The 105,978-nt window shown below is 34.6% G+C and carries 80 protein-coding genes and 1 tRNA gene (1 of these 81 running past the window's edge); 39 read left to right on the top strand and 42 right to left on the bottom strand.

What is annotated here, in order from left to right; genetic code table 11:
* Positions 1–104: 104 nt before the first annotated feature.
* From IEV50_RS10005 to spt, 15 genes are all read right to left on the bottom strand, one after another.
* Positions 105–620: a hypothetical protein gene (locus tag IEV50_RS10005; protein WP_188413657.1), complete on the bottom strand. Its 516-nt coding sequence runs from the start codon at positions 618–620 to the stop codon at positions 105–107.
* Positions 621–898: 278 nt separating this feature from the next.
* The gene (locus IEV50_RS10000; protein ID WP_188413655.1) at positions 899–2,380 is read right to left on the bottom strand and encodes a RagB/SusD family nutrient uptake outer membrane protein; all 1,482 of its coding nucleotides are present in this window, start codon (positions 2,378–2,380) and stop codon (positions 899–901) included.
* Between the two features lie 29 nt (positions 2,381–2,409).
* Positions 2,410–5,760 carry a TonB-dependent receptor gene (locus IEV50_RS09995; protein WP_229746694.1) on the bottom strand — a complete coding sequence of 1,117 codons (3,351 nt, stop codon included), beginning with the start codon at positions 5,758–5,760 and terminating at the stop codon, positions 2,410–2,412.
* A gap of 135 nt (positions 5,761–5,895) precedes the next feature.
* Entirely contained in the window at positions 5,896–6,954 is a 1,059-nt protein-coding gene (locus IEV50_RS09990; RefSeq protein ID WP_188413653.1) for a FecR family protein, read from the bottom strand.
* Between the two features lie 69 nt (positions 6,955–7,023).
* Positions 7,024–7,617 carry an RNA polymerase sigma-70 factor gene (locus tag IEV50_RS09985; RefSeq protein ID WP_188413650.1) on the bottom strand — a complete coding sequence of 198 codons (594 nt, stop codon included), beginning with the start codon at positions 7,615–7,617 and terminating at the stop codon, positions 7,024–7,026.
* A 350-nt stretch (positions 7,618–7,967) separates the two neighbouring features.
* Entirely contained in the window at positions 7,968–8,906 is a 939-nt protein-coding gene (locus tag IEV50_RS09980; protein WP_229746693.1) for a phosphatase PAP2 family protein, read from the bottom strand.
* Between the two features lies 1 nt (position 8,907).
* Positions 8,908–9,528, bottom strand: coding sequence for a sterol desaturase family protein (locus IEV50_RS09975; RefSeq protein ID WP_188413648.1), 621 nt, complete (start codon positions 9,526–9,528; stop codon positions 8,908–8,910).
* A gap of 4 nt (positions 9,529–9,532) precedes the next feature.
* On the bottom strand, positions 9,533–10,807 hold the full coding sequence (locus IEV50_RS09970) for a DUF4833 domain-containing protein (protein ID WP_188413642.1): 1,275 nt from the start codon (positions 10,805–10,807) through the stop codon (positions 9,533–9,535).
* Positions 10,808–10,817: 10 nt separating this feature from the next.
* Positions 10,818–13,361 (bottom strand): DUF5686 and carboxypeptidase-like regulatory domain-containing protein, encoded by a 2,544-nt coding sequence (locus IEV50_RS09965; RefSeq protein WP_188413640.1) that lies wholly within the window; start codon positions 13,359–13,361, stop codon positions 10,818–10,820.
* Positions 13,358–13,735 carry a GtrA family protein gene (locus IEV50_RS09960; RefSeq protein WP_188413638.1) on the bottom strand — a complete coding sequence of 126 codons (378 nt, stop codon included), beginning with the start codon at positions 13,733–13,735 and terminating at the stop codon, positions 13,358–13,360. The genes IEV50_RS09965 and IEV50_RS09960 overlap by 4 nt, the downstream gene beginning before the upstream one ends.
* Positions 13,736–13,739: 4 nt before the next feature.
* The gene (locus IEV50_RS09955) at positions 13,740–14,195 is read right to left on the bottom strand and encodes a phosphatidylglycerophosphatase A family protein (RefSeq protein WP_229746692.1); all 456 of its coding nucleotides are present in this window, start codon (positions 14,193–14,195) and stop codon (positions 13,740–13,742) included.
* Entirely contained in the window at positions 14,195–15,520 is a 1,326-nt protein-coding gene (locus tag IEV50_RS09950; protein ID WP_188413636.1) for an inositol-3-phosphate synthase, read from the bottom strand. The genes IEV50_RS09955 and IEV50_RS09950 overlap by 1 nt, the downstream gene beginning before the upstream one ends.
* A 21-nt stretch (positions 15,521–15,541) precedes the next feature.
* A complete protein-coding gene (locus tag IEV50_RS09945) occupies positions 15,542–16,522 on the bottom strand; it encodes an NAD-dependent epimerase/dehydratase family protein (RefSeq protein ID WP_188413633.1) in 981 nt (326 codons plus the stop codon).
* Complete coding sequence (locus IEV50_RS09940) at positions 16,519–17,640, bottom strand: hypothetical protein (RefSeq protein ID WP_188413630.1); 1,122 nt, start codon at positions 17,638–17,640, stop codon at positions 16,519–16,521. The genes IEV50_RS09945 and IEV50_RS09940 overlap by 4 nt, the downstream gene beginning before the upstream one ends.
* Positions 17,637–18,842: a serine palmitoyltransferase gene (gene spt, locus IEV50_RS09935; RefSeq protein WP_188413628.1), complete on the bottom strand. Its 1,206-nt coding sequence runs from the start codon at positions 18,840–18,842 to the stop codon at positions 17,637–17,639. Before spt ends, IEV50_RS09940 begins: the two co-directional genes overlap by 4 nt.
* Positions 18,843–19,400: 558 nt before the next feature.
* On the opposite strand from spt, the gene IEV50_RS09930 reads away from it, so the two are divergent.
* Positions 19,401–20,309, top strand: coding sequence for a helix-turn-helix domain-containing protein (locus IEV50_RS09930; RefSeq protein WP_188413626.1), 909 nt, complete (start codon positions 19,401–19,403; stop codon positions 20,307–20,309).
* A gap of 57 nt (positions 20,310–20,366) precedes the next feature.
* On the opposite strand, the gene IEV50_RS09925 is transcribed toward IEV50_RS09930, so the two are convergent.
* Both IEV50_RS09925 and IEV50_RS09920 read right to left on the bottom strand, forming a co-directional pair.
* Positions 20,367–22,520 (bottom strand): GH92 family glycosyl hydrolase, encoded by a 2,154-nt coding sequence (locus IEV50_RS09925; protein WP_188413624.1) that lies wholly within the window; start codon positions 22,518–22,520, stop codon positions 20,367–20,369.
* Positions 22,521–22,718: 198 nt separating this feature from the next.
* A complete protein-coding gene (locus IEV50_RS09920) occupies positions 22,719–24,146 on the bottom strand; it encodes a glycoside hydrolase family 125 protein (RefSeq protein WP_188413622.1) in 1,428 nt (475 codons plus the stop codon).
* Between the two features lie 385 nt (positions 24,147–24,531).
* On the opposite strand from IEV50_RS09920, the gene IEV50_RS09915 reads away from it, so the two are divergent.
* Positions 24,532–25,518, top strand: coding sequence for an SH3 domain-containing protein (locus tag IEV50_RS09915; protein ID WP_188413620.1), 987 nt, complete (start codon positions 24,532–24,534; stop codon positions 25,516–25,518).
* Between the two features lie 135 nt (positions 25,519–25,653).
* Here the strand turns inward: IEV50_RS09915 and IEV50_RS09910 are convergent, their stop codons facing one another.
* Positions 25,654–27,093 carry a phage tail sheath family protein gene (locus IEV50_RS09910; protein WP_188413618.1) on the bottom strand — a complete coding sequence of 480 codons (1,440 nt, stop codon included), beginning with the start codon at positions 27,091–27,093 and terminating at the stop codon, positions 25,654–25,656.
* Positions 27,094–27,884: 791 nt separating this feature from the next.
* Here IEV50_RS09910 and IEV50_RS09905 point away from each other — a divergent pair.
* Positions 27,885–29,072 carry an acetyltransferase domain-containing protein gene (locus IEV50_RS09905; RefSeq protein WP_188413616.1) on the top strand — a complete coding sequence of 396 codons (1,188 nt, stop codon included), beginning with the start codon at positions 27,885–27,887 and terminating at the stop codon, positions 29,070–29,072.
* Positions 29,073–29,287: 215 nt separating this feature from the next.
* Here IEV50_RS09905 and IEV50_RS09900 read toward each other — a convergent pair whose 3' ends face one another.
* The 3 genes from IEV50_RS09900 to IEV50_RS09890 form a co-directional block, all read right to left on the bottom strand.
* On the bottom strand, positions 29,288–30,544 hold the full coding sequence (locus IEV50_RS09900; RefSeq protein WP_188413614.1) for a sensor histidine kinase: 1,257 nt from the start codon (positions 30,542–30,544) through the stop codon (positions 29,288–29,290).
* The gene (locus IEV50_RS09895) at positions 30,541–31,218 is read right to left on the bottom strand and encodes a response regulator transcription factor (RefSeq protein ID WP_188413611.1); all 678 of its coding nucleotides are present in this window, start codon (positions 31,216–31,218) and stop codon (positions 30,541–30,543) included. The genes IEV50_RS09900 and IEV50_RS09895 overlap by 4 nt, the downstream gene beginning before the upstream one ends.
* Positions 31,219–31,446: 228 nt before the next feature.
* Positions 31,447–33,735 carry a GH92 family glycosyl hydrolase gene (locus IEV50_RS09890; RefSeq protein WP_188413609.1) on the bottom strand — a complete coding sequence of 763 codons (2,289 nt, stop codon included), beginning with the start codon at positions 33,733–33,735 and terminating at the stop codon, positions 31,447–31,449.
* Between the two features lie 188 nt (positions 33,736–33,923).
* Here IEV50_RS09890 and mnmA point away from each other — a divergent pair, with 188 nt between their 5' ends.
* Both mnmA and aqpZ read left to right on the top strand, forming a co-directional pair.
* Entirely contained in the window at positions 33,924–35,015 is a 1,092-nt protein-coding gene (mnmA, locus tag IEV50_RS09885) for a tRNA 2-thiouridine(34) synthase MnmA (RefSeq protein WP_188413607.1), read from the top strand.
* A 191-nt stretch (positions 35,016–35,206) separates the two neighbouring features.
* Positions 35,207–35,914 carry an aquaporin Z gene (aqpZ, locus tag IEV50_RS09880; protein ID WP_188413594.1) on the top strand — a complete coding sequence of 236 codons (708 nt, stop codon included), beginning with the start codon at positions 35,207–35,209 and terminating at the stop codon, positions 35,912–35,914.
* A gap of 186 nt (positions 35,915–36,100) precedes the next feature.
* Here the strand turns inward: aqpZ and IEV50_RS09875 are convergent, their stop codons facing one another.
* A complete protein-coding gene (locus tag IEV50_RS09875) occupies positions 36,101–36,616 on the bottom strand; it encodes a glutathione peroxidase (RefSeq protein WP_188413592.1) in 516 nt (171 codons plus the stop codon).
* 266 nt (positions 36,617–36,882) lie between these two features.
* On the opposite strand from IEV50_RS09875, the gene IEV50_RS09870 reads away from it, so the two are divergent.
* From IEV50_RS09870 to IEV50_RS09860, 3 genes are all read left to right on the top strand, one after another.
* Positions 36,883–37,956: a serine hydrolase domain-containing protein gene (locus IEV50_RS09870; RefSeq protein ID WP_188413590.1), complete on the top strand. Its 1,074-nt coding sequence runs from the start codon at positions 36,883–36,885 to the stop codon at positions 37,954–37,956.
* A 133-nt stretch (positions 37,957–38,089) separates the two neighbouring features.
* Positions 38,090–40,639, top strand: coding sequence for a type I DNA topoisomerase (gene topA, locus IEV50_RS09865; protein WP_188413588.1), 2,550 nt, complete (start codon positions 38,090–38,092; stop codon positions 40,637–40,639).
* Positions 40,640–40,910: 271 nt separating this feature from the next.
* On the top strand, positions 40,911–41,315 hold the full coding sequence (locus tag IEV50_RS09860; protein ID WP_188413586.1) for a hypothetical protein: 405 nt from the start codon (positions 40,911–40,913) through the stop codon (positions 41,313–41,315).
* A gap of 148 nt (positions 41,316–41,463) precedes the next feature.
* Here the strand turns inward: IEV50_RS09860 and IEV50_RS09855 are convergent, their stop codons facing one another.
* The gene (locus tag IEV50_RS09855; RefSeq protein WP_188413584.1) at positions 41,464–41,886 is read right to left on the bottom strand and encodes a nuclear transport factor 2 family protein; all 423 of its coding nucleotides are present in this window, start codon (positions 41,884–41,886) and stop codon (positions 41,464–41,466) included.
* A 225-nt stretch (positions 41,887–42,111) separates the two neighbouring features.
* On the opposite strand from IEV50_RS09855, the gene IEV50_RS09850 reads away from it, so the two are divergent.
* Together IEV50_RS09850 and pbpC are read left to right on the top strand one after the other, a co-directional pair.
* Complete coding sequence (locus IEV50_RS09850; protein ID WP_188413582.1) at positions 42,112–47,706, top strand: alpha-2-macroglobulin family protein; 5,595 nt, start codon at positions 42,112–42,114, stop codon at positions 47,704–47,706.
* A 124-nt stretch (positions 47,707–47,830) separates the two neighbouring features.
* Entirely contained in the window at positions 47,831–50,212 is a 2,382-nt protein-coding gene (pbpC, locus tag IEV50_RS09845; protein WP_188413581.1) for a penicillin-binding protein 1C, read from the top strand.
* 173 nt (positions 50,213–50,385) lie between these two features.
* On the opposite strand, the gene IEV50_RS09840 is transcribed toward pbpC, so the two are convergent.
* Together IEV50_RS09840 and IEV50_RS09835 are read right to left on the bottom strand one after the other, a co-directional pair.
* A complete protein-coding gene (locus IEV50_RS09840) occupies positions 50,386–51,078 on the bottom strand; it encodes a lysoplasmalogenase (RefSeq protein WP_188413578.1) in 693 nt (230 codons plus the stop codon).
* Positions 51,068–52,285, bottom strand: a complete 1,218-nt coding sequence (locus IEV50_RS09835; RefSeq protein ID WP_188413576.1) for a sterol desaturase family protein — start codon at positions 52,283–52,285, stop codon at positions 51,068–51,070. Before IEV50_RS09835 ends, IEV50_RS09840 begins: the two co-directional genes overlap by 11 nt.
* A 121-nt stretch (positions 52,286–52,406) precedes the next feature.
* Here IEV50_RS09835 and IEV50_RS09830 point away from each other — a divergent pair, with 121 nt between their 5' ends.
* The 5 genes from IEV50_RS09830 (at position 52,407) to IEV50_RS09810 (ending at position 55,861) form a co-directional block, all read left to right on the top strand.
* On the top strand, positions 52,407–52,769 hold the full coding sequence (locus tag IEV50_RS09830; RefSeq protein ID WP_188413573.1) for a response regulator: 363 nt from the start codon (positions 52,407–52,409) through the stop codon (positions 52,767–52,769).
* Positions 52,770–52,780: 11 nt separating this feature from the next.
* Complete coding sequence (locus IEV50_RS09825; RefSeq protein ID WP_188413572.1) at positions 52,781–53,410, top strand: hypothetical protein; 630 nt, start codon at positions 52,781–52,783, stop codon at positions 53,408–53,410.
* Between the two features lie 261 nt (positions 53,411–53,671).
* On the top strand, positions 53,672–55,045 hold the full coding sequence (locus tag IEV50_RS09820; protein ID WP_188413570.1) for an exonuclease domain-containing protein: 1,374 nt from the start codon (positions 53,672–53,674) through the stop codon (positions 55,043–55,045).
* Between the two features lie 2 nt (positions 55,046–55,047).
* Positions 55,048–55,386, top strand: a complete 339-nt coding sequence (locus tag IEV50_RS09815) for an MmcQ/YjbR family DNA-binding protein (RefSeq protein ID WP_188413568.1) — start codon at positions 55,048–55,050, stop codon at positions 55,384–55,386.
* Positions 55,387–55,444: 58 nt separating this feature from the next.
* Positions 55,445–55,861 carry a VOC family protein gene (locus tag IEV50_RS09810; RefSeq protein ID WP_188413566.1) on the top strand — a complete coding sequence of 139 codons (417 nt, stop codon included), beginning with the start codon at positions 55,445–55,447 and terminating at the stop codon, positions 55,859–55,861.
* Positions 55,862–55,992: 131 nt separating this feature from the next.
* Here the strand turns inward: IEV50_RS09810 and bioA are convergent, their stop codons facing one another.
* The 4 genes from bioA to IEV50_RS09790 form a co-directional block, all read right to left on the bottom strand.
* A complete protein-coding gene (gene bioA / locus IEV50_RS09805; RefSeq protein WP_188413564.1) occupies positions 55,993–57,258 on the bottom strand; it encodes an adenosylmethionine--8-amino-7-oxononanoate transaminase in 1,266 nt (421 codons plus the stop codon).
* Positions 57,255–57,788, bottom strand: a complete 534-nt coding sequence (locus IEV50_RS09800; protein WP_188413562.1) for a CPBP family intramembrane glutamic endopeptidase — start codon at positions 57,786–57,788, stop codon at positions 57,255–57,257. The genes bioA and IEV50_RS09800 overlap by 4 nt, the downstream gene beginning before the upstream one ends.
* 301 nt (positions 57,789–58,089) lie before the next feature.
* A complete protein-coding gene (locus tag IEV50_RS09795) occupies positions 58,090–58,545 on the bottom strand; it encodes an NUDIX domain-containing protein (RefSeq protein WP_188413560.1) in 456 nt (151 codons plus the stop codon).
* Positions 58,532–59,518 (bottom strand): cation diffusion facilitator family transporter, encoded by a 987-nt coding sequence (locus tag IEV50_RS09790; protein ID WP_188413558.1) that lies wholly within the window; start codon positions 59,516–59,518, stop codon positions 58,532–58,534. Before IEV50_RS09790 ends, IEV50_RS09795 begins: the two co-directional genes overlap by 14 nt.
* A gap of 114 nt (positions 59,519–59,632) precedes the next feature.
* Here IEV50_RS09790 and IEV50_RS09785 point away from each other — a divergent pair, with 114 nt between their 5' ends.
* Entirely contained in the window at positions 59,633–60,829 is a 1,197-nt protein-coding gene (locus IEV50_RS09785) for a pyridoxal phosphate-dependent aminotransferase (RefSeq protein ID WP_188413556.1), read from the top strand.
* 82 nt (positions 60,830–60,911) lie between these two features.
* On the opposite strand, the gene IEV50_RS09780 is transcribed toward IEV50_RS09785, so the two are convergent.
* Entirely contained in the window at positions 60,912–62,156 is a 1,245-nt protein-coding gene (locus tag IEV50_RS09780; protein WP_188413554.1) for an ABC transporter permease, read from the bottom strand.
* A gap of 210 nt (positions 62,157–62,366) precedes the next feature.
* Between IEV50_RS09780 and queA the strand changes: the two genes are divergently transcribed.
* Positions 62,367–63,416: a tRNA preQ1(34) S-adenosylmethionine ribosyltransferase-isomerase QueA gene (gene queA, locus IEV50_RS09775; RefSeq protein ID WP_123206343.1), complete on the top strand. Its 1,050-nt coding sequence runs from the start codon at positions 62,367–62,369 to the stop codon at positions 63,414–63,416.
* Positions 63,417–63,487: 71 nt separating this feature from the next.
* Positions 63,488–64,153: a 2-C-methyl-D-erythritol 4-phosphate cytidylyltransferase gene (locus IEV50_RS09770; RefSeq protein ID WP_188413552.1), complete on the top strand. Its 666-nt coding sequence runs from the start codon at positions 63,488–63,490 to the stop codon at positions 64,151–64,153.
* A 94-nt stretch (positions 64,154–64,247) separates the two neighbouring features.
* On the opposite strand, the gene IEV50_RS09765 is transcribed toward IEV50_RS09770, so the two are convergent.
* From IEV50_RS09765 to IEV50_RS09740, 6 genes are all read right to left on the bottom strand, one after another.
* Positions 64,248–64,406, bottom strand: coding sequence for a lmo0937 family membrane protein (locus tag IEV50_RS09765; RefSeq protein WP_188413550.1), 159 nt, complete (start codon positions 64,404–64,406; stop codon positions 64,248–64,250).
* A gap of 177 nt (positions 64,407–64,583) precedes the next feature.
* The gene (locus tag IEV50_RS09760; RefSeq protein WP_010603503.1) at positions 64,584–64,805 is read right to left on the bottom strand and encodes a DUF2795 domain-containing protein; all 222 of its coding nucleotides are present in this window, start codon (positions 64,803–64,805) and stop codon (positions 64,584–64,586) included.
* Between the two features lie 85 nt (positions 64,806–64,890).
* Positions 64,891–65,439: a cob(I)yrinic acid a,c-diamide adenosyltransferase gene (locus IEV50_RS09755; RefSeq protein WP_188413548.1), complete on the bottom strand. Its 549-nt coding sequence runs from the start codon at positions 65,437–65,439 to the stop codon at positions 64,891–64,893.
* A 63-nt stretch (positions 65,440–65,502) separates the two neighbouring features.
* The gene (locus tag IEV50_RS09750) at positions 65,503–66,261 is read right to left on the bottom strand and encodes an ABC transporter ATP-binding protein (RefSeq protein ID WP_123206347.1); all 759 of its coding nucleotides are present in this window, start codon (positions 66,259–66,261) and stop codon (positions 65,503–65,505) included.
* 114 nt (positions 66,262–66,375) lie between these two features.
* On the bottom strand, positions 66,376–66,666 hold the full coding sequence (gatC, locus tag IEV50_RS09745) for an Asp-tRNA(Asn)/Glu-tRNA(Gln) amidotransferase subunit GatC (RefSeq protein WP_188413546.1): 291 nt from the start codon (positions 66,664–66,666) through the stop codon (positions 66,376–66,378).
* A 1-nt stretch (position 66,667) separates the two neighbouring features.
* Complete coding sequence (locus IEV50_RS09740) at positions 66,668–67,372, bottom strand: lysophospholipid acyltransferase family protein (RefSeq protein WP_308785477.1); 705 nt, start codon at positions 67,370–67,372, stop codon at positions 66,668–66,670.
* 317 nt (positions 67,373–67,689) lie between these two features.
* Between IEV50_RS09740 and trpS the strand changes: the two genes are divergently transcribed.
* The 11 genes from trpS (at position 67,690) to IEV50_RS09685 (ending at position 80,071) form a co-directional block, all read left to right on the top strand.
* Complete coding sequence (gene trpS, locus IEV50_RS09735) at positions 67,690–68,688, top strand: tryptophan--tRNA ligase (protein ID WP_188413543.1); 999 nt, start codon at positions 67,690–67,692, stop codon at positions 68,686–68,688.
* 73 nt (positions 68,689–68,761) lie between these two features.
* Complete coding sequence (locus IEV50_RS09730) at positions 68,762–69,376, top strand: deoxynucleoside kinase (RefSeq protein ID WP_188413541.1); 615 nt, start codon at positions 68,762–68,764, stop codon at positions 69,374–69,376.
* Between the two features lie 6 nt (positions 69,377–69,382).
* Entirely contained in the window at positions 69,383–69,577 is a 195-nt protein-coding gene (locus tag IEV50_RS09725) for a DUF5808 domain-containing protein (protein ID WP_188413535.1), read from the top strand.
* A complete protein-coding gene (gene kdsB / locus IEV50_RS09720) occupies positions 69,570–70,361 on the top strand; it encodes a 3-deoxy-manno-octulosonate cytidylyltransferase (protein WP_188413533.1) in 792 nt (263 codons plus the stop codon). The genes IEV50_RS09725 and kdsB overlap by 8 nt, the downstream gene beginning before the upstream one ends.
* Positions 70,362–70,510: 149 nt before the next feature.
* Positions 70,511–71,053 (top strand): hypothetical protein, encoded by a 543-nt coding sequence (locus IEV50_RS09715; RefSeq protein WP_188413530.1) that lies wholly within the window; start codon positions 70,511–70,513, stop codon positions 71,051–71,053.
* A gap of 87 nt (positions 71,054–71,140) precedes the next feature.
* Positions 71,141–71,551: a glycosyl-4,4'-diaponeurosporenoate acyltransferase CrtO family protein gene (locus IEV50_RS09710; protein ID WP_188413703.1), complete on the top strand. Its 411-nt coding sequence runs from the start codon at positions 71,141–71,143 to the stop codon at positions 71,549–71,551.
* A gap of 333 nt (positions 71,552–71,884) precedes the next feature.
* Positions 71,885–73,501, top strand: a complete 1,617-nt coding sequence (gene pyrG / locus IEV50_RS09705) for a CTP synthase (protein WP_188413528.1) — start codon at positions 71,885–71,887, stop codon at positions 73,499–73,501.
* 20 nt (positions 73,502–73,521) lie between these two features.
* Positions 73,522–75,330, top strand: coding sequence for a membrane protein insertase YidC (gene yidC, locus IEV50_RS09700; RefSeq protein WP_188413526.1), 1,809 nt, complete (start codon positions 73,522–73,524; stop codon positions 75,328–75,330).
* 189 nt (positions 75,331–75,519) lie between these two features.
* A complete protein-coding gene (locus tag IEV50_RS09695) occupies positions 75,520–78,378 on the top strand; it encodes an alpha/beta hydrolase family protein (protein WP_188413524.1) in 2,859 nt (952 codons plus the stop codon).
* Positions 78,379–78,496: 118 nt separating this feature from the next.
* Positions 78,497–79,768, top strand: a complete 1,272-nt coding sequence (locus IEV50_RS09690; RefSeq protein ID WP_188413522.1) for a spore maturation protein — start codon at positions 78,497–78,499, stop codon at positions 79,766–79,768.
* 72 nt (positions 79,769–79,840) lie between these two features.
* The gene (locus IEV50_RS09685; protein ID WP_188413520.1) at positions 79,841–80,071 is read left to right on the top strand and encodes a hypothetical protein; all 231 of its coding nucleotides are present in this window, start codon (positions 79,841–79,843) and stop codon (positions 80,069–80,071) included.
* A 115-nt stretch (positions 80,072–80,186) separates the two neighbouring features.
* Here IEV50_RS09685 and IEV50_RS09680 read toward each other — a convergent pair whose 3' ends face one another.
* Entirely contained in the window at positions 80,187–80,624 is a 438-nt protein-coding gene (locus tag IEV50_RS09680) for a PaaI family thioesterase (RefSeq protein WP_229746691.1), read from the bottom strand.
* A 167-nt stretch (positions 80,625–80,791) separates the two neighbouring features.
* Positions 80,792–83,257: a TonB-dependent receptor gene (locus tag IEV50_RS09675; protein WP_188413518.1), complete on the bottom strand. Its 2,466-nt coding sequence runs from the start codon at positions 83,255–83,257 to the stop codon at positions 80,792–80,794.
* Positions 83,258–83,954: 697 nt separating this feature from the next.
* On the opposite strand from IEV50_RS09675, the gene IEV50_RS09670 reads away from it, so the two are divergent.
* The 8 genes from IEV50_RS09670 (at position 83,955) to IEV50_RS09635 (ending at position 94,949) form a co-directional block, all read left to right on the top strand.
* Positions 83,955–84,545 (top strand): RNA polymerase sigma factor, encoded by a 591-nt coding sequence (locus IEV50_RS09670; RefSeq protein WP_188413516.1) that lies wholly within the window; start codon positions 83,955–83,957, stop codon positions 84,543–84,545.
* A 176-nt stretch (positions 84,546–84,721) separates the two neighbouring features.
* Positions 84,722–85,711, top strand: coding sequence for a FecR family protein (locus tag IEV50_RS09665; protein ID WP_188413514.1), 990 nt, complete (start codon positions 84,722–84,724; stop codon positions 85,709–85,711).
* Positions 85,712–85,970: 259 nt separating this feature from the next.
* Entirely contained in the window at positions 85,971–89,399 is a 3,429-nt protein-coding gene (locus IEV50_RS09660; protein ID WP_229746690.1) for a TonB-dependent receptor, read from the top strand.
* A 7-nt stretch (positions 89,400–89,406) separates the two neighbouring features.
* Positions 89,407–91,302, top strand: a complete 1,896-nt coding sequence (locus IEV50_RS09655; protein ID WP_229746689.1) for a RagB/SusD family nutrient uptake outer membrane protein — start codon at positions 89,407–89,409, stop codon at positions 91,300–91,302.
* A 16-nt stretch (positions 91,303–91,318) separates the two neighbouring features.
* Complete coding sequence (locus tag IEV50_RS09650) at positions 91,319–92,497, top strand: DUF5000 domain-containing lipoprotein (protein WP_188413512.1); 1,179 nt, start codon at positions 91,319–91,321, stop codon at positions 92,495–92,497.
* Positions 92,498–92,542: 45 nt separating this feature from the next.
* Complete coding sequence (locus IEV50_RS09645; protein WP_188413510.1) at positions 92,543–93,754, top strand: DUF4998 domain-containing protein; 1,212 nt, start codon at positions 92,543–92,545, stop codon at positions 93,752–93,754.
* A 450-nt stretch (positions 93,755–94,204) separates the two neighbouring features.
* Positions 94,205–94,278: transfer RNA gene (locus tag IEV50_RS09640), tRNA-Arg, on the top strand.
* 161 nt (positions 94,279–94,439) lie between these two features.
* Complete coding sequence (locus tag IEV50_RS09635; protein ID WP_188413508.1) at positions 94,440–94,949, top strand: aminoacyl-tRNA deacylase; 510 nt, start codon at positions 94,440–94,442, stop codon at positions 94,947–94,949.
* 48 nt (positions 94,950–94,997) lie between these two features.
* Here the strand turns inward: IEV50_RS09635 and IEV50_RS09630 are convergent, their stop codons facing one another.
* The 4 genes from IEV50_RS09630 to IEV50_RS09620 all read right to left on the bottom strand — a co-directional run bounded on the left by IEV50_RS09630 (position 94,998) and on the right by IEV50_RS09620 (position 98,357).
* Positions 94,998–95,231 (bottom strand): hypothetical protein, encoded by a 234-nt coding sequence (locus tag IEV50_RS09630; protein WP_188413506.1) that lies wholly within the window; start codon positions 95,229–95,231, stop codon positions 94,998–95,000.
* A 457-nt stretch (positions 95,232–95,688) separates the two neighbouring features.
* Positions 95,689–95,907 (bottom strand): hypothetical protein, encoded by a 219-nt coding sequence (locus IEV50_RS19645; RefSeq protein ID WP_229746688.1) that lies wholly within the window; start codon positions 95,905–95,907, stop codon positions 95,689–95,691.
* A 288-nt stretch (positions 95,908–96,195) separates the two neighbouring features.
* Positions 96,196–96,420 (bottom strand): hypothetical protein, encoded by a 225-nt coding sequence (locus tag IEV50_RS19640; protein ID WP_229746687.1) that lies wholly within the window; start codon positions 96,418–96,420, stop codon positions 96,196–96,198.
* Between the two features lie 185 nt (positions 96,421–96,605).
* On the bottom strand, positions 96,606–98,357 hold the full coding sequence (locus IEV50_RS09620) for a glycoside hydrolase family 2 protein (protein ID WP_229746686.1): 1,752 nt from the start codon (positions 98,355–98,357) through the stop codon (positions 96,606–96,608).
* 244 nt (positions 98,358–98,601) lie between these two features.
* Between IEV50_RS09620 and IEV50_RS09615 the strand changes: the two genes are divergently transcribed.
* Both IEV50_RS09615 and IEV50_RS09610 read left to right on the top strand, forming a co-directional pair.
* Positions 98,602–99,444 carry an MBL fold metallo-hydrolase gene (locus IEV50_RS09615; RefSeq protein WP_188413502.1) on the top strand — a complete coding sequence of 281 codons (843 nt, stop codon included), beginning with the start codon at positions 98,602–98,604 and terminating at the stop codon, positions 99,442–99,444.
* An 813-nt stretch (positions 99,445–100,257) separates the two neighbouring features.
* Positions 100,258–105,978, top strand: partial view of a polyketide synthase gene (locus IEV50_RS09610; protein ID WP_188413500.1) — the 5' portion only. Its footprint extends 903 nt past the window's final position; 5,721 of the gene's 6,624 nt are visible here — the first part of the coding sequence; it begins with the start codon at positions 100,258–100,260; the stop codon falls past the right edge of the window.

Here is a 105,978-nt window from a genome sequence, read left to right as displayed (position 1 = left end):
GACTTAAAAGATCGATTCTAAAAAGCCTTTTTGCACAACAACTTCTGCTTTTTTCAAGCAACAACTCTGGGGGTCAATTTAAAATTGGCGAAAGGGGGTCAAATTTATTGGTATATGCACATTACCTTTAAATCTATCAAAGCAGAAAAACCAGCCTGATGAGCCATAATCTGACCAGTATGCTCAAATCGATGTGATACGACTGCTATTACATTTTTTCCTTTTTTTAAATAAGATGATATATTAATGCTTGCATATTGAGGACCACTATTTTCGAAGCGTACCGGTCCACGCATTACATACTTCCCATTTATATAAACAGCGAAGCGATTATACGCAAATAGGCTTAATAATGCACCTGAACTGGGATTTATAACATTAAAACTCTTTCTAAAAGCAACATGCAAATCAACATTCTCACTACTATCCTGGGTATTCCATATATAGCTTTTATCAAGGATTTTTGATACTTTATCCTGACCGTAGGATGAGTTACCAAATGTTCCAAACACGAAAAACAGCATTAAAAAAAATTCGTTCTTAAAGATGTTTTTTGTCTTGAATTTTAATTCCAGCAACCTTGCTTTAGGTCGCGACTTATTAGTTAAGAAAGTTTTCATCTGTAAGATTTAAAATATACTAATTGCTAATTCACATGCGCTTCACGATTTTTATTGATTAAATGGTAACACAATTAAGCAGCCATTAATGAGCGACTAGCGAAGGTGCACAAAGACCCAGTATTGGCGTCCGGTTATGATGTCCGGACGCACTAGCTGAGTAAAACCAAACTAACCAGTTGGAAATATTTTGGAAACTGGATTAAAGTTGCCGATCACAGGTAGAATTGTATAAACCTGCAATGCGGCAATTCTAATTTATTTTTTAGATACATTAATTAATATCCTGGATTTTGAGTTAACAGGTTGTTTAAATTAAGTTCATCCTGTGGTATTGGAAATATTAATCTGTTTGCCGTTACATTAAATGCTAAAGGCGAAATATCAGGACGCGTAGGTTTAAGTTTAGCACCGTAAGCATTCATTACCGTAATTGCCTGCCCGGTACGTACCAAATCAAGCCAACGGTGATTTTCAAAAGCCAACTCCACACGACGTTCTTTAGCAATCGCTGCCCGTAAATCTGTTTGGCCAGATAGAGCATAAGTTGTAATACCTGCCCTTGTTCTAACCTGATCTAAGTAGGTAATGGCTTCTGCATTTTTACCTTGTTCATTCAAACTTTCAGCCAATAATAAAAGGGCATCCGCATAGCGGTAAACTGGCCAGTCATCATTAGTATTATTATATTGAAAATGAGGAAGATTTAGATATTTTTTTACATAAACTTGTTGCACCGTATTGCCAGAACCATCTATATAAGAAGTTGCAATAGATACCGCTTTACGTTTGTCATTTGCTTCGTATGCAGCAATTAAATCTGCAGAAGGAACATTCCATCCACCGGTTGTTTGATTGTTACCAACAATTCCGGTAAGGTTAACGGTTTGACTTGCAGCTGGCAATAACTGGTAAACAATACCATTTTGCAGCCCGAAATTACCTTGCAGATATTGAACTTCAAAGATAGATTCTGCATTGTTTTTATTTGCTGGTAGAAAAATAGAAGCATAATCCGGTAACAAACTATAGCCCAATGTGGTTACTTCTTTCAATACACGTTCTGCATCGGCATATTGTTTCAAGGTCATATAAACATAACCCAATAACATTTTCGCAGCACCTTTTGCAACCTGACCCTTAACTACAGGTGTGTTGGGCAACAAGTTAGCTGCATCCGTTGCATCAGCAAGAATTTGCTTATAAACATCCGCTTTTGGCGCACGAGGCAATTTTGTTTCCGCAACATTATTTACTTCCGATAAATCGGTTAAATATAAAGGCACGTCGCCGTAATATTGTACCAGTTCAAAATAGTAAAAAGCCCTGAGAAATTCTGCCTGCCCTTTTAAGTTACTTTTTAAAGTTGCGTTAATGCTTGAGGCATCAATTCGCTTTAAAACTGCATTGGCACGCGAAATGCCCTGATAACAAAACACAAACTTATTTTTAGTATTAAAATTATTTGGCACATCGATAAAGCTGGCGATTTCATATTTTGAAATAAATTGCCCGCCCGAGATGGTTGCATTGAAAACGTAATTGGCATTATCTGACCGCATTTCGCCCATTACATAAGCATCGTTATAAAGGCCAAGTAATGAGGCATAAATGCCGGTAACGGCCTGCCTGTAATCATCCTCCGTAATATAAGATAAGTTTGCAGTTACCCTGGTTTTAGGCTCTAGTTCCAAAAAGCTTTTCTTGCACGCACTGCATACCATCAGCACTAGTGCAATCATGAGTATTTTTGTTTTCATGTTATTTTTTTTATCAAACATGTTCATGATTATTTAAGATTAAAGTTAATGCCGAAGTTAAAAGTACGTGGTACAGGATACGTGGTATTATCAATACCTTGAACTAAGCCTGTTGAATTGCCACCATAGCTGTTAACCTCAGGGTTTGCGCCATCGTATTTTGTAAATACGTAGAGTTGTTGCACACTTGTATATACCCTTAAGTTTTTAAGATATTTATTGTCTTTTATTGGCAATGTATAACCTAATGTTACGTTTTTGATGGTTAAAAAACTACCATCACTTACCCAGCGTGAGTTGGTGTTCCTTTCGATAGTGTAAGCACCTGCTCTCGGATGAATGCCATCGCCGGGATCCTGAACAGATTTCCACCTTTGCGCAACATCTTTGGTTACGTTGAAAACACCATCCAGATTTTGAATATACTCCAGCGTTCTGTTTTGAATATCGTTGCCATAAGAACCTGAAGCTACAATTGAAAGGTCGAAATTTTTGTAAGACAAGTTATTGGTTATACCAAAAGTAAAATCCGGATTAGGATCACCAATAACCGTTAAATCTTTTATATCTACCACACCATCGCCATTTACATCGGCCATTTTTACCGTACCTACAGCAGAGGTAACGTATTTAGGTGAAGAATTAAAATCTTGCTGATCTTTGTAAACACCAAGAAATTTATAACCGTAAAATAAACCGATTGGGCTGCCTACCTGGTTAATGGTTGGGTTATTAGGATCTCCGCGTGGCAAAAGGCCAACATAAGGATCAACATTTACAACTTTATTTTTAATAAATGTGATGTTAAAATTTGTCGACCATTTAAATGCGCCAACAAGGTTTTGGCTAGAAATAGCAAACTCATGGCCGGTAAATTTAAACTTGCCTGCATTAGTAGTTACTGATGAAAATCCAGTTCCAGTAGGTACATCCACATTTAATAGCATGTCGGTCGTTATCTTATTAAAATAATCGTAGCTAAGAAATATTCGGTTTTTAAACAAGCCTAAATCAAAGCCGACATCCAGTTGCTTGGATTTTTCCCAGGTTAAACTGTTATTTCCAATATTACTCAAGGCATAACCCGGAGAAAGTGTACCATTGTATGGGTAATTGGTAGTAGCGGTATTAACTAAATAGCTGTAGTTACCAATATTAAAATTTCCGTTTAAGCCGTAACCTGCCCTTAACTTCAGATTGGAAACTGCGGTTATGTTTTTCATAAAATCCTCATCGCTTACGTTCCAGCCTGCTGATACAGCGGGGAAATTACCGTACTTTACATTAGGCCCAAAGCGTGATGAACCGTCGCGACGGAAGGATGCAGATAATATGTATTTTCCTTTGTAATTATAGTTTAATCTGGAAACAAGTGAGGCTAATGACCATTCTTGTGTGTCGTAAGTTGGGATAAATTGCGTGGCTGCTGCTAATGATTGAACCTTATCATTCGGGAAACCAGTTGCATCAACATTGCTATAATCACTATGGTATTTTTGTGCGGTATAACCCACCAATACATCCAGGTTATGGTCGCCAAAGGAACGGGTATAGTTTAAAGTATTTTCCGTTAACCAGGAATAGTTTACAAAATTACGCTCGGTGGCGCTGGTTAAGTTTGGTGGTGGCGCAAATAAGGAGCCGGCTGTTGAGGGGCTAAAACGATTATATTGCTGGTTGGTGTAATCGATGTTTACACTGGTTTTAAAATTTAAGCCCTTTATTATTTCAACATTTCCAAAAGCATTAGACAAAATACGCCCGGTGCGGGTGTTGTTTTTTACTTCCTGTGCCACCCTGTACCAGTTTGGATTAGGGAACAAACCTGTTGATGTAGCCGTTAAAGGCAATGAACCATCAGGGTTAATATATGGCGCTAATGGCGATGTGGCAATGGCATTTTGTATAATACCACCCCCAAATATGTTACCATCGGTATTTGGCGTATTATTAGTGGCATAACTTGGCGCTACATTTAAACCTATAGTAACTCTATCATTAAATTTATATTCTGAATTAAGACGTACAGAATACCGTTTATAATCCGAATTAATAAGCACTCCCTCTTGACTGATGTAACCAATAGTGGCCGCTGTGCTTAATTTATCTTTCCCACTGGTTAACGATAAGCTGTAATTCTGTATAGGTGCTGTTTGCAAAAGCACATCGTACCAATCGGTACCACCACCACGATATTGTGCCGGATTCTGGTATTCAGCCGGAACACTTGTGGCCAAACCTCTACTTATTTTATCAGTATATAACTCTTTTTGAAACTGAGCAAATTCTTCGGCATTCATCATATCCGGACGACCTTTTTCAGGTACAGATTGTAATCCGTAAAAAGCATTTAAACTAATGTTAGATTGCCCTTCTTTTGCTTTTTTGGTTTGCACAAGGAATACACCATTTGCAGCCCTCGAACCATATAGTGCAGTAGCCGATGCATCTTTTAACACCGTAAAACTCTCAATTTCATCGGGATTAATGTTGCTGATGTCGCCAACAATTGGAAAACCATCCACCACATATAGGGGTTGGCTACCTCCGCCTATTGATAGTGCGCCCCGAATCCGTACCGACATACCCTGTCCAGGTATACCACTGGTTTGGTTGATTTGCACACCAGCAATTTTACCTTGTAGTTTTTGTGAAAACTGCGTTACTGGCAGGTCTTTTATCTCGCTCGCATTAACCGTACTTATCGCACCGGTAACATCACCCCTCTTTTGCGTACCAAAGGCCACAACAACCACCTCATTCAAAGTGCTGCTTTCTGGTTGCAGCGAAATATTTAAAATAGTTTGTTCGCCTACAGTTACCTCCTGCGTTTTAAAACCAAGGTATCTAATGGTAAGTACAGATGCTTTACTATTTACATTGATTCTAAAATTACCATCTCCATCTGTACTGGTACCATTTGTAGAACCTTTTTCCATAATTGAAACACCAACCAGGGGAAGGCCTTTTTCGTCTTTTACAGTACCAGAAACGGGAATGATAAGTTGCGCTTTAGCACTAGAGATAATAATAAGTTCATTATTACGCACCTCATATTTAAGAGTGGTCTTGCTGAGTAGCGATTGTAATATTTCATCTACTGATACATTTTTCAGCTCGATTGTATTGTTTTGATAATCCGGTTTGAGTAGTTCATCATTATATAAAAAACGATAATGCGAAACGCTTTCAATTTGTTTAAGGGCTTTTTTTAAGGATACGTTTTTTAAAGAAATATCCATCTTTTGCTGTCCGAAGCCTTTTGAAAAGACTTGCGTAGAAAATGCCAGCACTAGAATGATAATAAATTTAAACATAATAAGAACCTTATATAGCACACTTAGCCGTACCTCCTTGGTGCGGTAATAAAGATTTTTCATACTTTTGTGTTTGGGTTGGTTTATAATTTGGTTTCGAAAGGACCGATATGTAGATACATACCTAATTTAAGACGGGGGATGCGCTAACATTTCCCGTTTTTTTTGTTTTGTGAAGCTATTTATTCATAGGCATTTTTAATAAAGGGTTATGTGGTTTTTGATTATTTTATAATGGAAATAGCTGGCCGACTGCAGTTCTGACAAAGCCTGCTCAATGGTTTCAGTTTTAAATTGCCCTGTGAATTTTTTCTCTCGTAGTGTAATAGATTCAATGCTGATACCAATGTTATACCTCCGCTCCATTCGCTTTATCAAATCCACCAGGTTTTCTTCGTCAAAAGCCAGTATATTTTCGGTCCACTGTACTTCTACCGGATACTTTTGATTAACAACCGGATGAATTTTACGCAAGCTTATCAAATCAATATCATCGGTCGCCGAATTAGCATTTGGTTCTTTGGTATTTTCATTTTTCACCAAAACTTTTTCCATAGGCCGAACGATAAATTCTTTTTCCGGGTTTTTAAGAACCGTTAAATCTATGCGTCCGGAAAGCAATGTAGTTTCCGTTATCTTATCATTAGGGTAAGCACGTACATTAAAGGTTGTGCCTAATACTTTAATGCGAACAAATGGTGTAGTCACTAAAAAAGGATGGCGGGCATCTTTCGTTACTTCAAAAAAAGCTTCGCCTGTTAAAAAAACTTCCCGCTTGTTTGCACCAAAACTTTTCTTGTAGGTAATTTTGCTCCCCGAATTTAAAAAAACACGGGTTCCATCCGAAAGCTGAATTTTACTCATTGCACCCATTGGTGCTACAATTACATTGATTCGATTACCGTCTTCATTTAATCCGGAAATATACATATAAGCTGAAGCAACTACTAACAGTGCTGCGGCGTATAAGGAACCATATAAAAAATGCCTGTATTTTTTTTTGATGGGCCGCTTTTCCTGTGGTTTTATTAGTGAAGCACTTTCTGCCAGAAGCAGTTTTTGCTCAAATTTTTTCCAACGGACTTCTACATCCTCTTTTTCTGCTCCGCCATTTTTAATCCATGTTTTCTCAAGGATATCAAATTGATATTTACTCGTTGGGTCTTCTTCCAAAAGCCTAGCTAATTGACGTTGTTCATCAGCAGTAGCTTCGCCTGAAAGTTTTTTACTGATGAGTGTCCAGATTTTGGTTAGCATAATAGCACAGTTGTCTATGTCTATCTATTTAGACCAGAAAAATAACAAACACCCTAGTGTAAAAAAAAATTAATTTGATGATATTTTGTCGACACTGATTTTATAAACGGAAAAGGATTCTTCAGCCAGGTTTTTTGCAATGCTTCTTAAAGCATTACCCATATGATATTCAACCGTTTTTATCGATATATTTAAATGCAAGGCAACGTCTTTGTATTTCATCCCTTCATTTTTAACCAATTTATACACATTATGGCATTGCAAAGGTAAGGCGTTTACAGCCTGTTCAATAATTTGCATCGTATCTGCTGCGTAAAGCTGTTCCTCACCATTAGGTGCATTATCCTGAATGTCTACATGGATATCTTCCATTTGAACAACATCTCTTAAGTAGGCATTTGATAAATGGTTTAGCGACCGATTTTTTACAGAGGCATACAGGTAACTTTTGAAATTGACAATTTCAGTTGCATGCGCCCGGTTTAGCCAGATTCTTAAAAACACATCATCAACAATTTCTTCTGCCACTTCATTAGACTTTACAAAAGAATACGCAAAATTTAGTAAGGTAGTGCTAAAAAAAATATACAATTTCTTTAGCGATGAATGATCATCATCCATAGACATTCTGGCCAATAAAAACCGTATTTCAGCTTCGCTCATAATTGAATGAATAAAATACTGTAAAGTATAGTGACTGTTTAGAAACAAGTTGCTATAAACAAACAGCAATATTTGGTTATCGAATGTATGTATTTTTTTATAACTAACAATATTTTAGCTGCTATTTTAAGTTAATAAATACAATTAAAAATGCCTATTTCACCTTCTGAGGTTAGTTTTTGTCAATATGAGCGTAGTCTTTGTCAATATGAGCGTAGTCGCAATTTTAATTGCAGAGGAGAAATCTTTTTACTTGATTTGTACGAGTTAGAATTTTTTGATCAAATCCATTATTTAACATTCGTTTGTCAAAGTAAATTAGCAGGTTTTTTTAAATGTGTACCAAATAATTATTTAATCTCAAATATGAGTTTATCAATGCAGTTTTTAAACAATTTGACTGATAAAAGTAGATCGAATGTTATAATGGCAATTATTGAGCAGATTATTCCAATTAATACATCAAGTACATAATGATGGCTATTATAAACAGCAGCAAACCAAATTCCGAACATAACGGTAGCGAAAAATAAATTGATAATGCCTAATCTATTTTTTATACTGTAATAGAAAACAATAATTGGGTAAGCAGAATGCAAAGAAGGCATTGCTGCAAAAACATTAGATCCTTTACTGTAAATCCCTTTAAAAAGACGAATATTAAAATAATGGTCAAACCTAACTAAACCGCCAGTATTTCCTGCTGTTTTAGCAATAAACTTAAAGCCATGTTCCTGAACGTACCATGGAGGTGCAGCAGGGAAAGCATAGTAAATTGCAAAACCCAAAAGATTAACCCATACAAAGGTGAGCGAAAAATAAACGAACTGTTTTTTGTTTTTGAAAAAAAGATAGGTAGCAAAAATTAAAGGAACCGGTATCCACATAAGGTAGAAAAAACCAGTAATTACATCCAAAAAATCATTTGTATTAAGTTTCCAGTATTCATTCGGGGTTATCAGCAATCCATCAAAATTTATTCCGAATAATTTTTTCTCCATTTGATATAAATCCTCAATATGAACACGGTTAAAAAGATAATTTGGAAAGGCTTTCATGTAATCGAATAAAATCCAATAAACGATAAAAATTGAAAAACCTAAAATAAACTTCCTTGTTGCAGAAGAAATATAAAAAAGTGAATTAAAAATTAATAAAAGTATTAATTGATCAGTTTTAAACCCAACCAAAATAAAAGAAAGGAAAAGGTAACTCAGGGAAATAATTGAAGTAATAATAATTGTTTTAAGCTGGTAAAATGAATTCCCCGGAATCATATTTTTTTGCATATTATTTTTTATCAAAATTGGAGTGGAAAATATTATCCCAAAAGGTCCAACTTACACCATAACCCTTGCTAGAATCGGAATAATGGTGTAACATGTGATGATGTTTTAAACGTTTCCAAAAGCCGCTTTTAAAATTGGCATGATGTAATGCATAATGAACCATATCATAAAAAAGATAACCGATCATAAATCCGGAAAAGAATGGATAAACTTTGGTGTCAGGTAATAACCAGTCGAATAGAAAGTAAAAGCCTAAAGCCATTGGAATGCTAGCTGATGGTGGCATTACTAACCTATTTGCATCATTCGGATAATCGTGGTGTACGCCATGAAATACAAAATGAATCTTTTTACCCCATTCTACATCAGGTTCGAAATGAAATACAAACCGGTGTAAAAAATATTCAGTTATTGTCCAGATAGCTAATCCCAGTATAAACCAGCTAACAAAATTTATAACCGATATATCTGTTTCTGCAAAAGATTTATAAAACAAATAAGCAATAACCGGAACATAAACAATTAAGGGTACATAATACTTAACCTTCGAAAGGCTTTCCATAAAACCGTTATTGAACATCCTGATAGATGCTGATGAATTTGAAACAAAATTCTTTTTCATAAATTCAAATTTTAATCCTTTCAACTAATAATTTTGATGGATCGTTTGCATCAGATCCTTTAATTTCTACATATTTTACGTTGGGTAACCAAAAAGTACCTCCCTCAATTCTCAAAAAAATACGGTCAACCCGCATCTTCTTTTTATTAATTGTTGCAAATACATGGTATCGTTTATCGGCTGCTGATTTATTAAGATACATTGGCAGTTTTTTATGTGATGTAAAACGAAGTTCGAACTGGCCATTACCCAAATGCTTACTCAAAATTCCATAAGCAAATTTCCGTTGAATGTAGCTCAGTTCTTTCTTTTCGCCTTTATCCCCGTAACGCATCCAGAAAATATTAACGGGATCAGAGATATTAACCTCACCATGATTATCTACATTTAACTGGCAAATTATGGTATTTGTATTCGGATCGCGTTGCAGATAAAACAATTGATTGGAGATGTCTTTTGGTACCGGAAATGTGATTGGTGATGGATCTTGTGCCATAACCGAATTATTTGCACCAAACAATCCAAAAGAAACCATAAAACCAATAATCAAGGCGGCTTTGTGTCCAATTTGTCTTTCTGCTCTTTCTTTAGCCTCCAGGCCTTTCTTCGCTTCCTGCAGCCTTTTTACCGCTGTAATATTGGTTAATAATGCCATTAAAGTTATCGGCAGGGTAAATATCGACATCGTTTCAAAAACATGGAAAGAGATTCCCGGAATATAAACTTTATAATCGCCGCCAATAAAATGCCCTGCAATACCACAAGCAATTGCAAAAACGCCGATAGTTACCACGCGTTCTGGGCGCTGCATTAAGCCACCTTTACATTCAACCCCAAGTCCTTCGGCTCTGGCCCTGGTATAACTTACCATCATAGAACCAATTAACGCAATAAAAGCAAAAAGAGAACTTAAAAAATAATGATGCGCCACCAGGTAATAGCATATACCTAAAAACATAATCATTTCACTATAACGATCAAGTACCGAATCATAAAGTGCACCAAACTTCGAGCTCATATTTCCTAATCTTGCTACCTGTCCATCAAGCATATCGAACAAACCAGCAAAAAGAACAAGTGCTCCGCCCCAACCAATGTAAGACATATCACCTCGGTTTGTTTTTTCTGCTCCGAGAACAAAAATTACCGCCACACCGATATTCAGTACCAAACCAATGGTTGTTACGGCATTTGGTGTTAATCCTATTTTAATTAATCCCTTTACAAATGGGTTAATTACCTTGTATATACCCTGCTGAAGGCTATCTCTTAATTTCATAATCTATTTTTTAAAAATCGAATTTTACCCTGGCTCTAATGCCCCATTCCGAAACTTCTGGATTGCCGAGGTAGTTGAAACGCCTTACCAAATCGACCCGCAGTAGCTTAAAGATGTTACTTATCCCGATGCTGCCTTCCATATAAGGTTGGCTACCCAGGGCATAAGTACGCTGTACGCCGTTTTCGTATTTTGGAAATTGGTATAAGCCGGCACTTTTCGCGGGATTGTTTTCATCACGAAGGCCTCCATATAAAGCCTTAAAAGAAACAACTTCCCTTAACTTCAATTTCCTGATTAATGGCAGCTTATTGAAGAAAAAACCATTAAAATTATGATCGATATTTATACTCACATAATGGTCACTTACGAATTCAAGAAAATTCATCAGGTTGTAAGAATTAAGCTGATAGGCATAAGTTTGGTTCGCCCTATGAATATCCAGAAGTGAGAACGGTAATTTTCCAAAAATATAACCACCTTCCAATATAATGTCGCTATAACCGAGCTGAGAGAGATACAATCTTTTTTCTATGCTTCCCAAAAGATTATGATAATTGTATTCGCCTCCTAAAACCCCCTTTAAACCGGCCGTATATCGGAAATTAAAAACAGGATAGCGATCTGTAATTGGTGTCCTGTATAACTTTCCCTGGATAAATTTTTCATTGGGTGCATATCTGAAACCAACAGATAGCTCACTGGTGGTAATCCTGTTTATGAAAGTACCTGTAGCATCCTGATAAAATAAACCTCCTGCTGGTGTTTGACTCCATTTTTTGAAACCAAATGTATACGACAAATGATTTTCAAATTCTTTAATATAATCCAGCCTGTAAAAATCGTTGTATAACAACATATCATTTACCCCGCGTTTAAAAGATAAAAGAAAATTATCCTCCTGTACAAACTGAAGCTCCTGCCCGGGAATTTTGGTATCCCGCTGGAAACTTGCCCGGATGTAATTTTGTGGAAACTCGTAAATAGATTTATTGTTCAGCGAATAGGTTCCGGACAAGAAGAATTTCCATTTTTCATCCTTAAAGCCATAAGCTACATAATTTTCAAAATAAATGCGTTTACTCAATTCAGGTGTTGTTCTTCCCCCTAGCCGCAAGCGAAAACCTTCTACATTATTGAAACTGTAAAAAGCATTAACCGGACCTATTTCGTAAGGGCCAAGCTTCTGGTATCCGGCAAAAAGCAGGGTTACCGTATTCATGGTTCTTTTAAATGATGGTATTTGCTGAAGGGTATCGATGTTATGGTAAATTTTTAACTGGGCTTTTGATAAGGTGTCGAGCCTGTTCTTTTCCCAAAAGCGATCATCCCTACTACCTGAGCCTGCTAATGCCTCAACGCTTTTGCCTTCAAACACAGTATCTGCCAGGTTTATATCAAACTGATAGTTTTTATAGGTGGAAGTACGTTCTCCGGTAAAACCCATTCCCTTTGTTTTCGATAAACCAAAATCGGCAAGTAACTTACTTTTAGCGAGGCTGTATTTACCTGTCCCGTTCCGGTCAAAATCCAGGTCGATCTTCATAGCCCTTACAAAATTCAGGTTGATGTTTTTATTTACACCCATAGCAACGCCGCTAACCGCGTAATGCTTATCGTTTGTTACGTATATTTTTCCTTCAAAAAGCATATCTGTTGTATTCCTTGGGGTGAAGGAAAGTTCTATGGTTTCACCATGCTGATTTTTCAGCGTATCGGTAATAAAAAATTTATAGAAGGTTGGTGCGGCATCTGCAATGGGGCTCAGAAATTCGTTACTCATAACGGAAACATTGTTCTTATAAATATCGATTTCCTGGTACATCCTTTCGAAATAAACTTTAATACCATTATTATCTATAAGCTGCTTGTCAAAGTTCACCTGCTTCTCGCCAAGTATAACCGCCTTGTTCCTTGTCGGATTTTTACTATAATATTTATCGGTTAGTTTTTCCTGAATGTAGATAGGGAGCAGGTTTTTACCGCCAATTAATGTTGAGTCCTGTTCCTGGAAAAGAAACTGATAATTTCTGAAAATCTTTTTGTTCTTAAACTTTTCTGATACATTGCTCATAGAGAAAAGCATTTTATCATACTGCCGATAGGATGCCGTATTATAGCTGGACACCCTGTTCTCTTCCTTGTGCGCAATTACCTGCCGGATAAGCTCAACGGCAGGATTATCCTTATTCTTATACCTGGTTTTTTTTGTCCCAAGCACCCGAACTTCCGCCAACGATTTAGTATCGGGTTTTAAAAACAGGTTAATTTCCTGATTTTCTGAAGGTTTAAGTTCATTCACTACGATCTGATAACCTACATAATTAAATGTAAGTGCTGTTTGTGCCATCGACGAACTTATTGTGTATTTACCATTTACATCCGTTTGTGTGCCGATTCTTGTTCCTTTAAAAAATACAGATACATAAGGGATGGTTTCCTTTGTAAGTGCATCGCGAACCGTACCCGAAACAGTAGTTTTTTGGCCGGATGCGGGTATAAAAGAAATAAAGAGCAGCGTTAAGACCAGGAAAAATAAATGAATAACTTTCATTTTATAGAAAAAATAAATTGCTTTTGCATGATGTAGTTGTAAGTGATACCTATCAAAACGGATAAGAGAATTTTAGAAAGCAGATAATTAAAATAAAAAAAGTGCGTAAGCAGGTATACACCCATTGTAACCAGGATCAGGTTGCCAAGCCAGACCAAAACATACCTAAAAACTTGCCATTTCAACATTTTTGTAGTTGCATTAAAAACCCAGTTTCTATTGATGTAGAAATTAATTCCGCCTCCTGTAAATGTTCCTGCAATGCTTGCTGTCAAATACCCGAGGTCAAAAAAATTAACCAGAGCAATCGTTACCAAAAAATCTGCAGCTGAAGCTGTTAAGGATGATGCTTGTGCTTTGAGATACCTTAACATAATTTTAAAACAACTCTAATGAGATGATTATCTGTAGTAGAATGCTAGAATATGCTGCAGCCAATATATCATCTGCCATTACACCTAATCCACCTGGCAATGCTTCCATTTTTCGGATGTAAAAAGGCTTTAGAATATCAAAAAACCTAAAAAGTATTAAGCCCAAAATAATATAGACTGGCTTTAAAGGAATACCGATTAACGTAATGCACATACCAGCAATCTCATCAATAACTACGCGTTGATGATCCTTACCCCACTCTTCTTCCACTTCATCGGCACTAATGGCACCAAGAAGTGTTAAAAACAAGGTAATTAGCAAAGGCCATAAATATTGGTTGGTATAAATTGTTTGCGAAAAGTACCAGCAAAGGCAGGTCGCTATTGCTGCGATTGTTCCTGCCCCTTTACCTATGTAGCCAATTCCTAGTCCGGTAGATATAATTTTGTGGAACAGCACTATAATGTTTCTACAAGTTCTTCTTCATAATCTTGTCCCAAATGCGTAATTAATTCCTCACCCATAATAAAGCGTAACGTATTCTGAAGTTTCATTAACTGTTTGAAAATATCGTTTTCTGCAGGTACACCCGGAATGGTTTGTGGAGATTTTAAATAGAATGATAACCACTCCTGAATGCCAGACATATTTGCTCTTTTTGCTAAATCCATAAACAAAGCCAAATCCAAAACGATTGGTGCTGCTAAAATGGAATCGCGGCATAAGAAGTTAATCTTAATTTGCATTTTATAGCCCAACCAGCCGAAAATATCAATGTTATCCCAACTCTCTTTATTGTCGCCATGTGGCGGATAATAATTAATTCTGATTTTGTGGTACATATCTCCGTATAAATCAGGATTAAGTTCTGGTTTGAAAATATCTTCTAATACACCAAGTTTAGATACTTCCTTGGTTTTAAAATTATCAGGATCATCTAATACCAAACCATCGCGGTTACCTAAAATATTATCCGAAAACCAACCATTAACGCCTAAAGAACGGGCAGCTAAACCTGGAGCTAAAATGGTTTTCATTAGGGTTTGACCTGTTTTAAAATCTTTACCAGCAATTGGTGTATTGGTTTCTTTAGCCAATTCAATTAACGCCGGAATATCTACCGTTAAGTTAGGTGCACCATTAGCGAATGGAATACCCAATTTCAAAGCTGCGTAAGCATAAATCATACTTGGTGCAATGAGCGGATCGTTATCTTTTAAACCTTGCTCAAATGCCGCAAGTGATTCGTGAACTGCTGATGCCTCAAAATAAATTTCGGTAGAACCGCACCAAACCAATACAATACGGTCGCAATTGTTTTCGGCTTTGAAATTTTTAATGTCTTCCATTACCTCTAATGCGAGTTCGTACCTGTTATCAGCCTGTTTAACGTGTGTTCCTGTTAAATTTTTTACATAATTTCTATCAAATGCAGCACGCATTGGTTTAATTGCCTGCAACTCTTCACGTACATCACGTAGAAGATTTGCATCTAAAACCCTAGCATTAAGTGCAGCCTCATAAACATTATCTTCATATACATCCCAACCACCAAAAACCAGGTTTTCGAGATTTGCTAAAGGCACAAAATCTTTAATTTTTGGTTCTTTTTTTTCTGTTCTTTTACCAACGCGAATTGTTCCCATTTGTGTTAATGAACCAATTGGTTTTGATAAACCTTTTTTTACTGCGGCTACCCCTGCAATCATAGTTGTGGCAACGGCACCCAGGCCAGGCATTAATATCCCAAGCTTTCCATCAGCTGATTTTACTTGCTCTTTCATTCTATTTTTATTTAATTTTATTTATAACCACTTATTTTCTCTATACCAAGCGATCGTTTCGCTTAATCCGCTTTCCAACTGGTATTTAGGCTCAAAACCTAAATCCTGCTGTAAACTATCTATACTGCAAGCCCAACTTGAAGCAGTTAATTCTTTTATCTTATCTATATTAAGGGCGGGCATTTGATTAAAAACCTTATAACTATGTTCTAAAGCCCAAGCAATTACTCTTATAATTGATAAGGGGACCTTAATTATCAAAGTTTTTTTCCCTAAGCCCATTCGAACGTACTCTGCCAGCGAAAAACTGTTATAAACATTTCCATCAGAAATTTGGTAAGTTTTATGCGAAAGATTTGAACTCAATGCTCTTACGATTATATCAGCCAAATCTGTAACATGTATAAAACTTAGCTTTTGTTCCTGTTCGCCGATGTAAAACTCAAATCCTGCATTTATTCCTTTTATTAAAATGAAAATGTCTTTCTCCCTCGGACCGTAAACTGCAGTAGGTCTAAATACTATCACAGGTAAATCTTTTATTTGGCTTAGATAAGTTTCAGCGAGTGCTTTACTCCTACCATAATTAGTTAGCGGATTTGATAAATTAGCAGAATCATGAAGGCCTGAGAATGGACCACGTGCTGCCAAACTACTAACGAACACAAACTTCTCCAGTTTACTTGTTGCGCTTGACGCAGCTATGGCAAGATTTCGCGTATAAATTGCGTTAATGTGAAAATACGCTTCACGATTTTTGGCTTTAGTTGTTGCAGCTGCATGGATAATGTAATTGTATTTATTTTCTTCAATGTTCGCTTTCATTTGTACAATTGAATCGAAATTCAATTCAACGTACCGAATATCAAATGCTGCGAGGTGCGCAACAATACTCTTCTTGCGGACACTGACATAAACCTCCAAATTATTGGCCAATGCAGCCTGAATGATATGATATCCAATAAATCCTGTAGCACCCGTAATCAACACGCGCTTTCTCATATCGCTTTTTCTAATATCCTATATTTGCGATATAGTTTCCCTCCAATATCTTCAATTGGCTTGTTAATCATATCATTATGTTCGAGCGTCCAGCTGGCCTCAGCATATTTCATTTTCTTGGCGGAAAAGCTTTTAATAATATTGCCATACAAGCAAGCTTCGATACCCATTTTACGGTAACCATCAATTACACCAAGCAGTAAGATTCTTATGCCATCAATTTTCTTCTTCCTGGTTAAAAGCTTAATAAGCCCTGTTGGAAATAATCGTCCACGTTTTATTTTAATCTGAATTTGGTTGATATCAGGAATAGCTAAAGCAAAGCCAACAATTTTACCATTCTGTTCTGCCATAATGCAGAAATCAGGATCCAGAATAAGCTTTAAATCTTTCGCAGTGTAATCAAATTCCTTATCCGTCATCGGCACGAAACCCAGGTTTTTATCCCATGCCTTGTTGTAAACTTCACGAATAGCCTCTCGCTCTGCGTTGAAATTTTTCATATTGATTTTTCGAATAACAATGTCATTACGTTTTAAACGCTCTTCAATCCTATCCAAAAGTTTAACCGAGCGTTCGCTATAGGTACCCGTAGTATAACGATAAGCTCGTAAATCAACATTTTTTACAAAACCCACCTGCTCTAATCGTTGAAGGTAGTACGGAGCATTGTAAGGCATCATAGCAACCGGAGGTCCATCAAAACCTTCTATCAATAAGCCACAGGTTTCGTTTGTAGATAAATTTACAGGACCTAAAATTTTGCTTAAACCTTTTTCCGCAAGCCAATTCTGCGCAGCCTCTAATAATAAATTAACCACCTCATGGTTATTTATGGTATCGAAGAAGCCAAAAAAGCCATCTTTAGTATTGTATAAATTATTATGATTGGTATTGTTAATTGCAGCTATACGCCCAACAATTTTTCCATCTTCATAAGCTAAAAAAAGTTGAATTTCTGAGTGTTCGTAAAATGGGTGCTTACCAGGCGAAAGTAAATCGCGTTGTGCAATAAATAGTTCCGGTACGTAATTTACATCTTTTGCATACAGTTCATGAGGAAAGTCGATGAATGCAGCCAACTCTTTTTTGGTCGATACTTTAATTATATTTTTCATAATTGTACACTTACCAAATCAACATTAACTTCCTTAAATGCGGTTGTGAGTTTATCTATTGCTATTTCAATTTGTTCAAAACTGTGGGTTGCCATCAACGAGAATCTAATCAATGAAGAATCCGACGGAACAGCCGGAGAAACAACAGGATTTACAAATACACCGTTTTGTTGCAGAATGTTGGTTATCATGAACGTTTTGATATTATCTCTTATATAAACAGGAATAATTGGACTGTTGCTATGGCCAATATCAAAACCAGAATCTATAAGTAATTTCTTAGCATAATTGGTATTTTGCCAAAGTTTATCAATGCGTTCAGGTTCAGATTCTACAATATCTAGCGCAGCGATTACACTTGCCACTGCCGATGGTGGCATACTTGCACTAAACATTAGGGCACGGGCACGGTGTTTAATAAATTCGATAGTTTCAGTATCACCAGCTATAAAGCCACCTAATGATGCAAGCGATTTACTAAAAGTTCCCATGATTAAATCTACTTTATCAGTAAGATTGAAATGGGATGCTGTACCAGAACCATTAAACCCAATTACTCCCAAACTATGGGCATCATCCATCATTACATTAGCACCGAATTCATCAGCAATTTGAACCAACTCAGGTAAGTTAACCAGATCACCTTCCATACTGAAAATACCATCAGAAACGATTAATTTTGCTGCATCTTCTGGTAATCTGCTTAACTTCCTTCGCAAATCATTCATATCATTGTGCGCATATTTTATCGTTCTGGAAAAAGATAAACGACTTCCGTCTATAATCGAGGCATGATCGTACTCATCTAAAATCAAATAATCATTTCGGTCAAGCAAGCAGGAAATTACACCCAAATTAACCTGAAAACCTGTACTAAAAAGTACAGCTGCCTCCTTAGATACATATTCTGCCAGTCGGTTTTCTAAGTTTAAATGGATATCAAGCGAACCGTTTAAAAACCTAGATCCAGCACAACCAGTTCCATATTTTTCAATAGCAGCCTTAGCAGCCTCTTTTATTTTAGGGTGATTAGTTAAACCCAAATAAGAATTTGATCCAAACATGAGCACCTTTTTTCCATCGATAATCACTTCAGTATCTTGAGCAGATTCTATTGATCTGAAATAAGGATAAATTCCTTTTTCTTTAATAATTGAGGCATCTTTAAATGCGTCGATTCTATCTTTTAATTTTTTTCGCATACTCAATGGTAATTCTGCGTTGTTTTAAATTATTTTAAAAAACATGGCTATTTTATTCTGCAACCATTGGCATTAAAATAAACGAGCTCTAATCAGATCATTATTTTCAAACAATTTGATAACACAATTTTAATGTGGAAATCGCTTTTAAAAAAGGCTTAAAGGTGGGAACTATTGGTCAAAAAGGTGGATTTAAATAATGTGACAATTAAATGAATTGACTTTTCGACTTACTAACTTTTATTACAAAAAGGTAAAATAACAGAAAACAGTCTATTAGAGGGTTAAAAAGTAATTTTTACACAATAAAAAACTATATATCAGCAAGTTATTTAAAACAAATAATTAATCAAAAGATTAATAACCAATCATAAGTTAGTCATATTTAAAAAATAAAATTTAAAATGTTGTTTGAAATATTAGATTTGTTTTGTCAGAAAAAGTGAGATTTTAAGGGATTAAATAGGATTAGATATGGCTATATTTAAATTAAAAACAGCATAGTTAAAAACCAAAAAAAAAATCTATCAAAAACTGGCGTTAACTACAAAAAAAACTATGCAGCAACAGCTTCTTAACAATAGCACTCAAGCGATTAATATTGATGAAAAGTTTCCATTAACGGAGGATTTGGAAGTTAGTATCCTAGAAAATCAAATTCCTGATTTTTGCCTGAACCGAACTTTTAGAGCTACTTCTTTTGCATTTATTTTAATCGTTAAGGGAAAGCTTAATATCAAAACTAATTTCGTATCCGAAGTGTTAAAACAAAAAGATATTTTATTCATTTTCCCTGACTCTATTTATGAAATAGATAACATTCAGGATATCTCTTTTATTAAAGTTGGCTTTAGCAAAAATTATCTAACCCAGCAAGGCATATCATTAAGTACTGCTCAAAATTACAGAACATTCAGAGCGCAATCCATCAATAAATTTTCGCTAACAAAAGAGGAATATACTGACCTATACCATGACATGCTGGCTTTAAGAAAAAAGCTAAAACTGCCTTCAGATATATCACAGAGAAATGATATTATTCGAAATAGTTTCATTGAGATACTTTTCGATTTGATCTTGCTCAGCAATAAAAGATTTAGCTTAGTACCAGCCAAAAGAGACAGTAAGCTAGAATTAACTACAAATTTTCTGAATTTGCTTTCTGAGCAATTTAAAAAAGAAAAGCGGGTAATTTATTATGCAAACAAATTATGCATTACCCCAAGGCACCTTTCGCAGGTGGTGAAACAAGTAACCGAAAAAACGGCAGGAGAACTTATAGATGAAATGGTTATCGGTGAAGCAAAAATACTGCTAAACAACCATTTACTTAACATTTCCGAGGTTGCTTTAGCCCTTAGTTTCAGTAATCCCTCTTTCTTTGGGAAATATTTTAAAAAAAATGCAGGTGTTTCACCCTCCAAGTACAAACAGCAAAATCATATACCTTTAACTAATATTTTTTAATTAAGTAAGAAGCTAATTTAGTATAATTTAACTTTTACTTTTGAATGCAAAATCAACTTACTTCGTCAGTATATTTATTTTCCCTCCATTTATAAACAAATCGTGAGAAACAAAATATCCCTTCAGGTCTTTTCCATTTACTTTAATATTTGTAATTGCCCTTCCCTTTCCAGGTTTTGAAATGGTAATGTATTTCCCGGTACTAGTTCGCCATTTGACCTCATCAAATAATGGTACTGTTAAAATATATTCTGCATCTGTTGCGGAGAAAGGATATAAACCTAATGCACTAAAAACGTACCATGAAGACATTTCTCCCGCATCATCCATACCACAAAGCGCTAAACCGTTATCACCTATTCCGTATAAATTGTTTAAAATATTGTCTAATATCTTTTGCGATTTTTCGGGTTTGCCAATGAAATGATAAGAAAAAGGAGCTTCATGATCGGGTTGATTTCCATGGCAATATTGTCCAATCATTGTTTCAACATTTCTGGCAATATAATTTGGATTCCAAGGTACAGTAAATAATGAATCTAGTTTTGATTCAAAACCCTTTGGTCCGCCATATAATTCAATTAAACCTTTCATATCATGCGGTGCAAAAAAAGAAACCTGCCAGGCGTTAGCTTCTCTATACATATATTCATAATACGGAAATTGAGGATTGAATGGTTTAATCCAGCTTCCATCAGCTAATTTTCCACGCATAAACCGCGTAGATGGGTCGAACATGTTTTTGTAATTTTTCGATCTCGCCATCAGGATTCTATAATTTAGGGTGTCACCAAGTTTTTTTGCGATTTGAGCAACCGAATAATCATCGTAGGAATATTCTAAAGTTTTAGAAACACCAGCACTTGCTTTGGTTTCAACTTTCGGATCAGGAATATCAGGTTCTGAAATAAAGCCTTTAGCAATATATTCCTCTACATAGGGCCGAGCACCTCCCGGTGTATTCGCGTTTTTTAATAAAATTTGATAAGTACCTTTTATATCGAAATTATCAATACCTCGCAAATAAGCGCCTGCTATAGATGATGAACCGTGGTCACCATGAAAAAACGTGGGAATAAACCCTTTCTTATCTCCAACATCCTTCATCGATTTTATTACATCAAGTGTAACATCCGGAGAAATTAAGCCTAAAAGGATATCCTTATTGCGATAAGTATCCCATAAAGATGGTTCAGTATAATACCTAAAATTAGATTTAACCACTTTACGATTGGCATCGGTAAATTCACCATTTACATCGCTACGCAAAGCAGGCCACAAAAACGAGCGGTAAAGACAAGAATACAGCATTACTTTTTGTTTCTCCGTTCCTCCTTTAACTTGTATTGATGACAATATGGATTCCCATTTTTGAGTGGCATTTTTACGAATTGTCTCGAAAGATTTATTTCCTATTTCTTTTAACAAATTCTCTTTAGCATTTTCAGTACTTACAAAGGATAAGCCTATTTTAAGTTCTACAGGTTCAACACTTCCATTTGCCAGGTGAGCAATAGCAAAACCAGTAGGTTTACCTTCATCGATTTTATCGATTTTAGCTATTTGGGTATTTACGATAGCATAAAAATAAACGTTTTCACCACCTTGAAAGCCTTTAATTGCATAACTTCCCTCTTGCTCGATATTCCAAGTTGACACCTTGCTATTGGCTTTACCCATATCAAAAAGTATTTCTCTGCCGGTCTTATTTTTGAATTCATATTTATGAAATCCCGTCCTCAATGTTGATGTTAAGCTCACATTAATTTTGTAATCTTCGAGGTAAACCTGATAAAACCCTGGCGCAGAACTTTCATTTTTATGAGAGAATTTCGACCCAAACTTACTGCCAGGATTCGACATTGGCAAAATCGGAATGTTACAAAGATTCCAGTGGCCTTTGTTGGTATGTGTGAAACCATAAATCACAGAATCTTCGTATTCGTAACCTGCTCCGGAACCGTATTCAGTGATTGGGCTAAGTTGTACCATTGCATTTGGCAACGAGCTACCTGGAAATGTTAAACCTGCCCAAGAGCGCCAGCCTTTTGGCAATTCATAGCCTAAAATTTTTGGATCTGTTAATGGAGCCGTCCCAATAAAAGTGTTTACATATTTTGAAAAATTGCTAACCGATTGACTTTTTGTTGCTGCTGATGCGAGCAGAAAAATTAACATTAAACTAAATAGATTTTTATGTAGGGCTTTCATGCTTATTGATATATTGGTTCGTAAATCAAATATATACCAATAATACAATCGACAATAAAAAATAGCATTAACGTTACACTAAATCGTTTAATCAAATTAAAATATAAAAAATTTAAACATAGAATTATTTAATGAAATAAGTTTATATGGTTATAAAAAATTATTTTTTAGCTAAGGAATTATCCAATTAAATATGCCTTAAATTAATTTTAAAAGCACAGGTTTTTCATTATGAGTTCGCCAAAGCAGCTCACCAAATAAAGTATTAGACCATGCAAACCACGCTCTGGTAAATTTTGAAGGGTCGTTTGTATTAAAAGATTCATGCATAAATCCTTTTCCAGCATGTGTTTTTTGCAAAGTTTCTATGCACATTTTAATTTCCTTATCGTCTGTTGAGGTTAAAGCCCTCATCGTGATGCTCATTGGCCAAATCATATCCTGACCAGCATGCGGACCGCCTATTCCTTCAGCAGCAGTGCCTTTAAAGAAATATGGGTTATCTAAAGAAAGGGCAAACTTCCGTGTATTTTGATAAATTGGGTCGCTTAGCTTAACAGAGCCTAAGTATGGCAATGCCAATAAACTAGGCACATTAGAATCATCCATCAAATAAGAACTCCCAAATCCATCAACTTCGAAAGCATAAATTTTACCGTATTTTGGGTGATTAACAATTGCATATTTCTGAATAGCCATATTAACTTCATCAGCAAGATTTAATAAACTACTTTCTAATGATGCATCGGCTTGTAAAGTCTTGACCATTTCTGCAGCTTGTTTTAAACTGCTTACCGCAAAAAAATTAGAAGGAATTAAAAATGGAAATATGGTGGCATCATCACTCGGGCGAAAAGCTGAGCAAATTAAGCCAACAGGATTTACCGGGAAACCGTAACCAGCCATTGGCAAACTATCTGTTGGTTGTGTAGTTTCTCTTTGAAAATGGTAAGAACCTTTTGTGTTTTTACGCTGTTGATCTTTAAATGTTTTTAAAGTGGCTTCTATTCCTTTCTTCCAATCAGTATCGAAAGGAGATTTATCACCGGTCTTTTTCCAGTAATGATAGGCTAAACGAATTGGATAACATAATGAATCTATTTCCCACTTCCGCTCATGTACGCCCGGTTGCATAGCCGTTCTATCGGTTTTCCATTCACCAACTTTATTAGCATCACCATAAAATGCATTTGCATATGGATCTTTTAAAATGCATTGTGTTTGATGAATAATAACGCCTGCAATAAGCTTTTTTAAGGGTGCATCCTCATTCACAAACTGTAAATATGGCCAAACCTGGGCAGAACTATCACGCAACCACATTGCATCAATATCACCAGTAATAACGTAAGTATCGGGTCTACCATTTTTGTCTGTATGGTAAACTGTAGTATCTAAAGTATTTGGAAAACAGTTTTCAAAAAGCCAGTTCAATTCAGGATTTTTTACATTTTCCTGAAAGGTTTTAATTGCATTATCTACTGCTTTACTTTTAAAATGTCTTTTAGCTTCAGCAACCCTTACAATAGGAAATTCTTGAGGTAAACCTGCAGCAAAAGAAAATTTTGAAGCGACTATGCCAGCACCTAAAAGGCTTGTGTTTTGTATAAAAGTTCTCCTTTTCATAATTATTTTTTGTGTATATTTTACTTGGCCATTATTCAAGCATTAGCCTGCTAAATAAATTACATAAAACCATCTATTTGATAGAATTTTATTTGGCAAGATTTGAAACAAATATATATTAAAATATGCACAAGTTCAAAACGAAAAATGGCTTTAATCAATAACTAAATCGTTTTTTCATTTTAATTTTTCTATGGTTAACATCTAATATCAGCACAAAAGTTTAAGAACATTTTTTTATATCCAAAAAACTCAAACTACTGATTTTAAAAAAGTTATAAAATTAAATTTATTTTTCTTTATATTTAATACTTAATAAAATTCGCCCGTTTTTTATTATAAATTATCCCTAACGTCTAATGTTTTTATCTTAAATTAACCTCTTATGACAACCAAATTCGGTTTTACAAAAATGGACATTAATGAATTTGAAACCTGGATTTCAAATTTAAGAGTTGCCCGCACTATCCTCTACATTCAAGAACACCATACCTGGAGTCCAAGTTATATACAATGTAAACCTAACAATCAATTCGAAATTCAGCAGGGAATGAAAACTTATCATGTAAGTACGCATGGGTGGATGGATATCGGTCAGCATTTCAGCACATTCCCAGATGGAAGCATCGTAACAGGTAGAAGTCTCGAAAACACTCCGGCCTGCATTGTTGGTTTTAATTCAAATGCGATATGCATAGAAAATGTTGGAAATTTCGATAAGGGCAAAGATGTAATGACTAATGCCCATAAAGATACCATTGTAAGAATGGCGGCTGCGTTATGCAAAAAATTTAATATTGCCGTAAACAGTAATAAAATCGTTTATCACCACTGGTTTAACTTAAGTACAGGCGCAAGAAATAACGGAAGTGGAAATAACAAAACCTGTCCTGGTACTGATTTCTTTGGCGGAAATAAAGTGGCAGATTGCGATAATAATTTCTTGCCATTGGTTAATATAGCATTAAATGGTGCTGCTATTACTCAAAACTCAAGTGTAGAAAAATACATTTTTGTTAATACCGATAGTTTAAATATTCGTTCTGATTCAAATGCACAAAGCAAGAAAATAACTGATAGAGAACCTGCAAAATTAGGATCTATTTTACGTGTCTTCGAAGAAAAAAATGGCTGGTTTAAAATATCTGGCTCTCAACAACATTGGGTAAATGGTACTTTCACAAAAGAGGTTAAAAAGGCTACAGTTAATGCAGCAACATTAAATGTAAGAAGTGGTCCTGGAAATACTTTTCCAAAAGTGGCAGCATTTACCAAAGGACAGGAAGTTTTTATCATAGAAGAAAGTAATGGCTGGTATAGAGTAAGTGCTGATAATAAATGGGTTAAAAAGGAATTTCTAGATTTAGGCTAAAAAGATAATTTTCTACAAAAGAATATAAAAAAGCTCATTTAATTATACTTGAAAATTTTTAATCTGATGAAAAATCACTATCGTGGCTTTTATAAAGCGTATACAAATATTAATCAACCATATAAATACTAGAAATTAAGATGATTGTGTTCTACATGAAAATCTTAAAATTATAAATTCTGCAGGACGAACAGCAGCTAAACCTATTTCGATAATTATTTTACCTTCTAGAATATCTATGTTCGTCATAGTTACGCCCAGACCAATATTTACGAAAAATGCCTCATTCGGTTTTGCCCCTTGTAAAGCACCATTCCGCCAAAGTTGGTTTAAAAAATTATCACACATTGATTTAACTTTAATCCAGGTACTGGCTTCATTAGGTTCAAAAACTACAAATCCTGTTGATTTTTTAATACTTTCTTCAACATAATTAAAAAAACGTCTGACTGAAATATATTTCCATTCGTTATCATTTCCTTTTAATGTTCTTGCACCCCAAATTATTGTACCTCTTTCAGGAAAAAATCTTATTACATTAATCGATTTTCCTGTTGTTGTATCAATAGTTAATGATTCCTGCTGGTCTGAGGTTACTTTTACCGTAGGTAAAGTTGTCATAATTATCGTTTCATTTGCAGGCGCTTTCCATACACCTCTATTATTATCAACATGAACCATAATTCCTGCAACAGCGCTAGATGGTGGTAAATCTATTTTATTATTGTTTACTTCGGCTTTTATAAGTTCATAAGTATTACTGTCAATGGCCTTAATTGCTGTTAAATTCATTCCATCAAAAGCACCGTTTATTGAACCGTTTTTATGGCTTATAATTAATTCATCTCCGTTATAACCATAAAACATTGTTGTTTGAAGCCATGGATAATAGGTACATCCATATTCTAAATTATTATTTTCAAAATCTGCCCGGATAATATCTGCATCAATATATGTGTTGCCTGATACAATCCATGGATCGAAAATGGCTATGCGATCGCCTAATTTTTTGCATTCGTTTAATGCTTTACCATAAAGTAATTTATATCCTGTTCTTATACCATCATTTTCGGCATGCTTATCCGTAAAAATTAACATTGTTACTTCATCTACCTTACTAGAAGCTTCAAGTGCAACATCACCATTTTCATTATTAAACGTGGAAGAATAATCTCCTGTTGAGATAATATAACATGGGCCACCACCATTGCCATAAAACATTTGAATGGCGTAATACATATAATTACCGCTAAGCAAAGTTTTATTCACTGTAGATTTAATTTTTCTTGAAATTATGACTCCAGCAATATCTGTTGTATCTGTAACTATTGTCGTAAAAATCTGATGTTCAGAACAAAATCCGCCAAAATGTTTTTGATAATCTAAAAATGAATTAATTCTGATCGGTTTAGGTTTTACATTTTCAGAACGAACGATCTCCAATCCATTCTCATCTCTATAAAATTGAGTTCTACCAATAAAAGCAGGAATTGCTGTACCTACATCTGCTACTGAAATTGGAAATTTGTTAACTTCTTCAATATAAACTCCAGGTACTTTATAGGTTTTAGACATAGTTTTAGATTTTAAGAGGTAATTAATCTAAAGAAGATCATCTGTAAAATCGCGATAAATATTAATAAATGTTTTATCTCAAAAATAAATTTAATAGGGCTAATCGATAAATTGAATATACCTATTATAATTTAAAAAAAGATTAACAGGAGCAAGCAAAAAACTCAAAATCAAATTATTAACTAATAAACCCTCATTTATTCGATTATAATTTTATAATTGTTAACCTTTAATTAATGAATTCAATTTTCGTAATCTAAAATTCTTTCAATAATGCTAAATTTTGTAACTTTAAATATACATCCTCCAAAAAGATTTTCAATTGATTTCAATAGTTTTAAAGAAACTGCAATTAATTAGACGATTTGTTAACCAAGCAAGCCAATAAAAAAATACATAGCATAATTTCATGATTGATTTTAACAATGATACCTTATATGCATTGGAGTTTATAAGGAAAACCGTTATGATTTTACCGGAGAATCACAGAAAAGCTGTGTTTCAATACACCTGCAATTTATGTAAATAAAAAGATTTTCACCAGAATAAAAGAAGATGGCGAAAATTTGGTTGTATACAATGAAGAAAGAACATTTCGGATAAATAAAGATCCATATATCTATTTTATTATAGCACATTACGAGAACTACAAGTATATGGTAGTGAATTTGAAACGTGTTGAATCAAATATGCTTAAACAACTTTTAAAAGAAGCCTGATTAAAAAGAGCCTCAAAAAGCCAAATTAACAAGCTTTAGAATAATAAAATTACTATAATCCCTAAATTAATAATGAATTCCGAACAAACGCTCTTATCAAAACGCATAAGCTCAATCGATATTTTGAGAGGCCTAGTGATGGTAATTATGGCTTTAGACCATACCCGTGACTATTTCCATATCGACGCTATGACAGGTGACCCACTTAATCCGGATACAACAACAGGAATTTTGTTTTTTACCCGATGGATTACACATTTCTGCGCACCAACATTTGTTTTTTTGTCTGGCTTATCCGCGTATCTTTCTGCTCAAAAGAAAACAAGTGCCCAAGCCAGTAAATTTTTATTAAAAAGAGGATTATGGCTTGTAGTAGTTGAAATCGTGATTATTACATTCGGTTTAACCTTTAATCCACTATACAACTTTATTATTCTTCAGGTAATTTGGGCAATTGGTTGTAGTATGATTTTACTGGCTTTTTTTAGTCGCATTTCTTATAAACTGGTTTTGATAATCGGAATACTACTGGTATTTGGACATAATATTTTTAATCTATTCCCCGCTCCAAAGGATGAAACTGCAGGCTCAATAATTAAAATTTTATTTACCGCTTTCGGAACCGTTATACCTATAGGAAATAATCATTTTATTGGTGTTTTCTATGCAATTTTACCTTGGACAGGTATTATGTTTTTAGGTTATGCTGCTGGTAAATGGTTTACAAATGATTATGATCCTATAACTCGCCACAAGAATTTAAAAAACTATGGGGCTTTAGCTTTAATTATTTTTGTTGCATTGCGCTTACTTAGTGTTTATGGTGACCCTGTACCTAGAAAAGAATATCATGATCTTTTCAAAAATATTTTGTCTTTCTTCAATGTAAGCAAGTACCCGCCATCTTTAGAATATACTTCTTTAACACTTGGTTTTGCCCTAACCTTTTTAGTCATTGCAGAAAGTATAAAGAATAAGGTTTTTAAGGTATTTTCAGTTTACGGAAGCGTACCATTTTTCTATTATACAATCCACTTTTACCTGTTACACTCTATTTTAATTTTGCTTTTCTTTTTAGAAGGAAACACCACCAAACAAATAATACAAATTCCTTTTCTGTTTAGGCCAGTTAAATTCGGCTATGATTTATGGATTGTATACTGCATTTGGCTGGTTGTGGTTATATCCCTATATTATCCGTGTAAATGGTTTAAAAAATATAAGGCAACACATAAGAATTGGTGGCTGAATTATATTTAAGGGGAAATTAGATTATTCTATTGTAGTAGAAATTAAACAAAGAAAACCTCCTACGATTTGAATGATGAAAACCTATTTGATAAATGCCAATGTGAATATTAAAAAATATATACGGGAGGTATAAAAAAAACAAAATATATAAACTACTTTGAAGCATCCGTTAACTTAAAATTCAACGATGAAACTAACAAGCTATTTTAAAACTACAAATAACTTTAATTTTCAAACAAAATTGTAAAGCAGTGAGTTCCTTGAGAGAAAGAATATTCGATTGAAAAATTATAAAGGTTGCAGATTTGCTTTATAATGGCAAGTCCTAATCCCATTCCTTCTGAAGAAGCTGATTTAAAAAACCTATCGAAATGTTGCTCAGTTAGTGGAAAATTTTTTCCAGAATTAATTACTTCTATAGAATCGGCTTTGAGATTTATAGTAATACAACCATTTGTATGGTTGTATTTAACTGCATTACCAACCAAATTATTTAATAAAATATCAGCCAGATAACGGCTCATCTCAATTTCACAAGGTGATAAATTTATATTTAAGATGAGTTGTTCTTTCTTTATTATTTCCTGGAACTGTCTGGATTTTTCTGCTATCAAATCCTTAAAATCAACAATCTGGACATCGGCAATTAAATTATTTTCAATTTTTGTTAGCAACAGAAGTGAATGATTAAGCTTTGATAAGCGATTAATTGCATTATAAATATCTTCTAAAATAACGCCTTGTTGTTCACTTATCGGCCCTGATTGTAGCAGAGTATCTAATTTAGAGTTTATGACCGCAAGCGGTGTCATCATTTCATGAGAGGCATTATCTGTAAAACTTTTAAGCTCTTTATAATCTTGCCTTACCCTCGAAGCCATTTGAGCAGCAGAAGTATTAAGTTCTTTAAATTCATCAACGCCTGTCGGATTCAATTCTATTTCATTCATCTTTACGAGATTAAAAGCTTTCATTTGTTCTAAAATAAAATAGAAAGGCTTCCAAAGTCGTTTTAAAATAAAACGGTTTATCAAAATTAAACTAATCAAAAGCAAACAGGTAACTCCAAGTGTTATTAGTACAATAATTCTAACTAAATCATCTACTTCCAATCTTGATTTGGTTATGGTAACTATATATAATTTATTGCCTTGAACTAATGTTGTGATTAAACTCCTGCCAGGCTCCAATTCTTTTTCCTTAGAATTATAATAATTAGTATTTTTAAAAGATCTGCTTTCCTTAGTACCACCTTTTAGTAATTGATAATTAACCTGCTGATCGAGAAAACTAGCGGGCAAAGGTAGCTTGTTATACGTACTTACATATTGTTTAATTTCATCTTCTTCTACTGTTAAATCTCTATCGAGCTTTTCTCTGAATATAAAATGGATAACTAAGTAATAGATTATGCCCGTAATTAAAAAAACGATTAACGCAGTGATTAAGTTAACTCGATTATATCTATCTGCTAATCTCATACCATACCAAACTTATAGCCAATGCCGTAAACAGATTGTAGATAATCGCTTGCGCCTGCCTCTATTATTTTTTTACGAAGATTTTTTATATGAGTGTAAATAAAATCAAAATCATCAGAAATATCCATTTCATCACCCCAAAGATGTTCTGCAATGGCATTTTTAGTTACAACTTTTCCCTTATTTGATAGGAAGTAAATTAGCAGATCATATTCTTTTTTGGTTAAGGTAATGATTTGCCCTTTAACCGAAGTTTCCATTTTGGTAATATCCACACTTATTTCATTAAAAGTGATAATGTTATTTCCGTCGAATTTTTTTCTTCGCACAATGGCACTAACCCGGGCTTTTAATTCTGATAAATGAAAAGGCTTAACCAGATAATCATCAGCACCCAAGTTGAGTCCGGATAGTTTATCATCTAAAGAATGCCTGGCGGATATGATTAAAACACCATCATTCTTTTTTAATTTTTTAAGCTCCTTTAATAAATTTAAACCTTCACCATCAGGTAAACCCAAATCAAGCAGGATACAATCATAATTGTAAAGATTTATTTTTTCAGATGCTGACAAATAATCAGATGCTGACTCGCAAACATTACCAACTTCAGTAAAGTAACTCAGCATACTTTCCAATATGGTTAATTCATCTTCTACTATCAGGATTTTCATTTTATCTAAAATAGAAATTAACTACTATATTATACTTGAAATCTGTAGAAATATTGAAGTAATATGGTTTCAAAGTTATTATGGAATGTACGGTTTTGTTTGAGTTTAATAAGAATCGTACAAAAAACACTAAAAATTAGTTGTCAATTCTTTAAAAAACAAAAAGTCGCACGATAACCGAGCGACTTATGAAGTTTGCGCATTAATGTTGTTTAAAAAACAACCTGCTCATTTATTTTTAGGCTTCGGAGACATATAAAAAGTGAGCTTTCCGCCATTAGTAATGTCAGAATGCTTAATTTGATGGTTTGTAATTTCTTTTCCATTAAGTAAAACCTTTTCTACATACACATTTTTATCGCTTTGTTTAATTGCCTCAACGATAAAAGTTTTTCCATTTTCTAAATTTAAAACTGCGTTGTTAACCAAAGGACTTCCAAGTGAATAAATATCAGAACCTGGTGAAACCGGGTAAAAACCCAAAGAAGAGAACATGTACCAAGCGCTCATTTGTCCGCAATCGTCATTTCCACCCAAACCATCGGCTGTAGGTTTATATTGCATATTTAAAATATGGCGAACCTGAGCCTGTGTTTTCCAGGGTTTATCAGTCCAGTTGTAAAGATAAGCAATATGATGTGCAGGTTCATTTCCATGAACGTAACCGCCTATAATACCTTCACGAGTAATATCTTCTGTATGTGCAAAGAATTCATCAGGCAAGTGCATGGTGAATAATGTATCCAATCGGGCCGTAAATTTTGCTTTTCCGCCCATCACTTCAATTAATGCAACAGGATCATGAGGAACAAAGAAGCTGTAATTCCAGCTATTGCCTTCTATAAAACCTTGTCCTTCTGTATCTTTTGGATCAAAAACTTTTTTAAACGTACCATCAGCCAATTTCGGACGCATAAAACCTGATCCTTTATCCCAATTATTTTTCCAATTATTAGACCGTTTAATGAATTCATCATATACATCCATCCGGTTTAACTTTTTGGCTAATTGTGCAATTGCCCAATCATCGTAAGAATATTCCAAGTTATTTGAAACCGAAACGCCACTTTTTTCAGCAGGTATATAACCCATATCCATGTAATAGCCAATCCCTTCATAATCGCGATGCTTTGATGTTGTAATGCAAGCATCCAAAGCCTTATTTGCATCACCATTGTATGTGCCTTTAATAATCGCATCGGCAATAACCGAAACGCTATGATAACCGCTCATGCACCAGTTATCATTGGCATAATGCGACCAAATTGGTAGCATATGCAAGCTGCTTTGGTCGTAATGTGCCATCATTGATTTAACCATATCATTACTCCTCCCTGGTTGTATGATATTAAAGAAAGGATGTAAAGCCCGGTAGGTATCCCAAAGAGAAAAAGTAGTGTAATTGGTAAAACCCTCTGCTTTATGAATACCCTGATCTAAACCTTTATATTCGCCGTTTAAATCTGTATAAGTAGTTGGGTTTATAAAAGCGTGATAAAGCGCTGTATAGAAGTTTATTTTATTATCGTTTGAAGTATTAACTTGAATTTTATTTAGCTCTTTATTCCAGGTTGATTGTGCTTGCATTTTGACCTTATCAAAATCCCATCCTGAAATCTCTGCACGCATATTTTGCAAAGCATTTTCTTGGCTTACCGGAGATAAAGCAAACTTGATTTTAATTTTCTCACTTTCTTGCGTATCAAAATCAAAGTACATTTTCAACTTTTTACCTGCAATTTCAGGGAAGTTTTTATCCTGATTAAATTTGCCCCAAAAACCACGATAAGCTTGTTTAGCATCGTAACTCTTACGCCCGTAACTTTTAAATGGTTTAGAGAAACTCATGGCAAAATAAACTGTTCTAGTTCTTGCCCAGCCATTTGTTTGGCGATAACCCGTAATTAAAGTGTCGTTAACTACACGAACATAAGTCCAAACAGTTTTTTCCTCATAATTATAAATTCCGGCCATCAAATCTAAAATAATATGAGATTGATCAGATTTCGGAAAAGTATATTGATGCATTCCTACCCTTGTTGTAGCTGTAAGTTCTGCAGTAATATTATCATCATCAAGTTTAACTTTATAGTATCCTGCTTCGGCCACTTCGTTATTATGAGAAAAAGCAGAGCGATAACCAGTTTTAGGGTCGGAGGCTGTTCCCGGGTTTAATTGTAATTTCCCTTTAGTTGGCATAATCAGGAAATCGCCCAAGTCTGAATGACCTGTACCACTAAAATGTGTATGACTGAAACCAGTTATCGTTTTATCTTCATATTTATAACCCGCACAATATTTATAAACATCACCATTATATTTTCCATTTACTTCGTAAGATAAAGTATCAGTTTCAGGACTTAACTGCACTGCACCAAAAGGAACGGTTGCACCAGGATAAGTATGCCCCATTTTTGATGTACCAATAATTGGTTTAACATATTGTACTAATTTCTGTTGCGCAGATACCGCAAGGACAGAGAGCAACAGGCATGGCAGGATAAATTTTTTAATCATATCAATTTAAAATTTAATTGAATTTTTAGATGTTCGAAGATATTAATTTTAATGCAAATCTTTTAATCCTATAAAACTAAATCGTTTAACTAGCATAAAAAATACAAATCCCTTTTTACAAGTAACTGACGGGGCTTTTTAAAAAAATCAGGTAAATAAACCTTACTTTTGCAGGCAATAGTTTTAAAATGAGTAAACACGGTAGAATTCTGGTAGCCATGAGTGGCGGGGTTGATAGTTCGGTTGCAGCAGTAATGTTGCACGAGCAGGGTTATGAAGTTATCGGTTTAACCATGAAGACCTGGGATTATGCAACTTCAGGTGGTAGTAGCAAAGAAACCGGCTGTTGCTCGCTCGATAGCATTAACGATGCCCGTACGCTTGCTGTAAACTATGGTTTCCCTCATTACATTTTAGATATTCGAGATGAATTTGGCGATTATGTAATTGATAACTTTGTTGACGAATATTTAGCAGGCAGAACACCCAATCCGTGTGTTTTATGTAATACACACATTAAGTGGGAAGCCTTATTAAAACGTGCAAACAAACTGGATTGCGAATTTATAGCAACAGGACATTACGCTAATATCCGCCAGCAAGATAGCGGACGTTATGTAATTTCGAAAGGTAAAGACGAAAATAAAGATCAATCTTATGTGCTTTGGGGCGTTTCCCAAGAAAATTTGTCACGTACAAAATTTCCTTTAGGAAGTTTTGCTAAATCCGAAATCCGGCAAATGGCTTTGGATATGGGGCAGGAAGAGTTGGCAAAAAAATCGGAGAGTTACGAGATTTGTTTCGTTCCAGATAATGATTACAGAGCATTTTTAAAACATAAAGTCGAAGATTTGGAAGATAGAGTTGCAGGTGGAAATTTCATTTTAAGTAACGGAATGATTGTTGGGCAACATAAAGGCTATCCGTTTTATACCATAGGCCAACGTAAAGGATTAGGTATTGCTTTTGGCGAACCGATGTTTGTTACGCAGATTTTACCTGAAAGCAATACAGTTGTATTAGGCAAAGCTGATGAGTTGGAGCGCAGAGAAGCAATGGTTAGAAATATTAATCTTGTAAAATATTCAAGTATAGAAGAACCAATGAATGATGTGATTACAAAAATCCGTTATAAAGATGCTGGCATGTTAAGCACAATTGTTCAGGAAAAAGATAGAATGCGTGTTGTATTCGATCACAGTGTTTCGGCAATTGCACCAGGACAATCGGCCGTTTTCTATGAAGGAAACGATTTATTAGGTGGTGGTTTCTTAGTCTAACAATCAGAAAAACAATAAATTCCCAATCCCAATTGCACATTCAGTTGGGATTTTTTATTATCCAGAATTTAAAAAAAAGTTATAATCATAAATATTATTCTAAAAAGCTATATCAATTAATAATTTTTTCTTTACTTTGGATTACAGTCATCCCTGTTTATTTTTTATTTAAAACTTTAAAATTTAATCAAATGGAGACTAGTAAATTCTCAAAATTCACCGCTGAGTTTCTTGGCACACTCGTATTAGTTTTAATGGGTTGCGGTAGCGCAGTCATAGCAGGTGGTAATGGCACAACTGGCGTAGGCTTATTAGGCATTTCTTTTGCATTTGGCTTATCTGTTATTGCTATGGCCTACGCCATCGGGCATATTTCCGGTTGTCATATTAACCCTGCAATTTCTATTGGAATGGTTGTGGCAGGCAGGATGAAAGTTAACGAGGCTGCTTATTACATTGTTGCACAAATTTTAGGTGGTATTGCAGGCGCTGGCTTATTATATCTTATTGCTAGCAATCAAGTAAGTTTCGAAATGAAAGAATGGGCATTGGGTTCAAACGGATGGGGAAAAGGCTATTTAAGTGAATATAATTCTACAGCCTCATTTACGGCCGAAGCTGTTTTTACTTTTATTTTTTTACTTGTTATTTTTGGCTCAACTTCTACAAAAAACATTAACGGAGGATTTGCTGGTTTGGCTATCGGACTTTCCTTAGTTTTAATACATATTGTTGGCATTAAAATAACAGGTGTTTCTGTAAATCCTGCTCGTAGCATTGGTCCTGCAATAATTGCTGGAGGAGAAGCACTTAAACAAGTTTGGATGTTTATACTGGCACCCGTTACAGGTGCTATACTAAGTGCTGTAGTTTGGAAAACTGTTTTAGAGAAAAACTAATTGGAGATTAAAAAGGGATGACGTAAGATTTATGATGGACTTTAACAAAGTTTTTCAAGCGTTAATATATTAAACTAAAAAAGGGTAAAATGGCAAAATGGATTAGTTCCATTTTCCCATTTTACCCTTTCAATTTTATTTTGGGTGCGAGAAAATCATTCGCTTTCACATCTCGAATTCTACACTTTAAAGATTCTTCACAATTGCCTCATCTGTAGGCTTTGTTTTTGAACGGAAACGGTGTACTAATTCTCCTTTTTCATTAATTAAGAATTTCTCGAAATTCCATTTAATTTCTCCTTGTTCTTCTGTATTCGTCTGAGAAGTTAAGTATTTAAATAATGGGCTAATATCATCACCCTTAACACTACTTTTTTCTGCTAAAGTAAAAGAAACATTATATTTTCCTGTGCAAAATTCCTTAATTTCAGCATTTGTTGAAAATTCTTGCCCACCAAAATTACCTGCCGGAAAACCTATTAGTACTACTTTCTTTCCATATTGTTTTTGAAGTTTTTCTAAATCTTCATACTGAGGTGTAAAACCACATTTAGATGCAGTATTAACAATTAAGATTTTTTTACCTTTAAATTTTGATAATTTAACTTCTTTGCCATCAATTGTTTTGAAGCTGAAGTCGTAAACATTTTTTGGTGGTGCTGTTACCAAAAAGTTTAATAAGATTAGGATGGTATTTATCATTGCTGTTTTATTTTATATACGAATATAAGTACAAATAGTTTTTACTCGTGTTATTTACATGTAAATAATATGGCAAGTTTAATTAATATTCCCATTTTAAAAACAACATCATTATAATGGATATAGATAATCCTATTTCAAATAATATATTATTCTCTTATAAATAATCAAATTGATCCAAGTTAGATAATCTATACTATTGAAACAGTGTAAATTAAACCTTATATAAAATTTATTGTCGTAATAATTAACCAACAACTTTTATTATGAAAAATTTCAAAATTATCCTAATAATCATATATGTGTCATTTTTAAGTTGTAAAAAAGGAAGTGATAATCCTTCTCCAGCTAACCCTGAACAGATGTATTTTCCACCTAATAATTCTACTAACTGGGAAACGAAACCGATTGCAAGTCTTGGATGGAAACAGAACGCTGTAGAAGACTTAAAAAAATTCCTTGCAGAGAAAAATTCCAAATCATTTATAATACTAGTAAATGGCAGAATTGTTTTAGAAGAATACTTCAATGGCCACACTTCAAGCGATACCTGGCAATGGAATAGTGCAGGCAAAACTTTAGTCGCTACCACAACCGGAATAGCACAACAGGAAGGTTTTTTAAATATAGGTACTGCTGCTAATCAATATTTGGGTACCGGATGGACAAGTGAACCGTTAGCGAAAGAAAATTTAATTACAGTAAAACACTTACTTACAATGACATCGGGATTAGATGAAAGCAGTGAACTGGTGACAAAATCGAAATTAACATATATAGCTGATGCAGGAACAAGATGGGCTTATGCTAACGTTTTCCAAAAATTAATGGATGTAGTATCTGCGGCAAGTAAGCAGAGTTTTGAAACCTATTTTAATAATAAACTAAAAAGTAAAATAGGTATGGATGGTTTTTGGGATGAAGGCATCATATTTAAAATTTACAACAGTAACACTCGAAGCATGGCAAAATTTGGTTTACTGGCTTTAAACAATGGAAAATGGAATAAAGAGCAAATCATTAATGAATCTTTTTTTTCTGAAAGCATAAATTCATCCCAAAATATAAATCCTTCTTATGGCTATTTATGGTGGCTAAATGGTAAAAGCAGTTACATGATACCTGGCAGCCAAAGTGTTTTCCAGGGTGCCTTGGTGCCAAATGCTCCAAGCGATATGTACGCTGCAATGGGCGCATCAGATCAACGTATATACGTAATACCGAGTAAAAATATGGTTATTGTAAGGATGGGCAATGCATCAGATCCGGCGAACCCATCTTTTGCAATTTCTGGTTTCGATAATAGCCTTTGGCAAAAAATAAATGCGGTCATTAATTAAGTATATTTCTAAAGCCTTTTTGAGGTTTCTAAAGCCAAAATTTTAAAATATTTAATAAAAAAATTGCATTAAATATCGGTCAGGTTTGCATTTATACTTTAATTATAGCTTTATTTGCACAAAAACGTATTTCATGGCCAAAAATTTATTAATCGTCGAGTCACCTGCAAAAGCTAAAACTATAGAAGGCTATCTTGGTAAAGATTTCCTTGTGAAATCGAGCTATGGCCACATTCGGGATTTAGTTAAAGGCGATATGGCGATTGATATTAAAAATAATTTCGCTCAAACCTATGAAGTACCTGCCGATAAGAAAAGCATGGTAGCCGAACTTAAAAAACTTGCTAAGGAAGCCGAAATGGTATGGTTAGCATCCGATGAAGACCGTGAGGGAGAAGCTATTTCATGGCATTTATTCGAAACTTTAGGCCTAAAAGTGGAGAAAACTAAACGAATTGTTTTTCATGAAATTACAAAACCAGCAATATTAAAAGCGATAGAAAGTCCGAGGGATATAAATTATAATTTAGTAAATGCACAACAAGCGCGCCGTGTTTTAGATAGATTGGTGGGTTTTGAGCTTTCACCTGTTTTATGGAAGAAAGTTAAACCATCGCTTTCTGCAGGTCGTGTTCAATCTGTTGCGGTTCGTTTAATTGTTGATAGAGAAAGAGAAGTACAGCAATTTAATGCCACTGCTGCTTATAAAATTACGGCACAATTTTCTACCGGAAAAGGAAAAGAAGTTGTAAAAGCAGAATTACCACAACGTTTCGAAAGCGAAAATGAGGCTGAAAAATTTCTTCAGGATTGTGCTGTAGCGAAATTCGACATCACTAGTTTAGAGACTAAACCAGCAAAACGTAATCCTGCTGCTCCATTTACAACCTCAACTTTGCAGCAAGAGGCCTCACGAAAATTGGGTTTTCCCGTGGCGAGAACCATGCAAGTTGCACAGAGATTGTACGAGGCTGGAAAGATTACCTACATGAGAACGGATTCTGTAAATTTATCGGAAACTGCCTTAAATGCTGCTGCTGCAGAAATAAAATCAGCTTATGGCGATAAATACCATCATCAAAGGGTTTATAGAACGAAGTCTGCTGGTGCGCAAGAGGCTCACGAGGCCATTCGGCCAACTTATTTCGACAGGCATACTGTTGACGGTGATATTTCGGAAAAACGCTTGTACGATTTAATCTGGAAGCGTTCTATTGCATCGCAAATGAGCGAGGCTTTATTTGAAAAAACAACTGCTCAAATCACTGCATCAACCCGTAAAGAGCATTTAGTTGCCGAGGGCGAGGTTTTGAAATTTGATGGTTTTTTAAAAGTTTATTTAGAATCGACAGATGATGAAGAGGGCGAAGAAAAAGAAGGCGGCTCTATCCTACCTCCGCTAGCAAAAGGACAAGAATTATTTTTAAATGAAATGCAGGCAACGGAACGTTATTCTCGTCCGCCGGCTAGATATACCGAGGCCAGTTTAGTAAAAAAATTAGAAGAACTTGGCATCGGTCGCCCTTCTACTTATGCGCCAACAATTTCTACCGTACAAAACCGCGGTTATGTGGTTAAGGAAGATAGAGATGGTAAACCTCGTAAATTTACCGCCATCGTTTTAGCTAACGGAACGGTTACAAAAGATATTAAAACAGAAATTTCTGGTGCCGAAAAACAAAAACTCTTCCCTACTGATATTGGTGAAGTGGTTAATGATTTTTTAGTTGAGCATTTTAAAGGAATTGTTGATTTTAACTTTACCGCTAAAGTGGAGAAAGAATTTGATGAGATTGCACAAGGTTTGCAAGAGTGGACCAAAATGCTGCATTCTTTTTACAATCCTTTTCATGCAGAAGTTGAAACAACTTTAGAAACTGCCGAACGTGCAACAGGCGAACGTTTGCTTGGTTTAGACCCTGCAACGGGAAAAAATGTGTACACTAAAGTTGGTAAATTTGGTCCGCTGGTGCAAATTGGTGAGCTTGATGAAGAAGAAAAACCTCGTTATGCCAGTTTAATGCGCAACCAATCTGTAGCAACCATTCAACTGGAAGATGCACTTGAATTGTTTAAACTTCCTTTTTCTCTACCAGATTATGAAGGTAAGGAAGTGATGGTTGGTGTCGGTCGTTTTGGTCCTTACGTAAAATGGGGTGAAAGTTTTATTTCTCTGCCTAAAAATGAAGAGCCTTTAGCGGTTACTTACGAAAGAGCAGTAGAAATTATTAAGCAAAAAATGGATGATGATGCTCCGATTGCACATTATCAAGGCTTAGGTGTTACAAAAGGTAAAGGTAGATTCGGGCCATTTATTAAATGGAATGATTTATTTATCAATATTCCGGCTAAAGGTTACGATTTCGATAATTTATCGCAGGAAGATATTGATACGCTGATTGGTAAAAAGGTTGAAAAAGAGGCGAATAGATTTATTAAAACTTGGGATGAAGAGAAAATCTCAATCGAAAATGGCCGCTGGGGACCGTTCATTCGTTTCGGTAAATTGATGCTGAAATTGAGGTATAACGAAAAGACTAAACAAAAATATACGCCTGAAGAATTGGCTGATGTAGATTTGGAAGTGATAAAGAAAATGATTGTAGAGCAGGTTCCAAAGGCTTTCGAAACGAAGAAAAAAGCACCAGCTAAGAAGAAGGCAGTGGCGAAGAAGAAAAAATAGACCAGGATTAAAGGATTTTTACCAGGATTAAAGGATTTTATGATTATCGAGATGAAATTGCTTATCTAATAATATTAAATATCCAAATGTAATCCAGAGCTAATTCACTAATTCGCTCAATCTATCATTCAATCATTCACTAACTCAATCATTCTCTCAATCTATCACTCAATAATTCAATCATTCTCTCAATCTATCACTCAATAATTCAATCATTCTCTCAATCTATCATTCACTAATTCAATCATTTACCCATTCAATCATTTTAAATTTGAAAGCGGATTTAACAGAAAATACAGTAGAAGATATCGCAATGGCGGTTGTGCTCATGAGTGAAACACCAGAAGTAAAAAACTGGACGGTTTACCTTGTTAACCTAAAAAATGAGCCTATTACCAATGTTTTAATTAGCTCGAAAGGTTATGGTGAAAAAGATGGCAAACAAGTTAAAACATCTGTGTTAAGGCATTTCATTGGTGATATGAGTGCTCAGGATTTTAAAGGCGTCGAAGCCATCGACCCTGAAGTCTTTGGATTAACAAACGAATATTGGTTAAGTTATTACATCGGCACTACCATTTACGATAAGAAATTCATCTTCTTGCCAGAAAGTATAATTGATACCAATTTAATTAAAATTCCGCTGGTGAACAGACCTGGAGTGATGATTAAATAAAATGTTCATTAGTCATTTGTTCATTTGGATAATCTGTTCAAGCTCAAAAAGTTAATAATTAAACTCATCGTCTTTACTTAATAGATTAGAGAGAAGATTAGGCATCACATACAAATGACGAATGAACCAATGACACAATTGAACCACCTTAATTTACCTTAACCGCTTGTCTACCAAGCAATTTCCAGCCTCCCTTTTCTTTGCTCCAAATCAGTAAAATATGCAGCTTTACATTTCCAGGCACATTTTTATCGTTGGTTTTTGCATTTAAAATATGTCGAACCAAAGCTGTTTTATTTTGAACAATTACGGTTTGGTCAGTTAAATTTATATCCACAAAATCAGATTCAGAAGACAACAAAGAATGCATAAATTCTTGCTTGGTTTGAACCTTTCCACTCGAATGACCATAACTTAAGTCGTTTAAAATTAATTTATCTAAAGCCAAGCTATCAGGCGAAACCATCAATTTGGCAAGTTGGTTTACTGCATTTTCTACCTCAGCTTTTTGTGCGAAAGAGCAATTGGCAATCATTAAAAAGCTGGCGAGAATTAAAAATTTCTTAATCATATTTGGTAGAATTGGGTTGATGGTGTAAACTTATCCAAATCGAATTAAAGGAACAAACCAAAACTATTATTTTTCAACATAAATTATTTTAATAGGAATTTTAGTTAATTTTCATCAATTTAATATTGATTTAAATAATGCGGTAAAAATTGAGTAAGCTAAATATTCGCCTGTAAAAATCTTTGCCAACAATTTATCCAACATATCTAATTATAATCTCAATAAATGGAACAACCATCTACCTACCAATCTTCATCCAAAAAGAAATTTATTTTTATTGGCTTGCTTGTCGTATCTATTGCGGCAATTCTTTTTATTTATTTCAGGCATAAAAAGAAATCGAATGAAGATAGCCAGGCTTATGCTAAATACATTGAGGCATACACTTCTGGAACCATCTCTAAAAAAAGTTTTATTCGCGTTCATTTGGCTAATGCCGCAACGGGAATGCAAGATTTAGGCAAGGCAGATTCGCGGGATTTATTTGATTTCTCTCCATCTATTTCGGGTAAAACCTATTGGATTGACCCGCAAACCGTAGAATTTCGTCCAGATGAAAATTTGAAACCAGGCAAAGAATATGAAGCTACTTTTAAGTTATCAGAGGTTTCGGCAACTGAAAAAGGTTTAGAAGATTTCGATTTCGAGTTTAAAGTAATCACACCGGGTGTAATATTATCGCAAAATGGTTTAGTTTCTCAGAACAATACTTCGCTTGATTATATGAAATTAACCGGAGAACTGGCAACCTCTGATGGGGAAGAAACTGCGAAAATTGAAAAGATTATTGAGTTGAATTTCGACCAGAAATTAAAAGTGAAATGGCAACACAACCCTGCTAAAAACACTTCGAAATTTACAATAGATAGCATAAAGAAAAAATCAACCGACCAAACTTTAAAAATAAATTGGGATGGAGATGCCATTGATGCGGAACAAAAAGGTGAAGAAGAAATTAGAATTCCGGCTTTAAATAAGTTTGAAATTTTAGATATTAAAGCCATTCAAGGCGAAGAAGACTACGCTTTAGTGCAGTTTTCTGAACCTATTGGTGTTGGTCAGGATTTAACTGGTATGATTACCTTGGGCAACCTGAGTGATTTAAGATTTACGATAGATGCAAGTCAGGTAAAAGTTTATGCCGCCGAAGAATTAAAAGGCAACTACACGCTAAATGTAAATAACGGTGTAGAAAATATCAATGGAAAAACTTTAACAGGTGGCAAAACGGCTAACTTGGTTTTTGAAGATAAATTACCATCCGTAACCATAGCCGGTGCCGGGACAATTTTGCCAAATTCGGGTAAATTGGTATTACCTTTCGAGGCCATCAACCTAAAAGCTGTTGATGTTACGGTTATCAAAATTTACGAAAATAACATCCCGCAATTTTTCCAAACCAATAGCTATAAAGATGGAAATGAATTGCGCCGTGTAGCAAAACCAATATTGCAAAAAACCGTCAGATTAGATGAAGACAAATCTCTAAACCTGCATAAAAAAAATCGTTTTACACTTGATTTAGATAAAATGATTCGCACTGAACCTGGTGCTATGTATCGGGTTACCATCGCTTTCAGACAAGAATACAATGCTTATAACTGTAAAGCAAATGATGAAAAACCTGGCGAAGATAATGAGGAAAGCAGCTATTACGGTGAAGATGAAAGTTATGGCGAAAAAATTGATGAAGATGATAATTTTTGGCAACGTTACAACAATTACTATCCCAATAATTACCGTTGGGATGATAAGGACAATCCTTGCACACCATCATTTTACACCAACCAACGCTGGGCAAGTAGAAACCTAATTGCATCGAATATTGGCTTAGTCGCCAAACGCGGCAATGATAACAGTATGCTCATTGTAGCAACTGATTTATTAACGGCAAAACCTTTGAGCGGTGTGAATCTGGAATTGATGGATTACCAGAAACAAATCATTTTTACTACCAAAACCGATGGAGATGGTTTCGCCAGATTCGATCTAAAACGCCAGCCATTTTTATTGATTGCCAAGAATGGTTCAGAACGTGGTTATTTAAAATTAGATGATGGAAGTTCGCTGCCTTTAAGTCGTTTCGATGTTGGTGGCGATGTAGTTCAAAGCGGATTAAAAGGATTTATTTATGGCGAACGTGGCGTATGGCGACCAGGTGATAGTTTGTTTGTTTCTTTCGTTTTAGAAGATAAACTAAAGAAACTTCCTGCAAATTATCCGGTTACAATGGAGTTTTATAATCCGAAAGGACAATTATATAAACGCTTAATTAATGGCAAACCATTAAATGGTTTCTATACTTTTAAAACCGCAACGGAAAGCACCGCCCCTACAGGCAACTGGATGACCAAAGTAAAAGCTGGTGGTGCCACTTTCACCAAAACTTTGAAGATTGAAACGGTGATGCCCAATCGATTAAAAATTGATTTTAATGTTGGCAATAAACCTTACTTAACTGCCGGAACTTCGGCCGCTACCCTATCTGCAAAATGGCTATTTGGCTCGCCTGCGCAAAATTTAAAGGCTAAAGTTGATGTTAACCTCAATACCACTGAAACCAAATTTAAAGGTTTTGAAGGTTACAGTTTCGATAATCCAACGGTTAATTTTGAATCGCAGGTTAAAACTATTTTTGAGGGTATACTAAATGGCGATGGTAGTGCACAAGTGAATACAAACCTTAATGAAAACAATACAGCACCCGGAATTTTAAGAGCGAATTTTACGACCAAAGTTTTCGAACCGGGCGGTAATTTTAGTATTGATAATTTTAGCATTCCGTATCATGTTTACAATAACTATTTAGGTGTTCGCCCGGAGAAAGGCGATAAATTAAGTGGCATGCTGGTTACCGGAAAAGACCATAAAATTGAGATTGTAAATGTAAATACTGATGGAAAATTGCTCTCGGGCAGTAAAACTGTTCAGGTAGAATTATATAAAACGCAATGGCGTTGGTGGTGGGAACAGGATAACCAATACACTTATGCAAATTTCACACAAAACCAATACAATAAGTTGGTAGAAACGCATCAGGTAAGTTTATCAAATGGTAAAGGGAGTTGGAATTTACGCATAAACGAGCCAGAATGGGGAAGATATTTGATTTTGGTTCGCGATTTAAATGGTGGCCACGTAACCGGAAAATCTGTTTATGTAGATTGGCCAGGATGGGCACAACGTGAGCAAGGTACAAATCCAACGGAGGCATCGATGTTATCTTTTACTGCCAACAAAGAGAAATTTACCGTTGGTGAAGACATTACGCTAACCATTCCTACCGCTAAAAATGGTAGAGCATTGGTTTCTATTGAAAATGGCAGTCGCGTTTTAAAAACCTTCTGGATTGATACTGAGGCAGGACAAACGCAATATAAATTTAAAGCCGAGAAAGAAATGGCACCGAATGTTTTCGCAAACATTACGCTGTTACAACCTCATGCACAAACCGTTAATGATTTGCCAATCAGAATGTATGGTGCAATTCCAATTTCTGTTGAAGACCCACAAACGATTTTAAAACCAACCATAAAAATGTTGGATAAAATTAAACCTGAAACCGAAAATACCATTACCGTAGGTGAGCAAAACGGCAAGGCAATGACTTATACCATTGCTTTGGTTGATGAAGGATTGTTGGATTTGACCCGTTTTAAAACGCCAGATCCACATGGTGCTTTTTATGCCCGTGAAGGATTGGGTGTTAAAACCTGGGATTTATTTGATTACGTTTTAGGCGCTTGGGGAGGTAATTTAGAACGCATTTTAAGTATTGGTGGTGATGGTAGCATCAACAAAAATCTTAATCCGGCTAAGGCAAACCGATTTAAAGCGGTTGTAAAATTTATGGGACCATTTACAATTGGTAAAGGCGAAAGTAAAACGCATAAATTTAAATTGCCACAATATATTGGCGCTGTACGGGCAATGGTTGTTGCTGGTCAGGATGCTGCTTATGGATTTGCAGAAAAATCCGTTCAGGTGAAAAAACCTTTGATGGTTTTGGCAACATTACCTCGAGTAATTGGTCCGGGTGAAACCTTTACTTTGCCAGTTACGGTTTTTGCTACAGAGAAAAATTTAAAGAATGTTTCTGTACAACTTCAGGCGAATAATTTGATTGTTCAGGGCACAAATAAACAACAACTTTACTACAAGCAAACTGGCGAGCAGATGGCGTATTTCGAGGTGAAAGCGCCAAACACGGTTGGTATTACCAAAGTGAAGGTGATTGCGCAAAGTGGAGGAGAACGAACAGATTATGATGTAGAAATGGACATTCGAAATCCAAATCCTTACATCACAAATGTGGTTTCCGCAACGGTTCAACCCGGACAAAAATGGGCTGTAAATTATTCACCTATCGGAATGAATGGTACAAATTCAGGAACGTTAGAGGTGTCATCTATCCCATCGATTAACCTTAAAAAACGTTTGAGTTACCTGATTCAATATCCACATGGATGTATTGAGCAAACTACCTCAGGCATTTTTCCTCAATTGTATTTGGATAGATTAAGCCCGCTAAGTGAGCAACAAAAAGCCATGACTGAGAAAAACATCAAAGCCGGAATTACCCGAATTAAGGGTTTCCAAACTACTGATGGGGGCTTATCTTATTGGCCCGGCGATGCAAATGCAGATGAATGGGGAAGTAATTATGGCGGTCATTTTTTAGTTGAAGCACAGAATGCAGGTTATACTTTACCTGTTGGATTATTGGACGAATTGTTGCGTTTCCAAAAAGCTAAAGCTGCAAATTGGGCACCAAACAGTAATAATTTTTATGGTGGCGATTTATCTCAAGCTTATCGTTTATATATGCTTGCCCTGGCTAAAAAACCAGAAATGGCCGCGATGAACAGATTGAAAGCTTTTGAGTATTTGTCGGTTTCTGCAAAATGGCGCTTGGCCGCTGCATATAAGTTAGCAGGTCAAAACGATGTGGCGCAAAACATGATTCGCGGATTAGACACTTCAATACAACCTTACAAACAACTCGGCGGAACCTATGGTTCCGATGTCCGTGATGAGGCGATGATTTTAGAAACGTTAACCTTGCTTGGACAAAAAGCAAAGGCAGCAAGTTTATTGCAACCCTTGGCTGCTAAATTAGGTGAAAACACATGGTACAGCACCCAAACTACGGCTTACAGTTTATTGGCTATCGCGAAGTTCTGTGGCACCAATCAATCATCAAATAAGTTGCAATACCAATATGTGTTAGATGGAAAATCTGCACCTGTAAATTCTGGTCAGTACATCAACAGTACGGCTGTCAGCTTTAAAGGAAACACAGCATCAATAACCAATAATGGCAATAATGTGTTGTTTGTTCGTTTGGTTTTGGAAGGTCAACCTGTTGCGGGCCAGAATAATTTCTTACCCAACCGATCTGATGTTTTGGATATGAACGTGGTTTATAAACGTTTAAACGGCACGGCCTTAGACCCAACGACTTTAAAACAGGGAACTGATTTTTATGCAGAAGTGACTATAAAAAATCCTGGTAGAATGGGTTATTACGAACAGATGGCGCTTACCCAAATTTTCCCTTCGGGATGGGAAATTATCAACACACGAGTGAACGATAATCAGAGTATTTTGGCATCATCGCCTTTTACCTATCAGGATATTCGTGATGACAGGGTTTTCACCTATTTCAATATCCGTGAAAATGAAAGCCTGGTTTATAAGGTTCTGCTAAATGCCTCTTATTTAGGGAAGTATTATTTATCGGCAGTTCAATGCGAGGCGATGTACAACAATGATATTTCTGCTACGCAAGATGGAAAATGGGTTCAGGTGGTAAAGTAGTTGAGGCTGAGGTTAAGAATGAGGTTGAGGTTAAGACTAGAAAAAATAATAGTTTCTTCAAATTATAAATAAAACAACATATATATTGTAGCTGGAGGCTACGATTAAAATTTTTATAATGTAAATGAGTAAAATACCAAAGGCAATTATTTTTACCGATATCATCTGTATCTTATTGCTTTTGGTGTTTTTATTTCTACTTCCAGCTAAACTTTTCAAATCTCCTACTTCATTTGTAATTGAGGCGAGTAATGGAAATTTGTTAAGTGCAGCTATCGCAAGTGATGGACAATGGCGCTTTCCCGTCGCCGATTCTGTTCCCGTAAAATTTAAGGATTGCATTATTGCTTTTGAAGATAAGCGATTTTATAGCCATTTCGGAATAGATTTTTTAGCCATGAGCAGGGCGATGCGTCAAAACTTCAAAGCTAAAAGTGTAGTAAGTGGCGGCAGCACCTTAACCATGCAAATCATTCGTTTATCAAGAAAGAAAGATAGAACAGTTTGGCAAAAATTCTACGAAATCATTCTAGCTTTCAGGTTAGAGTTAAAATATTCGAAAAAAGAAATTATTGGTCTGTACGCAGCAAACGCACCTTTTGGAAGTAATGTTGTGGGTTTAGATGCAGCAAGTTGGCGTTATTATGGCAGAGATGCCAAAACGCTTTCTTGGGGAGAAATGGCAACTTTAGCCGTTTTACCAAATAGCCCATCGCTGGTTCATCCCGGAAAAAACTCAGCAAGATTAATTAAAAAGCGAAACGATTTATTGGATAAATTAGCAAAGCTAAAATACATCGACCAAAATACAGCCAACTTGGCTAAGCTAGAACCTGTTCCGGGCAAGCCGCTACCCTTGCCTCAAAATGCACCACATTTATTAAACCGCTTTAAGCAAGAAAGAGCTAGTTTAGAAATCAATTCTACAAGAATAACTTCCACTTTGAATGAAGATGTTCAACTCAAGATAAACGCCATTTTAAAGCGATACAATAACCGTTACAGAGCCAACGATATTAATAACATATCGGCTTTGGTTTTAAATGCCAGAACCGGAGAAGTAGTAAGTTATGTCGGAAATATATATCAACCAGAAAATGCAGATTTACAAAGCCATGTTGATATGATAAAGGCGCCTCGAAGTCCGGGAAGTACATTAAAACCCTTGCTTTACGCCAGTATGCTGAACGATGGATTTATTTTGCCGCATACCTTGATTCCTGATGTGCCGACACAAATCGCAGGATATTCCCCGCAAAATTATGATTTGGGTTACGATGGTGCAATTGCTGCTGATAAAGCTTTAAGTCGCTCGTTAAATATTCCTGCCGTTAAAATGTTGCAGCAATATAAATACGAACGGTTTTACGATAAGCTGAAAAAACTGGGTATTGGTACGCTAAACCAACCTGCAGACCATTATGGTTTATCTCTAATTTTAGGAGGAAGCGAAGTTACCATGTGGGATTTAGCCAATACGTATATGAGCATGGTGCGTACCTTAAACCATTTCAATACGTACAAAGGTTTATACAACCCGGCAGATTACAATCAAGCCACATATTATAAGACGTTTAAGAAAGATGAAAAGGATTATCAACGCAATTCCTTTTTAGACCATGGTGCCATCTGGGCTACTTTTAATGCCATGGAAGAAGTAATGCGTCCTGGTGATGAAGGTTTGTGGGAACAGTTTTCATCATCGCAAAGAGTGGCTTGGAAAACCGGAACGAGTTTTGGTTTCCGGGATGCATGGGCGGTTGGTTTAACGCCCAATTATGTAGTTTGTGTTTGGGTTGGCAATGCCGATGGCGAAGGCCGACCAGGTTTGGTTGGTATTGAGGCAGCCGCTCCTGTCCTATTTGATATTTTTAGACTGCTACCCAACGGCAAGTGGTTTGAAACGCCAAAAACTAAGCTAAAGAAAATTAAGGTTTGTAAACAAAGTGGCTACAAAGCAGGCGAATCTTGTCCTGATGTAATAGATGAGTTGGCACCCACAGCTGGCGAAAAAACTGTGGTTTGTCCGTTTCATAAAACCATTCATTTGGATAGAGCGGGGATTTACCGAGTAACCGACCAATGCGAAAGTGTAACCAATATGCAACATAAAAGTTGGTTCATTTTACCACCAGCGATGGAATACTATTATAAAATTAAAAATAGTGATTATAAAACCTCGCCTCCCTTTAAGACTGGTTGCGATGTTTCTGGTGGCAATAGTGTAATGGAATTGATTTATCCAAAGAATGGAGCAACGGTTTACATTCCTTTAGAATTAGATGGCGCACGAGGCAAAATTGTTTTAAATGCAGCACACAGGAATCAAAGCTCAAAAATATATTGGCATATTGATAATGATTATGTTGCCACAACCACAAACTACCATCAATTGGCAATTAGTCCGCCACCTGGGAAACATACATTAACGCTCGTTGATGAAAACGGAGAAAGACTAGTGCAAACTTTTACGGTATTAGATAAAGCCTCTCCCTTTGAAAGATAGAAGTGAGGCAAATTTTGTAGTCGCCCTCTCCAGAGGAAAGGGTTTCAACGAGCAATACTTTAAACCCTGTGGTAATAATGCTATGGGTCAAAGCTACGGACCTTTGTTTTTCTCTCCTCTGGGGAGGGACTCGCACAAAAGAATATAACATATAATCATTGACAGGGTGAGGCTTAAATTTCCGTTTGTTTCACCACCAATTCTCTAGCAATTGTTCCGTAAACGATGAGGTATTGCGCAATCATGTAGCTAGCCATAATTACTACGCCTGCTTGAGGAATGGGCTGTGTGAACTTATTAACCGCCAACACACTATCAGAAAAAAGGAAGAATATAGACCCAAAAAGTATCAATTTAAAACTGAAAATATTTACTTTACCGTAACGGTTAACGGCCATTATTGCCATAAATGTAATGATGACGGCGTACATTAAAACCAGAAATTGCATGGCACCCAAATTTGGCTGCAGGTAAAAAAACAAACCCGAGCAGAAGATTGCAAAGGCCCCAGTTGCCCATAAAAAGAAAGGATTCTTGTAATTGGGATTAGATTTATGGTCGAGGATAAATGCCCTGATGTAAAAAATATGGCAAAACAAAAATGCAATTAAACCGAACATGAAAAAGCTTGGTCTGCCAGATTGCAGCATCAAAAAAATATCGCCAATTAAACCAAAAACTAAACCTGTAAATATGCGTTTGTGAAACCTTCCTTTAAGATTTGTACTGCTGTAAAGCCAAATCAATAAGGTAATAACAATAAGTGGTTTTGAAAAATTACGAAGTGGAATATTACTTATCGTTTCTGCATATAGTTGAACGATAAATATAAGCGCAAAAATTGAGGCAAATAGTTTAGTTTTCATTGGTAACGGGATTTGCTTTTTGCAAACTGAAGAACCAAATTACGGATATTAACTGTATGCCTGCAAATATTACTTGATAACCAATTGGAAATTTTAAAATAAAAACCAATAAAAAACTTAATAATAATCTACCGTATTCGAATTTTACCAGCCATTTTTTTTGCTCTAATAGTGCGCCACAACTTATTAAAGTAAGCATGGTGAATGATGTTCCCGAAAGTAAGGCGGTAATTTCCATTTTGGTATAAGAAAATAAAATGAGCGAACCAGCACCCAAAGCAATAGCAAACTGTACCAAAACGTAACCTGTTAATTTATTTTGATAGCCAGGATTATACTTTTTATAAACAGCTGCATTTATTTCTGGCGCCAGTTGAAAACCACCTAAATGAGCCGGAAACCATCCTCGCGGTTTTAAAAATACCTTTAATTTATCACTAAATTTAGGAGATTGATTGGCAGTTTTCACCAAATCATCCCAATAATGGAGGTTTGCCCAAACCGGATTCCAGCTGGCTAAAGGTTTCGTGATGCCGTAATAAACTTCCTCTTCTTCCTTTTGAAAAGTCCCGAAAAATTTATCCCAAATAATTAGCGTGCCAGCATGATTTTTATCGATGTATTTTGGATTTGAACCATGGTGAACCCGGTGATGTGAAGGCGTATTCAAAATATATTCTAATAAACCCATCGATTTAATGGCTCGGGTATGAATCCAAAATTGATATAAAGTATTAAAAGAACTCAAGGTTAAGAACATAATTGGGTCGAAACCGGCAAAAGCCAAGGGTAAATAAAAAACCCAGCTAAACCATCCCTGAAACCAGCTCTGGCGCAGTGCAACAGTTAAATTGTATTCTTCTGATTGATGGTGAACAATATGTGCCGCCCAAAGGGCATTCACCTGGTGGCTCATACGGTGAAACCAGTAATAGAAAAAATCTACACCGATAAATAAGATAATCCAAACCCAAATGGATTTTGGCATTTCGAAAAGTCGCCAATGTTCAAAAATATACTTATAACCAAAAAACAGTGCCGTTTTCATAAAAATGCCGGTAAGCTGCTGCCCTATCCCCTGACTTAAATTTGAAATACTATCATTTAACCTGTAATAATCCAGTTTTTTATAAAAGTTATAGGCAAGTTCAATCCCGATAAGGATAAAAAATACGGGTACAGATAACGCAATGTAATCTACCTTCATGGAAAAAAATATTTGGTTAGAAATATCAGTTTACAATTTAGAAAAAAAACTGCTAAGCTGAAACATTATGTGTCTGATTTTGTATTAGCAGTATTAAATAATAAAATAACAGAAAATAAATTTGAAAAGAATACTTATTGTTGATGATGACCCAGATATTTTAGAGGTTTTTCAGCTTGCATTAGAAGGTGAACATTACACTGTTTACCCATTATTATCTCCAAGATTTATTTTCAAAACCATTAGAGAATTTAATCCCGATTTAATAATTTTAGATGTAATGTTAAACGGAATGGATGGAAGAGCGGTATTCAAACAATTGCGCTCTAATCCTGATACCGAACAAATACTTGTGATTATGGCATCTGCAAGATATGATGAAACGTATATTAATGCTCAAAAATATCATCCCGATGATTATTTAGAAAAGCCATTTAACATTGCATTGATGTTGCAAAAAGTGAATAGATTAACCTTAAATTAGATATAAAAAATATGAAACTAAAATTACTTACTCCGATAGTCGTACTGATGTTAGGATTAGCGACACAAGCAAATGCTCAAACCGGGCGACCAGATAAACTTTATTCGATGAGTGGAATAGGTTTTGCTTTTCCGATCGGCGAAACTGCAGATTATTTAAAGCCAAAATTTTCTACATCACTAGGCATAAATTTAGGCTTGGGTAATGGTGGATTATTTCTATATCCAAAAGTTAGTTTGCATGCTTTTGAATTTAACCAGATTACACCAGATGCAGGTTATACTTACACTTTACAGAAAGGAAGGGCAACAACTTATTTATTAAATGTTGCTTTGGGTTATCGTAAAATAGTTAATAAATGGGCCTTTTATGGATTCGCAGGTGGTGGGGGTGGCTTTGTGTTAACTCCTCAAGCAGGAGTAAATGCACAAACACTTCAGGTTACAATGGATAATAAGAATAACGGTATGGGAATTGTTGAAGGTGGTGGCGGAATTGAGTATAATATTGGTGGCGCAAATTTATTTGTTGAAGCGAGTTATATGTATGGTTTCACGAAAATTCAAAACAGGGTTTTCAATACGGTTCCAATTTCCATCGGTATTAAGCCAAATTTAAGTAAATTATTAAGTAAGCTTTAATTATCCAAATCATATAAAAAAAGGCGACTACGTTAATACGTTAGTCGCTTTTTTTATTTCAGTGGTTTACCAATAGTTTTAGAAAAAACAAAAAAGTCTTCCTGATTTGTATTAAAAGTTTATCATTATTAGCAACAATAGAAATGATAAGATTCAGCAAAACATATTTCCATATCTACATAAATTAAGGTAATAAATATTTTGTGAAGAACATTTTCATTACTAATTATTTTAGTATAGATTTGTATTCAAATTAATTGAATGTTATACGCAATTGTAGATATAGAAACCACCGGTGGCCATGCTTCGGCGAATGGCATTACCGAAGTTGCCATAAATATTCATGATGGCAACGAAGTTGTGGAGCGATATTCCACTTTAATTAATCCTCAAATTAATATTCCTATTTACATTACAGCTTTAACCGGCATTGATAATGAAATGGTAAAATCTGCACCTACTTTTGCGGAAGTTGCTTTGCAAATCTATCAGTTACTAAATGGTAAAGTATTTGTAGCCCATAATGTTAACTTCGATTATTCCTTTTTAAAATATCATTTAGCAGCTGCAGGATACGATTTACAATGTAAAAAACTTTGTACTGTTAGAATGAGCAGAAAGGTTTTCCCTGGAAAAGTTTCTTACAGCTTAGGGAAATTATGTAGCACTTTGCAAATTCCTCTTCAAAATAGACACCGTGCTGCAGGCGACGCAGATGCAACAAGCTTACTTTTCAATCTGCTACAACAACATGATGTAGATGGGGTGATTTTTGAAATGCTAAAGAAAACATCAAAAGAACAAGTTTTGCCGCCACATTTGGATAAAGCTGCTGTCACCAGACTACCGAATCAACCCGGGGTTTATTATTTTAAAGATAATAAAGGCAAAATTATTTATGTTGGAAAAGCAAAGGATCTAAAGAAACGGGTTACAAGTCATTTTACAGGCAATAAACCAAACAGACAGCGTCAAGATTTTTTGAAAAACATATACAACATAGATTATGTAGTTTGCGGTACAGAATTGATGGCTTTAATTTTAGAAGCCAATGAAATAAAACGACTTTGGCCAGAAAATAACCGGGCTATGAAGCGCTACGAACATAAATACGATTTGTATGTATTTGAAGGTCAGAATGGTTATTTACGCCTGGCCATTGATAAGCATAAAACGAACAACAAGCCGTTACAAAGTTTTAATAACCTTCTTGAAGGATATAATTTTTTAAACCATTTAATAAACACTTATCAACTTTGTGCTAAGCTATGCTATTTACAAAAGGCTGCTACCAAATGCACAGCACATGAAAACGGACAATGTTTTGGCGCTTGCAGTGGGATTGAAACCGTAGCAATTTATAATAAACGTTTAAACGCAGCACTTGAGGATATACAAAACATGCAACCTAGCTTTGCTTTAGTTGATGAGGGTAGAAAAGATGAAGAGTTAAGTTGTCTTGTTGTAGAAAAAGGAAAATTTTATGGTATGGGCTATTTTACTGATAAAAACTATTTAGACGATGGTTTCGAACCGTTTAAAGAGAATCTATCTACTTATCAATCAAATAGCTACATATTAAATTTGATTTTGAATCATGCCGAGCAACATCCCCAGAAACTATATAAATTATAGCCATGTTAACCATTAAAGAATTTAGAGAATTGGCACTTTCATTTGATGATTCTACGGAGCAACCTCACTTTGAAAAAATATCATTCAGGGTGAATAAAAAGATTTTTGCTACGTTAAACAGCTCAAAATGTGCCGCATCATTAAAGCTTACACCTGTAGATCAATCCGTATTTTGCAGTTTTGATTCTGAAAACATATACCCGGCAAATGGTGCATGGGGTAAGCAAGGATGGACAATTTTTGAATTTAATAAGTTAAAAAAAGAATTAATTGAAGATGCATTAACATTATCATATTGTAATGTGGCACCGAAAAGCTTATCTTTAAAATACTTGAAGTGATTAAAAACCGTATTTAATTTAATGATATGGCTATATTTACTTTTATAAAATTAATATCATGACAAAAACAATTTGGATAAATCTACCAGTTGAAGATGTAAATAAATCTAAAGAATTTTTTACCAAAATAGGCTTCACTCCCAACACCCAATATGGTGCGAATGAAGATTCTGCATCTTTTATAGTTGGCGAAAATGGCTTAATCATTATGCTTTTCAAAAAGTCTGTATATGAATCATTCGCAGGCACATCAGTTTCTGAAAAATCATCAGGTGCTGAAGTATTACTTTCTATAGATGCTGAAAGTGCAGAAGATGTTGACGAAATAGCTAAAAAAGTTATAGAAGCTGGTGGCTCGATATACGGACAACCAGGTTACAAAGATGGTTGGATGTACGGCTGTGGTTTTATTGATTTAGACGGACAACGATGGAATATTCTTTATATGGATTTAAATAAAATGCCATTAGGTTAATTCAGATAGCGTTTTGCTAAATTTCCATATTTTCTTGACAATTGGTAGCATTTAAGATACAGGTGTAATGTTACTACTTGTATCAAGTTATGAAATCGTTATTATCAAAAATATCTTATTGAAGAATAATCTTAGACTTCGTCCAAAGCACTCTTAATTGAACTATAGACATAATCTAAATCTTCATTACTAATTATATATGGTGGAAGTATATAGATGATATTTCCAAGTGGTCTCAATATAATTCCTTTATCTAAAAAGTAGTTATATAGTAAATTCCGAAGATTGCTTAGATAGGATGTTTCATTTCCGGTCTCCCATTCAATAGCTATAATTGTTCCGGTTTGGCGAATTGCCTTAACTTTATTGTGCGATTTAATCTCTTTTAAAAACACAGCATGCTTCGCCTCTATTCTTTTTATGTTCTGTAATGTTTCATCTTTTAATAAGATATCTAAACTTGCTAAAGATGCCACACATGCAATAGGATTTGCTGTAAACGAATGTCCGTGATAAAGCGTTTTTAGTTTATCATCACTTAAAAAAGCTTCGAAAATTTCATTCGTACAAGTGGTTACACCCAAAGGCATCGTTCCGCCGGTTAAGCCTTTACTCAAGCAAAATATATCAGGTCTATTTTTTAATTTTTCGCAGGCAAAATAAGTTCCGGTTCTACCAAAACCTGTCATCACTTCATCGGCAATGGTTAAAATATTTGACGCTTTACAGGTAAAAATCAGTTCATCAAGATATTTGGCTTCGTACATCAGCATACCTGCAGAGCCTAAAATTAATGGTTCAAAAATGAAACAGGCAGCTTCCGATTTTAGTTCTGATATTTGTTTTTTGATGCTTTCAATATTATCTGCATTGGGTAAATCAATAAATTCTACATCAAATAATAAACTATTAAAAGCATCGGTAAAAATGCTACGACCACTAACCGACATGGCACCAAATGTATCGCCATGGTACGCATTTTTAAAAGCCAGAATTTTGTTTTTGGGTGTTTGTTTATTATCCCAATATTGCAGGCACATTTTTAGTGCAACTTCAACTGCTGTGGAGCCATTATCGGTATAGAATACCTTTTCTTGTTTTCCGGGCAAAAGCGGCAATAGTCTTTCAGCAAGCAAAACAGCTGGTTCATGCGTAAAGCCCGCAAAAATTACGTGCTCTAAAACACTTAATTGCTCTGAAACCTTTTGCGCAATATGTGGATGAGCGTGACCATGAATATTTACCCACCATGAAGAAACAGCATCGATATATTTATTCCCATTATCATCAAAAACATAAACGCCTTCGCCTCTAACAATTGGTATGTGCGGCAAAGCATTTTTCATTTGCGTATATGGATGCCAGATTACTTTTTTATCTCTTTCTACTAAACTCATACTGCCTCTATTTCTTTTACTGGCATTATTTTTTCCTTAAATAATAACCAGATGATATAAATTACTAAAATAATGGTACAAATTGCTGAGCCTTCTATACCGAATGTTCCACCAGAAAACATAAGGTTACCAATTGGTTTAGCAGCCAACAAACCAGATTGGGCTAAACCACTAACCTTAAATCCTAATAAATTTCCTTGGGTAAAGTTCCAAGCAAAATGAATACCTACCGCCCACCAGATATTTCCTTTTTGCAAAGTTATAATTGAAAATAAAATGCCACATAAAGTGATATTTGTCATTGCCAATGCAGAAAAACCAGGGTTTGTAAAATGAATTAAACTAAATAAAATACCATTACTTAATACCGTAACCGGAACAAGATAGCGTTCTGCGAAAACAACTAAAGGGAAACTTCTGAAGGTGAATTCTTCAAATACACCAACTAAAATAAAAAACAGCAAATAACCGGCAATATGTAAAGGAAGTATTCTTGTCGCAGTAAATTGTACAGAATTTAACAGATACATAATTGTTGCGCAAAGCCCAATTAACAAAAAACCAATCATACTTCCTTTTAAAAATGGGATTAATGCTTTCCTTTTTATAAATATCGTGGAAAAATTTCTGGTTGGATAAATATGAAAAATCATAAACAAAGCACCAATAACAATCAATATTGCTACAAATTCAAAAAAAAGCTGACTTAATAAATTATTCGAAAATTTAAAAATATCGAACTGAAAAATTATACTAAACGGAACTGACCAAAGAAAAATGAAGATAATAAATATAATAACCCGCAAAATAGGTTTAAGATAATAGAGAAATTTATTGTCCATCAACGGCAAATTTTTCTTTTAAAAGCCTGGCAACAGTTTTATCTGTTTTAAAGGTGATGCTGTCGATTGATAAATCATTTATGTTTACCCATCTAAAAGCTTGCAAAATCTCACCATCACCATCGAAATCATAAACATCAGTTTTGAAAGCAAGCTGAAGAGGTGCTTTTTCTTTGACTAAGTAATACACACTTATTACCTGGCTATCGTTAAATGATGATTTTTCAAAAAAATCCGTAGTATAAAAGTGAGAAACTACATCAATATCAGCATTACATTCTTCAACAAATTCACGCTTTAAACCATCAATTAAACCTTCTCCAAACTCTAATCCACCTCCAGGAAATTTACTAAAGCGAAAGCCATACTCCTGTTCATCGCTTACCAATACCTCATTATGCTGATTGATGAGCAAACCGTAAACTCTAACGTTAAAGTAACTCATTTTCGAAATGTTTTTTGTTTTTGATTACAATATCTGGTGTCCAAACTATCTCCTTTTTAAATGCTTCTGACCTTACTGGGCAATCGCTCATGTGGCAATAGTTACAACATTCTGGTAAACAAGGATCTGCATGAATAAATAGCTCAGCCTTTCTAAAACCACTTTTATTAATCAATTCATCAATTTGAGAAATTTCTTTATGAACTTTAGTTAAATCAAAATAATAAGGCAAAGTTACGTGGCAATCAATATGAAATTCAGGGCCATATTGTTGTGTACGTAAGTTATGAACATCAATCCATGGCTTATGGCGGTTCTTTTGTAAAACAGCAACAACCTCCTCAACTAGGGTAAAATCGCTTTCATCCATTAAACCACCAACAGAACCTCTGGTTAATTTATAACCGGAATAAATAATGTAAAACCCAACTAGAACAGATAACAAACTATCAAACCAAATAATATTTGTAAGCTGAATTAATATTAAGCCAATAACTATCGCAGCACTGGTATAAGTATCAGTTAAAAGATGTTTCCCATCCGCCTGAAGTGTTACAGAATGCTCCTCCCTACCCACATTAATAAGGTATAAACCAACAATCATATTGATAAGTCCGGTTATCCCAATAATTAAAGTACCTTCTAACAATTGACCAACCGCGTGGGGGTAAATTAAATTATAAGAAGATTTAAAAATGATGATAACACCGGCAATCAAAATAAGAATACCTTCTACAAATGCCGAAAAGAATTCTACTTTCCCGTGGCCGTAAGGATGATTTTCATCTCTTGGCTGCGTACTAAGATATATGCTGTAAAAGGCAAAACTTCCTGCAATTACATTAACAATACTTTCTGCGGCATCAGTTAAAATAGCATTAGAACCAGTTATAAAGTATGCTACAAATTTTGCAAGCATTAAAACAACACTTACCACTAATGAAATTACTATTGCTCGCTTTTTAACTGTCACAAAGATATTTTTTTCAAAAATACGCTTATTAGCATAAATTAAATGATAAAAACTATGCATTTTTTAGTGCAGAATAATATTTGGTTTATATATTTGCGTTCAAAGTAATTAACCATGAACACCTTATCTAAAAGAATCAACAATCTATCAGAATCTGCAACCCTTAAAATGACCAAACTTGGTCGTGAATTGGCATCTAAAGGGATAAATATTATAAGTTTAAGCGTAGGTGAACCGGATTTTAATACTCCACAACATGTAAAAGATGCAGCAAAAAAAGCATTAGATGATAATTTTACACGTTACTCTCCTGTTCCAGGATATCCTGACTTACGTCAAGCCATCGTTAATAAACTCAAAACAGAAAATAATCTAGACTATGATATTTCTCAGATCGTAGTTTCTACGGGAGCAAAACAATCTTTATCGAACGTAATTTTAACCCTTATAGATCCTGATGATGAAGTTATAATTCCAACACCATATTGGGTTTCATACTCGGAAATGGTGGTTTTAGCAGAAGGTAAATCTGTTTTTATTGATACAGATATCGAAAGCAATTTTAAAATTACTCCAGAACAATTAGAAGCTGCAATAACGCCGAAATCAAAATTGTTTATGTTTTCATCGCCGTGTAATCCAACAGGATCTGTTTATAGCAAAGATGAATTGGCTGCCTTGGTAGAGGTTTTTGAGAAACATCCAAATATTTATATCCTTTCTGATGAAATTTATGAGCATATTAATTTTGTTGATAAACATGAATCTATTGCTCAATTTGAAAGCATTAAAGACCGGGTAATTGTGGTAAATGGTTTTTCTAAAGCGTTTGCAATGACAGGTTGGAGATTAGGCTACATTGCTGCAAACAAAGAAATTGCGGCAGCAAATGATAAATTACAAGGCCAAACAACATCAGGAACTTGTTCTATTGCGCAAAGAGCAGGAATTGTTGCTTATGAGCAAGGTTTGGAAAGCGTTTTAGAAATGAAAGAAGCATTTTTGCGCCGTAGAGAATTGGTTTACAATCTTTTAAATGAAATTCCAGGTATGAAAACAAATCTTCCTGATGGTGCTTTTTATTTCTTCCCTGAAATCAGTTCATTTTTTGGAAAAAAAGATGCAGATGGAAATGTGATTAAAGATTCGTCTGATTTAGCGCTTTATCTTTTAAATGTTGGACATGTTGCTACAGTTGGCGGCGATTCTTTTGGTAACAACAACTATATCCGTTTATCTTACGCTGCATCAGATGAGAGTTTAGTTGAAGCTTTGAGACGAATAAAAGAGGCATTAGGCAAATTAAGCTAATAAATTACTGAAATACATAATAAAACCTTTTATTAATTAATTTTAATGAAAGGTTTTTTATTATGAATTAAGAGATACGCTTTTAACTTCTAATCGCTTCAACTGGGTCTAATCTAGAAGCTGAATATGCTGGCCAGAAACCTGATATTGTTCCAATAACAACTGAAATACCGATACCCAAAACAATATTATTTACACCCAATATAATGTGAAAATCAGTTACGGCACCGATAACTAGAGCAAGCAGATATACAAGCATCAAACCAAGTATCCCTCCCAAAATACAAAGTGAAATGGCTTCAAATATAAATTGAAGCAATATAAAATACCTTTTAGCACCTAAAGATTTTTGTATGCCGATTATATTTGTACGCTCTTTTACGGATACGAACATAATATTGGCAATACTGAAGCCTCCAACTAGAATTGAAAATCCACCAATAACCCAACCAGCTATGTTAACAACGTCGAACATTTTATTTAATTGGTTAGATAAAATAGTCGTTTTATTCAAAGCAAAATCATCTTCCTGGTTTGGTCTTAAGCGATGTATCGACCTCATTATTCCTTTAAGTTCGCTTTCTACCTCTTCTAATGATACGTTATCAGAGCCGCGAACCGTAATTTGTGGATTGTAGCGCTCATTTTGAACATCTAAAATCCCTTTGGCAAAATTTATCGGAATATTTACGCTTTTATCTAAAGAAGTACCTAACATATCTTCTCCCTCTTTCACAAAAACGCCAATAACCGTTACCCTTCTTCCTAAAACCTGCACTTGTTTACCAACAGGTTCATCATTACCAAACAATCCTTCCGCTATTTCAGCACCTATCAAACATACGGGTGTACCATTGTTGCTTTCATTTTCGGTAAAATAACGACCAGATTGCAATTCAAAATTCCAGGTTTTATTAAAATCCTGAGAAGCTGCTGATACAGAAATCCCTTCAACTGACCCACTTCTATACTTAATTGTTCTGTTTCCTGTAGATATTTCAAACGTGATGCCATCAGCATTTCCCATACGCTCTTTTAATGATTCAAAATCTCTTACGGATGGCTGAGGACGATTTGCGTATTTCCACCAAGGGTAATTATCGCCAAAACTCCATGGCCATTTTTGAATATAAATTGTGTTTGAACCTAATTTATCAACACTTGCCTGCAATTTACCTCGAAAAGTATCAACTCCGGAAAATACGAAGATGATTACAAAAATACCGATGGTTATCGCTAAAAGAGATAACATGGTACGTAATTTGTTTTGGCGTAATGCATCAAATGCAAAACGAAAACTTTCGCCGATTAGCCTGAAAATTATCATAATTATGGATTAGACACAAAGAGTTCAAAAAGGTTACAGGTCATTATCAAAACTAAATAAATTTATCTATTGAAATATCAAATTGGTTATTATTACTGTTTTTTTTATTAAATAAGTAATTAAAATACCTTTTAATACAAAATGCGTTGGTTAAAATAATAAAAATAAAAATTAAATTCGTATTTTTGCACCTCAAAAAATTCATCAAGAATGAAATTATCACAATTCAAATTCAATTTACCCGAATCATTAATTGCCAACAATCCTGCTGAACAACGCGATGAAGCACGTTTAATGGTTTTGCATAAAGACAGTGGTAAAATTGAACATAAAATTTTCAAAGACGTTTTAGGTTATTTCGATGACAAGGACGTAATGATATTAAATAACACAAAAGTTTTTCCTGCACGTTTATACGGCAATAAAGAAAAAACTGGTGCAACAATCGAAGTTTTCCTGCTTCGCGAATTAAATAAAGAATTACGTTTATGGGATGTTTTAGTAGACCCCGCACGTAAAATCCGTGTAGGAAACAAATTATATTTTGGCGATGATGATTTACTTGTTGCTGAAGTAGTAGACAATACAACTTCTCGTGGCCGTACAATTCGCTTTTTATTCGAAGGAACGGATGAAGAATTCAGAAGAAATGTTGAGATTTTAGGGGAAACACCACTTCCTAAATACATTAAACGCAAAGCTACAGCTGAAGATAAAGAGCGTTATCAAACGATTTTTGCTAAACACGAAGGCGCTGTTGCTGCACCAACAGCGGGCTTACACTTTAGTCGTGAGTTAATGAAACGCCTTGAACTAAAAGGTGTAGAATTTGCTGAAGTAACTTTACACGTGGGTTTAGGAACTTTTAGAACTGTTGAGGTTGAAGATTTGACCAAACACAAAATGGATTCTGAACAATTTATCATCGAACAAAAAGATGCTAATATTGTAAATAAAGCTTTAGAAGAGAAAAGAAAAATTTGTGCTGTCGGAACAACTTCTATGCGTGCAATCGAATCTGCAGTATCCGCAAATAGAACGTTAAAATCTGCGAACGATTGGACAAGTAAATTTATCTTCCCTCCTTACGAGTTTAACATTGCCAATTCAATGATTACCAATTTTCACACACCAGAATCTACCCTTTTGATGATGGTTAGCGCATTTGGCGGTTACGAAAACGTAATGAATGCTTATGAAGTTGCGGTTAAAGAAAAATATAAATTTTATAGTTATGGTGATGCCATGCTAATTATATAAATTTGAGTAATTAGCATCAAGTATCAAGACGCTTAGCTTGATACTTGATGCTTTAATCTTGATACTCAAAAATGAAATACTACGCTGTAATTGTAGCAGGAGGTTCGGGAAATCGAATGCAGACTGAAACCCCAAAACAATTTCTATTGCTAAAAAATCTTCCGGTTTTGATGCACACCATAAAAGCTTTTGCACAAAGCGATTCACAACCTAAAATTTTATTAGTTTTAAATAAGGAACAGCAAGCATACTGGCTTAGACTTTGTGAAGAATTTAACTTTCGTATTCCACATCAGATTATTAATGGCGGAACAGAACGCTTCTATTCTGTAAAAAATGCTATTGAAACAATCAATGAAGAAAGCATAGTTGCTATTCACGATGCTGTTCGTCCTTTAATTTCAAAGGAACTGATTGATAAAGGTTTTAAGCAAGCAGAAACAATAGGAAATGTGATTGCCGCTGTACAATCTAGCGACAGTGTTAGAATGTTAAGAGATAATAAAACAAATGCGCTAAGTAGAAACGAGATTTATTTAGTACAAACACCACAAACTTTTAGTTTGAAAATACTTAAAGAATCTTATAAACAAGAGTTTTCTACTCATTTTACTGATGATGCAAGTGTAGTAGAATTAGCTGGTTACGAAATTAACATTGTAGAAGGCGAAAGAAATAATATTAAAATTACTTATCCAATCGACCTGGAACTTGCTGAACTTCTTCTCAAAAATTAAACGCAAAAAAAGGAGTTTTAATTAAAAAACTCCTCTTTTCTTCCTTTGTTTTTAATATTAATCTTGAAACAAAAGAAAGTTTAATCGATATATTCTATGTTGCCCTGCCTATAACTTTTAGTAAAATTGCAATAATCGCAATAACCAATAAAACATGGATGATATTACCCACATCGCCAAAGCCGTGGAATACAAAACCAATCAACCAGAGTATAACCAATACTACTGCGACCAAATACAATAAATTTCCCATTGTGTTAATTTTTTAGTAAGTTAAAATGTTGAAGTATTAACACACATAATTCTTGTTTTGTTTAAAAAATGTAAAATATTTTTAAAAAACTAGCTTAATATTCATTCTAAAGCAACTACGAAGAAATTTAGAGTCAAAAAAACTCCCGATTTTTTGTCGGGAGTTTTAAGTTTTTAATTAATATTCATCTTCATTAAAGAAGAAATCTTCTTTAGTTGGATAATCAGGCCAAATTTCCTCTATGGTTTCATAAGGCTCGCCATCATCTTCCAATGCCTGCAAATTTTCAATAACTTCTACAGGAGCACCTGAACGGATGCCATAATCGATTAACTCATCTTTTGTTGCAGGCCATGGTGCGTCTTCCAGGTGGGAAGCTAATTCTAGTGTCCAATACATATCTTCAATTCAATTAAATTCTTATTCTTAATAATGCGCAAAGTATATTAAAATTTTTGAGCAAAACAAACTTATTTTTCCACTATTAAATTCGTGGAATCCAAATGTTTTCTTCAGTTCCAAAATCGAGGTTAAGTTTCCTGGCTAAAACAAATAAATAGTCACTTAAACGGTTTAAATAAACGGTTACTTTATCTTCAACAAAACTACTTGCGGCCAATTCAACACTTAATCTTTCAGCTCTTCTGCACACACAACGAGCAATATGGCAATACGAAACTGTTGTATTACCGCCTGGTAGCACAAAATGCTTTAAAGCAGGCAATTCTTCATTCATGGCATCCATCTCCTTTTCTAATAAAGTGATATCTTCATCGTGCAAGTCAGGAATTTTCATGTTAGATTTTTCTGGGTCGGCTGCTAAAGAAGAACCAATTGTAAATAACCTGTCCTGAATCTCTTTTAATAATTTTTGATAGTGAGGATTAATTTCCTGACACATAATCAAACCGATATACGAATTTAATTCATCAACGGTTCCATAAGTTTCAATCCTTAAATGGCTTTTAGCAACTCTTGTTCCTCCTATTAACGATGTTTGTCCTTTGTCACCGGTTTTGGTATAGATTTTCATAGTTTGATAATCCCCTTAACGGAGGATTTATTTTGTTATAACTGTGGGAATTATTTTAAAAAATTAATCCATTTTTTCCCAGTCGCTTCCACTTTCATTTAAAGCGGCTAAACGAGGTGAAACAGATTTAATATTAGTATTTGCATGATCGCTTTCAATTAATCCATCACGCATGCGTACTATACGATGTGCATGTAAAGCGATATCTTCTTCATGCGTAACTAAAATAATAGTGTTTCCTTTACTATGAATTTCTTCCAGCAAGCCCATAATTTCAACTGAAGTTTTGGTGTCAAGATTACCCGTTGGCTCATCAGCTAAAATAATTGAAGGATCATTTATCAATGCTCTTGCAACTGCTACACGTTGGCGTTGTCCTCCTGATAATTCATTTGGTTTATGATCCATACGATTGCCTAAACCAACGTTTTCCAAAGCTTTTTTAGCCCTGGCATCTCTATCTTTCTTACTGTTACCAGCATAAATTAACGGTAAAGCAACATTATCTAAAGAAGTTGAGCGTGGTAAAAGATTAAATGTTTGAAAAACAAAACCAATTTCCTGATTACGAACTTCAGCAAGCGCATCATCTGTCATGTGACTAACATCAGTACCGTTCAAAACATAAGTTCCACTTGAAGGTGTATCCAGGCAACCTAAAATATTCATCAAGGTAGATTTACCTGAACCAGAAGGCCCCATTAATGCCACAAACTCACCTTTGTTTATATCTAAACTAACTGATTTTAAAGCATGTATTACTTCGGTACCGATAACGTATTTACGACCAATTTCCTTAATTGTGATAAGCGGTTGCGACATAGTTTTTATTTTTTAGACAAGGAAAACATTATAGATGTTACAAGGAGTTGAAAATTTATAAAATCAACCTTAAACAGCTTGATTAACTAAATAACTGTAATTAAGCTATTAATATTATTTTTCAATAATTTTAGGAACCATAAAAAACTGTTCGCTATGCTTTGCTGCATTCTTTAAGGCATCTACCGTAGAAATTTCTTGCTTAACAACATCTTCACGCCAAATATTTGTTGATTCGTTCATATAAACCAAGGGCTTAACTTCTGAAGTGTCTAATTCATTTAACTTTTCCATAAAAGATAGAATTTTATTCATTTCAGGGATAAGTGTTTCTACTTCTTTTTCATCTATATGAATTCTTGCTAAATCCGCTATTTTATGAATGGTTTTTGAGTCTAAATTCATACTATATTAATTTACTATCAATTAATTTAAAAACCTTATTCTTCAAATCATCAGTATCATCATCGGTCAATCCTGAAGTATCAATAGGTTTGTGAATGTAAATATCGCAAATTCCAGGCTTACTTCCATACTTACTACCATCATCCCAATTTATTTTCCAAACATTTGTAATACTTACCGGAACTAATGGTATATTTTTATCAATCGCTAAACGAAAAGGTCCGTTTTTAAACTCACCTAGTTTTGGCGGATAGTGGTCATCAATTTTACCTTCAGGAAAAATAATTAAGCTCATACCTTTTTCCAAATTTTCTCCTGCTTTTTTAAAAGCTCTAAAAGCTGAAATTTTACTTTCCCGATTTACCGAAATATCTATCGTTTTAAAAAAAATACCTAACACAGGATTGTTCAACAATTCATCCTTTCCCATAAAATGATATTTGCCTTTGGCTAAGATGCATAATATCATTATATCGAGGTTTGAGGTATGATTTGCGCAGTAAATATATGTTTGCTTAGCCTCAAGCTTTTCCTCAAACTTATAACTGAAAAATACGCCTGAAAATAAGCTGCAAATAAAGCTGTTGGCTTTTCTAAAGAAATTCAATAAGCCATAATATTTCGGATTACGGGAGGTAAGCAGGTATAATGGATAAAAGAGAAAAAAGAAAAAAAATATCCAAAAGAGATACCATATCCTATGCATTTGTCTTAAAAGTTTTATCATAACTTTCAAAAATATAAAATAGCGTGATAATATTTAATTTCTGTATTTCGATTTGCCTGATTATTATCGGAGTTTGATATTTAACCTTAAATATTTTCGCAAAAAGAATTAGTTTAAACCGATAATATTGAGTCGAGAGCCTTGTTTTAGGACTAGTAGAGCATCTGCCAAACAGGAAGAGTTTGCGTGACTACTTTAACCAAAACCCTGTTGCAATCGCTCGCCAAAAAATCTATAATATAAATTTGAATGTATAGTACCCTTTACAAGCAATTTATTTTTAATTTCGTGCAATTATGAAAGAAACAGTGGTGAGCGGCATTCGCTCTACAGGAAAATTACATTTAGGTAATTATTATGGCGCAGTAAAAAACTTTGTACAAATGCAAAATGATTATAACTGCTACTTTTTTATTGCCGATTTACACTCATTAACAACCCACCCTACCCCTGCAGACTTACACGGAAATATTAAACATGTTTTGGTAGAATATTTAGCAAGTGGAATTGACCCAGAAAATAGCACCATTTATATACAAAGTGATGTCCCTGAAATAGCGGAATTATATTTATACCTTAATATGAATGCTTACATGGGCGAACTTGAACGCAGTACATCGTTTAAAGATAAGGTTCGTTCTAATCCTGATAATGTTAATGCAGGTTTATTAACTTATCCCGTTTTAATGACCGCTGATATTTTGATTCATAAAGCAACGAAAGTGCCGGTTGGAAAAGACCAAGAGCAACATTTAGAAATGGCTCGTACGTTTGGTAATCGTTTCAATAGATTATATAATACCGAATATTTCCCTGAACCCTATGCTTTTAGTTTTACTGAAAAACTTGTAAAAGTACCAGGATTAGATGGTAAAGGAAAAATGGGAAAATCGGAAGGTGAAGCAAATGCGGTTTATTTATCGGATGATCCAGAAACCATTCGTAAGAAAGTAATGAGAGCAGTTAGTGATGGTGGCCCAACAGAAGAGAACCAACCAAAACCCGAGCCTATTCAAAATCTTTTTGATTTAATGAAAGTTGTTTCTAGTGCCGATACGCATCAACATTTTGATGATTTGTATAATAAAATGCAAATTCGGTATGGTGATTTTAAAAAGCAATTAGCAGAAGATATGATTATTGCAACTGAACCAATGCGTGAACGTATTCATGATATAGCAAAAGATGATTCTTATTTGAGACAAGTTGCTAAACATGGTGCTTTAAAGGCTCGTGAAAGTGCACAGAAAACGATAAGAGAAGTACGAAGTTTAATCGGGTTTAAAAGTTTTTAATAATTTTAATAGATTTGAGTAGCAAGGCGGATTACATCCTCCTTTTTCCATCTCACATCGTACATAAAAGAATATGCACATAGCAATCGTAGGAAATATAGGCGCTGGTAAAACCACATTAACAGGTTTATTGGCAAAGAATTATGGATGGGAAGCTTTGTATGAAGCTGTGGACAACAATCCTTATTTGGAAGATTTTTATAGTGATATGAAACGTTGGAGTTTTAATCTTCAAATTTATTTCTTAAACAGCCGTTTTCAGCAAATTACAGAGATTGAAACAAATAAAAGAAATGTAATTCAAGATAGAACGATTTATGAAGATGCGCATATTTTTGCTGATAATTTGCATGATATGGCATTAATGACTACTCGTGACCATGATAATTATCGTGCTATTTTTGATAATATTACATCGTTTATTAAACCTCCTGATTTATTGGTTTACTTGCGTGCTTCAGTTCCAACTTTAGTAAATAATATTCAGAGACGCGGCCGAGAATATGAGGCTGGTATTAGAATAGATTATCTTTCTAAATTAAATGAAAAATATGAAGCCTGGATTAAAGGCTATGATTTAGGTAAGCTATTAATTCTAGATAAGGATAAATTAGATTTTACAAATAATCCTGAAGATTTAGGTACCGTAATTCAATCCATTGAAGCTGAAATTAATGGCTTATTTTAAGGCAAAATGAAAAAAGATTTTCAATACGATAATCCTGAAAATTGGAAATGGGGGATCTTTTACTGCAACAGAAAAGATTCAAGATTTATTGTCCCGAAGCAAATTGAAGCTTTAGGATGGACGCTAAATTTTGCTCATCCAATTTCTTATATCCTCATTTCATTAATTTTTGCGTTTGTAGCATATAAAATTTATGGATAAAATAAGCGGTTCTAATTTAACTTTTGGAGATTCAAAAATTATTGGAATCATTCCAGCACGCTTCGCCTCCACCCGATTCCCTGGCAAACCATTGGTTGACATTGCTGGCAAAACCATGATTCAACGGGTTTATGAACAAGCATCAAAGGCTAAAAGTTTATCGAAGGTAGTTGTTGCTACCGATGATAAGCGAATTGCAGATGAAGTAAAAAGATTCGGTGGTGAGTTTGTTATGACAGCATCTCATCATCAAAGTGGAACCGATCGATGCGCAGAAGTTATTGAGCAACTGCCTGATTTTGATATTGTTATTAATATTCAGGGTGATGAACCATTTATAGAACCGGCCCAAATTGATTTATTGGTAAGCTGTTTTACAGAAGCAAAGGTTCAGTTGGCAACGCTGATTAAGCCTATCGAAAGTCAGGAAAGCATTTACAATCCAAATAGTCCGAAAGTTGTAATCGATGTAAATGGTAGAGCAATGTATTTTAGTCGCAGTCCTATTCCTTTTATTAGAAATGGTGAACCTGGTGTTTGGGCAGAAAAGCACAAATTTTATAAACACATAGGCATTTACGGATATAGAACAGAATCGCTTAAAGCCATTACCAAACTTCCGCCTTCATCATTAGAAATAGCAGAAAGCCTAGAGCAATTGCGATGGATTGAAAATGGTTTTTACATTCAAACCAAAGTTACTGATCTGGAAACAGTCGCCATAGATACGCCTGAAGACCTTGAAAAGCTTAACAAGCTGCTAAAAGCTTTGAAATTAGAGTAAGAAAATATTTTTGTTTCTTTTTTAATTGGAACTGTTGATAAAATATTAGGAATATGATCAAGATATACAACTGTGTGACTAAATAAATATCCTTCTGTACAGACTTGATCTGCAAAATTTATTATTTTAGGAGATATTTCAATTTTACTATGAAAAAATTATGCTTTCTCTTTCTAGTTTCTGTTTCGATAGTTACTGCCTGTACAAATAATAGCAAAACCGAATCCGATTCCATCGAATTTAAAAATGTTAATTCTAGCATAAACAAATCTTTTTCGAGCCTTAAAACTTTAGATACCTTTAAAATTGAACTTATTGGCAGAAAGCCTGAAGAAATGATGCTACACTTTACCATCAAAAATGCTGATGGTAAAGAGATATATAACACAAAATTAAAGGGAACAGACTTGGTTGGAAATACCGATCCTAATATTGATTTATCAAAACAAAAAGACCAGATCATCTTTCTTAAAACTATAACGAGCAATTTTTTTAGCGACGATAATTTTTTAGAACCAGCTGTAATGCCTGATGATAAGGCTGATAATAATACACCGGATAAGGCGCTTTATGAAGAATTAAAGAAATCGGGCTTAAACGGTTTTAAATATCGTTTGGGTAAAGAAGATAACCTTTATATAGCCTGGAGCGAAAAAGAACAGAAAGTTAAAATTTATTATAAATGCTGTTAAGTTATTGTTCATAATAAGTCTTCATTTGCTGTGACACGTTATATAATATTAAGCATCTCGCTAACTTTTATTTCTTGGATTATTGGTATGGTTGTAAATGCTTTTTTAAAGGAAACAGCTTTTTACCAAAAGCATTTAACCAATATTAATTTCATTAAAAACTCCAAACTGAACAAATTAATTGGAATTGGTATAATAAAATGGATTGTAAAAAATACATTCTTCAAATTTTTCAACCCCAATTTAAAAATGAAAAGGAAAATTGAACTTACAGAATTGGAGCATTTAAGAAAGGAAATGACTTTTGCTGAAATTAATCATCTAATTGCTTTTATAGCTGCAGCCATTTTTGCAATCGTTAAAGTTTTTAATGGCTATTTTTTGTTAGCATTAATATTAATGGTTGTAAACATATTAATGAACTTGTATCCATCATTGCTGCAACAAGAGAATAAAAGGCGAATAGATAAATTAAAGAAACTATTTAAAACCTATTGATTTGGCAAACTGCAACGGAAGTAAATAGCACCGAATTGAGTTAATTAAACCCGGTTGAAGTGATATCCTTTTTGGTGCATCAACTTCCATTTCAGCAAAAACATTCAACAAAAAGATTTAGCGAAAAACGGGATTAGCATTAATAAAATTTACTGCAGTTACTTTACAAAAGAAACAACATAGGATAGATTTTGAACTAATTTCCTCAATCACACAACATTATCATTTTTAAAATTACCTAGTTTTATTTCTGTGCAAACGGGTAATTTTACTACCTTTGTACCCCGTACAAAAAGCAACATTTATTTGCCTTTGTTGCATAAATTCAGAAACATGACTAAGTATATTTTTGTTACGGGCGGTGTTACTTCCTCTTTGGGTAAGGGCATCATCTCCGCTTCTTTAGCTAAACTTTTACAGGCACGAGGTTATCGTGTAACCATCCAAAAATTTGATCCGTACATTAATATCGACCCAGGAACTTTAAATCCTTATGAACATGGCGAATGCTTTGTTACCGAAGATGGAGCTGAAACAGATTTAGATTTGGGGCATTACGAACGTTTTCTTAACGTACCAACGTCTCAGGCAAACAACATAACTACCGGTCGAATTTATCAAAACGTTATTAATAAAGAGCGTAAAGGTGAATATTTAGGCAAAACGGTTCAGGTTGTACCTCACATTACCGATGAAATTAAACGTAATATGCGTATTTTGGGTGAAAGTGGCGATTACGACATCGTAATTACTGAACTTGGTGGTACTGTTGGCGATATTGAGTCTTTACCTTTTATCGAAGCTGTTCGTCAGTTTAAATGGGAACAAGGCAGTAGTAATGCTATCGTAATTCACTTAACGCTTGTTCCGTATTTAGCAGCAGCTGGCGAATTAAAAACTAAGCCAACTCAGCACTCGGTTAAAGCATTACTAGAATACGGAATTCAACCCGATATTTTGGTTTGCCGCACCGAACATCATATTTCTTTAGATATCAGAAAAAAAATTGCACTTTTTTGTAACGTTAACGTCAATGCAGTAATCGAATCAATGGATGCATCTACAATTTACGATGTTCCCTTGCTGATGTTAAAAGAACAATTAGATAAAACTGTTTTAGCGAAATTAAAACTTCCTAATAAAAACGAACCTGATATGGAAAGCTGGAAAGATTTTCTTGGTCGTTTAAAAAATCCAACTGCCGATGTGAAAATTGGTTTGATTGGTAAATATGTGGAGTTACCTGATGCTTATAAATCTATTATCGAATCTTTTGTACACGCAGGCTCGAAAAATGAATGTAAAGTTAGAGTAGAATACATCCATTCGGAAGGTATTTTCCCTGATAATGTTAAAGAAAAACTTAGCCATTTACAAGGTGTTTTAGTAGCACCAGGTTTTGGTAGTAGAGGTATTGAAGGTAAAATTGATGCCATTAAATACGTTCGAGAAAATAATATACCTTTCTTCGGAATTTGCTTAGGAATGCAGTGCGCTGTTATCGAATATGGTAGAAATGTTTTAGGCTTAAAAAATGCGCACACGGTAGAAATCGAAGAAAATGCTGAAAATCCGGTTATTAACATGATGGAAGAGCAGAAAAAAATAACCAATAAAGGCGGTACAATGCGCTTGGGTTCTTACCCTTGCGACATTAAAAAAGGCACAAAAGCCTTCTCTATTTATGGTAAACAACACATTAACGAGCGTCACCGTCATCGTTATGAATTCAATAACGATTATTTGAAGCAATATGAAAATGCAGGTATGATTGCTTCAGGCATTAACCCCGAATCTGGTCTTGTAGAGATTATTGAGTTAAAAAATCATCCTTTTTTTGTGGGCGGACAATTCCACCCTGAATTAAAATCAACAGTAGCAAATCCTCACCCACTTTTTGTTAAATTTGTGGCCGCTGCAATGGAGTATGCTAAAAAGAAAACAAATTAACGGCAGCATAAAAATTAATAATGGATAGAAATACCTTTACAGGATTATTCCTGATTATGATCATCTTGGGCGGATCATTCTACTTCTTCAGACCAAGTGAAGCGGAACTAAAAAAAGCCAAAGAAACTGAAAAAATAGATTCTCTAAAAAAAGCAGGTGCAGTTATTGCACCAAAAGATACGGTAATAAAAGCTACACCAGCAGCACCAGTTGTTGATTCGCTTGCTTTAAAAGGCCCTTTCGGGACAGCTATTGTCGGAACTGAAGCTAAAACAGTTTTAGAAAACGAAAATTTATTAATCACCTTAACAAACAAAGGCGGTAAAATTTTATCGGTACAAATTAAAGGACAGAAAACTTTTGATGGCAAACCTTTAATTCTTTTCAATGGAGAAGCAAACAAGTTTGGTTTAAACTTAAATGCTGCAGGAAAAGTTATCAATACAAACGATTTATATTTTATACCAACCAAAGTAGGAAACCAAGTAAACATGCGTGCCAATTATGGTGCAAATGCTTATGTAGAATTTACCTATGACTTAAAAGCATTGAGTAATAAAGTTGCTTTTAATGTTAATTTGGTTGGTTTACAACAAATAATTTCTGGTAATACAGTTGGTTTAAACTGGGAAGCGACTTTGCTTCAGCAAGAAAAATCTATTGAAAGCGAACACCGTTATTCTGCACCTTATTACAAATATGCAGATGGTGATGTAAACCATCTAAGTGTTTCTAAAGATGAGAAAGAAGAATTGTCTAAAGGTAAAATCCTGTGGATTTCATTTAAACAGCATTTTTTCTCGGCCTCGTTAATATCTAAACAAGCTTTTGAAAAAGGTAGTTTGGAAGTTAAAATCCCAACTTCTCCTGGTCAGATTAAATTCTACGGTGCAAACATGCAATTGCCTTACACGCACCTTGCAAACCAAGCTTATCAAATGGAATTCTATTTCGGCACAAACAAATTCTCCGCTTTAAAGGCGCAAGGATATGATTTAGAACAACAAGTAGATATGGGTTACTGGCCTTTGAAGTATGTTAACCGTTTCATCGTATTGCCAGTATTTAATTTCCTTAATGGATTTGGTTGGAATTATGGTCTAATCATTTTTGCACTTACCATTTTATTAAAACTGGCGTTGTCTCCTTTAACTTATAAGTCATATTTATCGATGGCTAAAATGAGGGTGTTAAAACCTGAAATGGACGAGATTAAAGCTAAAGTTGGCGAAGATAACCCAACGCTTGTTCAACAGGAATATTTAAAACTATATAAAAAAGCAGGTGTAAATCCGCTTGGGGGTTGTTTACCAATGGTACTGCAGTTACCATTAGTAATGGCTTTTTTCTTCTTCTTCCCTAACCTATTCGAATTAAGACAAGAGAGTTTCCTTTGGATGACAGATTTATCAACCTACGATGAATTTATCCGTTTTGGTGTTAAAATACCTTTTATTGGCGACCACTTGAGTTTAATGTGTGTATTGATGACTATCTCTACATTAATTATGACTTATTTTAATAACCAGGTTTCGGGAGCTACAGGCCAAATGAAATACATTGGCTACATCATGCCTGTAATTTTCTTAGGTGTATTAAATAGTTATCCATCAGGGTTAAATTATTATTATTTCTTAGCTAACTTAATGACATTTGGACAGCAATTCTTAATTCGTAAAATGGTTGATGATGATAAAATTCATGCTCTAATTCAACAAAACAAAGCAAGACCTGCAGACGAGAAAAAGAAGAAATCTAAATTCCAACAACGTTTGGATGATTATATGCGTCAGCAACAACAGCAATTACCTACAAAAGGTAAAAAATAGTTTTAATTCAAATTAAGAATAAAATCAAGGAAAAAACCTGAATGTTTTTAAAATATTCAGGTTTTTTCTTTTAAAAACTAAATAAAACATTAAAATCTTGTAATATTTGGCATACATTCTTTCTAATAAGATAAAAATTTGCAATTTTTATAAATTGAATCTTAACCAAAAAATTAATCTATTCCTAAAATGCAAAAAAGACTAACAATTATTCTGTTTTTCGTTGTAAATCTTGCCTATGCTCAGAAAAAATCATTAGATCATAAAGTTTATGATTCTTGGGAAGCTATTGGCACAAAGCAATTATCAAATAATGGTCAAATGTCTCTCTACAGCGTATTGCAGCAAGAGGGTGATGCAACATTATACATTACCAACTTAAAAACAAATTCGAAACTTACTGTTGCTCGTGCTTCAGCGGGACAGTTTAGCAATGATTCTAAATTTGCAGCATTTTTAATAAAACCTTTTTATAAGGATTTAAGGCAACTAAAAATTAAGAAAACTAAGCCAGATGCTTTACCGAAAGATACTTTAGGCATCGCCAATTTAGCAAGTAATTCAGTAACTAAAGTTGCCAGAGTAAAGTCGTTCAAAATGCCTGAAACAGGTTTCGGATACCTAGCCTATCAGTTAGATAAATTAGATACCGCTAAAAAAACACCTGCAACGGCACCAAAAAAAGATAATGAAACTGATTTTGCTGATGATGAACCTGCTGTAGGTCCAAAAAAGGAAGAAGGCACAGATCTGATTGTTAAAAATCTTTTAACAGGCATTGATAAAACATATAAATATGTTACGGACTACACCTTCAGCAAAGACGGAAAGCAATTGGTTTTTGCATGCAGTGGTTCTAAAAAAGACAAAACTGCTCCACAGGGTGTTTATCTTTTGAACACTGAAAAAGGTATATTAAAAACTTTGGTTAAAGGAAAAGGAACTTTTAAAGGTTTCACCTTTGATGATGAAAGCGAACATGTGGCATTTGTTGGCGAACAAGATCCGGAAAAGAAAGAAATTAAAAATTACAATGTTTATTACAATTCTTTAACTCTAGATACAGCCCAAACCATTGTTGATTATGACATGCCCGGCTTGCCAGCAAACTGGTCGGTTAGCGGCGAAGGCAGGGTTTCATTTAGTAAAGACAGCAAAAAATTGTTCTTTGGCATTGCACCAATTAAGAAACCAAAAGATACCACCATTGTAGATTTTGAAGTGGCTAAAGTTGATGTTTGGAATTATAAAGATGATTATTTGCAACCAATGCAACTTAAAAATGCAGATAGAGATAGCAAAAGAAGTTACTTAGCAGTTATTGATGTTTTTAGCAGCGACCCTAAAGTTATCCCTTTAACTGATTTAAGTTTGCCTGATGCGAATATGGTTAGTGATGGTGATGCAAATTTTGTTTTAGCATCCACAGATTTTGGCCGCAGAATTGAATCTCAATGGAGCGGTTCAACTTTAAAAGATTATTATCTGGTTGATACAAAAACCGGTCAGCGTAAAAAGATTATCGAAAAATTAAACGGCAATGCCATGCCTTCGCCAGCTGGAAATTATGTAATTTATTTTGATGAAAATACTTCCAATTGGTTCACCTACAATGTTGCTTCGGCTAAAATTACACAGTTAAACGAAGGCATGAATATTAAATTTGCCGATGAAGAAAACGATGTTCCTGATACACCAAAATCATACGGAATTGCCACTTGGACTGAAGATGATAAAGCGGTTTTAATTTATGATAGATACGATATCTGGTCGTTCTCTCCAGATGGTAAATCGGCAGCCAAAAACATTACCAACAACTTTGGTCGCGATAATAAAATCACTTTAAGATATGAGAGAACCCAACAAGACAATCGTTTTGAGCGTGGTGCAGATACAAAATTTGTAAAAGCAAATGAATTGGTTTGGTTAGATGGTTTTAACACGGTAACCAAAGAAAATGGCTTTTATCGTAAAAATGTTGGAACGGTTAAAAATCCTGACTTGGTTGTAATGGGAAAAGTGAAATATTCAAATCTGTTGAAAGCCAAAGATGCTGATGTTTATATTTTTGATAAGGGAAATTATGTAGCCTCAAATGATGTTTACGTAACTACCGATTTTAAAACAGAAACAAAATTAACCAGTACAAATCCTCAGCAAGCAAATTACAATTGGGGAACTGCAGAATTGGTAAAATGGACAACGCCAAAAGGTTATTCATCAGAAGGAATTTTATATAAACCTGAAAATTTTGATCCATCGAAAAAATACCCGATGATTGTTTACTTCTATGAAAAATTATCTGATGGATTATACACTTACCAGGCACCTGCACCTACCCCATCTAGATTAAATATTTCATTTTTTGTAAGCAATGGTTATTTGGTTTTTGCCCCAGATATTACTTATACAAAAGGTTATCCCGGCCAATCTGCTGTAGAATTTATCAATTCTGGTGTAGAAAATTTGAAGAAAAACAGTTGGGTTGATGGAAGCAAAATTGGTATTCAAGGTCAAAGTTGGGGCGGTTACCAAGTTGCTTATTTAATTACTCAAAATAACATGTATGCAGCAGCTTGGGCTGGTGCACCGGTTGTAAATATGACATCGGCTTACGGTGGTATTCGTTGGGAAAGCGGTATGAACCGCCAGTTCCAATACGAAAAAACGCAAAGCCGCATTGGTGCAACGCTTTGGGAAAAACCTGAATTATACATAGAGAATTCGCCTCTTTTCATGTTTCCAAAAGTAAATACACCAGTTGTGGTTATGGCTAATGATGCAGATGGTGCTGTGCCTTGGTATCAGGGAATTGAAATGTTTACTGGCCTACGTCGTTTAGGTAAACCTGTTTGGATGTTAAATTACAATGGTGAAGCGCACAATTTAGTTCAACGCCAAAATCGTAAAGACATTCAAATTCGCGAACAGCAGTTTTTTGATTATTATTTGAAAGGTGATAAAGCACCTGCATGGATGACAAGCGGTATTCCTGCAACTGAAAAAGGAAAAACCTGGGGCTTTGAATTAACAGACGATAAACCTTAACACTCCGGTATTCAGAGGTCAGAAAGTCTAAGGTTTATAGTGATAGACTTTTTAATTTCTGACCTCTGACTTTTCGAACTAAAAAAGCTATTTTACAATTCTAAACAAAACAACCTGAATGGCATTAAGTAGAATCTGGTCAGCATTTATAATTGTTGCAATTGTAGTAGCAAGTATCAAATGCTTTTTTTTCGGGCAAACCGACATTTTTAGCTGGATGGTAATCGGGAAAGCTGATGATGCAGCGAACCCTTTAAAATTGGATGGCATTATTCAAACTTGTTGGGTTTCGGTAGAACTTTGTTTAAAGTTGATTGGAATTTTAGCCTTATTTATGGGCTTAATGAGCATTGCCGAAAAAGCTGGAGGAATTCGCTTATTATCTAAAATTGTAGGGCCGTTTTTTTCAAAATTGTTTCCCGATATCCCCAAAGGTCACCCGTCAATGGGCCACATGATAATGAATTTTTCGGCCAACTTATTAGGACTGGATAATGCTGCAACACCTTTTGGCTTAAAAGCAATGGAAAGTTTGCAAGAGCTTAATCCAACTAAAGACACAGCCTCGAATGCTCAAATTATGTTTTTATGTTTGCATGCTGCAGGTTTAAGTTTAATTCCGGTGAGTGTAATTGCTATACGTGCTTCACAAAATGCTTCAAACCCGACTGATGTTTTCATTCCTTGCCTAATTGTAACCTTTGTAGGTACTATGGCGGCGATGTTAATTGTTTCATTTAAACAGAGAATTAATTTATTTCAACCCGTTGTAATTGGCTGGATATTAGGTTTATCAATAATCATAGCCAGTCTGGTGCTTTACATCAGGTCGTTAAATGCCGCAGGTATTCAATCCTTTTCGGGTTTATTAAGCAATGGACTAATTTTATTCATCTTTTTCATTATAATACTTGGGGCTTTATACAAAAAAATTGATGTTTTTGATGCCTTTATTGATGGAGCCAAAGATGGTTTTAAAACTGCAATAAATATTATTCCCTATCTGGTAGGGATGCTGGTGGCCATAAGTTTGCTACGAACCAGCGGAACATTTGATGTTGTTATAAATGAAATAAAAAGTGTTTTCGTGTATTTAGGAACCGATACAAGATTTGTTGAAGGCTTGCCAACAGCTTTGATAAGACCACTAAGCGGTGGTGCAGCGAGAGGCATGATGGTTAGTACAATGGAAACTTACGGAGCCGATTCATTCGCGAGTAGGTTATCGGGAGTTTTCCAGGGCGCATCTGATACAACATTTTATGTGGTTGCTGTTTATTTTGGTTCCGTTCAAATTAAAAATACAAGATACGCTATCGGTTCTATGCTATTAGCAGATTTAGTTGGCGTTTGCACAGCAATCGGTGTATGTTATTTGTTTTTCGGATAAAAATCTGATGAAATAAAAAATCCTTTACGGATATAATCAATAAAGGATCTTTTGTTATGAGCATTAAATTTAATGGGAGCGCATTTAAGCGGGCAAGGAGATCCTATTGATAATTTCATCAATAGCATCTGGCTCAATTGCGACATTCTTAGAAGCACACCACTTTTCAGATTTATTATCCATCCAAATACAAAAGGAATGATAACCATCCAAAACTACGGCATAAGTTTCATGAAAATCGTCGTTGATACGCATACAAAATCCTTTAAAGATTTTGCCTCGAACAATAAATTGCAGGGGTGAATAATCTGTTAACATGGCTCATATTATTTTTGGTAAAGTTATAACAACTTATAAAACAGAATGTTTTGTTAAGTTAAAGGAATTATCAAATTTTTATACCATTAAAGCTCTTGGCTTAACCTAAGCTTAACATGTTTGAATAACCCTTTGCAATTAAACGGTTTTTTGCAGGTAAAAATACTTCACACTGCAAATTTATTATTGTTCTCCCTCGTTTGATAATTGTTGTTTCAGCAATGACTTCATCACCTTCGTTTGCAGGTGCAAAATAATCTATATAATTGCTTACGGTAGTAAAACGGCTTTCTAAACCCATGGTGTAAATTGTAGCCCCAATAAGATCGTCAATTATCCCAGCAGTTACTCCACCGTGCAGTACTTGATAAGGATTAGTCATCTCCTTTCTGATGGTATATCGGCAAACCAATTTGCCATTCTCGGCTTGCACCAATATTGGAGCCAGCCAATTCATAAAATTTGAAGGTGAAGAATCAATAACTTTACCAATAGATTGTCTTAAAATATTTAAACGTTGCTCGCTAATTGAATCCATAAAAAATTTAAAATGTAAGATGGATGATGTAAATGTAAAACAGAAAAACGTAAATGATATTAAAAACAGAAATTAAATCAAATATATCCCCTAAACTTTGTTTTACATTACACCCTCCAAACCTACATTATTTCTCATATTTAAGTGCCTTCATTTATCTAAAATCACTAAATCGGTACAATAACTTTAAAACTTATATTTCTACCCATATTATAAATTCCTGAACGTCCATCTGGAGTTGCGGCATAATACTCAAAATACTTTAATCGATTTAGGTTAGATTGGTAGGCCTTGTTAAAAATATTATCACATTGTATAAAAATATCCATTATCGCCTTACCCGATTTTGATTTAATTCCAGACCCTAAACCCGTATTAAACAAGCCATAACCTGCGGTAAAACTTTCTGTATTATCTAAGGCATAAAAACGATTCTGATTTGCTACGAACAAAGCATCAAACTTAATATAAGGTTTATCAAAGCTTCCTATTTTCTTTTGTGCTGTAAATTTTATTTCCGAACGTACCTGCATCGGCGGAATGAAAGGTAAATATTTTGCTTCTATGCCACGCTCTTTCAATAATTCTTCGTTTTTATTTAAACCTACTACGTAAGCCAGGCTATTGTTAAAACTTAACCATTTTAATTTAGTAGGATGCAAATTCACACTCAATTCTGCACCGTATAACCTAGCTTTAGATTGCTGATACTGATAAGTTAAATTCCCCGGAACAATTACTACAGGATTACCATTTTCATCTGTTAATCTGGATTGATAAATATAATTCTGTATGCTATTATTAAAAACTTCCAGACTAATCTCTGCATCTTTCAGATAAGCAATTATTCCGATATCTTCCTGTAAATTAAACTCAGGTTTAAAAGTTCTATTACCAAGGTAAACAATGTGTGCACCTGGATCTAATCCATTTGAACCAATTTCGGTTATGTTTGGTGCTCGGTATCCCCTTGCAATATTAGCCTTTATTAAAAGCTTTTCTGATATGTTATATGTTAAGCCTAAACTACCTGACAGGCCATAATAGTTTTTATTAAAGCTTGGAAACTGAAGTTCGGCATTTGTAAAACTCGAATTTACCTGCTTTCCAAAACCTGTCTGAGCATTGGTACCGACATAGAAATTATTCCAGTTAATGTTTCGTCTATCTACGCGGATACCTCCTGAAACATCAATTTTTCCGAATGATTTCTTTGCAAAATAAAAAGCACCAATATCGAAAAGATCGTAATCAGGAATTGGAAAATCTGTCGCGTCCTTACTTCTGTTTCCCTGAAACATTCCATTTAAACCTAACGTACTTTCAATTCCTTCAAAATCAGGCAAATTGTATTTCAAATCGTAATTAAAAGTATTTAAAACCACGTAAAGCCCGGCTTGTGAAGGAATAGTTGGATGATTAAATTCTCTTCTAACACTTTGCTGCCCTCCAATTAGGATGTTTAAATCGCTGTTTCCAAATTTTAGCTGGCTAGTATTATAGAAGCGATAATGCTGTATGTGCTGGTGTAGCGGATTTATAGAATAACTTGTTAAATCACTTTTCATAACGATAGGTCGGTTTTTTATATCATCTCCAACATCCAATACTTGCCTGGTAAATCGGCGGCTTAACGAATCTCTACTTCCATCAGGTATTTCCATTAAGTTGTCGTAATAGGTTATTGCCGTTTTAGAATAGCCCCATTTTTTATCAACCCTCGCACTTGCAGAGAAGTTATATTCCCTAAAAGCCGTACCGAAAACATAACCATCTACAGGATTATAGTAATTATGGGCAGTTTTTCCTGTTGACCGGAATGTAAATTTCCAATCTTTTTGGATATAGGCTAATCCTAAAGATGAACCCACCATACCATTATTGCTCTGGTAGTTTGAAGTAAAATCTCCTTTAAGTTTACCTTCCTCAAAATTCGGAGTGTAAGGAATCATATTTATGACACCTGCAAGTGCATCCGAACCGTAAGTTAAACTTGCTGGGCCTTTAACAACTTCTGCTCTACTTATACCATACTCATCAACCTCGATTCCATGCTCATCACCCCATTGTTGCCCTTCTTGCCTTAATCCATCATACAATGTGAGTACTCTATTATAACCAAGACCACGAATAAATGGTTTGGAAACATTCGGACCCGTTGTTACTGCCGAAACACCAGGAACACCCTTAACAATTTCTTCTATTAAATTGGTATTTACATTCTGATCCATTACTTTTTTAGTGAGTACCGCAATCGGGACGGGACTTTTTCTTAACGCTGTTGCCCGGTTTACACCAGTTATAACTACATCATTTAAATTAGAGGCAAGCTGCTCCAATTCAACATCCAAAGTTTGCAAAGTATCATTAATCAAAATCTTTTGCCTTTTAGTAAAAAAACCAATGGCCGAAAAAACAATTTCATAATCGCCTGGAGATAAATATTCGAATGCATAATATCCAAACTGATTGGTTTTAACCAACTTGTTTAAACCTACAACTTTAATGTTAATGTTTTCTTTAGGTACACCACCAACAGTTACCACTCCTTTAACCGAGATCTGCTGTGCCAAAACCGAATTTGAAATTGCTAAAAATATATATGCTAAAATTATACACTTGAAATGATTCATATTTATCTAAACTTATTTTTAGACAAATCTAAATTTATTTTTAAGTATATCAAATAATAAATTATTATTTATCTAAATTTTGCATAAAATATCTACTAATGACTATTCGAAGGTATTTTGAGCTATTTATCGCGATTAAATTATCATCATGAAGAAATTAAGGTCAGGATTAAAATAAACATGCAGATAATGCTCTCTGGAGTTGAGTAGTAGAACAACCTGTTATTCGGTAAAATCAAAGCAATTGCATCTAAAATTATAAATCTTTAGAAAGCTATTTTTACATTGAAAACCAAAGAAAACATTTAAGTTTTTTATTTTTTTAGATCCAAAAGAATGCTACTCTAAAATTTACAATACTTATTACAATTGTTGGTGATACATGATAATATCTCTTAATAAATTGATAATCCCTTTGAAATTTAGTGCCTCAAAATCTATTTCTTTGTTATGTAAACTAACCAGATGCTTAATATCCAGTACTTTCTATTTTAATTTATGATTGTACCGATTGCCTTTTTTTTGCAGATCCGTATGTATGTAAGATTAGATTAGTTTAATTAATCATTTTTTAGATTATTTTATAGTTAAGCAAATAATGTTTTATTATAAATATCAAGTGCCGAAACCATTAATTTTATGTTGATAGCAATTTCAAATCAGGTAAATAAAAATAAAGCTAAAACGGGAATTGGATATGAAATTTGGAAATGAAGTAGCCAATGAGATATTAATTAGGGTGAAGGAAGGAGATAGTAAAGCATTTCAAATCGTTTATGATAATTATAGTTTGCGGCTGTATAATTTTGCATATAGGTTTCTTAAAAACCGAGAGCAAAGCGAAGAAATTGTTCAAGAAACTTTCATCACATTGTGGACAACAAGAGAGCATCTTGATGAAAGATACAAAATGGGTTCTTATTTAATTACCGTTGCTAAGCGACTAGCTTTGAATACGCTCAGGCATCAATGCATTTCAGATACCGTTTTTGAGAAAATAAGTAAAGTTGCCATCAATTTCAGCAACGAAACTGAAAATCATGTTTTTTATAATGACCTTTCATACTATACAGAACTTATCGTAAAAAAACTGCCAAATAAACAACAAGAAGCATTTCGGCTGAGCCGCTTTCAAGGACTTTCGCATGAGCAAATTGCAAAAAAGATGCAGGTATCAGAGAACACAATTAAAAACCATATATCTTCTGCCTTAAAAACCTTAAGGCTCCGTTTAAAAGATGTAAATATATTTATCCTTTTATCTTTATTTTTAATTGGTAAGTCCTGATTATACATCAATTTAAACCAATTTTTCGTTGTAAAAAAAGCTTTTTAAAATAAATTTCAGTATTGACTAGTACCTAAGTCTTTCTGAAGTGTATTCTTTATATAAACTAACCAATTTAAACCATTCCAAGCCATTCGGATATCCGAAACCAACTTACTTGGATACATTTATTTTTTGTGAACAAAGCCTACATACATCAACTTTTAAGAAAGTTTATTGAAAAAGATTTGAGTAGTGAAGAATTTCTTAAGCTTAAGGAAATTTTAGCTGACCCCAACTATGAGCCATTAATACATGAGCTTATGGCAGAAGAATGGGAAATGATTAAGCCTGTTCTTAATTTCTCAAAAGGCCAATCCGAATATCTATTTAAGCGTATTACGAAAGACAAGCGTTTTACAGATTCAATTCAGAATAAGAAAAAGCATTTTCGTATGTTAATTAACACAATAAAAATAGCCGCTTGTTTTTTTGTTGTACTGATTTCTGCACTTGTAATATATAACTACCATAACCCACAAAGTCCTGATTATGTGTATTATACTTCTCCTTTAGGCAAGCGCAGTTATTATTTATTTCCTGATGGATCAAAGGTTTGGCTAAATGCCGGCACTAAAGTGAGAATTGCCAAAGATTTCCAAGGTAAATTTCGTGAAGTATTTTTAGAAGGTGAGGCGTTTTTCGATGTTGTACATAATACAAAAAAACCATTTATTATTCATACTGGTAATATTTTAACTCAGGTTTTAGGTACGGCTTTTAATGTATCTGCTTATCCTAAAAAAAATATTAGCGTAGTGGTGTTGCGGGGTAAAGTTGGCGTAAAGGATGCGAAACGGTTAGTTGTCTTTGTTAATCCCAATCAGCAGCTGGCTTACGATTTTAAAACCAGCGTTTTAAAAACAGAACAAGTAAATGCAGAACTATATACTTCCTGGACAAAAGGAGAACTGGAATTGAACGACGTGAGTGTGGAAGAAGCTGCAGAAATCATTTCAAGATGGTATAATGTAAAAATTGTTTTTAAAAATGAAAGCATTAAAAAGAGCCACTTTGTTGCCTCATTTGAAACAAATACGCCTTTAAAACAAGTAATTGAGATTATTAGCAAACTCAATAAGTTTAATTACGAAATTAATCAGAACACTATCTACCTATCCGAATAAAAAACAGTTCAATAAATCTAACCAAACTAAATTATTTAAACTATGAGATATATCCATACAAAACCGAAATAAGCAAAAAAGCCACCATGATTGCATTCATGATGGCTTCGAATTTAGAATCTGAAGCTTCGTAACCGTTAGATTCCTTAATCTTAAAAAACCAATTTAGCTTATTTAAAATCAAAGTAAATATATGATAATTTTTACTAGAAGTACTTTTATACCCTTTAGGGTATTAACCAAATATGTTCTATATTTTATGAAATGTACCGCTTTAACTACTGCTGCTTTATTAGTTAGCATTAGTTTAATTATGGCCAATCCTATTAGTGCACAAGGAATTAATGATGTACAGGTAAAGATTGCTAATTTCAATGGTAATTTAGTATCCGTAATAAAAATAATTGAAAATCAAACTAAGTTTCGTTTTGCCTATAAAACAGAAGAAGCTGATGGTTACCAATCCATTAGCATACAGGCAGGTGCACGTTCGTTGGCCAAGACGCTTGATCTTTTACTATATAAAACAAAACTTAAATACACAGTTGAAGGAAATTACATCCTGCTTTCGCTCAAAGATGATCCACAAAAAACAGTAAAAAAAATATCTGAAGATATTACTGTTACCGGTATTGTTAAAGATCAGATCGACATTTTGATTGGTGTATCCGTTTACTTAAAAGGAGATACTAAACGTGCTGTTCAAACAAATGAAACCGGCCGCTACACCATAAAAGTTCCTGCAAACGGAACCTTGGTTTTTAGTATGGTTGGATTTGAAAGCAGGGAAATCAAGGTTAATGGCGAAGGTATTGTTAATGTAGAACTTACTCCAATAGATAATAAGCTGAATGAGGTAACAGTAGTTGCATACGGCACGCAGAAAAAATCGAGTATGGTAAGTTCTATTACTACGATAAGTCCAAAAGAACTGAAAGTTCCATCAAGTAACTTAACAACAGCTTTAGCCGGGAGATTGGCAGGCGTTATTGCTTATCAACGGTCGGGAGAACCAGGACAAGATAATGCTGCTTTCTTTATCCGTGGTGTTACTACTTTCGGGTATAAAAAGGACCCATTGATAATGATTGACGGAATTGAAGTAAGTTCAACAGATCTGGCCAGACTACAACCCGATGATATATCGAGTTTCTCAATAATGAAAGATGCAACGGCGACTTCGCTTTACGGTGCAAGGGGTGCCAATGGTGTAATACTTGTAACCACTAAATCAGGAAAAGTTGGACCCGCCAGGATAGCTGTACGTTTCGAAAATTCTGTTTCTGCAAATACTAAAAAGGTAGAGCTGGCCAATCCAATAACCTACATGCAGCTGGAGAACGAAGCCGTGCTAACCAGAAACCCACTTGGAATATTGCCTTACTCTCAGAATAAAATCGATAATACTATTGCTGGCTTAAATCCCTATGCATATCCAGCCAATAACTGGACCGATCAGTTAATTAAAAACACAACGAATAACCAACGCCTTAACTTTAATGCGAATGGTGGTGGCGAAATAGCAAGGTATTACATAGCGGGTACAGTGAATCAGGATAATGGTATACTAAAAGTTGATCAGAGAAACAATTTCAACAGCAACATTGATTTAAAATCATATCAGTTACGATCTAATGTGAACATTAACATGACTAAAACTAGTGAGGTTATTGTAAGGCTATCGGGTAGTTTTGATGATTACAAAGGTCCGATAGATGGTGGAAGTGGTGTTTACTCGAAAATTTTAAGGGCTAACCCGGTTTTATTTCCAGCTTACTATCCTTCAGAACTGATGCCTAAAACTAATCATATACTATTTGGTAATGAGCGGGTTAATGGGACCAACTACATTAATCCTTACGCTGATATGATTAAAGGATATAAAGATTATTCTCGATCTACGTTGAATGCACAGTTTGAATTTAAACAAGATTTTAAGTTTATCACTCCAGGGCTTAGTGCCAGGGGAATGTTTAATACGTCAAGATATTCTTTCTTTGATATTTTGCGTAACTACAATCCATATTTTTACAGCGCTTCAGGTTATAACAGGCTAACAAACAATTATGGCTTAACCAGTTTAAACGAAACATCAGCAACTGAATACCTTAATTATAGTGAAGGTTTAAAAGACATCAACAGTACAACATATATAGAGGCTGCCGTAAACTATAATAAAACTATTGGCAAGAAAAATGAAATTGCAGGTTTGCTCGTTTACCAAAGAAGAAACCAAATTTTTGCCAATCAGGGTTCACTTCAAAAATCTCTCCCTTATCGTAACCAGGGGGTTTCAGGACGATTTACCTATGGCTACGATAATAGATACCTCACCGAACTGAGCTTTGGATATAACGGTTCGGAAAGATTTTATAAAACAGAACGTTATGGACTTTTTCCAGCTGCAGGTATTGGATGGTATGTTTCTAACGAAAAATTTTGGAAACCTTATGAAAAAATTATAAACAAACTTAAATTAAAAGGAACTTATGGTATTGTTGGAAATGACGCTATAGGTAGTGCCGAAGATCGCTTTTTTTATCTTTCTGAGGTAAATATTAATGACGGAAACAAGGGATTTAATTTTGGAGAAAATTTTAACACTTACCGTCCTGGCGTAACCGTTACCCGATATGATAACCGTGATATTACCTGGGAAACTGCACGTAAATTAAACATAGGCTTTGAACTTGGCTTGTTTAATAGTTTAGAAATTCAGGCAGATTATTTTACAGAAAACCGAAATAATATTTTAATGAGTAGAGCATCAATACCTACAACCATGGGTCTATCTGCAACGCCACGAGCAAATGTAGGTAAGGCTAAAGCGGGTGGTGTAGATATTTCTGCAGATTATAATAAGACATTTAGTAATGGCTATTGGTTACAGCTACGTGGTAATTTTACCTATGCGCATAGCGAATTTACCGCTTATGAAGAACCACAATATAATGAAGCGTATAAAAGCCGTGTAGGCCAATCTCTAAATCAGCGGTTTGGACTTATCGCAGAGCGTTTGTTTGTAGATCAGGCTGAAGTAAATAACTCACCAGTACAAACTTATGGAGATTACGGTGCAGGCGATATCAAATTTCGGGATGTAAATGGCGATGGACGTATCACGGATCTCGATCAGGTGGCATTGGGTAACCCTGAAGTTCCAGAAATTATATACGGGATGGGTTTTTCTACAGGTTACAAAGGCTTAGATTTTTCTGCTTTTTTGCAAGGATCTGCACGCTCTTCATTCTGGATAGATGCGCAGGCAACTGCACCATTTGTTAACTATTATACTGAAGATGAACGTAACGGAAGATCTCCAATAACAGGTGTGCCACAAAATGCACTTTTACAAGCTTATGCAGATAGTCATTGGTCTGACGATAATAAAGATCTATATGCCTTATGGCCACGGTTAAGTACTACCGTAAATCTCAATAATGCCCAAAGCAGCAGCTGGTTTATGAGAAACGGTGCATTTCTAAGATTAAAATCAGTAGAAATTGGTTACTCCTTATCAAAGAAGCTGAGTGCTAAACTGCATATTGCCAGTGCTAGAATTTATTTAAGTGGAACCAACTTGGCTACACTAAGTGGCTTTAAACTTTGGGATATTGAAATGGGTGGAAATGGATTAGGTTACCCGATTCAACGGGTGTATAATATGGGTATACAAGTTGGCTTATAATTATAAAATGATGAGAAATTTAAAAATATATTATATCATAATATTTTGCGCCCTGCTAACAGGCTGCAAAAAAGATTTTCTGGATGTTGTTCCTGATAATGTTGCCACGATAGAAAATTCATTTACGAGTAGAAATGAGGCAGAAAAATATTTATACACCTGTTATTCTTACCTTCCTCAGGAAAGTGACATCAATAGTAATCCTGCATTTTTGGCCGGAGACGAATTTTGGACTTATTGGCCTATTCCTGCAGGAAATCCACTTCCAAGTAATCCGCAACAAATTGCAAGAGGCAATCAAAATGTTAGCAATCCTTATTTAAACTATTGGGATGGGGCTGTAGGAGGAAAACCACTATGGGCAGCCATAAGAGATTGTAATATTTTTCTGGATAATATTTCAAAGGTTCCGGATTTAGACCCTTCTTTAAGAGATAGATGGGCTGCCGAAGTAAAATTTCTTAAGGCTTATTATCATTTCTATTTATTAAGAGCTTATGGTCCTATACCTATTGTAGAAAAGAATCTTCCAATTTCTGCTTCGATAGATGAGGTAAAGGTAATGAGACAACCAGTTGATAAAGTGGTAAACTTTATAGTTGGCTTACTGGATTCAGCAGCCATTAACTTACCTTCAAGCATCCTAAACCGAGCATCCGAACTCGGAAGAATAACTAAACCCGCTGCATTAGCCATTAAGGCTAGAGTTTTGGTAACAGCTGCAAGTCCGCTGTTTAATGGCAATTCTGATTTTGCACAGTTAAGAAATGCTGATGGTACCCAATTATTTAATGCTAATAAAGATGTAGAAAAATGGAAACGAGCCGCGGCGGCCTGTAAAGAAGCTATTGATGCATCAGAAAGTGCCGGTGTTGCACTCTATGAGTTTAACGAACTCGTAACAGTTTCTTCACGCACTAAACTGGAAATGAACATTAGAAACAGTATGGCAGATCAATGGAGCAGTGAATTAATTTGGGGTTTCTCTAATGGAGCAGGTTCATTTATACAAGGTTGGGCCATGCCTAAACTCGATCCAAATAAATTGGCTAACGATTCATTTAAAGGCGAACTGGCACCAACCATCCGTACAGCCGAACTATTTTACACAGATAAAGGTGTTCCAATTAATGAAGATAAAACCTGGGATTACGTAAACCGAAATAATCTTCGCACGGCAACGACTGCGGATCAAGATTATCTTCAGAATGGATACACAACGGTAGGACTTCATTTTAACCGAGAACCACGTTTTTATGCAGATATGGGATTTGATGGTTCTATTTGGTATATGCAAAACGGAACCTGGAAAGTTCAAGCCAAGTCAGGACAAACGCAATCTAGAAAAGGAGCAAATGGTTACTCTTTAACAGGCTACTTTGCCAAAAAATTAGTAAACTGGAAATTTGTAATTCTTCAAGATTATGGATTTACACAACAAGTTTATGCATGGCCAATGATTCGTTTAGCAGATGTTTACTTAATGTATGCTGAGGCTTTAAATGAAGTAAATGGTCCTTCTACAGAAGCCTACACTTACATTAATAAAGTTAGAAAAAGAGCCGGACTTCGCACAGTTGAAGATTCATGGTTGAATTTTTCAAACAACCCTGGTAAATATTTAACCCAAGATGGACTTAGAGAAATAATTCAGCAAGAAACATCAATCGAATTTGCTTTTGAAGGTCACAATTTTTGGGATCTCCGGAGATGGAAAAAAGCATCAGAAGTACTTAACAACCAGGTTTACGGTTGGGATATCGATCAAGCTGATGCCGTAAATTACTATCGCAGGAAACCGCTTTTTAGCCAAAAATTTGTAGCCCCAAGAGATTATTTCTGGCCAATTAGCGAGGGAAGTCTTATTGTAAACAGAAACCTTGTTCAAAACATCGGTTGGTAATTTAAAAAATCAAAACATGAAAACGTTTAAAATATTTTTCAATATATGCTTACTAAGCATCATTTTATTAAGTTGCAAAGAAGATTTGCTAAAACCAGTTGAAAACGACCAAAATAGTCCTTCAGCTGTTACAAATGTAAAAGTACAGAGCAGGCCAGGTGCCATAAAGCTAACCTACACATTACCTAAAGATCCTGATTTGTTATATGTTCAGGCAGAATACACAAACAAGTATGGGGAAGTGATTAAAAATAAAGCTTCTTATTATTCAGACTCATTGGTCATCGATGGATTTGCAGATTCAGCCATGCATAAAATGAATATATATGCGGTAGATAGAAGTGAGAATAGATCTACGCCGCTTACGGTTGATGTAAAGGCAATGTCTCCTCCAATTTTTGGCATAAAAACCAGCCTCATACTTCAGGAAGATTTCGGGGGAATTAACGTAACCTATTCTAACCCAAACGAAGCCAATATTGCTATTGTAGTAACTTATAAAGATTCTTTAGGATTTTTCGTGCCTAATGAAACAATTTATACCAAGTTAAAACAAGGAACTTTTACTTCAAGAGGTTTACCGCCTAAGTCGACTATTTTTGGGGTTTACATTCGTGATAGATGGAATAACCGTTCAGATACTTCATTTAAAACACTAACGCCAATTTTTGAACGTGAGCTCGACAAAACGAAATTTAAGACGGTAACCTTTCCAACAGATATCGGAGGCTATGGCAACGGTCTTGTAGTATCTAACATGTGGGATAAAGTAATATCTCCTGATTACGGGATGTGGCACTCTAGAGGAGATGCCGGAATGCCCATGCATGTAAGTTTTGATTTAGGAGTTTTAGCCAAACTCAGTCGGTTTGTTTTATGGGAAAGAAGCGGGAATTACATATTTAATCATGGTAACCCTAAGCGATACGAAATATGGGGTTCCGATAATCCCCCTGCAGATGGAAGTTATACCAATTGGGTTTTACTAAAGTCTTGTATTTCCGTAAAGCCATCAGGCCAAGCTGCAGGTATAAATAGTAATGATGATGTGCTTGCGGCTGCCCGTGGAGAAGAATGGAATGTTCCGCTAAATGCACCAAAAGTTAGGTATATCCGCATTAAAATACTCGAAAATTGGATTGGTGGCTTACAAGCACACATCGCCGAAATGAGTTTCTTCGGAAACGACAAATAGATTTATTTAAAAAACCCCGGCTTAAAATCGGTTAATTTAATTCAAATGAAATTAGAAATAAAAAATATCCAATGGCTTATTTTAATTGCTTGCTTTCTTTTTTTGGCAGCCTGTAAAAAAATTGATGCCTATAAAGATTTCGGTGGAGGAAAAGAAATTTTATATGCTGGTAAACCCGATTCGGCTATTGCTTATTCCGGTAAAAGTCGGATCATGCTGTCGTGGTTACGTGCCTCAGATCCAAAAGTGGTAAAAACCCGTGTTTTTTGGAATAACCACAAAGATTCTGTAGAGGTTTCTTTAGCAACAGCTTCTTCTAAAAGAATAAGTACAATAATCAATCTGGCAGAAGGTAATTATAACTTCGAACTATATAATTACGATGCAGTAGGCAATCACTCTGTGGTAAGCAGATGCTCAGGATCTGCCTATGGCGAGGTTTTTCAAAAATCTTTATTTAACCGAAATCTGGATAACTTTTACGCAAAACAGTTCAATCTACCCTACAATGCTGCATTAAGCTGGAGTAATTCTGATGTGAAATCAGTTGGTGTAGAAGTAATTTATAAAAATAGCCAAGGCGTGGATAAGAGAGTAACCAGTAATGCTAAAGCAGCATCTACTTTTTTGCCTGATTATGATTTAACAAGTCCGGTAAGTTATAGAACCATGTTTTTGCCAGATTCATCAGCAATCGATACTTTTTTTACTGAAGCAATTATTAAATCTCCTGCCGCACTTCTCCCAGGCCAGATTCATCTAAAAAACTCTGGATATCCTTTTAAAGCGGCTAAAACCGTTGGACGGTGGGGAACACTTGCAGATTGGAATACAAATGATGCCGCAAAAAATCACGATGGCCCAGTAGGTGGGCTTGATAATTTAAATACCAGTATAGATAATTATATCTCTTTTGAATTTTGGGGAACGCCAGCAATTAATAATGGTAAAATATCACAAACAGGCACCTTGCCAGCAGGCTCTTATCGATTGGTAGTTACTATATCTAGTATTAATAACAACCTGGAAGACTCATACATCAGTATTGCAAAAGGTACTGAGCTGCCTGATGTAGCCAATATAAGTAGTTCTCTTGCCAGGCTAAAGTTAACCAACAGTCAAATGAATAATAAGGATTTTACATTATCGTTTACACTGACACAACAGGAAATATTATCATTAGGTATGGTATGTACCATGAAGAATGTAAACGAAAGCAGTCTTAGAATAAGAAAGTTTGTATTATTTAAAGATTAATACACAAGAATAAGTAGAGCAATTTATAAAAACAAAATTAATAAGGCATTAAAGTCAATTGGTTAGAGTTAGTGCTCATGGGTGGTGGAAACACCACCCATTTTGTTTAAAACAATTTTTTAATTTCCGAATGCTAATATATGGTCCATTCTATAGACGAAAAATTACTGCGTTAATTAATCGTCAATTCACTCTTTAAAAGTAGCGGAAGTTAAACCATAAACTTGAGTGGAATCTCTTTATTAACCTGCGCTAAAATAATACGACTGCATGTTTCTTAATAATTAATTATTAAAATTGAGCTTTGATATTTAATATGTTTTGGTAATTATTTAGTTATTAAATAGTTAAGATATAAAGTCTATTTTAATAGGTTTAGAGGTGTAAATATTTAAAATTTATTTCCTCTTATTGATTAGAACTTCTATATTTGCAGACATTAAAAAATGGGCCTCGGTAGCTCAGCTGGATAGAGCGTCGGTTTTCTAAACCGAGGGTCAGGGGTTCGAGTCCCTTCCGGGGTACAGTCAATGGCTTTCAGATAAATTCTGAGAGTCGTTTTTTTTTGAAAGGCAGTACAGGTGTGGTTTGCCCGTATGTTCAATATTCGCAAGACAAACAATTTTTTAAAGTTGGTATTTATGACTTGCCTAAGCCCCAATAATGCATTTGTTTTAGAATAATTTTGGAAAAATTAACTTTGGTACTCAAAAAAATTATTAAAATGCATTCAAAAATTTTATCAGCACTAGAAGAAAATAACATTCACTATAAAGAAATTGAACATAGTTCTTTTTTGGCTCCTATAAATTCTCCAATTGATTTTGCTGGTGCGTTAGGCCTTGATTTAGAAAGAATAAGCAAGTCTGTTTTCCTTCGCTCAAAAAAAAGAGATAAATACATAATAGCGGTTTGTTCATGCAACAAAAAGTTAGACTTAAAAAAAATTGCTGCGTTGGCAGATGTTAATAAAATTGAAGTTGCAGACAGGCAGGAATTAGAAAGCATGATAGGTTATCCTCCGACTGGAGTGTCTGCAATTGGACTCAATCCGAGTATAACCGTATTTATTGATAATGCACTCCTAAATCTTGAAACAATTTTTATTGGTTCTGGAGAGATAGCTAAGGAATTAGAACTATCACCTAAAGATTTGGTAAAGTTATCTAACGGAAAACTGAGTAATATTTGTTAATACTTTTACTAATATTAAACTAGTTTAAACGATTTAAATTACTGTAAATCAGGCATCTTCACCGTTCCAAACATCATCATCAGCCTGTTTGATTTCATCGTGACTTCCGCTTACCGATCTGAATTCTTCATGATGATAGTTTCTTTCAGGATTTTCGGGCAATTCGTTGTTATTTTCTGAAGCAACTTTTCTTAAGTGTTCGGGTTTTTTAACCTCTGGTAAATCATCATGAATTACTGAAGGTTTTAATATTTTTTTACCGGGATTCGTATGCTGTTCCATAATCAACTAAATCAAATTGAAGAAATGCAAAAGTGAACTAAAATATCGATACTCCAATATATTAATTAACCTCATTAGTAAAAAATCACAACGCGTCTGTTTTTTCTAATCTATCTAAAAATTTTATTGTAGGCCTAAATTTTAATAATTTCCGGTTACACCAATTTCAAGTAATCGGAGTTCTGCCAACCCTCTTAAATGTCCAATTGTAGAATAACCCTCGTTTTTATATAGGGTTATAGTTACAATATTATAAAAATAATATTCCCGATTCTATTTTTAAAGTCTTTTTAATTCGATTTAATAGGTTCCTATCTGATGCATATTCCCAACCATTACATTATTACTTTTTACTTCTTAACAATGCTTTTAAACAGTAATAATCTGCACAATTAATTGATACATCTATTTCGGAATTAGCAGAATGATGCCCTGTACTATGTTCTAAAATAAAACCTTAATTAGCAGCGGTTTTGCTAACATACTTCGTACTTAACGAGTACAAAATTTTATCAGCTGCTGCTGATGTATCTCTTGAAACATAAGGGATTGTAGGGTCATTGTAATCCCAATATGAAATAGCATCTCCAGGTGTTATCTTTAAGCTTATGATAAAGTTTGCAATACCATCTTCCTGAGCTAGATAAGATTTATTTTTAGTTTCTCTGAAACACATCGTATAGCCATATAAAGCCCAAGCCTGTCCACGAGCCCATGCCGATTCATTTGCATAACCGCCCGTAACCCTCTGTAAAATTTTTCCATTTGTTGCGGCATATAATCAATAACATGATAAGAACTAAAAGCAGTTCCAAATTCATCATATTATCGATGATAACAGGGTATTTCCATTTGTCGCCATTATGATCCCAAAATTTAAGCACCCGGTTGTTTTATTAAACGTGTTGAAAGGGATTTAGCTGCCTGAATAATTACAGAGCGATATGCTGTATCTTTTGTAAGTTTATAACCATTTACCAAACATACAGTAAATCATGAAACCTAAATCATGCGTTCCGCGATTAAACTTTTCCTTTTTAATATCTTCAGTATATTTCTTCGCAAGGCTAAGCCATTTCTTATTCCTTATATAATCGTAGAAATACCAAAGTTCGGCACGGAAAAAACCGCTGGTCCAGTCTTTAGAGATAACCATTTTAAACTGACCATTTTCTACAGTTCTCGGCAATACAAAATTTGGTTTTAATTTCCGGGCAGAATCAACATTTTTAATGAGGATATCTGTTTGTTTTGATGCTTATAAGTATGCCTTTCTTATATCAATATTTTGAGCTTTAACTGTACTGATAATCAGTTATAAAAACACGATTAATTTAACACTTTATTTCATATCTAAGGATGATCTTATTATACTTATTTATATTTTTCCTGCATTTGATCATAAAAGTTTTTAAGCACAAAATAAGCTTTTTTCTTTTTACCAGTTTCACTCATTAAGCCTTTACGATTCCAGAAATTTTGGTAAACAGGATGCTGTCTTCTTGGTGAACGGAAATCAGTCAAAATCCATGGAATTATTCCTCTCAATGCAGGGATTTTACTAAGCATCGTTAGCTGGTTCTTATACAATGCTTCCTGATATTCTTCACTCCATCGCGTATTTTCATCAGCATGGAAACCACCTAAAGCATCTCCACCAAACTCAGTAATTACTACCGGCTTATTGTATTTAATGTTGAAATCGTACTTTAAAATTTCACTTGGAGAACCACCAAAATACCAACCAGCATATTCATTAAAGCTTACCAAATCAATTTTTTCACCCAATGGGTCGTTCAAAATCATGGTATTGCCTTCGCGGTGAACTTCTAAGGCCGCAGCTACTAGCCTTGTATCATCCAAAGAGCGAGCTGTTTCTGCAAGGTTAGTCATAAAGCTTAATCGAGGGGCACTTAACGGAGTTTCATTTCCGATAGACCAAACCACAACACTAGCACGGTTTTTATCACGCGATATTAAATCTGTTAATTGTTGTTTCGCATTTGCATAAGTAACCGGATTTTCCCAGCTGATGGTCCAATACACCGGAACTTCAGCCCAAACCAGTAAGCCCATTTCATCAGCCAGGCGAATCATTTCTTCATTATGAGGGTAATGTGCTAAACGAACATAATTGCAATTTAAATCTTTTGCCCATTGCAACATCATGCGCATATCGCCCTGCGAACGTAAGCGACCTTGGAGTAAAGGGTTTTCATCATGCATGGAAATACCTCGAAAAAAAACAGATTTTCCATTAAGTAAAATACTATCTCCTTTTACTTCGATGGTTCTAAAACCGATTTTATCTTCGATAGTTTCGTTAGCTGATTTTATATTTACCGTATATAATTTAGGGTTCTCTGGCGACCATAGTACTAAGTTATTCCAAATAAAAACTTCACTTATTTTGCCCTCACTATCTGTTTTATAATCTTTTTTTAGGTTTAGCTCGGGTATGTTAACAGAAACTTCCTGACCTGCAAAGGCATCAGCAAGTTTTAGTGAAAAGCTTAACGAATTACTACTACCTTTTTCCAGCTGGAGTTTATAATCACTAATAAAATGTTCTGGCAGCTCTGCCAAATAAACATCACGCGTGATGCCACCATAATTCCACCAATCTGTATTTACCGTAGGAATTTCATCTAGTTTTCGAGTATTATCGGCTTTTACAATCAATGTGTTATTGCCCGCTTTTAATTTCCCTGTAACTTCAAATTGAAAAGGTGTGAAACCACCTTTATGGATTCCAATTTTTTTTCCATTCAGGTAAACATGTGCTTCATAATTTACAGCACCAAAATAAACAAAATAGCGCTTTCCTTTTTGTGGCTGAGCATCGAATTTTCGGCGAAGCCAAACCGTTCCTTCATAAAGTTCGAGTTTTTCTGATTGGGAATTCCAGTCGCCGGGAACATTCATTTGGGGAGAACCATCAAAATTATATTCAATCAGTTCTGATTTATCTTTTTGTTCTCTATCATCAAAAAAACCACCTGTTCCGGTTTTAGATTGATCAAAAGGTTCGTGCCTATAATCATAATATCCATTTTCATAAGGATCTACAATGTAGTTCCATTTTCCATTAAGACTTTGAATTTTACGAGCCTGAATATTTTGCATTGTGCTAATCTGACCGAAACATATAGATGTGAGAAACAAGAAACAAACAAAAACTAATTTAAAGAAAGGGTTCAGCATAATTTTAGTATTTAAAATGATATAATTATTCAAAACTAATAATTATTTTGAAGGAGGGTATTGCTGCTACAATTTTAAAGTGTAACGAACCTAGTATTAAATAAAGTTAAAATGTTAAAATCTATTTTTGCCTTCAAGTTGAAATAGCTTACCTTAGTAAACGCTAATGGCACTATACTTCACATCTATAAATTCAGGCAGTAACGGTAATTGTTATTATGTTGGCAACAATAACGAAGCTGTATTGGTTGATGTCGGAATTTCTTGTAAAGAAATTGAAAAACGAATGGCCAGACTTGGTTTAACGTTAAATAAAGTTAAAGCTATTTTCATATCTCATGAACATAGCGACCATATAAAAGGTCTTACCGTTTTATCAAAAAAATACAATCTTCCGGTTTACATAACAGTAAATACGTTAAAAAGTAGTAAGTTGATGTTAAATGAAAATAACATTTTTACATTTAACCACTTAGATCCGGTTTGGATTGGCGATTTAAAAGTATCTGCTTTTTCAAAATTCCATGATGCAGCAGATCCGTATAGCTTTAGTATTGAATGTAATGAGGTTAGAGTTGGTGTATTTACCGATATTGGTTCAGTATGCGAAAGGTTAATCACTCAATTTAAAAAATGTAATGCCGCATTTCTAGAATCGAATTACGATGTCGGGATGCTTGAAAATGGCAATTATCCATATCACTTAAAAAGAAGAATTACGAGCGGCAAAGGCCATCTTTCCAATAATCAGGCTTTAGCACTTTTTCAAACTTATAAGCCCGAATTTATGAGTCATCTTTTACTTAGTCATTTATCTAAAGATAATAATGATCCTGCGCTGGTAGAAAATTTGTTTAAAGCTGTTGCCGGTAAAACTTCAGTTAGTATCGCATCAAGATATGAAGAAAGCCCATTATACTTTATTGAAAATCATAAAGATAAAGAAGAAGAATATAAATTTAATCCTTACCTACATCAACCTAACCAGCTAAATCTCTTCCACATTTAGAAATGAAAAATACCAGATAATTGGTATTGTTTTGAAACTAATATTTAGAGATTTTTGTCTTGTTAGGAATAAATCAACGGGACGATTTAAATTAACTCAAAAAAGGGATTAATTAATTTTAATCTCTTTTTTTTTAATCAAATTATTTACCAGATGTTTTTATTTAAACTTCATAAATAGTTTGTTTGGTTTATTGGGGCTTATGGATTTAAACCCTTTTCTCTTTTTTGAACCATATAAAACCAAAAATATTTTTTATTAGTTTTGATGAAATTAGTTTGTATTTATTTCATTTTAATACCAGCCATTATATCAATTATTTGGTTTAAGATACATTAGAATAAGATTAGAGATAATCAAATTGCATAATATTTAAATATTTAATATGTAGATATACGTGTTTTTGTTATATTTGTTACTTGAATAATTAGTTTCAATACTATGTTGGTTTTTCGACCCATATCAGTAAACTAACGTATATTGGCTTTTTATTTTTTAACCCTATTAAATATGTCGTTGTTATATATACGGCTTAGTAATGTGAATTTAAGTTGATAACTCTCAATCATGACTAAATACCAAACAATAGGATTAAGATTTCCAGAAAGATTTTTTAATCACCTTTACCGCTCTTTTGCTTTAAAAGCATTTTTATTTGATTCTGCTATTTTTATGCAAAATATCCGAATTTTTTCGGAAGTACCCATATTACTTGTTAAATCTGATACTTTATATTTAAATATTAAATTTTAGAGAAGAAGTTTAAAATCTTAATCTGGGTATTTTAAACTTTTTTTGATATAATTTAAAATTATGTTTTCGTCTCTAATCAATTCTTCAAATAACACAACACTTACTTTAAATGAGCTGATTAATGATGCCGTAAAAAATCATCAACATGAAATAGCACTTACTTTTGAAGATGTAAACTTATCATATGTTGATTTGGATAAGAAGGCAAATCAAATTTCTCATTTTCTTATTGCAAACGATATTAAACCTGGTTCTAGAATTGCAATTTCTACAGAGCGTTCTATTGATGTAATAGTATGTTTGCTGGCCATCATCAAATCAGGAAGTGCTTATGTTCCCGTTGATGTTAGCTACCCAAGGGAAAGAGCAGCATTTGTTTTGGCTAATTCAGAAGCAGAACTTTTTCTTATCTCTAAAAATCATGAAGCTAAATACTCGGATTTAAGCTGCAAAATTCTTTTTGTAGAAGATTGTGTGGAAAAAAGCATAAACCTACCATATGAGGGTTTGCAAATTGAAGCAGATATAAACAGGCTGATTTATATACTACATACATCAGGCACAACAGGAAACCCAAAAGGTGTTTGCATGGGTGAAAGTGCATTGGTTAATTTACTCTTGTGGCAAAAGGAAAAATCTTTAGCAAAGGTAAACACCAAAACATTACAATTTTCTCCTCTAAGCTTTGATGTTTCATTTCAGGAAATTTTTGCAACATTAATTACAGGCGGAAACTTAATTTTAATTTCTGAAGATGTAAGATTGGATGCATTTATGCTCCTCAACTTAATTTCCGAACAAGAAATTAATAGGATATTTTTACCCTTTGTTGCACTGCAATCCATAACAGAAAGTGCATTGGTTAACAATCTTTATCCGCAATCTTTGAAGGAGGTAATGACAGCTGGTGAACAGCTTAAAGTTACACCACAGGTTGTAAATTTCTTTTCAAATATTCCAGGGTCAATTTTATACAATCAATATGGGCCAACTGAAGCTCATGTAGTAACTGAATTGAAGTTATCAGGAAATCCTACCGAATGGCCTGCCCTACCAAATATTGGTAAACCTATTTACAATACAAACATTTTCATTCTAGATGAAAAGCTAAATGAATTACCTGATGGTGAAACCGGAGAATTATGCATTGAAGGCATTTGCCTTGCCGAGGGTTATTTAAATTTACCAGAATTAACAAATGAAAAATTTGTTACACAGCCCTCCACTAATAACCGAATTTACAGAACTGGGGATTTAGCTCTGAAACTTGCTGATGGAAACATCGAATTTTTGGGCAGAAGAGATTCGCAAATTAAAATAAGAGGTTATCGGGTAGAACTTGGAGAAATCGAAGTAGCCATAGCACAACAAAAAGACATCAGTCAGGTTGCAGTTCTTTTAAGAGAAGATTTACCTGGCAGGCAAATTTTGGTGGCCTATTTAATTGGCGACCAAACAAATTATCAAGGAAATACATTAAAAGAGCTAATTGCACAGCAATTGCCCGATTATATGATTCCATCGGCATTTGTATGGCTTTCTGAATTTCCTAAAACTACAAGCGGAAAAGTTGACAGAAAACTACTTCCGATACCAAGTAGCGAAAGACCAGATTCTAGCATAATTTTTAAAAAACCATCTTCGCAAAAAGAATTAGAAATTGCAGCCGTTTTTAAGCATCTTTTTGGTTATGATAGAATTGGTATAAATGATAATTTCTTTGAACTTGGTGGAAACTCTTTGCTGGCTCAAAAAACAGTTGCCGAATTAAAATCAAAGTTTAATTATATTTTGCCTGTAACTAAGCTTTATCAATTTCCAACGGTTGCAGAAATAGCTAATTTTTTAGATAAAAATCCAATTGAAAGCAAATTAAAGCAAGAAAATAGCTTTTCAGATAATTCAAGAGATATCGCAATTATAGGGATGGCTGCAAAATTTCCTGGTGCAAATACTATAGAAGAATTTTGGAGTTTATTAGTAGAAGGAAGAGAAACAACGACATTTTTTTCTGAAGTAGAGCTAGATAAAAGCATACCGGATTATTTAAAAAGTGATTCTTCTTACGTTAAAGCTAGAGGAATAATAGCTGATGCAGATAAATTTGATGCCTCTTTTTTCGGAATAAACCCAAAACTAGCAGAGTTGATGGATCCTCAGCAAAGAGTATTCCTTGAAATAGCGAATGAGGTATTGGAAACAACAGGCTATTTGCCATCCAAGCAAAATGCCGTAATTGGCGTTTTTGCCGGCAATGGTAACAATACATATTATGAAAACAATGTTTTAAGCCGTCCTGATTTAATTGAAAACCAAGGTAAAACACAGGTCTTATCAGTAAATGATAAAGATTATCTAGCATCTCGAACGGCCTATCATTTAAACTTAAAAGGCCCGGCAATTAGTGTAAACTCTGCTTGTTCTACTTCATTATTAGCCGTTGCAACAGCTGTTAATAGTTTAAGAGCCAACCAGTGTGAAATTGCCATTGCAGGCGGTTCTAGCATTACTTCGCCCATAAACAGCGGCCATATCTATCAAGAAGGTAGCATGTTAAGTGCAGATGGACATTGCACACCTTTTGATAATAATTCTACAGGGACGGTTTTTAGTGATGGTGTTGGAGCCGTTTTGTTAAAGAAATTAGATGCAGCCCTAAAAGATGGTGATAAAATCTACGCCGTAATTAAAGGTGTTGGTGTAAACAATGACGGTTTTGCTAAAAGTAGTTTTACAGCACCAAGTAGTGAAGGTCAAGCTGGAGCAATAAGTGCTGCGATTTCAGATGCAGGTATTAGTGCATCTGAAATTAGTTACGTGGAAGCTCACGGAACCGCCACACCAATTGGCGACCCCATTGAATTTGAAGGTTTAGTTGATGCTTTTGGCTTGCAAACTGAAAAGCAATATTGTGCAATTGGTTCTGTTAAAAGCAATTTTGGTCACCTAACCCATGCTGCAGGCGTTGCCGGATTGATTAAAACATCTTTAGCTCTCACTTATAAAAAAATCCCTGCATCTCTTGGATATAAAACCCCAAACCATAACATTGATTTTTCTAACAGTCCTTTTTATGTAAATACACAACTTACTGATTGGCAAAATAAAAATCGGATTGCTGGTGTGAGTTCTTTTGGCGTTGGTGGTACCAATGTTCATGTAATTGTTGAAGAATATAAAAATATTGAACAGGAAGCTTCTAAATCCAAGCCAGCTGAGTTAATCACTTGGTCTGCAAATTCTGTAATTAGCAGAGAAAACTATGCAAAAGCATTAAATACTTGGCTAACTGATAAACCAGACCAAATCCTTGCTGATGTTTCTTATACGCTACAAAAAACCCGAACAGATTTCAATTACCGCAGTTTTATAGTTTCAGATTCAGTAAACCAATCAAAAGAATTATTAGCACAGAACAATATATACAACAGCAATACTTTAACCGAAATACCGGAGGAAATTGTATTTACTTTTCCAGGTCAAGGTGCACAGTATTTGAATATGGGTTTATCAATTTATAAAGAAGAACCGGTGTATAAAGCTGCAATTGATGAATGTGCCGGAATTCTGAAACGCTATATTGATAGAGACATTAGAACGGTTATTTATCCTGAAGAAATAAATGAGCTCTCGAATGCAAATATAAAAGATACGAAATATACGCAGCCAGCACTTTTCGTTACCGAATATGCTTTAGCTAAACTTTGGATAAGTTGGGGAATTAAGCCAACCAAATTATGCGGACATAGCGTTGGCGAATATGTTGCCGCACATTTGGCAGGCATATTTTCTTTAGAGGATGGTTTAAAATTGGTGGCAAACCGCGGACGGCTAATAAGTAAATTGCCAGCAGGTGCCATGCTTTCTGTTAGAGAAAATAGTGACGTAGTTAAAGGTTTGTTATTTGGCGAACTATCTATTGCTGCCATAAATAGCCCAAAAGTATGTGTTGTTGCAGGTTCATTTGAACAAATTGCCGAATTGGCCCAAATATTAGATAGAGCAGAAATTGCTAATAAGCCTTTGCTTACCAGCCATGCTTTTCATTCATCAATGATGGACCCAATATTGAGTGATTTCATAGAAATTGTATCTCAAATAACCTTATCCATTCCCGATAAAGAAATTATATCAACTGTAACAGGTCATACATTAACTGAAAACGAGGCATTAAGTATTGATTATTGGACAAATCATTTAAGACAAACTGTTCAATTTTCAAAAGCAATAGAAACAATACTTGATGGTGATAATACTGTTTTTATAGAAATTGGTCCAGGAACGGTAACAAGTGCTTTAACTAAACAAATTGCCGCTGCTAAATCTACCAAAGCTATTGTACTATCAAGCTTAAGCAATAAGGATAACGAATATGCTTCCCTCCTGCATGCTTTAGGCCAATTGTGGCTTAATGGCATAACTCCAGATTGGCAAAGTTTTTATGCCGAACAATCAAGAAAGATTATCACTATTCCAACCTATCAATTCGATAAAAAAAGATATTGGGTTGAACCGTTGACAACTAAAACCTTTGCAAAAGAACAGACTATTCTAAAAGATGAATCGCCTGAAATTATCCCTCTAAATACGAATGAGATGAGAATTACCAACCTGACAACTAAAGTAAAACGAATATTAGAAGATGCATCAGGTATTGAAATTAATGAACTCGATTCGGGAAGAAATTTCCTTGAATTGGGTTTAGACTCTTTACTATTAACCCAAGTTGCAATTTCTTTAAAGCGTGAATTTAACTTACCAATTACTTTCAGAAAATTAAATGAAGAATATCCATCGGTAGAATCATTAGTTAAATATTTAAATGAGAACACTCCACAGGATACTCCATTACCTGTTTCTAGTCAAAATAATCATCAATTTGCAGCTAACACTACATCTTCATTTAACTATTCTCAACAGAACAACCATAATTCTGTAGGTAATGATAGTGCATTAAGTCTAATCGCTCAGCAACTAGAAATACTTTCAAAACAAGTACTTTTAATGCAAGGACAAACGCCTACAACTAATGTACCTGTTCAACAAACCATCTTAAACAACAACAATAATAACAACCTACCAAAAGCTCTAGATGCTGATTTATCAGCTGAGGAAAAGGCAGAAATCCAGAAACCTTTCGGAGCTACGCCGAGAATTGAACGTCAATCGAATGATTTAAATCAAAAACAATTAAATTTTATTTCAAATTTGACCGAACGTTATAATAAGAAGACCGTAAAAAGCAAAGAATATACAAAGAATAGTAGGTCGTACATGGCCGACCCCAGAGTTGTATCAGGCTTCAGGCCAGCAACTAAAGAACTCATTTACCCAATCGTCGTAAATAAATCGAGTGGAAGTAAATTATGGGATATTGATGGAAATGAATACATCGATGCTTTAAATGGATTTGGATCGAACATGTTAGGTTATCAGCCTGAGGTGATTAAGAATGCCATGCATGAACAAATTGAAAAAGGTTATGAAGTTGGTCCTCAACACGAATTGGCGGCAGAAGTTAGTAAATTAATCTGCGAATTTACCGGATTTGAAAGAGCTGCACTTTGTAGTACAGGTTCTGAAGCGGTTTTGGGCTGTATTCGTATTGCTAGAACAGTAACAGCCCGTTCATTAATCGTTGCATTTACAGGTTCTTACCATGGAATTATAGATGAAGTTCTGGTTAGAGGAACGAAAAAATTAAAGTCGTTTCCAGCAGCTGCAGGTATTATGCCCGAGGCCGTTCAAAACATTTTGGTTCTAGATTACGGAACCGATGAA

The sequence above is a fragment of the Pedobacter mendelii genome (genome assembly GCF_014635725.1).
Lineage (GTDB): Bacteria > Bacteroidota > Bacteroidia > Sphingobacteriales > Sphingobacteriaceae > Pedobacter > Pedobacter mendelii.
The sequence above is the reverse complement of the archived record's forward strand: the minus strand, read 5'-3'. Positions and strand labels throughout refer to the sequence as shown.

What these genes read in the sequence shown, in the direction of transcription:
- IEV50_RS09850 (WP_188413582.1), top strand. Translation starts at nt 42,112, where the DNA reads ATGGAACAACCATCTACCTACCAATCTTCATCCAAAAAGAAATTTATT.
- IEV50_RS09630 (WP_188413506.1), bottom strand. Translation starts at nt 95,231, where the DNA reads ATGGAACAGCATACGAATCCCGGTAAAAAAATATTAAAACCTTCAGTA.
- IEV50_RS09920 (WP_188413622.1), bottom strand. Translation starts at nt 24,146, where the DNA reads ATGAAAAGGAGAACTTTTATACAAAACACAAGCCTTTTAGGTGCTGGC.
- IEV50_RS09660 (WP_229746690.1), top strand. Translation starts at nt 85,971, where the DNA reads ATGAAATGTACCGCTTTAACTACTGCTGCTTTATTAGTTAGCATTAGT.
- IEV50_RS09760 (WP_010603503.1), bottom strand. Translation starts at nt 64,805, where the DNA reads ATGTATTGGACACTAGAATTAGCTTCCCACCTGGAAGACGCACCATGG.
- IEV50_RS09820 (WP_188413570.1), top strand. Translation starts at nt 53,672, where the DNA reads ATGTTATACGCAATTGTAGATATAGAAACCACCGGTGGCCATGCTTCG.
- IEV50_RS09645 (WP_188413510.1), top strand. Translation starts at nt 92,543, where the DNA reads ATGAAATTAGAAATAAAAAATATCCAATGGCTTATTTTAATTGCTTGC.
- bioA (WP_188413564.1), bottom strand. Translation starts at nt 57,258, where the DNA reads ATGAGTTTAGTAGAAAGAGATAAAAAAGTAATCTGGCATCCATATACG.
- IEV50_RS09960 (WP_188413638.1), bottom strand. Translation starts at nt 13,735, where the DNA reads ATGTTAAGGTATCTCAAAGCACAAGCATCATCCTTAACAGCTTCAGCT.
- IEV50_RS09900 (WP_188413614.1), bottom strand. Translation starts at nt 30,544, where the DNA reads ATGAGATTAGCAGATAGATATAATCGAGTTAACTTAATCACTGCGTTA.
- IEV50_RS09930 (WP_188413626.1), top strand. Translation starts at nt 19,401, where the DNA reads ATGCAGCAACAGCTTCTTAACAATAGCACTCAAGCGATTAATATTGAT.
- IEV50_RS09915 (WP_188413620.1), top strand. Translation starts at nt 24,532, where the DNA reads ATGACAACCAAATTCGGTTTTACAAAAATGGACATTAATGAATTTGAA.
- IEV50_RS09875 (WP_188413592.1), bottom strand. Translation starts at nt 36,616, where the DNA reads ATGATAAATACCATCCTAATCTTATTAAACTTTTTGGTAACAGCACCA.
- IEV50_RS09855 (WP_188413584.1), bottom strand. Translation starts at nt 41,886, where the DNA reads ATGATTAAGAAATTTTTAATTCTCGCCAGCTTTTTAATGATTGCCAAT.
- spt (WP_188413628.1), bottom strand. Translation starts at nt 18,842, where the DNA reads ATGCGAAAAAAATTAAAAGATAGAATCGACGCATTTAAAGATGCCTCA.
- IEV50_RS09655 (WP_229746689.1), top strand. Translation starts at nt 89,407, where the DNA reads ATGATGAGAAATTTAAAAATATATTATATCATAATATTTTGCGCCCTG.
- IEV50_RS09980 (WP_229746693.1), bottom strand. Translation starts at nt 8,906, where the DNA reads ATGCAAAAAAATATGATTCCGGGGAATTCATTTTACCAGCTTAAAACA.
- IEV50_RS09970 (WP_188413642.1), bottom strand. Translation starts at nt 10,807, where the DNA reads ATGAAATTAAGAGATAGCCTTCAGCAGGGTATATACAAGGTAATTAAC.
- IEV50_RS09870 (WP_188413590.1), top strand. Translation starts at nt 36,883, where the DNA reads ATGAAAAATTTCAAAATTATCCTAATAATCATATATGTGTCATTTTTA.
- pyrG (WP_188413528.1), top strand. Translation starts at nt 71,885, where the DNA reads ATGACTAAGTATATTTTTGTTACGGGCGGTGTTACTTCCTCTTTGGGT.
- mnmA (WP_188413607.1), top strand. Translation starts at nt 33,924, where the DNA reads ATGAGTAAACACGGTAGAATTCTGGTAGCCATGAGTGGCGGGGTTGAT.
- IEV50_RS09710 (WP_188413703.1), top strand. Translation starts at nt 71,141, where the DNA reads ATGGTTGTAAATGCTTTTTTAAAGGAAACAGCTTTTTACCAAAAGCAT.
- aqpZ (WP_188413594.1), top strand. Translation starts at nt 35,207, where the DNA reads ATGGAGACTAGTAAATTCTCAAAATTCACCGCTGAGTTTCTTGGCACA.
- IEV50_RS09965 (WP_188413640.1), bottom strand. Translation starts at nt 13,361, where the DNA reads ATGAAAGTTATTCATTTATTTTTCCTGGTCTTAACGCTGCTCTTTATT.
- IEV50_RS09990 (WP_188413653.1), bottom strand. Translation starts at nt 6,954, where the DNA reads ATGCTAACCAAAATCTGGACACTCATCAGTAAAAAACTTTCAGGCGAA.
- IEV50_RS09690 (WP_188413522.1), top strand. Translation starts at nt 78,497, where the DNA reads ATGGCATTAAGTAGAATCTGGTCAGCATTTATAATTGTTGCAATTGTA.
- IEV50_RS10005 (WP_188413657.1), bottom strand. Translation starts at nt 620, where the DNA reads ATGAAAACTTTCTTAACTAATAAGTCGCGACCTAAAGCAAGGTTGCTG.
- IEV50_RS09940 (WP_188413630.1), bottom strand. Translation starts at nt 17,640, where the DNA reads ATGAAAAATATAATTAAAGTATCGACCAAAAAAGAGTTGGCTGCATTC.
- IEV50_RS09770 (WP_188413552.1), top strand. Translation starts at nt 63,488, where the DNA reads ATGAAATACTACGCTGTAATTGTAGCAGGAGGTTCGGGAAATCGAATG.
- IEV50_RS09890 (WP_188413609.1), bottom strand. Translation starts at nt 33,735, where the DNA reads ATGATTAAAAAATTTATCCTGCCATGCCTGTTGCTCTCTGTCCTTGCG.
- IEV50_RS09975 (WP_188413648.1), bottom strand. Translation starts at nt 9,528, where the DNA reads ATGAAAAAGAATTTTGTTTCAAATTCATCAGCATCTATCAGGATGTTC.
- IEV50_RS09685 (WP_188413520.1), top strand. Translation starts at nt 79,841, where the DNA reads ATGGGAGCGCATTTAAGCGGGCAAGGAGATCCTATTGATAATTTCATC.
- IEV50_RS19645 (WP_229746688.1), bottom strand. Translation starts at nt 95,907, where the DNA reads ATGTGTTTCAGAGAAACTAAAAATAAATCTTATCTAGCTCAGGAAGAT.
- yidC (WP_188413526.1), top strand. Translation starts at nt 73,522, where the DNA reads ATGGATAGAAATACCTTTACAGGATTATTCCTGATTATGATCATCTTG.
- IEV50_RS09795 (WP_188413560.1), bottom strand. Translation starts at nt 58,545, where the DNA reads ATGAGTTACTTTAACGTTAGAGTTTACGGTTTGCTCATCAATCAGCAT.
- IEV50_RS09695 (WP_188413524.1), top strand. Translation starts at nt 75,520, where the DNA reads ATGCAAAAAAGACTAACAATTATTCTGTTTTTCGTTGTAAATCTTGCC.
- IEV50_RS09680 (WP_229746691.1), bottom strand. Translation starts at nt 80,624, where the DNA reads ATGGATTCAATTAGCGAGCAACGTTTAAATATTTTAAGACAATCTATT.
- IEV50_RS09945 (WP_188413633.1), bottom strand. Translation starts at nt 16,522, where the DNA reads ATGAGAAAGCGCGTGTTGATTACGGGTGCTACAGGATTTATTGGATAT.
- IEV50_RS09825 (WP_188413572.1), top strand. Translation starts at nt 52,781, where the DNA reads ATGAAACTAAAATTACTTACTCCGATAGTCGTACTGATGTTAGGATTA.
- IEV50_RS09895 (WP_188413611.1), bottom strand. Translation starts at nt 31,218, where the DNA reads ATGAAAATCCTGATAGTAGAAGATGAATTAACCATATTGGAAAGTATG.
- IEV50_RS09800 (WP_188413562.1), bottom strand. Translation starts at nt 57,788, where the DNA reads ATGTATCTGTTAAATTCTGTACAATTTACTGCGACAAGAATACTTCCT.
- IEV50_RS09910 (WP_188413618.1), bottom strand. Translation starts at nt 27,093, where the DNA reads ATGTCTAAAACCTATAAAGTACCTGGAGTTTATATTGAAGAAGTTAAC.
- IEV50_RS09785 (WP_188413556.1), top strand. Translation starts at nt 59,633, where the DNA reads ATGAACACCTTATCTAAAAGAATCAACAATCTATCAGAATCTGCAACC.
- IEV50_RS09650 (WP_188413512.1), top strand. Translation starts at nt 91,319, where the DNA reads ATGAAAACGTTTAAAATATTTTTCAATATATGCTTACTAAGCATCATT.
- IEV50_RS09750 (WP_123206347.1), bottom strand. Translation starts at nt 66,261, where the DNA reads ATGTCGCAACCGCTTATCACAATTAAGGAAATTGGTCGTAAATACGTT.
- queA (WP_123206343.1), top strand. Translation starts at nt 62,367, where the DNA reads ATGAAATTATCACAATTCAAATTCAATTTACCCGAATCATTAATTGCC.
- IEV50_RS09815 (WP_188413568.1), top strand. Translation starts at nt 55,048, where the DNA reads ATGTTAACCATTAAAGAATTTAGAGAATTGGCACTTTCATTTGATGAT.
- IEV50_RS09925 (WP_188413624.1), bottom strand. Translation starts at nt 22,520, where the DNA reads ATGAAAGCCCTACATAAAAATCTATTTAGTTTAATGTTAATTTTTCTG.
- IEV50_RS10000 (WP_188413655.1), bottom strand. Translation starts at nt 2,380, where the DNA reads ATGAAAACAAAAATACTCATGATTGCACTAGTGCTGATGGTATGCAGT.
- IEV50_RS09615 (WP_188413502.1), top strand. Translation starts at nt 98,602, where the DNA reads ATGGCACTATACTTCACATCTATAAATTCAGGCAGTAACGGTAATTGT.
- IEV50_RS09740 (WP_308785477.1), bottom strand. Translation starts at nt 67,372, where the DNA reads ATGCATAGGATATGGTATCTCTTTTGGATATTTTTTTTCTTTTTTCTC.
- IEV50_RS09985 (WP_188413650.1), bottom strand. Translation starts at nt 7,617, where the DNA reads ATGAGCGAAGCTGAAATACGGTTTTTATTGGCCAGAATGTCTATGGAT.
- trpS (WP_188413543.1), top strand. Translation starts at nt 67,690, where the DNA reads ATGAAAGAAACAGTGGTGAGCGGCATTCGCTCTACAGGAAAATTACAT.
- IEV50_RS09755 (WP_188413548.1), bottom strand. Translation starts at nt 65,439, where the DNA reads ATGAAAATCTATACCAAAACCGGTGACAAAGGACAAACATCGTTAATA.
- IEV50_RS09835 (WP_188413576.1), bottom strand. Translation starts at nt 52,285, where the DNA reads ATGAAGGTAGATTACATTGCGTTATCTGTACCCGTATTTTTTATCCTT.
- IEV50_RS09620 (WP_229746686.1), bottom strand. Translation starts at nt 98,357, where the DNA reads ATGCAAAATATTCAGGCTCGTAAAATTCAAAGTCTTAATGGAAAATGG.
- IEV50_RS09840 (WP_188413578.1), bottom strand. Translation starts at nt 51,078, where the DNA reads ATGAAAACTAAACTATTTGCCTCAATTTTTGCGCTTATATTTATCGTT.
- IEV50_RS09810 (WP_188413566.1), top strand. Translation starts at nt 55,445, where the DNA reads ATGACAAAAACAATTTGGATAAATCTACCAGTTGAAGATGTAAATAAA.
- pbpC (WP_188413581.1), top strand. Translation starts at nt 47,831, where the DNA reads ATGAGTAAAATACCAAAGGCAATTATTTTTACCGATATCATCTGTATC.
- IEV50_RS09730 (WP_188413541.1), top strand. Translation starts at nt 68,762, where the DNA reads ATGCACATAGCAATCGTAGGAAATATAGGCGCTGGTAAAACCACATTA.
- IEV50_RS09995 (WP_229746694.1), bottom strand. Translation starts at nt 5,760, where the DNA reads ATGAAAAATCTTTATTACCGCACCAAGGAGGTACGGCTAAGTGTGCTA.
- IEV50_RS09950 (WP_188413636.1), bottom strand. Translation starts at nt 15,520, where the DNA reads ATGAAAGAGCAAGTAAAATCAGCTGATGGAAAGCTTGGGATATTAATG.
- kdsB (WP_188413533.1), top strand. Translation starts at nt 69,570, where the DNA reads ATGGATAAAATAAGCGGTTCTAATTTAACTTTTGGAGATTCAAAAATT.
- IEV50_RS09670 (WP_188413516.1), top strand. Translation starts at nt 83,955, where the DNA reads ATGAAATTTGGAAATGAAGTAGCCAATGAGATATTAATTAGGGTGAAG.
- IEV50_RS09780 (WP_188413554.1), bottom strand. Translation starts at nt 62,156, where the DNA reads ATGATAATTTTCAGGCTAATCGGCGAAAGTTTTCGTTTTGCATTTGAT.
- gatC (WP_188413546.1), bottom strand. Translation starts at nt 66,666, where the DNA reads ATGAATTTAGACTCAAAAACCATTCATAAAATAGCGGATTTAGCAAGA.
- IEV50_RS09715 (WP_188413530.1), top strand. Translation starts at nt 70,511, where the DNA reads ATGAAAAAATTATGCTTTCTCTTTCTAGTTTCTGTTTCGATAGTTACT.
- IEV50_RS09725 (WP_188413535.1), top strand. Translation starts at nt 69,383, where the DNA reads ATGAAAAAAGATTTTCAATACGATAATCCTGAAAATTGGAAATGGGGG.
- IEV50_RS09765 (WP_188413550.1), bottom strand. Translation starts at nt 64,406, where the DNA reads ATGGGAAATTTATTGTATTTGGTCGCAGTAGTATTGGTTATACTCTGG.
- IEV50_RS09905 (WP_188413616.1), top strand. Translation starts at nt 27,885, where the DNA reads ATGAATTCCGAACAAACGCTCTTATCAAAACGCATAAGCTCAATCGAT.
- IEV50_RS09675 (WP_188413518.1), bottom strand. Translation starts at nt 83,257, where the DNA reads ATGAATCATTTCAAGTGTATAATTTTAGCATATATATTTTTAGCAATT.
- topA (WP_188413588.1), top strand. Translation starts at nt 38,090, where the DNA reads ATGGCCAAAAATTTATTAATCGTCGAGTCACCTGCAAAAGCTAAAACT.